The following is a 115,343-nucleotide window of genomic DNA, read 5'->3' as shown; positions in this document are numbered from 1 at the left end:
GGAGCTGGAGCGTCAGGGTGTGCTGGAAGAGTTCGGCGTGACCATGATTGGTGCGACCGCCGACGCGATTGATAAAGCAGAAGATCGTCGCCGCTTCGACGTGGCGATGAAGAAAATCGGCCTCGACACCGCGCGTTCCGGTATCGCACACAACATGGAAGAAGCGCTGGCCGTCGCGGCTGACGTGGGCTACCCGTGCATCATCCGTCCATCGTTCACCATGGGCGGCACCGGCGGCGGTATCGCCTACAACCGCGAAGAGTTCGAAGAGATTTGCGAACGCGGTCTGGATCTCTCCCCAACCAAAGAGCTGCTGATTGATGAATCGCTGATTGGCTGGAAAGAGTACGAGATGGAAGTGGTGCGTGATAAAAACGACAACTGCATCATCGTCTGCTCCATCGAAAACTTCGATGCGATGGGTATCCACACCGGCGACTCCATCACCGTTGCGCCAGCCCAGACCCTGACCGACAAAGAGTATCAAATCATGCGTAACGCCTCGATGGCGGTACTGCGTGAAATCGGCGTGGAAACCGGCGGTTCTAACGTGCAGTTCTCGGTGAACCCGAAAACCGGCCGTCTGATTGTTATCGAAATGAACCCGCGCGTGTCCCGTTCCTCCGCGCTGGCCTCTAAAGCGACCGGCTTCCCGATTGCGAAAGTGGCGGCGAAGCTGGCGGTGGGTTACACCCTCGACGAGCTGATGAACGACATCACCGGTGGCCGCACCCCTGCGTCCTTCGAGCCGTCCATCGACTACGTTGTGACCAAAATTCCACGCTTCAACTTCGAGAAATTCGCGGGCGCGAACGACCGTCTGACCACCCAGATGAAGTCTGTCGGTGAAGTGATGGCGATTGGCCGCACGCAGCAGGAATCCCTGCAGAAAGCGCTGCGCGGCCTCGAAGTGGGCGCGACCGGTTTTGACCCGAAAGTGAGCCTGGACGACCCGGAAGCGCTGACCAAAATCCGCCGCGAGCTGAAAGACGCGGGCGCAGAGCGTATCTGGTATATCGCCGATGCCTTCCGTGCGGGCCTGTCCGTCGACGGCGTGTTCAACCTGACCAACATCGACCGCTGGTTCCTGGTGCAGATTGAAGAGCTGGTGCGTCTGGAAGAACAGGTCGCGGAGCTGGGCATCAACGGCCTGGACGCTGACTTCCTGCGCGTGCTGAAGCGCAAAGGCTTCGCCGATGCGCGTCTGGCTAAGCTGGCGGGCGTGCGCGAAGCGGAAATCCGCAAGCTGCGCGACCAGTACGACCTGCACCCGGTCTACAAGCGCGTGGACACCTGTGCGGCTGAATTCTCGACCGATACCGCCTATATGTACTCCACCTATGAAGACGAGTGCGAAGCGAACCCGTCCGTCGACCGCGACAAGATTATGGTGCTGGGCGGCGGTCCAAACCGTATCGGCCAGGGCATCGAGTTCGACTACTGCTGCGTACACGCCTCGCTGGCGCTGCGCGAAGACGGTTACGAGACCATCATGGTCAACTGTAACCCGGAAACCGTCTCTACCGACTACGACACCTCTGACCGCCTCTACTTCGAGCCGGTTACCCTGGAAGACGTGCTGGAAATCGTGCGCATCGAGAAGCCAAAAGGCGTTATCGTGCAGTACGGCGGCCAGACCCCGCTGAAGCTGGCGCGCGCGCTGGAAGCAGCAGGCGTGCCGGTTATCGGCACCAGCCCGGACGCGATTGACCGTGCGGAAGACCGCGAGCGTTTCCAGCAGGCGGTTGACCGTCTGAAGCTGAAACAGCCGGCGAACGCCACCGTCACCGCCATTGAAATGGCCGTTGAGAAGGCGAAAGAGATTGGCTACCCGCTGGTGGTGCGTCCTTCCTACGTGCTGGGCGGCCGCGCGATGGAAATCGTGTATGACGAAGCCGACCTGCGTCGCTACTTCCAGACTGCGGTGAGCGTTTCCAACGATGCGCCTGTGCTGCTCGACCGCTTCCTCGACGACGCGGTAGAAGTGGACGTTGACGCCATCTGCGACGGCGAAATGGTGCTGATTGGCGGCATCATGGAGCACATCGAGCAGGCGGGCGTGCACTCCGGCGACTCCGCCTGTTCTCTGCCAGCCTACACGCTGAGCCAGGAGATTCAGGACGTGATGCGCCAGCAGGTGCAGAAGCTGGCCTTTGAGCTGCAGGTTCGCGGTCTGATGAACGTCCAGTTCGCGGTGAAAGACAACGAAGTCTACCTGATTGAAGTCAACCCGCGTGCGGCACGTACCGTACCGTTCGTCTCCAAAGCCACCGGCGTTCCGCTGGCGAAAGTGGCGGCGCGCGTGATGGCGGGTCAGACGCTGGCGCAGCAGGGCGTGACCAAAGAGATCATTCCACCGTACTACTCGGTGAAAGAAGTGGTGCTGCCGTTCAACAAATTCCCGGGCGTTGACCCGCTGTTAGGGCCAGAAATGCGCTCTACCGGGGAAGTGATGGGCGTGGGACGCACCTTCGCAGAAGCGTTCGCGAAGGCGCAGCTGGGCAGTAGCTCCACCATGAGAAAATCAGGCCGTGCGCTGCTCTCCGTTCGCGAAGGCGACAAAGAGCGCGTGGTTGACCTGGCCGCCAAGCTGCTGAAACAGGGCTTCGAGCTGGACGCAACCCACGGTACCGCGATTGTGCTGGGCGAAGCCGGCATCAACCCGCGTCTGGTGAACAAGGTGCATGAAGGTCGTCCGCACATTCAGGACCGTATCAAGAATGGCGAATACACCTACATCATCAACACCACCGCAGGCCGCCAGGCGATTGAAGACTCCAAGCTGATTCGTCGCAGCGCGCTGCAGTACAAAGTGCACTATGACACCACCCTGAACGGCGGTTTCGCGACGGCCATGGCGCTGAACGCGGATGCCACCGAGAAGGTGATTTCAGTGCAGGAAATGCACGCGCAGATTAGCAAATAAGTAAAAATGCCCGGTGCCGTTCGGCTGCCGGGCATTCTCCCATCTTCAGAACCTTCTGGTTTTTCATCCGCTTTCAGTCAGTTAGCCTAAAATGGTTAGGTCGATAACGAAATTCAACTGAGAGCAGGGGAAAACACCATGCAAAATAAATTACTGATCGCTTCCGTTCTGGCTGCCACGACAATGTTTACCGTTGCGGGCTGTTCGTCTAATCAGGCCGTAAAAACCACCGATGGCAAAACCATTGTCACCGACGGCAAACCACAGGTGGATGACGATACCGGTCTGGTGTCGTATAAAAACGCCGAAACCGGTCAAACCGAGCAGATTAACCGTGACCAGGTGAAATCCATGGGCGAGCTGGATAACTAATTCAGAATTCTGACGTAAGCCCGTCAATAATATTCACTATTAGCCTGTTGAATTACTGACTACACTCTTTTGTTAAAAGAAAGCAGTAACAACAGGCTAATCAATGATTCTGATAATTTATGCCCATCCTTATCCGCAGCACTCGCATGCGAATAAGCGGATGCTTGAGCAGGTAAGGACGCTTGATAACGTAGAGATACGTTCCCTCTATCAACTCTATCCCGATTTTAATATCGATATCGCCGCCGAACAGGAGGCGCTTTCCCGTGCCGATCTGATTATCTGGCAGCATCCGATGCAGTGGTACAGCACGCCTCCGCTCCTGAAGATGTGGATTGATAAAGTCTTCTCCCACGGCTGGGCGTATGGCCACAACGGCAATGCGCTAAAAGGAAAAAGCCTGATGTGGGCGGTCACCACCGGCGGTGGGGAAAGCCATTTTGATATCGGTTCCTTCCCGGGTTTTGACGTCCTGGCGCAGCCGCTGCAGGCGACCGCGCTCTATTGCGGTCTGAACTGGCTCCCGCCGTTTGCGATGCACTGCACGTTTGTTTGCGACGATGAAACGCTGCAGGCGCAGGCTCGTCATTATAAACAACGCTTACTTGAGTGGCAGGAGACGCACCATGGATAGCCATACGCTGATACAGGCGCTGATTTACCTCGGCGCGGCGGCGCTGATTGTGCCCGTGGCGGTCCGCCTGGGGCTGGGCTCGGTGCTTGGCTACCTGATTGCGGGCTGCGTCATTGGGCCGTGGGGCTTTAGACTGGTCACGGATGCCGAGGCGATTCTCCATTTCGCTGAAATTGGCGTGGTGCTGATGCTGTTTGTGATTGGCCTGGAGCTCGACCCGCAGCGGCTGTGGAAGCTTCGCGCCTCGGTATTTGGCGGCGGAGCGCTGCAGATGGTGGCCTGCGGCCTGCTGCTGGGCGGGTTCTGCATCCTGTTAGGAATGGACTGGAAAGTGGCAGAGCTCATCGGCATGACGCTGGCGCTCTCCTCGACAGCGATTGCCATGCAGGCGATGAACGAGCGAAATCTGACGGTCTCCCAGATGGGACGCAGCGCGTTCTCGGTGCTGCTATTCCAGGACATTGCCGCTATCCCGCTGGTAGCGATGATCCCGCTGCTGGCGGCCAGCGGTTCCTCTACCACGCTGGGCGCTTTCGCGCTGTCGGCGCTGAAGGTGGCGGGCGCGCTGGCGCTGGTGGTGCTGCTTGGTCGCTACGTCACCCGCCCGCTGCTGCGGTTTGTCGCCCGCTCTGGCCTGCGCGAAGTGTTCAGCGCCGTGGCGCTGTTCCTGGTGTTTGGCTTCGGTCTGCTGCTGGAGGAGGCCGGGCTGTCGATGGCGATGGGGGCGTTCCTCGCAGGCGTTCTGCTGGCGAGCTCTGAATACCGTCACGCGCTGGAAAGCGATATCGAGCCGTTCAAAGGGTTGCTGCTGGGTCTGTTTTTCATCGGCGTCGGGATGTCCGTCGACTTCGGCACGCTGGTGACGCATCCGCTGCGGATCGTCATCCTGCTCGTCGGCTTCCTGGTCATTAAAATGGTGATGCTGTGGCTGATTGCTCGCCCACTGAACGTGCCGGGCAGGCAGCGCCGCTGGTTCGCCGTGCTGCTGGGGCAGGGGAGTGAATTTGCGTTCGTGGTGTTTGGCGCCGCGCAGATGGCAAACGTGCTCGATCCCGAGTGGGCGAAGGCGCTGACGCTGGCAGTCGCCCTGTCGATGGCGGCGACGCCTGTGCTGCTGGTGGTGCTGACGCGCCTGGAGAAATCGGACAGCGGTCAGGAGCGCGAGGCCGATGAGATCGACGAGGAGCAGCCGCGCGTCATCATCGCCGGATTTGGCCGCTACGGGCAGATCGTGGGTCGTTTACTGCTGTCGAGCGGGGTGAAAATGGTCATCCTCGATCACGACCCCGACCATGTCGATACCCTGCGTAAATTTGATATGAAGGTGTTTTACGGGGATGCAACCCGCGTCGATCTGCTGGAATCCGCCGGGGCGGCAAAAGCCGAGGTGTTGATTAACGCCATTGACGATCCGGAAACCAGCATGCAGATGGTGGAGCTGGTAAAAGAGCATTTCCCGGCGCTGACTATTATCTCCCGCGCGCGCGATGTGGATCACTACATCCGGCTGCGGCAGGCGGGCGTAGACGCGCCCGAGCGTGAAACCTTCGAAGGTGCGCTGAAGTCTGGCCGCATGGCGCTGGAAAACCTGGGGCTCGGCGCGTATGAAGCACGCGAACGGGCAGACCTGTTCCGCCGCTTTAATACCGAGATGGTCGAAGAGATGGCGGCGATGGCCGGCAGTACCGCCACCGAGCGTGCGGCGGTCTTCAAACGCACCAGCGCGATGCTGACGGAAATCATTAACGAGGACCGTAACCACCTGTCGCTGATCCAGCGCCATGGCTGGCAGGGCACGGAAGAGGGCAAGCATACCGGCGATCCGGCTGACGAGCCCGAGAGTAAACCTTCCGCGTGAAGTGGAGTTGCCAGCAATATTAAAAAATTTCTTTATCTTTACCCTGCCGCCAGTCGACGAAAGATTAAGCTTTCCGTATAGTGGCGGCAATTTTTTGCATCCGGGAAATTTTCAATGATCAGTCTGATTGCAGCGCTGGCGGTAGACCGCGTTATCGGTATGGAAAATGCCATGCCGTGGAACCTGCCTGCCGATCTCGCATGGTTTAAACGTACTACGTTAAACAAGCCGGTAGTGATGGGCCGCCTGACCTGGGAGTCGATTGGTCGTCCATTGCCGGGCCGTAAGAATATCGTTATCAGCAGCCAGCCGGGCACTGACGATCGCGTCGAATGGGTAAAATCAGTAGACGAGGCGATTGCTGCATGCGGCAATGCCGAAGAGATCATGGTGATTGGCGGTGGGCGCGTGTACGAACAGTTCCTGCCAAAAGCGCAGAAGCTGTATCTGACCCACATTGATGCAGAAGTGGAAGGGGATACTCATTTCCCGGACTACGATCCGGACGAGTGGGAATCGGTATTCAGCGAATTCCACGACGCGGATGCACAGAACTCCCACAGCTACTGCTTCGAGATTCTGGAACGTCGTTAAGTGATTTTCCCTCTCCCGGCCGGGAGAGGGAATAGCGTATCAGGAGGCAACGGCCTCGCTTTCCCCCAGGTCCAGCTGTCGGTTGGACGGCTGCACAAAGTAAGCTTTATCTTCCCAGCGTAAGCAGGTTAACTCTCCGCCCCAGCAGCATCCGGTATCCAGACCGTAAATCCCTTCCGGTGTGCCTTTTCCTTCCAGTGCAGCCCAGTGGCCAAATACCACGCTGTACTCGCTTGTCACCGGTCCCGGAATGGCAAACCACGGTTTCAGCGGAGCGGGCGCGCTTTCCGGCGTCTCTTTGGAATACATGTCCAGCTGTCCGTTCGGGAAGCAGAAGCGCATGCGGGTGAACGCGTTGGTGATAAAGCGCAGACGGGCCAGACCGCTGAGATCCTCGCTCCAGTGGTTCGGCATATCGCCGTACATGGCATCGAGGAAGAAAGGATACGAGTCGCTTGCCAGCACCGCCTCAACGTCACGCGCGCAGGTTTTCGCCGTCTCAAGATCCCATTGCGGGGTGATCCCGGCATGCGCCATGACCAGCTTTTTCTCTTCGTCGATCTGCAGCAGGGGCTGACGGCGCAGCCAGTTAATCAGATCGTCCGCGTCCGGCGCATCCAGCAGTGGGGTGAGGCGATCTTTAGGTTTGTTGCGGCTGATCCCGGCGAAAACCGCCAGCAGATGCAGATCGTGATTGCCCAGCACCATGCGCACGCTATCGCCCAGCGATTTGACGAAACGTAATACTTCAAGGGAGCCGGGGCCACGCGCGACTAAATCGCCCGTCAGCCAGAGCGTGTCCTGTCCTGGCGTAAAGTCGACCTGTTTTAATAATGCGATCAGTTCATCGTAGCAACCGTGAACGTCGCCAATCAGATATGTAGACATTAGATTAATGAATGAGTGTGGTTACGGCGAGACGGAACACAGGAATGGCAACGCGGAAATCATTGCCATCGACGTCGACCATTTCATAATGGCCCTGCATGGTACCCATCGGCGTTTCAATCACCGCGCCGCTGGTATACTGGTACTCTTCGCCAGGGGCGATGTGGGGCTGTTCACCGACCACACCTTCGCCCTGAACTTCGATTTCGCGGCCATTGCCGTTAGTGATAAGCCAGTAGCGCCCGCGCAGCTGCACGGGCATCCGCCCCAGATTGCGAATGGTCACGGTGTAAGCGAAAACAAAACGTTCTTCGTCCGGTGAGGACTGTGATTCAACATAGACGCTTTGTACATGGACACATACGCGGGGCGAATCAATCATGGCTTAACTCTCCTTCGGCGGCGCATTATCGCTGATGTAATTAGCCAGCTTGCAGTACTGCTCTACGGAAATGTTCTCCGCACGCATTGCCGGGTCGATCCCCAGCTCGGCTAACACCTCAACGGTAAACGAATTGCTCAGGCTGTTACGGATCGTTTTACGGCGCTGGTTAAAGGCTTCTGTGGTAATGCGGCTCAGTACGCGCAGATCTTTAACCGGATACGGTTTCGTCTTGTGCGGCACAAGGCGCACAACCGCTGAATCCACTTTCGGTGGTGGTGTGAACGCTGACGGCGGTACTTCGAGTACCGGGATCACGTTGCAGTAATACTGTGCCATCACGCTTAAACGACCATACGCTTTACTGTTCGGGCCTGCAACCAGACGGTTAACAACCTCTTTTTGCAACATGAAGTGCATGTCGGCAATGGCATCAGTATAGCTAAAGAGGTGGAACATGAGCGGCGTGGAGATGTTGTACGGCAGGTTGCCGAACACGCGCAGCGGCTGGCCCATTTTTTCGGACAGTTCGCCAAAGTTCATGGTCATGGCGTCCTGCTGATAGATGGTCAGCTTCGGCCCGAGGAACGGGTGCGTTTGCAGGCGTGCGGCCAGATCGCGGTCCAGTTCGATGACGGTCAACTCGTCGAGGCGTTCGCCTACCGGCTCGGTCAGCGCGGCAAGGCCCGGGCCGATTTCGACCATCGCCTGGCCTTTTTGCGGATTAATAGCCGAGACAATGCTTTCGATCACGAACTGATCGTTAAGGAAGTTTTGCCCGAAACGTTTACGGGCTAAGTGGCCCTGATGGACTCGATTAGTCATTGAGTATTAACAATCATTTTGATGGCGAGATTAAGCGCCGTAATAAAACTGCCGACATCCGCTTTCCCCTGGCCTGCCAGATCCAGCGCAGTACCGTGGTCAACGGACGTTCGAATAAAGGGTAAACCGAGGGTGATATTCACCCCGCGGCCAAAGCCCTGGTATTTTAGCACGGGCAGGCCCTGATCGTGGTACATCGCGAGCACGGCGTCGGCATTATCCAGGTATTTCGGCTGGAAAAGGGTATCTGCAGGCAGCGGCCCGCTGAGGTTCATCCCCTTCGCCCGCATTTCGTTGAGTACCGGAATGATGGTGTCGATCTCTTCGGTGCCCATGTGCCCGCCTTCACCGGCATGCGGATTCAGGCCGCAGACCAGCACGTGCGGCTGCGGGATCCCAAACTTTGTCTGCAGATCGTGATGCAAAATCCCGATGATCTCGCGCAGGAGTTCAGGGGTGATCGCATCAGGAATGGCTTTGATCGGCAGATGGGTAGTCACCAGCGCAACGCGCATTTCCTCCGTCGCCAGCATCATCACCACTTTCGGGCTGTGCGAGCGCTCTTCGAAGAACTCCGTATGCCCGGTAAAGGGTATACCCGCTTCGTTGATGACGCCTTTGTGGACGGGGCCGGTGATCAGGGCGGCAAATTCGCCCTTCAGGCAACCGTCGCAGGCGCGCGCCAGGGTTTCAACGACATAGTGGCCGTTTTCCGTGCTGAGCTGGCCCGGTATGACCGGCGTACGAAGGGGGATGGAAAGAAGGGTGAGCGTACCGGCTTGCTGCGGTGCAGGCTGTTGGCCTTCAACGTAAGGGATGAGCGTTAAAGGCAGACCGAGGAGCGTTGCCCGGTCTTGTAACAGTGTTGCATCGGCGCAGACAACCAGCTCTACCGGCCAGCTGCGCTGAGCGAGCTGAACAACGAGGTCAGGTCCAATCCCGGCGGGTTCGCCGGGCGTGATAACAACACGATGCTGTTTCATTAGTTGCTCAGAACTTTCACGTAAGCGCTGGCGCGTTGTTCCTGCATCCAGGTTGCGGCTTCTTCAGAGAACTTACGGTTAAACAGCATACGGTAGGCTCTGTCTTTCTGTGCCGCATCCGTTTTATCAACGTTACGGGTGTCCATCAGCTCGATCAGATGCCAGCCAAATGAAGAGTGGACCGGCGCGCTGATCTGGCCTTTGTTCAGCTTCATCAACGCATCGCGGAAGGCAGGATCGTAAATATCCGCAGCCGCCCAGCCCAGATCGCCGCCCTGGTTAGCAGAGCCTGGATCCTGAGAGAACTCTTTTGCTGCCTTCGCAAATGAGGTTTTACCGCTCTTAATGTCAGCTGCGATCTGTTCCAGCTTCACACGCGCCTGATCGTCAGTCATGATCGGTGACGGTTTCAGAAGTATGTGGCGAGCGTGAACTTCGGTGACGGAGATATTTTGGCTCTGGCCGCGCAGATCGTTCACCTTCAGAATGTGGAAGCCCACGCCTGAACGAATAGGACCAACGATATCCCCTTTCTTCGCCGTGCTCAGCGCCTGGGCAAAGATAGATGGCAGCTCCTGAATACGTCCCCAGCCCATCTGGCCGCCTTTCAGCGCCTGTTGGTCAGCGGAGTAGGTGATTGCCAGCTTGCCAAAGTCGCCGCCGTTACGCGCCTGTTCAACAATAGAACGCGCCTGGCTTTCTGCTTCCGCAGCCTGATCGGACGTTGGGTTCTCTGGCAGTGGGATCAGAATGTGGCTCAGGTTCAGCTCTGTGCTCGCATCGTTCTGGTTGCCCACCTGTTTTGCCAGCGCGTCCACTTCCTGAGGCAGGATGGTGACGCGGCGACGCACTTCGTTGTTACGCACTTCCGAAATCAGCATCTCTTTACGGATCTGGTTACGGTAGGTGGCGTAGCTGATGCCGTCATAGGCCAGACGGCTGCGCATCTGGTCTAAAGACATATTGTTCTGCTTCGCGATGTTAGCGATCGCCTGATCGAGCTGCTCGTCAGTGATCTTCACACCCATTTTCTGCCCCATCTGCAGAACGATCTGATCCATGATCAGACGCTCCAGGATCTGGTGGCGCAGCGTGGCGTCATCCGGAAGCTGTTGACCGGCTTCGCCCGAATTGAGCTTCACCGATTTCATCAGACCGTCAACGTCACTTTCAAGCACGACGCCGTTGTTAACCACAGCAGCGACTTTATCAACAACCTGGGGGGCGGCGAAGCTGGTATTCGCAACCATAGCGACACCGAGCAGCAGCGTTTTCCAGTTCTTCATACTTTTTCCATTTCAATTAACCGCAAAGCGGATTACGTTGCAAATCAAGCACATTACAAGGCGCTACTGTACGGCAGAATATTCGAGCGCAGCATTTTCTGCGTACCCAGACCGTAGTTGGAACTCAGGCCGCGTAACTCGAAGTTAAAGCCAATCACGTTATCGTATTTGCTCTGATTGTTTTCACTGTTCCAGCCGTTAAGCTTGCGTTCGTAGCCGACACGCAGCGCGTAACAGCAGGAGTTATATTGCAGACCCACCATCTGGTCAGCAGGTTTATTGGCGTTAGTGTCAAAGTAGTAAGCGCCTACGATTGACCAGCGGTCGGCGATTGGCCAGCTCGCTGCGCCACCCACCTGCGAAATACCGTCTTTATACTGCTCTGCAGTACCATAGTTTGGTAACGTCGCCTGAATATATTCCGGGCTGGCATAACGATAGGTCAACTGCACCATACGATCTTCATCCCGGCGGTACTCAATCGCCGCCGTACTGTTGGCGATATTGTCGAGACGGGTGTCATATTGCACGCCACCGCGAAGACCCCAACGATCGGTCATACGCCAGTAGGTATCACCAGCCCAAATCAGCGAACCTGTCTTGTTATCTTTCTCCCACTTAATATTGTCATCGCCGGTGCGAGACTCGGTGAAATAGTAGATTTGACCAACAGAAACGTTAAAACGTTCAACGGCAGCGTCATCATAAACGCGTGATGTGACCCCGGTCGTTAACTGGTTCGCTGAGGCGATGCGGTCAAGGCCACCGTAGGTACGGTCGCGGAACAGGCCGCTGTAATCAGATTGCAGTAAAGAGGAGTCATAGTTATTGATGTTGCTCTGATCGCGATAAGGCACATACAGGTACTGCATACGTGGCTCCAGCGTCTGGGTATAGCCATCCGCCAGAAGTCCCATATTGCGTTCGAAGATCAGCTTACCGTCCATTTTGAACTGTGGAAGCGTACGGTTTACGCTTTCCTCAAGATGAGCGTTGTTGCTGGTGTTGTAATCATCAATATTTTTTTGCTGATAGTGTGTCGCCATCAGCTTGGCTTCCGTGTTCAGGCTTGCCCAGTCATTCGACCATGGCAAGTTGATGACGGGCTCCAGGTGAACTCGGGTGGCTTCCGGCATATTGGAATTGGTGTTTACAAAATGCACCGCCTGACCATAAATACGGGTGTCGAACGGACCCACGTCATTCTGGTACCAGTTAACGTCCAGCTGCGGCTCGGCACCATAGGTACTCGCGGTCTGGCTGGAGAACACCTGGAACTGCTTGTTGGTTACCGTCGCATCGAAGTTCTGCACCGCATAGCCAACGCTGAAGATCTGCGTGGCATAACCGTCGGTACTCGAACCGTATTTTGACGAGAAATCGTTGAAGTAGTTCGGGTCACTGACCTTGGTGTAGTTAACGTTAAAACGCCAGACCTGATCCATTACCCCGGAATGCTGCCAGAAATACATCCAACGGTGTTTATCGCCTTCGGTCGGATGCTCGTCCTGGAAGACTTTATCCGACGGCAGATAATCCAGCTCCATCAGACCCGCACCGGCGTGGGTCAGATAGCGGAACTCGTTCTCCCACATGATGTTGCCGCGCTTGTGAATATAGTGCGGCGTGATCGTCGCATCCATGTTTGGCGCGATGTTCCAGTAATACGGCAGGTAGAACTCAAAGTAGTTCGTGGTGCTGTATTTGGCATTCGGGATCAGGAAACCGGAGCGACGTTTGTCACCCACGGGAAGCTGCAGATAAGGGCTGTAGAATATGGGCACCGGACCCAGCTTAAAGCGGGCGTTCCAGATCTCTGCCACCTGTTCTTCGCGGTCATGGATAACTTCGCTACCGACCACGCTCCAGGTATTGGAACCCGGCAGACATGACGTGAACGTACCGTTTTCCAGGATCGTATAGCGGTTTTCGCCGCGCTGTTTCATCAGGTCTGCGTCGCCGCGCCCCTGGCGACCCACCATCTGGTAATCACCTTTCCAGACGTTAGTATCTTTAGTATTCAGGTTTGACCAGGCTTTCGGACCTTTCAGGATGACCTGATTGTCGTCATAGTGCACATTACCCAGCGCATCCACCGTTCGTACCGGCTCGGCCGCACCTTCCGGCTGCTTCTGGTGCAACTGCACTTCATCTGCCTGCAGGCGGCTATTGCCCTGGTTAATATCGACATTGCCCGTAAACGTGGCATTGTCAGGGTAAGTCCCTTTCGAACTGTCGGCAGTAATGGTTACCGGCAAGCTATTTGTATCGCCACTCACCAGTGGGCGATTATAACTTGGAACGCCAAGCATACACTGCGAGGCGAGATCGGCCGCCAGACCCTGTTGACTGTACAGGGCGGAGCCAATCATTGTGGCCAGGAGGGTGGGGATACGTTTTTTCATACGTTGTATTTTATTGTTCCGTCATCAGTGGCTACGGCTTACAAACGCTCAGAGACTATCTTACTCATCTGCGCAGTACCAGCGTTAATCCTGCCCGTTTGCGTGCCAGAGTGTTAGGCTCGCTATCGAATGACGAGTATGATAAAGCAAATTATAGGCGATGTCCTTCAATTGACCGTGACTTGAACACAGTGATGATGACGTTGCGTCGGCAAGGAATATGACTATCCGGGGAGTATATGCAGTATTGGGGTAAAATAATCGGCGTTGCGTTCGCCATCATCATGGGTGCCGGGTTCTGGGGGATTGTGCTTGGGCTTATTATCGGCCATATGTTTGATAAGGCGCGCAGCCGCAAAATGGCCTGGTTTGCCAATCAGCGCGAGCGTCAGTCACTCTTTTTCTCCACCACCTTTGAGGTCATGGGGCACTTAACCAAATCCAAAGGGCGTGTCACAGAAGCCGATATTCAGATTGCCAGCGTCTTTATGGATCGCATGAATCTGCACGGCGACTCCCGTCTGGAAGCGCAAAATGCGTTTCGCATCGGTAAGTCGGATAATTATCCGCTTCGCGAAAAAATGCGTCAGTTCCGCAGCATCTGCTTTGGACGTTTTGATTTAATTCGGATGTTTCTGGAAATTCAAATCCAGGCGGCTTTCGCAGACGGTTCACTTCACCCTAATGAACGTGACGTGCTGTACGTCATTGCGGAAGAGCTGGGCATCTCCCGCGTGCAGTTCGACCAGTTCCTGCGCATGATGCAGGGCGGGGCGCAGTTTGGCGGCGGCTATCACCAGCAGTCGTCCGGCGGTGCCTGGCAGCAGGCGCAGCGTGGTCCGACGCTGGAAGACGCCTGCAACGTGCTTGGCGTTAAGCCCTCTGACGATCAGACCACGATTAAACGTGCCTATCGTAAGCTCATGAGCGAACACCATCCGGACAAACTGGTCGCGAAAGGCTTACCGCCAGAGATGATGGAGATGGCGAAGCAAAAAGCGCAGGAAATCCAGAAGGCGTACGAGCTCATTAAAGAGAAGAAAGGTTTCAAATAAAAAAAGCCCGACGATGTCGGGCTTTTTTTTAGAAGTCCACCGGGGCTTTAAACGTCATCGCGTTACCGAAGGCCGGATGGGTGATGGTGAGCGTCTGCGCGTGCAGCTGCAGACGTGGCGCTAAGGCCAGCGCTTCAGGCGGCGCGTAGAAGCGGTCGCCCAGAATCGGATGACCCAGGGCGAGCATATGCACGCGCAGCTGGTGCGAACGTCCGGTAATCGGCTTAAGCAGGACGCGCGCGGTATTATCCGGCGCGTACTCCAGCACTTCGTACTCGGTCTGCGCGGCCTTGCCGGTTTCGTAACACACCTTCTGCTTAGGCCGGTTTGGCCAGTCGCAGATCAGCGGTAAATCTACCAGCCCTTCCGCCTTTGCGGGGTGGCCCCAGACGCGGGCGACATACTGCTTTTTCGGCTCGCGCTCGCGGAACTGGCGCTTTAACTCGCGTTCCGCCGCTTTGTTCAGCGCCACCACAATCACGCCGCTGGTGGCCATATCCAGGCGATGGACAGACTCCGCCTGCGGATAATCGCGCTGAATGCGCATCATCACGCTGTCCTTGTGCTCGTCCAGACGCCCCGGCACGGACAACAGGCCGCTGGGCTTGTTGACCACCATAATATGTTCATCCTGATACAGAATGACCAGCCAGGGATCCTGAGGCGGATTGTAAGGCTCCATCACCATCTTGCGCTCCGTTTACTGATGCGTCACAACGATAAGACGCAGGGCATCCAGACGCCAGCCAGCCTGATTCAGGCTTTCCAGCACCTGCTGACGGTTGCTTTCAATCGCAGCCAGCTCGTCGTCGCGGATGTTCGGGTTGACCGCTTTTAACGCTTCCAGACGGGACAGCTCCGCAGACAGTTTCTCGTCGGCTTCACTGCGCGCGGCGTCAATCAGCGCTCTGGCCGCTTTTTCAATCTGGGTTTCGCCCAGTTGCAGAATAGCGTGCACATCCTGCTGTACCGCGTTCACCAGCTTGCTGCCCGTATGGCGGTTTACCGCACTCAGCTGTCGGTTGAAACTCTCGAATTCAACCTGTCCCGCCAGGTTCGTGCCGTTTTTATCCAGCAGCAGACGCACCGGTGTTGGCGGCAGGAAGCGGGTGAGCTGCAGCTGTTTCGGCGCCTGCGCTTCCACAACGTAGATCAGCTCCACCAGCAGGGTGCCCACCGGCAGCGCCTTGTTTTTCAACAGGGAGATGGTGCTGCTGCCGGTATCGCCGGAGAGGATCAGGTCCAGACCGTTGCGGATCAGCGGGTGTTCCCAGGTGATAAACTGGGCATCTTCGCGGGACAGCGCCACGTCACGCTCGAAGGTGATGGTACAGCCATCTTCCGGCAGGCCCGGGAAATCCGGAACCAGCATGTGATCGGACGGAGTCAGGACAATCAGGTTCTCGCCGCGGTCGTCCTGGTTGATGCCGACGATATCGAACAGGTTCATGGAGAAGCTGATCAGGCTGGTGTCATCATCCTGTTCTTCAATACTCTCAGCCAGCGCCTGCGCTTTTTCACCGCCGTTGGAGTGGATCTCCAGCAGGCGGTCGCGGCCCTGCTCCAGCTGCGCTTTCAGCGCATCGTGCTTCTCACGGCAGGACTTGATCAGCTCATCAAACCCTTCCGCGTTTTCCGGCGTGGCCAGGTAGCCGATCAGATCGCCATGCACTTGATCATAAATGGTGCGGCCCGTCGGGCAGGTATGTTCAAACGCGTCCAGACCTTCGTGGAACCAGCGTACCAGCACGGACTGCGCGGTTTTTTCCAGATACGGCACGTGGATCTGAATATCATGCGCCTGGCCGATACGATCCAGACGGCCGATACGCTGCTCCAGCAGATCCGGGTTAAACGGCAGATCGAACATCACCAGGTTGCTGGCGAACTGGAAGTTACGGCCTTCAGAGCCGATTTCCGAGCACAGCAGAACCTGTGCGCCGCTGTCCTCTTCTCCGAACCACGCCGCGGCGCGGTCGCGCTCGACGATGGACATGCCTTCGTGGAACACGGCGGCGCGAATGCCTTCACGCTCGCGCAGAACCTGCTCCAGCTGCAGCGCGGTGGCCGCTTTGGCGCAGATCACCAGCACTTTCTGGGAGCGGTGCGCGGTCAGGTAGCCCATCAGCCACTCCACGCGCGGATCGAAGTTCCACCAGGTGCCGGTATCGCCTTCAAATTCCTGGTAGATTTGTTCCGGATAAAGCATGTCGCGGGCGCGCTCTTCCTGGGTTTTGCGCGCACCCATAATGCCGGAGACTTTAATCGCCGTCTGATACTGCGTCGGCAGCGGCAGCTTAATCGTATGCAGCTCGCGTTTCGGGAAGCCTTTGACGCCGTTACGGGTGTTACGGAACAGCACACGGCTGGTGCCGTGGCGGTCCATCAGCATGTCGATCAGCTCTTTACGCGCGGATTCCGCGTTGTCGCTGTCGCTGTTCGCAGCCTGCAAAAGCGGCTCGATATCCTGCTCGCCAATCAGATCGCTCAGGGTGTTGAGCTCGTCATCAGAAAGACGCTTGCCCGCCAGCAGCATGGCGACGGCATCGGCGACCGGACGGTAGTTATTCTGTTCTTCCACGAACTGCTCAAAGTCGTGGAAACGGTTTGGATCGAGCAGGCGCAGACGGGCGAAGTGGCTTTCCAGACCCAGCTGCTCCGGCGTTGCGGTCAGCAGCAGGACGCCAGGCACGCGTTCGGCAAGCTGCTCGATAGCCATGTATTCGCGGCTCGGCGCGTCTTCGCTCCAGACCAGGTGGTGCGCTTCGTCAACAACCATAATGTCCCACTCGGCATCGCACAGGTGCTCAAGACGCTGCTTGCTGCGGCGCACGAAGTCCAGGGAGCAAATGACCAGCTGTTCGGTTTCAAACGGGTTGTCGGCGTCGTGCTGCGCTTCGGCATAGCGTTCATCGTCGAACAGAGAGAAACGCAGGTTAAAGCGGCGCAGCATCTCAACCAGCCACTGGTGCTGCAGGGTTTCTGGCACCACGATCAGCACGCGTTCGGCAGCGCCGGAAAGCAGCTGTTGATGCAGGATCATGCCCGCTTCGATGGTTTTACCCAGGCCCACTTCATCTGCCAGCAGCACGCGCGGCGCGTGGCGACGGCCCACGTCGTGGGCGATGTTCAGCTGGTGGGGGATCAGGCTGGTGCGCTGGCCGCGCAGGCCGCTCCACGGCATGCGGTACTGTTCACTCTGGAACTTACGCGCGCGATAGCGCAGGGAGAAGCGATCCATACGGTCGATTTGCCCGGCAAACAGGCGGTCCTGCGGCTTGCTGAACACCAGTTTGCTGTCGAGCAGCACTTCACGCAAGATGACATTGGCTTCATCCGTATCAAGACGAGTACCAATGTAGGCGAGCAGTCCATTCTCTTCTTTTACGTCTTCAATCTTGAGCTGCCAGCCGTCATGGCTGGTCACGGTGTCGCCCGGATTGAACATCACGCGGGTAACAGGGGAGTCATTGCGAGCGTACAGACGGTTTTCACCGGTGGCAGGGAAGAGGAGGGTAACCATACGCGTATCGATTGCTACTACGGTTCCTAGTCCAAGTTCGCTTTCTGTATCGCTGATCCAGCGTTGACCAAGTGTAAAAGGCATAGTTGTTCGGCTCTAATCTTTAATTGCAGGCAATAGTTCGACTACCGTCAAAAAAGACGGTCAACGAAAAATGGGTCCAGGAATGGAAAGGGCGCTATGGTACTGGATGGCAGCCATTTCGTCACGCGTCAAAATAGGCCAAGTTGCCCTGTAACCAGTGTAGCAAAATCACCGTCGATGAAGGGCAAAATTCCGTCGGCAACCGGCTGAAGCTGGCGCGTCAGATAGTGTTCGTAATCGAGAGGAGAGTGCTGATAATCCACGGGTTCCGGGCCGCTAATGGTCCAGACGTATTTGATGGTTCCCCGGTTTTGATACTGCGGCGCGCGGCCACGGCGTACGTTTTCCTCATCCGCCAGGCGCGCGGCGCGTACGTGCGGAGGAACGTTGCGCTGGTACTCCGCCAGCGGGCGGCGCAGGCGCTTGCGGTATACCAGCTGCGCGTCAAGTTCGCCCGCCATCAGGCTGGCTATCGTCTCGCGCACGTAGTCCTGATAGGGCTCATTGCGAAACACCCGCAGATAGAGCGTCTGCTGGAACTGCTGCGCCAGCGGCGTCCAGTCGGTACGTACCGTCTCCAGCCCTTTAAAAACCATCCGCTGCGCGTCGCCTTCCTGAATCAGCCCGGCGTAGCGCTTCTTGCTGCCCTGATCGGTGCCGCGAATGGTGGGCATTAAAAAGCGGGCGAAATGGGTTTCAAATTCCAGCTCCAGCGCGCTGGTTAACCGCTCTTTCTGCAAATGTTCCTGCCACCAGTCGTTCACGAAGGCGACCAGCGCGTTGCCGATTTGCGCGGCGTCGTCTTCTGAATGCGCGCCCTTAAGCCACACAAAGGTGGAGTCCGTGTCGCCGTAGATGACGTCATAGCCCCGGGACTCAATCAGCGCTTTGGTCTGGCGCATGATCTCGTGCCCGCGCATGGTGATCGAGGAGGCCAGACGCGGGTCAAAGAAGCGGCAGGCGCTGGTGCCCAGCACGCCGTAAAAGGCATTCATAATGATTTTCAGCGCCTGTGATAGCGGCTTGTTGCCGTGGCGCTTGGCCTCATCGCGGCCGTGCCAGATGTTTCCCACGATTTCAGGCAGGCAGTGTTTTTCTCGCGAGAAGCGTGCGCCGAGGAAACCTTCGGTGCTGTGCTCATCGTCCGGCTGGGCCATGCCCTCAACCAGCCCGACGGGATCGATCAGGAAGGTACGGATAATCGACGGGTACAGGCTTTTGTAGTCCAGCACCAGCACCGAGTCATACAAACCTGGCCGGGAGTCCATCACGTACCCGCCGGGGCTTGCCTGCGGCGGTACGTCCCCGAGGTTGGGGGCGACGTATCCCGCCCGGTGCATGCGCGGAAAATAGAGGTGGCTAAAGGCCGCCACGGAGCCGCCGTGCCTGTCTGCCGCCAGGCCGTTTACCGTCGCGCGCTCCAGCAGGAACGGCATAATCTCGGTTTTGTGGAAAATCTGCGTGACCAGCTCGCAGTCTTTCAGGTTATAGGTGGCAAGCGCCGGTTTATCTTCATTAAAGCGCCGGTCGATCTCGTCCATTCTGTCCCAGGGGTTGTCGATGGATTTGCCTTCGCCAAGCAGCTCCTGTGCGACCGCTTCGAGGGAGAATGAAGAGAAGTTCCAGAAGGCGGACTTAAGCGCCTCGATGCCGTCGATAATCAGGCGACCGTTGGCCTGCGCGAAGAAAACACCGTTCTTAAAACCGTGTTCGCGCCATTCCAGCTCGCTGTTTCCGCGCCCCAGCATCAGCGGGATGCGGTAGCGCTCGGCGTGCTTTTGCAGGACGCGCAGGTCGAACTGCACCACGTTCCAGCCGATCAGAACATCGGGATCGTTGTCGGCAAACCACTGGTTAAGTTTCTCCAGCAGCTGCGGGCGGCTGTTGACGTACTCAAGCCGGAAATCCAGCGCGGATGCATCGCCATTCGGCGGCCCGAGCATATAGACAACCCGATCGCCGCAGCCTTCCAGACCGATGCAGTACAGTTCGCCGTGACGGGTGGTTTCTATATCCAGTGAGACCCACTTCAGCGGCGGGCGGTAGTGCGGATTCGGCTTCAGGCGCGCGTTAACGAGGCTGCCGCTCTGCGCGGTGCCGTCGACCCAGACGGGGGCGGTGATGAACCGCTCCATCAGAAAGCGTTCCGGTGGGCGGATATCGGCCTCATAGAGCGTCACGCCCGCCTCGCGGAGCAGCTTTTCATAGCGCATCAGCTGGCGATGGGCGCGACAGTAGAGGCCGTAAACCGGCTGACGGTGGAAATCCTTCAGCTCAAGCGGGGTGATGCGCCAGCCGTTTTCGCCGCGCAGCAGCTGCTTTACCTTTTCGACGTGGGCTTCAGGAATAAAGGCCACGGATTCCTGCGGGGGCAGCGTAACGTGTAGCGGACCGCTGTCGGTTGCCAGCCAGAACGCGACCTCGGTGCCCTGAGGGGTATCCCGCCAGTGTCGGGTCAGTAAAAAGCCTTCTTGCGCCTGCGCCACACCGTTATCCCAGAAAACAAAACCAGGCCTGATTATAGCCTGGTTAAGATTTTAATGCTGGGTTTATATACAGTTTACTGCCCGTAATAGGCCTTCGCACCGTGCTTGCGCAGGTAATGCTTATCCAGCAGGGTTTGCTGCATATCCGGCAGCTGCGGCGCCAGCTGGCGACAGAAGATCCCCATATAGGCGACCTCTTCGAGCACGATGGCGTTATGTACCGCGTCCTCTGCGTTTTTACCCCAGGCAAACGGGCCGTGGGAGTGCACCAGCACGCCGGGCATCTGCGCGGCGTCAATCCCCTGTTTCTCAAAGGTTTCGACAATCACGTTGCCTGTTTCCCACTCATATTCGCCGTTAATCTCGGCGTTGGTCATCAGACGCGTGCAGGGAATGGTGCCGTAAAAGTAGTCCGCGTGCGTGGTGCCGGTCGCCGGGATGGACTGGCCCGCCTGCGCCCAGATGGTGGCGTGGCGCGAATGGGTATGCACGATGCCGCCGATGGTCGGGAATGACCGATACAGCAGGCGGTGAGTCGGCGTATCGGAGGACGGTTTTTTCTTACCTTCGACCACTTCGCCGGTCTCAAGGCTGACAACGACCATATCGTCTGCGGTCATCACCGTGTAATCCACGCCGGAAGGCTTAATCACGAACACGCCTTTTTCGCGGTCAACGGCGCTGACGTTGCCCCATGTCAGGGTGACCAGATTATGTTTCGGCAGCGCCAGGTTGGCTTCGAGCACCTGACGTTTGAGATCGTCTAACATCGTTATCTCCCTGCCCGGTGAGCGTAGCGTCACCGGGCATTCCGTACTTAGCGTTTTGAACCGTAATAGACTTCGTTCCAGCGCAGCGCGTCTTTGAAGGAGGGCAGGCGGGTATCGTTATCAATCACGGTCAGCTCTATGTCGTGCAGCTCGGCGAACTGACGCATGTCGTTCAGATCCAGCGCGTGGCTAAACACCGTGTGGTGCGCGCCGCCGGCCAGGATCCAGGCCTCTGAGGCGGTTGGCAGGTCAGGCTGTGCTTTCCACAGGGCGTTGGCGACCGGCAGTTTCGGCAGAGAGTGCGGCGTTTCAACCGCATCGACGCAGTTCACCAGCAGGCGGAAGCGATCGCCCAGGTCGATCAGGCTGGCGTTGATGGCCGGGCCCGTGCGGGTGTTGAAGATCAGACGCGCCGGATCGGCTTTGCCGCCGATGCCGAGGTACTGCACGTCGAGGATCGGTTTCTCTTCCACGGCGATCGTCGGGCACACTTCCAGCATGTGCGAGCCGAGCACCAGGTCGTTGCCGTTTTCGAAGTGATAGGTGTAGTCCTCCATAAAGGAGGTGCCGCCCTGCAGACCGGTCGACATCACCTTCATGATGCGAAGCAGAGCGGCAGTTTTCCAGTCGCCTTCGCCCGCAAAGCCGTAGCCCTGCTGCATCAGACGTTGTACCGCCAGACCCGGCAGCTGTTTCAGGCCGTGGAGGTCTTCAAAGGTAGTGGTAAAGGCGTGGAAGCCTCCCTGTTCCAGGAAGCGCTTCATGCCCAGCTCGATGCGCGCCGCGTCCAGCACGTTCTGACGCTTGTCGCCGTTGATTTGTGCCGCAGGCGTCAGGCGGTAGCTGCTTTCGTACTCGTCCACCAGCGCGCTCACGTCGCCGTCGCTGACTTCATTCACCACCTGCACCAGGTCGCCCACGGCCCAGGTATTCACGGAGAAGCCGAACTTGATCTGCGCGGCCACTTTGTCGCCGTCGGTGACCGCTACTTCACGCATGTTGTCGCCGAAACGCACCACTTTCAGATGGCGGGTATCCTGCTTAGAGACCGCCTGACGCATCCATGAGCCGATACGCTGTTGCGCCTTGCCGTCCTGCCAGTGGCCGGTGACCACCGCGTGCTGCTGGCGCATACGCGCGCCGATGAAGCCGAACTCGCGGCCGCCGTGCGCGGTCTGGTTCAGGTTCATAAAGTCCATGTCGATGCTGTCCCACGGCAGGGAGGCGTTGAACTGGGTATGGAACTGCAGCAGCGGTTTGTTGAGGATAGACAGGCCGTTGATCCACATTTTGGCGGGTGAGAAGGTGTGCAGCCACACCACCAGACCGGCGCATTTATCGTCGTAGTTGGCGTCGCGGCAGATGTGGGTAATTTCGTCAGGCGTCGTGCCCAGCGGTTTCAGCACCAGTTTGCACGGCAGTTTAGCTTCCGCGTTCAGCGCGTTAACGACGTGCTCCGCGTGTTTCGTCACCTGCTGCAGCGCTTCCGGTCCGTACAGATGCTGGCTGCCAATCACAAACCACACTTCATAGTTATTAAAAATGGTCATCATCGTGTCCTTAATGGGTCAGGGTTGCCGTAGTGTCCGCGGTGCTTTTGGCCGGGGCGGCGACAGGGAGATAGTGAAGTTCGGCGCTTTTTGCCCATTGCTGGTAGCGCTGATAAAGCTGTTCAAAGCGTTGCGCCTGCTGGGCACGCGGCTGAAGCGTGTTTTCGACGGCGCTCGCCATATGCTGCTGCGCGGTCGGGATGTCGGCATGCACGCCTGCGGCCACGGCAGCGAAAATCGCCGCGCCCAGCGCGCAGCACTGATCGGAGGCCACAATCTGCAGCGGACGGTTCAGCACGTCGCAGCAGGCCTGCATGATTACCGGGTTTTTACGGGCGATACCGCCCAGCGCCATCACGTTGTTGACGTCGATACCCTGCCCGGTGAAGCACTCCATAATGGCGCGGGCACCGAAGGCCGTTGCGGCAATCAGACCGCCGAACAGCGCAGGGGCGTCGGTCGCCAGGTTGAGATCCGCGATCACCCCTTTCAGACGCTGGTTGGCAAACGGCGTGCGGCGGCCGTTAAACCAGTCCAGCACCACCGGCAGGTGATCGAGAGACGGATTTTTTGCCCAGGCTTCGGTGAGCTGCGGCAGAAGCTGCTTTTTGCTGTCGGCTATCTGGGTTTTCAGCTCCGGATGCGCCGCCGCCAGCTGGTCCAGCGGCCAGCCGAGCACGCGGCCAAACCAGGCGTAGATATCGCCAAACGCGGACTGACCGGCTTCAAGACCGATGAAGTCCGGCACCACGCTGCCGTCAACCTGGCCGCAGATGCCTTTCACCGCGCGGTCGCCAACGGTGGCTTTATCCGCCGTCAGGATGTCGCAGGTTGAAGTCCCGATGACTTTGACCAGCGTGTTTGGCTGTGCGCCCGCGCCCACGGCGCCCATATGGCAGTCAAAGGCACCGCCCGAGATGGCCACGTTCTGCGGCAAGCCGAGGCGCGTCGCCCACTCTTCGCAGAGGGTGCCGACGGGAATATCGGCGGTAAAGGTGTCGGTAAACAGCGGGTACGTCAGGCTCTTGTTGAGGATCGGGTCGAGTTCATCGAAGAACGCGGCCGGAGGCAGGCCGCCCCAGCTTTCGTGCCACAGGGATTTATGCCCGGCGCTGCAGCGGCCGCGGCGGATATCCTGCGGGCGGGTGGTGCCGGAGAGCAGGGCAGGCACCCAGTCGCACAGCTCAACCCATGACGCCGCAGCCTGCGCAACGGCTGCGTCGGCACGGGTGACGTGGAGGATCTTGGCCCAGAACCATTCGCTGGAATAAATCCCGCCGATGTAGCGCGAGTAGTCTGTCTTGCCCGGCTGATGGCACAGGCGCGTAATGGCTTCAGCCTCTTCTACGGCGGTGTGGTCTTTCCACAGCACGAACATGGCGTTCGGGTTGTCGGCAAACTCCGGGCGCAGCGCCAGCACGCGGCCTTCGGCATCGACAGGAGCAGGCGTGGAACCGGTGCTGTCGACGCCAATTCCGACAATCTCAGCCCGCTGGGCATCGGTCAGTTCGGCAAGGACGGTTTTGATCGCCGCTTCCATCGACTCGATATAGTCACGCGGGTGGTGACGGAACTGGTTGTTCGGCGCATCACAGTAGCGCCCCTCTTGCCAGCGCGGGTACCACTCAACGCTGGTTGCTATCTCCTGGCCGGACGTACAGTCCACTGCCAGCGCGCGAACCGAATCGCTGCCAAAATCGAGGCCAATCGCAATTGCCATGGTGTTGCTCCATCGAAAAAACAGGTATGGAAGAACATTAGAGACTGGGGAAAAAAGTCGTCAGGCAGGATCCGCTAATCTTATGGACTAAATTGCTGTTACAACGGAAAGTGTGACGCCGTGCAAATATTCAATGTGGACATTTCTGCCGCACTTATAGACACTTTTGTTACTGGTTATCTGCCTGCTCTGGCGGAGAAATCAGGGGGGAAAGGCTGAAACATGGCGGACGTAAAAGCGGCGTGATGCTTTTTGGATCTTTTCGCGGGCCATTTTAAAGCTGTTTTTAGTGATATGGACAATTGGTTTCCTTCAGGACCCTTGGGAGAACTGAATCTATGGCCGAAACGCAAAACGATCCCCTGCTGCCGGGATACTCGTTTAACGCGCACCTTGTGGCGGGACTGACCCCTATCGAGGCTGAGGGATACCTCGACTTTTACGTCGATCGACCGCTCGGCATGAAAGGGTATATCCTCAACCTGACCGTGCGAGGGGAAGGGATCATCAAGAACGGTGACCAGCAGTTTGTCTGCCGCCCCGGCGATATCCTGCTGTTCCCGCCGGGGGAGATCCACCACTATGGCCGTCATCCGGATGCCAAAGAGTGGTATCACCAGTGGGTCTATTTCCGTCCGCGCGCCTACTGGCAGGAGTGGCTTTCGTGGCCCGCTATTTTTGCGCATACCGGTTTTTATCGCCCGGATGAGGTTCATCTGGCGCAGTTTCGCGAGCTTTTTGCGCAGATTATCGAGGCGGGACAGGCCGGTGGGCGTTACGCCGAACTGCTGGCGATTAACCTGCTTGAACAGCTGCTGCTGCGACGGATGGAGGCGATTAACGAGTCGCTTAATCCCCCGCTGGACAACCGCGTGCGCGACGCCTGCCAGTACATCAGCGACCACCTGGCCGATAGCCAGTTTGATATCGCCAGCGTTGCTCAGCACGTCTGCCTGTCGCCGTCGCGGCTGTCGCATCTGTTCCGCCAGCAGCTGGGCGTCAGCGTATTGAGCTGGCGCGAGGATCAGCGCATCAGTCAGGCAAAGCTGCTGCTCAGCACCACCCGGATGCCGATTGCCACCGTCGGACGCAACGTGGGCTTTGAGGATCAGCTCTATTTCTCCCGGGTATTTAAAAAATGCACCGGCGCCAGCCCGAGCGAATTCCGCGCGGGATGTGAATAAACGGTAAAAAAAGATAAACAAACAGGTGAATGCAGAAAGCAACCTGTAAACTATTCAGACAATTGTTGCCTTGACGCGGTGCGGGGCGCTAAGCAGAATCGCTGATTCGTTTTCTGACCGGAATAGTTATGCAGGCATTGCTGGAACACTTTATTACCCAGTCCGTTATGTACTCGCTCATCGCCGTGGCGCTGGTGGCGTTTCTGGAATCGCTGGCGCTGGTTGGGCTGATCCTGCCCGGCACCGTGATGATGGCAGGGCTTGGGGCGCTGATTGGCAGCGGCGAGGTTAATTTCTGGCAGGCGTGGCTGGCCGGGATTATCGGCTGCCTGCTCGGCGACTGGATCTCCTTCTGGCTGGGCTGGCGCTTTAAGAAGCCGCTGCACCGCTGGTCGTTCATGAAAAAGAACAAAGCCCTGCTGGATAAAACCGAACATGCGCTGCATCAGCACAGCATGTTTACCATCCTCGTCGGCCGCTTTGTCGGGCCAACGCGTCCGCTGGTGCCGATGGTGGCGGGGATGCTGGATCTGCCCGTCGCAAAATTCGTGGTGCCGAACATTATCGGCTGCGTCTTCTGGCCGCCGTTCTACTTCCTGCCGGGGATCCTGGCCGGCGCGGCCATCGATATCCCCGACGGTATGCAAAGCGGTGAGTTTAAGTGGCTGCTGCTGGGCACGGCTGTGCTGCTGTGGCTGGCGGCATGGCTCTGCTGGCGACTATGGCGCAGTGGGAAAGCCAGCGTCGATCGCCTGACGCGCTATCTTCCGCGCTCTCGCCTTTTGTGGCTGGCTCCGCTGACGCTGGGTGTGGCCGTGGTGGCGCTGGTCGCGCTGATTCGTCACCCGCTGATGCCGGTGTACGGCGAGATTTTATTAAAAGTGGTGAGCCGTTAACGACGATTTCCCTCTCCTTGTGGGAGAGGGTCAGGGTGAGGGCATCAGACGGCACGAATGCCCAACAGTGAAGACGCCCCCGCCTTACCGCTCAGCAGTTCTTCTGTTTTTCCATCCCACAAAATACGCCCTTCGGCAATCACCACCGATCGCGGGGCGATGCGGGCGGCATCCTCAATACTGTGTGAAACCATCAGCATCGTCAGCTGCTGGCGCTGGCAGACGTCCTGCACCAGGGCGAGCATCTCCTGGCGCAGGGCGGGATCGAGCGCCGAGAACGGCTCATCCAGCAGCAGGATCGGCTGCTCGCGCACCAGGCATCGCGCCAGCGCCACGCGCTGACGCTGGCCGCCGGAAAGCTCACCCGGCAGCCTGTCGATGAACTCGTTGATCCCCATCTGGGCGGCAATGATCTCCAGCTTCTGGCGCTGGGCATCGTTCAGCCTGAGTCCCGGATGCATCCCCAGCGCGATGTTTTGCCGCACCGTCAGGTGGGTAAACAGGTTGTTTTCCTGAAACAGCATTGAGACCGGACGTTTCGCGGGCGGCGTGTGGGTATGATCTTGATTGTTAATGACGATCGCGCCGCTTGCCGGCTGCAGAAAACCCGCAATCAGATTAAGCAGCGTGCTTTTTCCCGCGCCGCTTGGGCCAAGCACGGCGATCATCTCCCCCTGGCGCGCGGAGAGCGTGAAGCGCATCGGCAGATGTTGGTAAAGCCAGGTTACATCAGTCAGTTTTAACATCACGCCCCGGAAGTTTTTCGATAACGGTAAATAAGGTAAAGCACAGCAGCAGCAGTAACAGCGCGGTGACCGCGCCGTCCTGACTGCGATAAGAGCCGATTTGCTGATAGAGCCAGTATGGCAGCGTGCGGAAATCGTCATTGCCGAACAGCGCGACAACCCCAAAATCCCCAATCGACAGCACGCAGGCAAACGCCAGCGCCTGCGCCAGCGGACGTTTCAGCGCGCGCAGTTCCACCACCTTCAGCCGCTGCCAGCCCTGCATGCCCAGCGACTGGCACAGCAAACCGTAGCGGCTGTTGACGTCGCGCATCGGGTTTTCCAGCACTTTGAGCGCGTAAGGGATGGCCATCAGGGCGTTGGTGAAAATCACAATGCCGTCGGCCCTTTCCGGCAGGCCGATGGTGCTGTTGAACAGTAAAAAGAAGCCCGTCGCCAGTACGATGCCCGGCATCGCCAGAATCAGCATCCCTGTCAGCTCCAGCGTCTGCCCGGCCTTTTGGGCCTGCCGGGCATAGAGTTCACGGCTGCTCCACAGCAGCATCATGGTTAGCATGACGCACAGTAACCCTGCCGCCAGCGCGATACGTAGCGAGGTCCATGTCGCCTGCCAGAGGATGGGCTGTTGCAGGACGGACATGAGATTGAGGTTCAGTCCGTCAACGATAACGGCCATCAGCGGCGGCAGCAGAAGCAGGAGCGCCAGCGCGATCAGGATAAAATCGATAACGCGGCTGTGCAGGCTGTCCTGCGGGTCGCGCCAGCCGGTTATTTGATTACTGCCAGCAGGAATGGCTTTACTCAGCCGCTGGCTCAGCAGCACCAGCGCAAGGCAGCACGCCATCTGCACCATCGCCAGCAGCGCGGCGCGACCGGGATCGTAGTCGTAACTCAGCGCCTGGTAAATCGCCAGCTCAATGGTGGTGGCCTGCGGCCCGCCGCCGAGCGACAGCACGGTGGCAAAGCTGGCAAAGCAGAGCATAAAGATTAACGCCGCGACGGGCGGGATCTGGCGGCGCAGCCACGGCCATTCGACAAAGCGGAAGAACGACACGCCGCGCATGCCGAGCTGGGCGGCAATCTGACGCTGTTCGCCGGGAATGTTTTCCAGCGCCTGCAAGAAGAGGCGCGTTGCCATCGGCATATTGAAAAACACGTGCGCCAGCAGAATGCCCTGCAGGCCGTAAGGAGAGAATGACCATTCCAGACCAAGCTGGCCGAACAGCGAAGCCAGCCAGCCCTGGCGACCGTAAACGCTGAGGATGCCAAACACCGCCACCAGCACGGGCAGGATCAGCGTCATGGCGCACAGGCGCAGCAGTGCCAGCCTGCCGGGAAAACGGCGCCGATACAGGGCGCGCGCAAGAAAAATAGCCGGGAGCACCGACAGCAGGGCTGAGAGAGACGCCTGCCAGAAGGAGAAACGGATAACGTGCCAGAGGTAGCTGTCGTGCCAGAGGGCGAGCAGGTCGCTCTCTGGCGCGTTGAACCACAGTGCAAGAAAAGCCCCCAGGCTGACCGCCACCATCACTGTGGCGGCGAGCAGCCCGGGAAGTAACCAGCCGGGAATCAACGGCTGACGGCGCGTTGCCATTCACTTACCCATGCTGCACGCTGCACGGCGACCTGCTGCGGCGTAAACTCCAGCGAGGTGTTTGGTTTGGTCAGCTGCTCGAAACCTGCGGGCAGCGCAACGTTCGTGACCGGATACATCCAGTTGCCTGCGGGAATCGCATTCTGGAACGCCGGTGAAACCATAAACTTCAGGAACTTCTCGGCCAGCTCCGGCTGTTTGCTGGCGGCGGTACGCGCGGCGACTTCCACCTGCAGATAGTGCCCTTCAGCAAAATCAGCGGCAGCATAGTTATCTTTCTTCTCGGCGATGATGTGGTAGGCCGGAGAGGTGGTGTAGCTCAGCACCAGATCGCTTTCACCTTTCAGGAACAGGCCATAGGCTTCGCTCCAGCCTTTGGTGACGGTGACGGTTTTGGCGGCCAGTTTCTGCCACGCCTCCGGCGCTTTATCCCCGTAAACCTTTTGCATCCACAGCAGCAGGCCCAGGCCTGGCGTGCTGGTGCGCGGATCTTCATAAATCACGCGCCATTTCTGGTCACTCTCAACCAGCTCTTTCAGGCTCTTCGGCGGGTTTTTCAGCTTATTTTTGTCGTAAACAAAAGCAAAGTAGCCATAGTCGAACGGAACAAAGGTGTCGTTTTTCCAGCCGCCCGGCACGTTAACGGCCTCTGCCGCTACGCCGCTTTTGGCAAACAGTTTGGTTTGCGAGGCGGCTTCCAGCAGGTTGTTATCCAGCCCGAGCACTACGTCGGCCTTGCTGTTTTTCCCTTCCATGCGCAGACGGTTGAGCAGCGATACGCCATCTTCCAGCGCCACGAACTTCAGCTCGCAGTTACAGTCAGCTTCGAAGGCTTTTTTGACTACCGGGCCAGGGCCCCAGTCGGCAGAGAAGGAGTCATAGGTGTAGACCGTCAGGACGGGCTTCGCAAAAGCAGGCAGCGCAAACAGCGCCAGCAGGGGAAGAACTTTTTTTAACACTTTGCACCTCAAGGTTGAGTGGCAAAGGATTTTGAGCGACAGCCTCAAATCCCTTCGCCGGCGTTATCCGGATCAGGTTCGACGGGTATTATCTCAGCGCACATCTGTGATGCAGCACCCCGTTGAGAACGACGCTATTGTAATGATTTGGTGAATATTACGAAAGTGTTATGGCTCCGGCGGCGCAAACCAGGCGGATTTAAAATCAAACCAGCCCAGGGTGTTCATCCGCAGGCCGCGCATGCTGCGCTGGCCCTGGATCATCAGCCAGTGGTGGATCAAGGGTACGATCGCCTGCTCGGCCAGAAGCTGCTGGCACCACGCTGCAAGATTCATTTCGCCCGCGCGCCACAGGGCGGCATCCTGCTGCCAGTCACGGTCGATGCAGTGCTGGATCAGCGGGACTTCATACAGATGCGAGAAAAGGGAAAAATCGAGCGGCAGGGTAAAGTTGGCGCTGTTGAGCCAGATATCACTGGCTATCTCCCCCTGATGCCATTCGTCATAGTCCACTTCCCTGACCTCTAACGTGACCCCCTCGGCTGCCAGCAGCCGGGTCATGATTCTGGCGATAAAACGATGCTCCACGTGTTCGCGGTAGTAGGTCAGGGTGATGGACTCCAGCCCTGCGGGTTTGTCGCAGTGCACCGGGCGGGCGTGGTGCCAGCGCGGAAGCAGGCCGTACGCCGGGAACCAGTAGGTCTGGTACTGCTCTTCCGCATGGTAAATCAGATTGGAAGGGGACAAAACGTGGCTAACCCACTTGCGGACGGCCTGGTTTGCCCCACGGTGGGTGCGGCGGTCAAACAGGAGATAGTAACACCCTTCCTCGAGGCGACTCTCCACGGCTTTTTCTCCCGTGGTGGGGCCTTCCAGCGTCAGCCCGCAGCTCAGGTCTTCATTGAGATCCGGCAATACCCAGACGTTCACTTCGTCGATGAGCGCCCGATAGCCAAAGTAGTCGTCGAACGCGCGGATTTTCAGCTGGTTGCTGTTATTGCGGGACACGGAGTAGGGCCCGGTGCCAATCGGCAGGCTGGCAAAATTGTTCATTGATTCCCACTCGCCGGGCAAAATCATCGACGGCACGTAGCCCAGCAGCCAGGGAAGCCACTTATCCTGTTGCGACAGCTCAATATCCAGCGTCCAGGCCGTGGGCGAGTGGATGCGGGAGATATGCGAGTAGAGCGGTAGCCTGCGGGCACGTTCCAGGGAGGCGATGACGTCGTGCATTTCCAGCTCGCGGCCGTGGTGAAAGTGGATGCCGGGGCGTAAAAAGAAGCGCCAGTGGCGCGGGGAAAGTTGCTGCCAGTGATGCGCGATATCCGCCTCCAGTTCCCCGTTTTCCTCATTTATCCGCGTCAGGCCGCTAAAGATTTGCCGGGCCATATGCGTTTCTGAGCGGCGTAAGGCCGTGCCGGGCAACAGATTTTTCATCGGACGGTAGTAGAGCACCCGCAGAATGTGGCGGCCCTGACGAAAGCTGCGCCCGAGATGGGAAACCAGCATCTGGCGCACGGCGGCTTTGTCGCCAACCAGCTGTACCAGCTGATCGATGCGGTCCTGCTCGAGCAGATCTTCCGCGCGCTGCTGCTGCAGCGCCAGCCCGGTATAGAGGAAGGTCAGCCGCGAACGTTTGCCGCGTCCCGCCTCCGCTTCCCAGCTTAACCAGCCCTGCTGCTGCATGGTGTTGAGCAGCGTGCGCATATGGCGGCGGGAGCAGCTAAGCAGGTCAGCCAGCTCGTTGAGCGTAGTCTCCTGCGATTGCCCCTCGCAGCACTGCCAGAGGCGGATAAACTGTTGTTGCAGACGACCGGAAGGCATAAAAGGGGAACTCCTGACAAAAAACCAGCAATTTATTTATCCCTATATTAGGCCAATAATTCTCCCCGATGAAGCGAGGAGGTAAATTATGAAGAGGTCTACCGCACGTCAGTTCTATCAGCAATACTTTTCAGCGACAAAAGGATCGTCCTGGCTGGCCCGCCGGTGTGCAGAGCAACGGCTGAAAACGTTAGAAGAATTGATGCAGTGGGACGTTACAACACCGACCTCTTCCCGCTAACTCGCCTCGATCATGTGTGACTGAGTATTGGTGCTTATCACCCGCCAGCAAAATGTTTTTGCTGGCTTTTTTCGTTTACTATTCACCCAATTTCGATTCGCTTTCACAAGGACTTGCGCATGCTCTGGTTGATGACGATGGGGCGACGCCTGAACGGCGTGTATGCCGCTTTTATGCTGGTGGCCTTTATGATGGGCGTGGCGGGGGCGCTGCAGGCGCCGACGCTGAGCCTGTTTCTCAGCCGTGAGGTGGGGGCGCAGCCGTTTTGGGTCGGCCTGTTTTACACCGTTAACGCCATTGCCGGGATCCTGGTCAGCCTCGCGCTGGCGAAACGATCGGACAGCCATGGCGATCGCCGCAGGCTGATCCTCTTTTGCTGCGCCATGGCCGTGGGCAACGCGCTGCTCTTTGCCTTCAACCGTCATTATCTGACGCTTATTACCTGCGGCGTGCTGCTGGCGTCGCTGGCGAACACCGCCATGCCGCAGCTGTTCGCGCTGGCCCGTGAATACGCGGATAACTCGGCGCGTGAAGTGGTGATGTTCAGCTCGGTGATGCGCGCCCAGCTTTCGCTGGCGTGGGTCATTGGCCCGCCGCTGGCCTTTATGCTGGCGTTGAACTACGGCTTTACCACCATGTTTTCCATCGCCGCCGGGATTTTTGTCATCAGCCTGGCGCTGATTGCCTTCGCGCTGCCGTCCGTGGCGCGCGTCGAACAGACGACGGATAAACCTGTCACCGAGGTGAGCGGCTGGCAGGACAAAAACGTCCGCATGCTGTTTATTGCCTCCACGCTGATGTGGACCTGCAACACCATGTACATCATCGATATGCCGCTGTGGATCAGCAGCGATCTGGGCCTGCCGGACAAGCTCGCGGGGATCTTAATGGGAACTGCCGCCGGGCTGGAAATTCCGGCAATGATTCTGGCGGGTTACTACGTTAAGCGCTTTGGAAAGCGCAGGATGATGATTGTCGCCGTGGCGGCCGGGGTGCTGTTCTACGCGGGGCTGATCCTTTTCCATTCGCGGGAAGCGTTGCTGGTGCTGCAGCTGTTTAACGCCGTGTTTATTGGGATTGTTGCCGGGATCGGCATGCTCTGGTTTCAGGATCTCATGCCCGGTCGTGCCGGCTCGGCGACCACGCTTTTTACCAACAGTATTTCAACCGGGGTAATTCTGGCGGGCGTGATTCAGGGGGCGCTGGCGCAAAGCTACGGGCATGCGTCTGTCTACTGGATGATTGCGGCGCTATCCGTCGTGACGCTTCTGCTGACCTGCCGCGTAAAAGACGTGTGATCGGATGAACGAAACGGAGCCCGGGAACGCCGGGCTCTGTGAACCGTTTTATTCTGAATACTGATATTTACGCTGCGCGCGTAGCGTCAGGTACATATGAACGAGGCCCATGAAGCCGTGTGCCCAGAAATATGTCTCAATAAAGACCGTCAGGAATTTATGCAAATCCAAGACGGATTCCGTGACGGACGAAACCGGCCCGAGCGTGGCGTTCAGCACGAACCAGGCCGCGCCGCAGAGTGCAACGCCCAGCAGCGCCAGCACGCCCAGACCTTGCACCGTTGCTGCCATACCGCCGGCATGCGCGTCAGGAAGCTGACGCTGCGCGAGGGTGCGAATATCGTCAACAATTCCGCGAAAATCCAGCGCCAGCCAGGCGAAGTAATACTTAAATCCGCGCTGGATTAACATCCATGCCATCATGGCAATGCCACAAAAAATTAAACCAAATCCGGAGATAACATGGATCCAGGTGATAATTCCGTTCAGCCCGGATTCGTGGAGGGCTTCACTTTCGGTGAAATTAGAATTGATAATCTGGGCGAGGACCAGTACGGCCACAAGAATGTGCAGTATGCGAAGAAAAGGCGTTTCTTTATGGGGAAGCGTATCGCGTAATGTTGGTTTCATCGCTTTTTACCTCAATAATGAGAGAGCTGATGCGATGCAGTGTGACGCAGATTAATTAACGAAACCTTAACGGTCGGTTGCGTCACACTGTATTTATGCGTTCCGGTTAGTGGGCAGGATCAATATGCGTCATCACGTTCAGCACATTGAATTTTTGCATCACGTTATTTCTGGCATTCACGGCAATCTGATGTCCTTCTTTTACGCTTAATTCGCCGTTCACTTCAAGATGGACATCGACAAGGGCTAAATCGCCCATCTTGCGTGTTTTTAAATCATGGAGTCCGGTGACGCCCTCGGTTGCGAGAAGACACGTTTTGATGTCGTGCTCCAGCTCGGGCTCAAGCGAACGGTCCATCAAATCGTGCAGGGCATCGGCAGAAAATTTGTAACCCATGTGGGCGATGAATACTCCGACAATCAGGGCCGCAATGAGGTCCATCGCGTGAAAGCCCACTAAATTCCCGGCAATGCCGATGGCGACAACCACTGACGACGCTGCGTCAGAACGGGCATGCCAGGCATTGGCTATCAGCAGCGAGGACTGAATACGTTTTCCTGTGGCAAACATGTATCTGAACAGGCTTTCCTTTACCACCAGCGCCAGAATCGCCACCCACAGCGCGGCCCCTTTCACCAGCTGATGCGTCTCGGGGTGAAGCAGTTTATTGCCTGCGGACCAGAGCATCCCGACCCCCACAAGCAGCAGAATAGCGCCAATAATGAGCTTTGCACCGTTTTCGAAACGCAGATGACCGTAATGATGATCGATATCAGAAGCTTTCTGACTCTTTTTATTCGCAATCAAAACGACAAAGTCGGAGAATAAATCGGAAAGAGAATGAATCCCATCAGCAATTAAACCCTGTGAGCCGGAAAATATTCCTGCAACTATCTGAAAGGCGGTGAGTAAACTATTTATTATTACGCTCACTAATGTGCATTTATGTATTTCCCGAGAACGGATATGAGACTCATTGCCATTTTTCTTTTCCATGATTATTTCCGCTGTCAGCTGATTGAGCGGTTATTCTGCGCAGGAAGCATTAAATTGACATTAAATATAACGTCATTATTGGCTGGGTTTGGGAAGTATTTACAGAAGGAGGCGGGTATCAAGATAAAACGCGGCCTGCAGAGTGGACTGCAGGCCGGAGGGTTATTTCATAAATGCAGGTTGTTTGTTTTCGTAAGCGGCAATCGCCGCGTCGTGCTGGAGAGTTAAACCAATGCTGTCCAGACCGTTCAGCATGCAGTGACGGCGGAAGGCATCAATGCTGAAGCTGTAGGTCTTATCCCCGGCTTTCACCACTTCGGCTTCCAGATCCACTTCAAACGAAATGCCCGGATTCGCCTTAACCAGCGCGAACAACTCATCGACCTGTTCATCGCTCAGCGTGACGGGCAGCAGCTGGTTGTTGAAGCTGTTGCCGTAAAAAATATCCGCGAAGCTTGGGGCAATGACCACTTTAAAACCGTAGTCGGTGAGCGCCCACGGTGCGTGTTCACGGGATGAGCCGCAGCCAAAGTTTTCGCGTGCCAGCAAAATGGAGGCGCCTTTATATTCCGGGAAGTTCAGAACGAATTCCGGATTAGGCACTTCTCCCTTATCGTCCAGGAAACGCCAGTCGTTAAACAGATGTGCGCCGAAACCGGTACGCGTCACTTTCTGCAGAAACTGTTTTGGAATAATAGCGTCAGTATCGACGTTAGCGGCGTCCAGCGGGACAACACGGCCCGTATGTTGGGTAAATTTCTCTGCCATGATTGTCTCCTTATTTCAGACTGCGAATATCGGCGAAATGGCCGGTGACTGCCGCAGCGGCGGCCATTGCCGGGCTGACCAGATGGGTGCGCCCACCGCGGCCCTGACGGCCTTCAAAGTTACGGTTGCTGGTGGAGGCGCAGCGCTCACCCGGATTCAGGCGATCGTTGTTCATGGCCAGACACATGGAGCAGCCGGGCAGGCGCCATTCGAAGCCCGCTTCGATAAAGATCTTATCCAGACCTTCGGCTTCCGCCTGGGCTTTCACCGGACCGGAGCCAGGTACCACCAGCGCCTGAACGCCTGGCGCCACTTTGCGGCCTTTGGCAATCTCGGCTGCGGCACGCAAATCTTCGATACGGGAGTTGGTGCAGGAACCGATAAATACTTTATCAATGGCGACATCGGTCAACGGCACGCCGGGCTTAAGCCCCATGTAGGCCAGCGCTTTTTCCGCACTGGCGCGCTCGACCGGATCGGTAAAGGATGCCGGGTCAGGGATATTGTCGTTAACGGAAATCACCTGGCCCGGATTGGTGCCCCAGGTCACCTGAGGCGCAATCTCTTCTGCCTGAAGAGTGACGACGGTGTCAAAGGCTGCGCCATCGTCGGTTTTCAGGGTTTTCCAGTACGCTACCGCGTCGTCAAAATTCTGACCTTTCGGCGCGTGCAGACGACCCTTCACGTAGTTGAAGGTGGTTTCGTCCGGCGCGACCAGACCGGCTTTTGCGCCCATCTCAATCGCCATATTGCACAGGGTCATGCGTCCCTCCATGCTCAGCGCCTGGATGGCTTCCCCGCAGAACTCAACAACGTGACCGGTGCCGCCTGCGCTGCCGGTTTTACCGATGATGGCCAGCACGATGTCTTTTGCGGTAATACCCGGTGCGGCTTTACCCTTCACTTCAATCTTCATGGTTTTGGCGCGGCCCTGTTTCAGGGTCTGCGTTGCCAGCACATGTTCCACCTCGGAAGTGCCAATCCCGAACGCCAGAGCGCCAAACGCGCCGTGGGTCGCGGTATGGGAGTCACCGCAGACGATGGTCATGCCCGGCAGGGTGATCCCTTGCTCAGGCCCCATCACGTGGACGATGCCCTGATACGGATGGTTCAGGTCGTACAGCTCAACGCCAAACTCGTTGCAGTTCTTAATCAGCTCCTGCATCTGGATACGCGCCATCTCACCCGAGGCATTGATGTCTTTGGTCTGGGTGGAAACGTTGTGATCCATCGTCGCGAAGGTTTTACCCGGCTGACGTACCGGACGCTTGTGCGCGCGCAGGCCGTCAAATGCCTGCGGAGAGGTCACTTCGTGTACCAAATGACGGTCAATGTACAGCAGCGGGGTTTCGTTTGGTGCCTCGTAAACAACGTGCGCATCAAACAACTTTTCATATAACGTCTTAGCCATGATTACACCCCTTCAGCGACATAGCGGGCAATGATGTCGCCCATTTCATCGGTACTGACTGCCGCCGTGCCGCGTGCTAAATCGCCGGTACGGATGCCTTCTTCTAACGCCCGGTTAATGGCGTTTTCAATTGCGGTTGCCGCCTCGCCTGCATCCAGGCTGTAGCGCAGCAGCAGGGCCAGGGAGAGGATCTGCGCAATCGGGTTAGCAATATTTTTGCCGGCAATATCCGGCGCGGAGCCGCCCGCAGGCTCGTACAGGCCAAAGCCTTCTTCATTCAGGCTTGCAGAGGGCAGCATGCCCATCGAGCCGGTGATCATCGCGCATTCGTCAGAGAGGATATCGCCGAACAGGTTGGAGCACAGCAGCACGTCAAACTGGGACGGATCTTTAATCAGCTGCATGGTCGCGTTGTCGATGTACATGTGCGACAGCGCGACGTCCGGGTACTGCTTAGCGACTTCACTGACGATCTCGCGCCACAAAATGGAAGACTGCAGCACGTTCGCTTTATCAATGGAGGTCACTTTATGGCGGCGTTTGCGCGCCGACTCGAACGCGATGTGGGCGATACGTTCGATTTCGAAACGGTGATACACCTCGGTGTCGAACGCTTTCTCGTGTTGTCCGCTGCCTTCGCGTCCTTTTGGCTGACCGAAATAGATCCCGCCGGTCAGTTCACGCACGCACAGAATGTCGAAACCGTTGGCGGCGATATCCGCGCGCAGCGGGCAGAACTCTTCCAGACCCTGATACAGCTTCGCCGGACGCAGGTTGCTGAACAGTTTGAAATGTTTACGCAGCGGCAGCAGCGCGCCGCGTTCTGGCTGCTCTGCCGGCGGCAGGTGTTCCCATTTCGGGCCACCGACGGAACCAAACAGCACGGCATCAGCATTTTCGCAGCCTTCCACGGTCGCTTTTGGCAGCGGCGTACCGTGGTTATCAATCGCAATACCGCCCACGTCGTAGTGGCTGGTGGTGATTTTCATCGCAAAACGCGCGCGAACGGCTTCCAGTACTTTCAGCGCCTGTGCCATCACTTCCGGACCAATACCGTCGCCCGGCAACACAGCAATATGGTAATTCTTCGACATTACACGGTTTCCTTGTTGTTCTCTTTATTCTGAGCTTTGCGTTGCAACTCTTTTTCGACTTCGGCGGCGCGCCAGATGTTGTTCAGAACATGCACCATCGCTTTCGCGGAGGACTCAACGATATCGGTCGCCAGGCCCACGCCGTGGAAGCGGCGGCCATTGTGGGTAACAACAATGTCGACCTGACCCAGTGCATCTTTGCCGTGGCCCTTGGCCGTCAGGTCATATTTCACTAGCTCAACGTCGTACTCGGTGACGCGATTAATCGCCTGATAGATGGCATCGACAGGGCCGTTACCGTTAGCGGCCTCTGCTTTAATTTCATCGCCGCAGGCCAGTTTGACCGAGGCGGTGGCGATGTCGCTGGAGCCGGACTGCACGTTGAAGTAATCCAGACGGAAGTGCTCCGGCTCTTCCTGCTGCTTGTTAATAAAGGCCAGCGCTTCCAGGTCATAGTCGAACACCTGGCCTTTTTTGTCGGCCAGCTTCAGGAACGCGTCGTACAGCTGATCCATGTTGTAATCGCTGTCCTTATAACCCATCTCTTCCATACGGTGTTTAACCGCGGCGCGACCGGAACGGGAGGTCAGGTTCAGCTGTACTTGATTCAGGCCGATGGATTCCGGGGTCATGATTTCGTAGTTTTCACGATTCTTCAGGACGCCATCCTGGTGAATACCGGAGGAGTGCGCGAAGGCGCCGGTACCGACAATTGCTTTGTTAGCCGGAATGGGCATGTTGCAAATCTGACTGACGGTCTGGCTGGTGCGCCAGATTTCGTTGTGATTGATGCGGGTGTGCACGTCCATGATGTCTTTGCGCACTTTGATCGCCATGATCACTTCTTCCAGCGAACAGTTGCCCGCGCGTTCGCCGATACCGTTCATCGCGCCTTCTACCTGACGCGCGCCAGCGTGGACGGCGGCGATAGCATTGCCTACGGCCAGACCCAAATCATCGTGGGTGTGGACGGAGATAATTGCTTTATCAATATTCGGCACGCGGTCATACAGGCCGGTGATGATGTTGGAGAACTCAAACGGCATGGTGTAGCCGACGGTGTCCGGGATGTTGATGGTTTTCGCGCCCGCGTTGATGGCGGCTTCTACAACGCGCGCCAGGTCTTCGATTGGCGTACGGCCCGCATCTTCACAGGAGAACTCAACGTCATCGGTATAGTTGCGTGCGCGTTTAACCATGTAGACCGCGCGCTCAATCACCTCATCCAGCGTGCTGCGCAGCTTGGTTGCGATGTGCATAGGCGAGGTAGCAATAAAGGTGTGGATACGGAACGCTTCGGCGACCTTCAGCGACTCGGCGGCGACGTCGATGTCTTTCTCTACGCAGCGCGCCAGGGCACAGACGCGGCTGTTTTTAATGGTGCGCGCAATGGTCTGTACGGATTCGAAATCACCTGGGGAAGAGACAGGGAAACCGACCTCCATCACGTCAACACCCATACGTTCGAGAGCCAGCGCGATCTGCAGCTTCTCTTTTACACTCAGGCTTGCCTGTAATGCCTGTTCACCGTCACGTAAAGTTGTATCGAAAATAATGACTTGCTGGCTCATGGGTTAGGTCCTTGTCAGTCTTAGGGCGCCTTGCTACGAGCATAAAAAAACCCGCGCAGTGGCGCGGGTTTCTAGTCTTACTGGTGACGATTCAACGCTGAATTTCGCCCGCCAGTCTACCGCGCACAGTGGATGCGTTTAGTAGTAGTAGACCGGTGAAACGAATGGTGCGTGTCATGAATCGTGCTCCGTTAAATTCAATATGCTTTTAGTGGTACTGGATACGGTTGTTCATGTCAACCCCTGAGGATGAAAACGGGCCCGACAGATGGAATCAACCGGGTATTCACTTTAGCTAATTGTGCTGGTTTTAGCTTTTTTGACCCGATTAATTGTCTAATTTTGGACTTGAGAAAAGAGTTGCAGAAACCAATAAATATAAATGTTTAAAAATGAGTGAAATGTTTTATGAGGATGCTTTGTGTTTAAATAGTTTTGATATCATAAACTTATAAATGCAGTGAATCTTTTCCGGAATGCTGGAAAGCGAATAGAGATAACAGGTTGTTAACTAACTGTAGGTCGATAGTAATAACAGTTTAATAATACTTAAATCATCATTAACCTGACGGCAATTGTATATTGGTTTGATTTATGGTTTCATTTAAATCCTAAAGTCAAACATATCAGTTTTGCTCATTAATTTTCGTTAATATAAAGTCTTTATTTATTCCGAATTTTAAATAATTCTCTTTCGCTGATCGTATTTGCATGATAAATGATATTTTTCAGGATTATTACCGTACGTTGGCAAAGGGGTGTAGCGTGACAGTGGAGTCAGAAGTGCCAGAAAATAATATTAAACAACCTCAAGCTACTGATGGGATTAAACCACAGTTACGCACGGTGGATCTGAATCTTCTGACGGTGTTTGATGCTGTCATGCAGGAACAGAATATCACCCGCGCTGCCCAAACCTTGGGGATGTCACAACCTGCCGTGAGTAATGCCGTTGCCAGGCTTAAGCTTATGTTTAACGACGAATTATTTGTTCGCTACGGGAGGGGGATCCAGCCTACGGCGCGCGCATTCCAGCTGTTTGGCTCCATTCGTCAGGCGTTGCAACTGGTCCAAAATGAGCTGCCGGGATCGGGCTTTGAACCCTTAAGCAGCGAGCGCGTATTCCATCTTTGTGTCTGTAGCCCTTTAGATAATTATTTAACGTCTATTATCTATAATAAAGTTGAAGAGATCGCACCAAATATCAATCTTGTTTTTAAATCATCCCTGAATCAAAACACAGAACATCAGTTACGCTATCAGGAGATCGAATTCGTTCTGGGGTATGAAGAGTTCCGTCGTCCGGAATTTTCCTGCGTGCCGCTGTTTAAAGATGAAATGGTTTTGGTCGCCAGTAAAAAACACCCGCGCCTGAATTCTCCGCTGCGAGAAAACGATGTTTATAACGAGCAGCACGCCGTTGTTGCGCTCGACAGATATGCTTCCTTTAGCCTGCCGTGGTATGACACTGCGGATAAACAGGCGAGCGTGGCTTATCAGGGCATGGCCATGGTCAGCGTATTAAACGTGGTTTCTCAGACACAGCTGGTGGCAATTGCGCCGCGCTGGCTGGCAGAAGAGTTTTCTGACCCTTTAAATCTGCAAATTTTGCCTCTGCCGCTCAAGCTAAATAGCCGTACCTGTTATCTTTCCTGGCATGAAGCAGCGGGCCGGGATAAAGGACATCAGTGGATGGAAGAGTTGCTGGTTGGCATCTGTCGCCGGTAAACGCATCAGGATAAATCGCATTGGTTTATGTGATTTATCCTGATTTTTTTTAGATAACTGCTATTTTCTTCGGTGATGATTTTTTTTGGGCTGCTCTACGGCACGCAAAAATAGATGATTTCCTGCATTGTCGCGCTTTTCAGCGATGATTTATCACCTCATTCTCTATTTCCAGAGGAATTAACCATATCTTCTGTGAATGGCTGCTTTTTCTGCTTTACGCACCGTTTATCTCCCCGGGTTTGCTAATTGCCTGCCTCATAACGAGCGGTTAAGGTAAAGAACACTCTGCAAAATATAAGATTGGTTCATCCCAATCGTAAGACGGTGCGGAAATGAATTCGGCAGTCCGTCTATAACAAAATGCCTGGAGGCAAAGCATGGAGATGTTGTCTGGCGCGGAAATGGTCGTTCGATCGCTGATCGATCAGGGCGTAAAGCAAGTGTTCGGCTACCCTGGCGGTGCGGTTCTCGATATTTATGATGCGCTGCATACGGTTGGGGGCATTGACCATGTTCTGGTACGTCACGAGCAGGCGGCGGTACACATGGCTGACGGCCTGGCACGTGCGACGGGTGAAGTGGGCGTGGTGTTAGTCACGTCTGGCCCCGGCGCGACAAACGCCATTACCGGGATTGCGACGGCCTATATGGACTCTATCCCGCTGGTGATCCTCTCCGGGCAGGTGGCAACCTCACTGATTGGCTACGATGCGTTTCAGGAGTGCGACATGGTTGGGATTTCGCGTCCCGTTGTGAAGCACAGCTTCCTGGTCAAGCAAACAGAAGACATTCCCGGCATACTGAAAAAAGCCTTCTGGCTGGCGGCGAGCGGACGCCCGGGACCGGTGGTGGTCGATCTGCCTAAAGATATTCTCAATCCTGCAAACAAGCTGCCTTATGTCTGGCCGGAATCGGTCAGCATGCGTTCTTATAACCCCACAACGCAGGGGCATAAAGGTCAGATCAAGCGAGCGTTGCAAACGCTTCTGGCAGCCAAAAAACCGGTGGTCTATGTCGGTGGCGGGGCGATCAACTCTGCCTGTGAAGCCCAGCTTCGTGAACTGATTGAAAAGCTTAACCTTCCCGTTGCGTCGTCGCTGATGGGCCTGGGGGCGTTCCCTGCCACCCATCGTCAGGCGCTGGGGATGCTGGGTATGCACGGTACCTATGAAGCCAACATGACGATGCATCATTCCGATGTGATCTTTGCCGTCGGCGTGCGCTTTGACGACCGCACCACCAACAACCTGGCGAAGTATTGCCCGAACGCTACCGTGCTGCACATTGATATCGATCCAACGTCAATTTCAAAAACGGTGTCGGCTGATGTGCCGATCGTCGGTGACGCCCGGCAGGTTCTGGAGCAAATGCTGGATCTGCTGACCCAGGAGAGTGCAACCCAGCCGCTGGATGAGATCCGCGACTGGTGGCAGCAGATTGAACAGTGGCGCGCGCGTCAGTGCCTGAAATATGACACGCAAAGTGAAAACATTAAGCCGCAGGCGGTCATTGAAGCGGTGTGGCGACTGACGAAAGGTGAGGCGTACGTGACCTCAGACGTGGGACAGCATCAGATGTTTGCCGCCCTGTATTACCCGTTTGATAAACCGCGACACTGGATCAACTCCGGTGGTTTAGGAACCATGGGCTTTGGTCTGCCTGCCGCGCTGGGCGTGAAGCTGGCGCTGCCGAATGAAACCGTCGTCTGCGTGACGGGGGACGGCAGTATTCAGATGAACATTCAGGAGCTGTCTACCGCGCTGCAATATGAACTGCCGGTACTGGTGCTGAACCTGAATAACGGGTATCTCGGTATGGTGAAGCAGTGGCAGGATATGATCTACTCTGGCCGCCACTCTCAGTCCTACATGAAATCGCTGCCGGATTTTGTTCGTCTTGCTGAAGCTTATGGTCATGTTGGCATGCGGGTGACCGATCCGGCTGAGCTGGAAACGAAGCTCGCGCAAGCGCTTGAGCACGTAAAAAACAACCGCCTCGTCTTTATGGATGTGATTGTTGATGGGACCGAGCACGTTTATCCGATGCATATTCGTGGTGGTGGTATGGATGAAATGTGGTTAAGCAAAACGGAGAGAACCTGATATGCGCCGGATATTATCTGTTTTACTGGAAAACGAGTCTGGCGCACTGTCGCGCGTCATTGGCCTTTTTGCGCAGCGCGGCTATAACATTGAAAGCCTGACCGTTGCCCCGACGGAAGACCCGACGCTGTCGCGCATGACGATCCAAACCGTCGGCGATGCCAAAGTGCTTGAGCAAATTGAAAAACAGCTGCATAAGCTGGTCGACGTACTGCGCGTGAGCGAGCTGGGGCAGGGGGCCTACGTTGAACGTGAGGTCATGCTGGTGAAAATCCAGGCCAGTGGCTACGGGCGTGATGAAGTCAAACGCAATGCGGATATTTTCCGCGGACAAATTATCGACGTCACGCCTTCTCTTTATACGGTGCAGCTGGTCGGGACAAGCGACAAGCTGGATGCTTTCCTCGCGTCCGTGCGGGACGTTGCAAAAATTGTCGAGGTCGCGAGATCGGGTGTCGTAGGTCTGTCACGCGGCGAGAAAATCATGCGTTAGTTGTCAAAAAGGTTCGCCTCTTTCTGCCCGGTCACCAAAGCCGGGCTTTTTTTTGCGTAATCAGCCGACAACGCAGATAAAAGCGGTTGCCGCGAAGTCTTTTCTGCGTTTAGATGTTAAAAGATTTAACCATAACCTTGACAGGGCCATGGACTCTTTTCTTTTTTTAAGGGGCAATTGTGAAACTGGATGAAATCGCCCGGCTAGCCGGCGTGTCACGAACAACGGCCAGCTATGTGATTAACGGTAAAGCAAAGCAGTACCGTGTCAGCGACAAGACCGTTGAAAAAGTTATGGCGGTGGTTCGTGAGCATAACTACCATCCGAATGCTGTCGCAGCCGGTCTGCGTGCCGGGCGTACCCGCTCTATTGGTCTGGTGATCCCTGACCTGGAAAACACCAGCTATACCCGTATCGCCAACTATCTTGAACGTCAGGCGCGCCAGCGCGGCTATCAATTGCTGATTGCCTGCTCGGAAGACCAGCCCGACAACGAAATGCGTTGCATTGAGCATCTGCTCCAGCGCCAGGTGGATGCCATCATCGTGTCGACCTCTTTGCCGCCAGAGCATCCGTTCTACCAGCGCTGGGTGAACGACCCGTTCCCAATCGTTGCGCTGGACCGCGCGCTCGATCGCGAGCATTTCACCAGCGTCGTGGGTGCGGATCAGGATGATGCAGAAATGCTGGCCGCAGAGCTGAGAACGTTCCCCGCTGAAACAGTGCTGTATCTTGGCGCGTTGCCCGAGCTTTCCGTGAGCTTCCTGCGTGAGCAGGGATTCAGAACCGCCTGGAAAGACGATCCGCGCGAGGTTCACTACCTCTATGCCAATAGCTACGAACGCGAAGCCGCAGCGCAGCTGTTTGAGAAATGGCTGGAAACGCATCCGATGCCTCAGGCGCTGTTCACCACGTCATTTGCGCTGTTGCAGGGTGTCATGGATGTGACCTTGCGTCGTGAAGGTAAACTGCCCTCCGACCTGGCGATTGCCACGTTCGGGGATAATGAGCTGCTCGACTTCCTGCAGTGCCCGGTGCTGGCGGTAGCACAGCGTCACCGCGATGTGGCTGAACGCGTGCTTGAGATTGTGCTGGCAAGCCTGGATGAGCCGCGCAAACCGAAGCCGGGTCTGACGCGTATCAAACGTAATCTCTACCATCGCGGAATTTTAAGCCGCCAAAAATGAAATGACCGGGGCGGAGAAATCTGCCCCATTTTGCTGTGATTATTCGTGCAGATAATTCCCGGAGAGAAATTAGGATAATTCTTGCGGGATCGTAATCGCCTATTTTTTTAATTCATTCTGGCTTTTAAATTGTCCTTTTAAAGAACATGCGGGCGATTTTAAACAGCTATCTTTGTATTATTTTGTTACAAACCCTCTTCGGTCGATGAATATTCAGACGTTTTTCCTCTTACTGCTTCAGCTTACGTGGCAACCTCCGCGCTTACCGGGCACCTGGATGAATCTGGCGCTGTTATCCCCTGAGAATCTGTCATAAAATGCTGCCCGCGTCGCAAACTGACACTTTATATTTATCTGCGATGATATTGAGTGAGCTTTAACGCTAGTGTGCATATTCGGTTTTTTTCTTACAAATATTCATAACGTTAATTTTGCCTCGCCAGTTGTGCAGTTATTAACCAGGACTGTTTATCTCTGTAAATAGAGGGCTTTCGGGTCCTTATAGGGAGAGTCCTGGCTTGACAAGCTTTTCCCTCGCTCCGTAAACTCCTTTAGGTGGGAATTTGTGGGTTAAAGTGGTGAGGAGGGGTGAGACTGGCATGTTCCGTGGAGCTACGTTAGTCAATCTCGACAGCAAAGGGCGTTTATCGGTACCAACCCGATACCGCGACCAGCTGATTGAGAACGCTGCGGGTCAAATGGTTTGCACCATTGACATTAACTCCCCCTGCCTGCTGCTTTACCCCTTGCCTGAATGGGAAATTATTGAGCAAAAGCTGTCGCGACTGTCGAGCATGAATCCGCAGGAACGCCGCGTGCAGCGGCTGTTATTGGGACATGCCAGTGAATGTCAGATGGATAACGCAGGGCGGTTACTGATTGCCCCTGTGTTGCGGCAACATGCCGGTCTGACCAAAGAAGTGATGCTGGTCGGGCAGTTCAACAAGTTTGAACTGTGGGATGAAACGACCTGGTATCAACAGGTCAAGGAAGATATCGACGCTGAGCAGTCTGATTCCGCGACATTATCGGAACGGCTGCAGGACTTGTCTCTATAAATATGATGGAAAATTATAAACACAAAACGGTGTTACTGGACGAGGCCGTAAACGGTCTGAATATTCGTCCGGATGGCATCTACATTGATGGCACGTTTGGTCGCGGTGGTCACTCGCGTTTGATTCTCTCCCAGCTTGGAGAGGAAGGACGTCTGCTGGCAATCGATCGCGATCCGCAGGCAATTGCCGTTGCACAAACCATCAATGACCCACGCTTTTCCATCGTGCATGGACCTTTCTCTGCGCTCGCGGATTATGTTGCCGAGCGTGGCCTGACGGGCAAGATCGACGGGATTCTTCTCGATCTTGGCGTCTCTTCACCCCAACTTGATGATGCTGAACGTGGTTTCTCCTTTATGCGTGATGGTCCGCTGGATATGCGTATGGACCCGACGCGCGGTCAGTCTGCCGCTGAGTGGTTACAGACCGCTGACGAAGCAGATATTGCATGGGTCATCAAAACGTTTGGCGAAGAGCGCTTTGGCAAACGTATTGCGCGCGCCATCGTTGAGCGCAATCGCATTGAGCCCATGACCCGCACCAAAGAGTTGGCCGAAGTGATCGCGGCGGCGACACCGGTGAAGGATAAGCACAAACATCCCGCGACCCGTACCTTCCAGGCGGTTCGCATCTGGGTAAACAGTGAACTGGAGGAAATAGAGCTGGCGCTAAAAAGCTCGCTCGACGTGCTGGCCCCGGGTGGGCGGTTATCCATCATCAGCTTCCATTCGCTGGAAGACCGTATTGTGAAACGCTTTATGCGTGAGCAAAGCCGCGGTCCACAGGTGCCAGCGGGGCTGCCGATGACGGAAGAACAACTCAGGAAACTGGGTGGCCGTCAGTTGCGAGCATTAGGCAAGTTGATGCCGGGCGAAGAAGAAGTGGCAGAGAATCCACGCGCCCGTAGTTCAGTGCTGCGTGTTGCAGAGAGGACGAACGCATGATCGGCAGAGTGACAGAGACCCTAAGCAAAGTTAAGGATTCGTTAGGAAGCAACGAGCGCCATGCCTTGCCTGGCGTGATCGGCGACGATCTTTTGCGGTTTGGGAAACTGCCACTCTGTCTGTTCATTTGCATCATTGTCACGGCAGTTACGGTGGTGACCACCGCCCACCATACACGTTTATTGACTGCGCAACGCGAGCAGATGGTACTGGAACGCGATGCGCTGGATATTGAATGGCGAAATCTGATCCTTGAAGAAAACGCGCTCGGCGATCACAGCCGGGTTGAACGGATCGCAACGGAAAAGCTGCAGCTGCAGCATGTTGATCCTTCGCAGGAAAATATCGTAGTACAAAAATAAGGGAAAACGCGACGCATGAAAGCAGCGGCAAAAACGCTAAAACCAAAACGTCAGGAAGAACAGGCCAACTTTGTCAGTTGGCGTTTTGCGTTGCTTTGCGGCTGCATTTTACTCGCTCTGGGTTTTCTGCTGGGACGCGTGGCCTGGCTGCAAATCATCGCCCCTGACATGCTGGTGCGTCAGGGCGACATGCGCTCCCTGCGCGTCCAGGAAGTGTCGACATCCCGCGGGATGATCACCGACCGCTCGGGTCGTCCGCTGGCGGTGAGCGTGCCGGTGAAGGCGATCTGGGCCGATCCTAAAGAACTGCATGATGCTGGCGGGATCACGCTTGATAACCGCTGGAAGGCCCTTGCGGATGCGCTGAAGATGCCGCTGGACCAGTTAGCTTCACGCGTAAATACGAACCCGCGAGGGCGCTTTATCTATCTGGCGCGTCAGGTGAACCCTGACATGGCGGACTACATCAAAAAATTGAAGCTGCCTGGGATCCATCTGCGTGAAGAATCCCGTCGTTACTATCCATCCGGCGAAGTGACTGCTCACCTCATTGGCTTTACTAACGTTGATAGCCAGGGGATTGAAGGCGTTGAAAAAAGCTTTGATAAATGGCTCACCGGCCAGCCCGGCGAGCGTATTGTGCGTAAGGACCGCTATGGTCGCGTGATCGAGGATATTTCCTCTACGGACAGCCAGGCCGCGCACAATCTGGCCCTGAGTATTGATGAGCGGCTACAGGCGCTGGTTTACCGCGAGCTGAACAATGCCGTGGCCTTCAACAAAGCGGAATCGGGCAGTGCCGTGTTAGTTGACGTCAACACGGGTGAAGTGCTGGCGATGGCCAATAGCCCGTCCTACAACCCTAACAATCTTACCGGTACGCAGAAGGATATTATGCGTAACCGTACCATCACCGACGTGTTCGAACCGGGTTCGACCGTTAAGCCGATGGTGGTCATGACTGCCCTTCAGCGCGGTATCGTCAATGAAAACACCGTCCTGAATACCATTCCATACCGAATTAACGGCCACGAGATCAAAGACGTGGCGCGCTACAGCGAATTGACCCTGACCGGGGTGTTACAGAAGTCGAGTAACGTCGGTGTTTCAAAGCTGGCGTTAGCGATGCCGTCCTCAGCGTTAGTAGAGACTTACTCACGTTTTGGACTTGGAAAGGCGACCAATTTGGGGTTGGTCGGAGAACGCAGTGGCTTATATCCTCAAAAACAACGGTGGTCTGACATAGAGAGGGCCACCTTCTCTTTCGGCTACGGGCTAATGGTGACACCGTTACAGTTAGCGCGAGTCTACGCAACGATCGGCAGCTATGGCGTTTATCGTCCGCTGTCGATTACCAAAGTTGATCCACCGGTTCCCGGCGAGCGTATCTTCCCGGAATCAACCGTCCGTACGGTTGTTCATATGATGGAAAGCGTGGCGCTCCCCGGCGGCGGCGGCGTTAAGGCGGCAATCAAAGGTTATCGCATCGCCATCAAGACCGGTACGGCGAAAAAAGTAGGGCCGGACGGCCGCTATATCAACAAATACATTGCCTATACCGCAGGCGTTGCGCCTGCAAGCAATCCGCGTTTTGCGCTGGTGGTCGTGATAAACGATCCACAGGCGGGTAAATACTACGGCGGCGCCGTCTCCGCGCCTGTGTTCGGGGCTATCATGGGCGGCGTGTTACGCACCATGAACATCGAACCGGATGCGCTGGCGACGGGCGAAAAAAGTGAATTTGTAATTAATCAAGGCGAGGGTACAGGTGGCAGATCGTAATTTGCGCGACCTTCTCGCTCCGTGGGTGCCAAATGCACCGGAGCGAGCACTGCGAGAGATGTTACTGGACAGCCGCGTGGCTGCTTCTGGCGATCTTTTTGTGGCGGTGGTCGGTCATCAGGCGGACGGGCGTCGTTATATCCCGCAGGCGATTGCGCAAGGTGTGGCTGCCATTATTGCTGAGGCGAAAGATGAGGCAACCGACGGTGAGATCCGTGAAATGCACGGGGTGCCGGTCATCTATCTCAGCCAGTTAAACGAGCGTCTTTCCGCGCTGGCAGGACGTTTTTATCACGAACCTTCCGACCAGCTGCGCCTGGTCGGCGTCACGGGTACGAACGGTAAAACCACTACCACTCAGCTGATGGCGCAGTGGGCCCAGCTGCTGGGTGAAACCGGTGCGGTGATGGGTACCGTGGGTAACGGCCTGCTGGGCAAAGTGAGCCCGACGGAAAACACCACCGGCTCGGCCGTAGACGTACAGCATGTGCTTGCCGGTCTGGCAGGGCAGGGGGCAACCTTTGCTGCGATGGAAGTCTCTTCGCACGGTCTGGTTCAGCACCGCGTCGCGGCGCTGAAATTTGCCGCTTCCGTGTTTACCAACCTGAGCCGCGATCATCTTGATTATCACGGTGATATGGAGCATTACGAAGCCGCGAAATGGCTGCTGTTCTCTACTCACCATTACGGACAAGCCATCATCAACGCCGACGACGAAGTGGGCCGCCGCTGGCTGGCGAAGCTGCCGGATGCGGTTGCGGTGTCGATGGAAGACCATATCAATCCCAACTGCCACGGCCGCTGGCTGAAGGCGGTTGAGGTGAATTATCACGACAGCGGGGCGACAATCCGCTTTGCCTCTTCCTGGGGTGAAGGCGAAATTGAAAGCCGCCTGATGGGCGCGTTTAACGTCAGCAACCTGCTGCTGGCGCTGGCAACGCTGCTGGCGCTGGGTTATCCGATGGCTGAACTGCTGAAAACCTCAGCGCGTCTGCAGCCGGTTTGCGGCCGTATGGAAGTGTTCAGCGCGCCGGGCAAACCGACCGTTGTGGTTGATTATGCCCACACGCCGGATGCGCTGGAAAAAGCGCTGGAAGCGGCGCGCCTGCACTGCGCCGGTAAGCTCTGGTGCGTGTTTGGCTGCGGCGGCGATCGCGATAAAGGCAAACGCCCGCTGATGGGGGCTATTGCCGAGCAGTTCGCAGATATTCCGGTTGTGACCGATGACAACCCGCGTACCGAAGAGCCGCGCGCCATCATTAATGACATTCTGGCGGGCATGCTGGACGCGGGCCGCGCTCGCGTGGTGGAAGGGCGTGCGGAAGCCGTGACCAACACCATCATGCAGGCGCAGGAGAATGATGTTGTCCTGCTGGCGGGCAAAGGCCATGAAGATTATCAGATCGTTGGCAATCGCCGTCTGGACTACTCGGACCGCGTAACGGCAGCTCGTCTGCTGGGAGTCGTGGCATGATTAGCATCACGTTAAGCCAGGCCGCTGCCATCCTGCAGGGCGACCTGCACGGGCTGGACCTGACCATTGATGCCGTAACGACGGACACCCGCAAAATCACCGCAGGCTGTCTGTTTGTGGCGCTGAAAGGCGAGCGTTTTGACGCGCATGATTTTGCGGAACAGGCCAAAGAGAACGGCGCCGGTGCGCTGCTCGTCAGCCGCAAGCTCGATATCGATCTGCCACAAATTGTGGTGAAAGATACGCGTCTCGCGTTCGGTGAGCTGGCCGCCTGGGTTCGCCAGCAGGTCCCTACGCGCGTTGTCGCCTTGACCGGTTCATCAGGCAAGACGTCGGTGAAAGAGATGACGGCGGCGATCCTCAGCCAGTGCGGGAATACGCTTTATACCGCGGGCAACCTCAATAATGACATCGGCGTGCCGATGACATTACTCCGCCTGACCAAAGAACATGAATTTGCGGTAATCGAGTTAGGGGCAAACCACCAGGGCGAAATCGCCTGGACCGTGAGCCTGACTCGCCCGGAAGCCGCGCTGGTGAATAACCTCGCGGCGGCGCATCTGGAAGGCTTTGGCTCGCTGGAAGGCGTAGCTAAAGCCAAAGGTGAGATTTACACCGGTCTGCCGGATGACGGTATCGCCATCCTGAACGCCGACAACAACGACTGGCTGAACTGGCAAAGCATCATTGGTTCGCGTAAAACCTGGCGCTTCTCGCCGAATGCGGCAAACAGTGATTTTACCGCGACCAATATCCACGTGACGTCGCACGGCACGGAGTTCACCCTCACCACCCCAACGGGTGGCGTCGATGTGCTGCTGCCGCTGCCGGGTCGCCATAACATCGCCAATGCGCTTGCGGCGGCGGCGTTGTCGACGGCGGTGGGCGCGTCGCATGAAGCGATTAAGACCGGGCTGGCGAACCTGAAAGCCGTGCCGGGGCGTCTGTTCCCGATTCAGCTTTCGGAAAACAAGCTGCTGCTGGATGACTCCTACAACGCGAACGTGGGCTCGATGACGGCGGCGGTGCAGGTGTTATCTGAAATGCCGGGCTACCGCATCATGGTGGTGGGCGATATGGCAGAGCTGGGCGACGAAAGCGAAGCCTGCCATTCCCAGGTCGGTGAAGCGGCGAAAGCGGCAGGGCTGGACTGCGTGCTGAGCGCAGGAAAACTGAGCCAGGCGATTAGCCAAGCCAGCGGCGTTGGCGAGCATTTTGCTGACAAATCCGCGTTGATAGCGCGCCTTAAGGCGTTGATTACCGAAAAACAAATTGTGACTGTGTTAGTGAAAGGTTCACGTAGTGCCGCCATGGAAGAGGTTGTGCACGCATTACAGGAGAACGGGACATGTTAGTTTGGCTGGCCGAACATTTGGTCAAATATTATTCAGGCTTTAACGTCTTTTCGTATCTGACGTTTCGCGCCATCGTCAGCCTGCTGACTGCGCTGTTCATCTCATTGTGGATGGGCCCGCGCATGATTGCCCGTCTGCAAAAACTCTCTTTCGGCCAGGTTGTGCGTAACGACGGTCCGGAATCGCACTTCAGCAAGCGCGGCACGCCGACCATGGGCGGGATCATGATCCTGACCGCCATCGTCGTTTCCGTGTTGCTGTGGGCCTATCCCTCCAACCCGTACGTCTGGTGCGTTCTGACAGTACTGGTGGGTTATGGGATCATCGGTTTTGTGGACGATTACCGCAAAGTCGTCCGCAAAGATACCAAAGGCCTGATCGCGCGCTGGAAGTATTTCTGGATGTCGGTGATCGCGCTGGGCGTGGCCTTCGCGCTGTATCTGGCAGGCAAAGACACGCCTGCCACCGAGCTGGTCGTGCCGTTCTTTAAAGACGTGATGCCGCAGCTGGGGCTGTTCTACATCCTGCTGGCCTACTTTGTGATTGTCGGTACCGGCAACGCCGTTAACCTGACCGACGGTCTGGATGGCCTGGCCATTATGCCAACCGTCTTTGTGGCCGCCGGTTTTGCGCTGGTGGCGTGGGCGACCGGTAACATGAACTTTGCGAACTACCTGCACATCCCTTATCTGCGCCATGCGGGTGAGCTGGTGATCGTCTGTACGGCGATTGTCGGCGCGGGGCTGGGCTTCCTGTGGTTCAACACCTATCCGGCGCAGGTCTTTATGGGTGACGTCGGTTCTCTGGCTTTGGGCGGTGCGCTCGGCATTATCGCCGTACTGCTGCGTCAGGAGTTCCTGCTGGTGATCATGGGCGGCGTGTTTGTGGTTGAAACCCTGTCGGTGATTTTGCAGGTCGGTTCCTTCAAGCTGCGCGGTCAGCGCATCTTCCGTATGGCGCCGATTCACCACCACTATGAACTGAAAGGCTGGCCGGAGCCGCGCGTGATTGTGCGCTTCTGGATTATTTCGCTGATGCTGGTGCTGATTGGCCTGGCAACGCTGAAGGTACGTTAATCATGGCAGATTACCAGGGCAAAAAAGTCGTTATCATCGGGTTGGGCCTCACGGGGCTCTCCTGCGTGGACTTTTTCCTCGCACGCGGCGTGACGCCACGCGTGATGGATACGCGTGTCTCTCCGCCGGGTCTGGACAAACTGCCGGAACAGGTTGAACGCCACCTTGGTGGTCTGAATGAAGACTGGCTGCTGGCAGCCGATCTGATTGTCGCAAGCCCAGGTATGGCGCTGGCGCATCCTTCGCTGAGCGCTGCCGCGGATGCGGGCGTTGAGATTGTCGGCGATATCGAGCTGTTCTGCCGCGAAGCGCAGGCGCCTGTTATCGCCATTACCGGTTCTAACGGTAAAAGCACCGTCACCACCCTGGTGGGTGAAATGGCGAAAGCGGCGGGCATGAACGTCGGCGTTGGCGGTAACATTGGTTTACCCGCTCTGATGCTGCTGGATAAAGGCTGCGAGCTGTATGTTCTCGAGCTTTCCAGCTTCCAGCTGGAAACGACCTCCAGCCTGCACGCTGCGGCTGCGACGATCCTCAACGTGACTGAAGACCATATGGACAGGTATCCATTTGGTCTGCAGCAGTATCGTGCCGCCAAGCTGCGCGTTTATGAAAATGCCAAAGTCTGCGTTGTTAACGCCGATGACGCGCTGACCATGCCGGTGCGTGGCGCAGACGATCGCTGTATTAGCTTCGGTATCACGATGGGGGATTACCACCTGAACCGTCAGCTGGGCGAAACCTGGCTGCGCGTGAAGGGTGAGAAAGTGCTGAACGTGAAAGAGATGAAGCTCACTGGTCAGCACAACTATACCAATGCCCTGGCGGCGCTGGCGCTAGCGGATGCAGTAGGGCTGCCGCGCTCCTCCAGCCTGAAAGCGTTAACCACGTTTTCTGGTCTGGCGCACCGTTTCCAGCTGGCGCTGGAGCACAACGGCGTGCGCTGGATCAACGACTCCAAAGCCACCAACGTCGGAAGCACGGAGGCCGCGCTGAACGGTCTGCACGTTGACGGCACCCTGCATTTACTGCTGGGCGGCGACGGTAAATCAGCTGATTTTTCCTCCCTGAAGCCGTATCTCGCCGGAGATAACGTCCGCCTGTACTGCTTCGGGCGTGACGGCAGCGAGCTGGCTGAACTGCGCCCTGAGGTTGCCGAGCAAACCGAAACCATGGAACAGGCGATGCGGCTGATTGCCCCTCGCGTGAAGCCAGGCGATATGGTGCTGCTCTCTCCGGCCTGTGCCAGCCTCGATCAATTCAAGAATTTCGAACAGCGTGGTGATGTCTTTACCCGCCTGGCGAAGGAGTTAGGCTAATGCGTTTATCTCTCCCTCGCCTGAAAATGCCGCGCCTGCCAGGATTTGGGATCCTGGCATGGGTATTTGCGGCGCTCAAAGGCTGGGTGATGGGCTCTCGTCAAAAAGATAACGACAGCCTGGTCATGTACGATCGCACGCTGTTCTGGCTCACGATGGGGTTGGCGGCGGTAGGCTTTATTATGGTCACGTCAGCGTCAATGCCCGTCGGGCAGCGTCTGGCGAACGATCCTTTCCTGTTTGCCAAGCGTGATGGTCTTTACATCATCCTGGCGTTCTGTCTGGCGCTGGTGACCTTGCGCCTGCCGATGGAGTTCTGGCAGCGGCACAGTACGGCGATGCTGATCGCCTCGATTATTATGCTGCTGATCGTACTGGTGGTGGGGAGCTCTGTTAACGGGGCATCACGCTGGATCGCCTTTGGCCCGCTGCGCATTCAGCCTGCGGAATTTACCAAACTCTCCCTGTTCTGCTACCTGGCAAACTACCTGGTGCGTAAGGTAGATGAAGTGCGTAACAACCTGCGCGGCTTCTTAAAACCGATGGGCGTGATTCTGGTGCTGGCGGTATTACTGCTGGCGCAGCCTGACCTCGGTACCGTTGTCGTGCTGTTCGTTACCACCCTGGCGATGCTGTTCCTGGCGGGCGCGAAGCTGTGGCAGTTCATCGCTATTATCGGGATGGGGATTTCGGCGGTTGTGCTGCTGATCCTCGCCGAGCCTTACCGTATTCGCCGTGTGACCTCGTTCTGGAACCCGTGGGAAGATCCCTTCGGCAGCGGTTATCAGCTGACACAGTCGCTGATGGCCTTTGGTCGCGGTGAAGTCTGGGGGCAGGGGCTGGGTAATTCGGTACAGAAACTGGAGTATTTACCGGAAGCGCATACTGACTTCATCTTCTCCATTATTGCGGAAGAACTGGGTTATATCGGTGTGGTATTAGCGCTTTTAATGGTATTCTTCGTCGCTTTCCGCGCCATGTCTATCGGCCGGAAAGCGCTGGAGATCGATCACCGCTTCTCAGGATTCTTAGCCTGTTCAATTGGTATCTGGTTTAGCTTCCAGGCATTGGTTAACGTCGGGGCCGCAGCGGGTATGCTGCCGACCAAAGGTCTGACGCTGCCGTTGATCAGTTATGGTGGTTCGAGTCTGTTGATTATGTCGACGGCCATCATGTTTTTGTTGCGCATAGATTATGAAACACGTCTGGAAAAAGCCCAGGCGTTTACACGAGGTTCACGATGAATCAACCGAAGCGGTTAATGGTGATGGCAGGCGGTACCGGCGGACACGTGTTCCCGGGGCTGGCGGTTGCGCACCATTTAATGGATCAGGGCTGGCAGGTACGCTGGCTGGGAACCGCAGACCGCATGGAAGCCGACCTGGTGCCGAAGCACGGTATTGAGATCGACTTTATTCGTATTTCCGGCCTTCGGGGCAAAGGCCTCAAGGCAATGCTGCTGGCACCGGTGCGTATTTTTAACGCCTGGCGCCAGGCGCGCACCATCATGAAGCGCTTTAAGCCAGATGTGGTGCTGGGCATGGGCGGCTATGTCTCTGGTCCTGGCGGGCTGGCGGCGTGGTCGTTAGGCATTCCCGTTGTGCTGCATGAGCAGAACGGAATTGCCGGTCTAACCAACAAGTGGCTGGCGAAAATCGCTACCAAAGTTATGCAGGCGTTTCCCGGTGCGTTCCCGAAAGCGGACGTGGTGGGTAACCCGGTGCGTGTCGACGTGCTGGCGCTCCCGCTGCCGGACGCTCGCCTGACGGGCCGTGAAGGGCCGGTTCGTGTACTGGTCGTCGGCGGCTCTCAGGGCGCACGCATTTTAAACCAGACGATGCCGCAGGTTGCCGCAAAGCTGGGGGATACCGTGACCATCTGGCACCAGAGCGGAAAAGGCGTTCAGCAGACCGTTGAGCAAGCTTACGCCGAAGCGGGGCAGCCGCAGCATAAAGTCACAGAATTTATCGACGACATGGCGGCGGCGTATGCCTGGGCCGATGTCGTGGTTTGTCGTTCAGGCGCGCTGACGGTGAGCGAGATCGCCGCCGCGGGTCTGCCGGCCCTGTTTGTGCCGTTCCAGCACAAAGACCGACAGCAGTACTGGAATGCGCTGCCGCTTGAGAAAGCCGGTGCCGCGAAGATTTTTGAACAACCACAATTTACCGCCGACGCGGTCGCCACCACCCTGGCGGGCTGGAACAGAGACGCACTGCTGGAGATGGCGCAACGCGCACGCGCGGCCGCTATCCCTGATGCGACGGAACGGGTGGCAAAAGAAGTGAGCCTGGCAGCCCAGGCTTAACCCTCGCAGCGCGTTTTGCGCTGCACGAATTTTAAGTAGTCGATGGCGTTTAGAGAATGAATACACAACAACTGGCAAAACTGCGTTCAATCGTGCCCGAGATGCGTCGCGTCCGGCACATTCACTTTGTTGGCATCGGTGGTGCTGGCATGGGCGGTATTGCCGAAGTGTTAGCTAACGAAGGTTATCAGATCAGCGGGTCTGACCTGGCGCCAAACCCTGTTACGCAGCAGCTGGCGTCGCTTGGGGCGACTATCTATTTCAACCATCGTCCAGAAAATGTGCGCGATGCGAGCGTGGTGGTGGTCTCCAGCGCCATCTCCTCTGACAACCCGGAAATCGTTGCCGCGCACGAAGCGCGCATTCCGGTGATCCGCCGTGCAGAAATGCTGGCGGAACTGATGCGTTTCCGTCACGGCATCGCCATTGCCGGGACCCACGGTAAAACCACGACCACGGCGATGGTCTCCAGTATTTATGCGGAAGCGGGTCTCGACCCGACGTTCGTCAACGGCGGTCTGGTCAAAGCCGCAGGCGTACACGCGCGTCTGGGCCACAGTCGTTATCTGATTGCCGAAGCGGATGAGAGCGACGCGTCGTTCCTGCACCTGCAGCCGATGGTGGCGATTGTCACTAACATCGAAGCTGACCATATGGATACCTACCAGGGCGACTTCGAGAACTTAAAGCAGACCTTCATCAACTTCCTGCACAACCTGCCATTCTATGGACGCGCGGTGATGTGCGTAGACGATCCGGTGATCCGCGAGCTGCTGCCGCGCGTGGGTCGTCAAATCACCACTTACGGCTTCAGCGAAGACGCTGACGTCCGCGTGGAAGAGTACAAACAGATTGGTGCGCAGGGGCATTTCACGCTGGCGCGTCAGGACAAAGAACTGCTGCACGTCACGCTGAATGCGCCAGGTCGCCATAACGCCCTCAATGCCGCAGCGGCTGTGGCCGTCGCGACGGAAGAAGGCATTGATGATGATGCGATTCTGCGCGCGCTGGAAAGCTTCCAGGGCACCGGTCGTCGCTTCGACTTCCTCGGTGAATTCCCGCTGGACGCCGTGAACGGTAAAGCCGGCACTGCGATGCTGGTGGACGACTACGGCCACCATCCGACCGAAGTCGACGCCACCATTAAAGCCGCACGTGCAGGCTGGCCGGACAAAAATCTGGTGATGGTCTTCCAGCCGCACCGCTTCACGCGTACGCGCGATCTGTACGACGATTTCGCCAGCGTCCTGTCACAGGTAGACACCCTGTTAATGCTGGACGTGTACGCCGCAGGCGAGACGCCGATTCCGGGGGCCGACAGCCGCTCTCTGTGTCGTACCATCCGTGGACGCGGTAAAGTTGACCCTATTCTGGTTTCTGACCCTGCACAGGTGGCGGAAATTCTGGCACCGGTTCTGACAGGTAACGATTTGATTCTGATTCAGGGCGCGGGAAATATTGGCAAAATCGCCCGTACCTTAGCTGAAATCAAACTGAAGCCGCAAACCCAGGAGGATGAGCATCATGGCTGATAAGATTGCTGTCCTGTCTGGCGGCACCTCCGCCGAGCGCGAGGTTTCCCTGAATTCCGGCGCGGCTGTGCTGGCGGGCTTGCGTGAAGCTGGCGTCAATGCGCACCTGGTCGACCCAAAAGAGGTCGACGTGACGCAATTAAAAGCCATGGGCTTCGATAAAGTCTTTATCGCTTTGCATGGTCGCGGCGGCGAAGACGGCACCCTGCAGGGGCTTCTGGATTTGATCGGCATGCCTTACACCGGCAGCGGCGTGATGGCCTCCGCTATCTCTATGGACAAACTGCGCAGCAAGCTTCTGTGGCAGGGCGCGGGGTTACCCGTTGCGCCATGGGTTGCGCTGACGCGTCGCGAATTTGAATTGGGCCTGCCGGATAGCGTTAATGCACGCATTGCTGAGCTGGGCTTACCGGTTATTGTAAAGCCCAGCCGGGAAGGCTCCAGCGTGGGAATGTCCAAAGTCGACAAAGCTGAAGATCTTTCGTCCGCTTTAGCACTGGCATTTCAACATGATGAAGAAGTTCTGATTGAAAAATGGCTCAGCGGGCCGGAATTTACCGTCGCGATGCTTGGCGAAGAAATTTTACCGTCAATTCGTATCCAACCGGCCGGAACCTTCTATGATTATGAGGCGAAGTATCTCTCTGATGAGACGCAATATTTCTGCCCTTGTGGTCTTGAAGCTGAGCGTGAAGCAGATTTACAGTCCCTGGTGCTTAAAGCCTGGCATATTCTGGGTTGTCAGGGCTGGGGACGCATCGACGTGATGCAGGACAGTGACGGACAATTTTATCTGCTGGAAGCGAATACCTCTCCGGGAATGACCAGCCACAGCCTTGTGCCGATGGCCGCGCGTCAGGCGGGGATGAGCTTCTCGCAGTTAGTCGTACGCATTCTGGACCAGGCGGGCTGATATGTCTCAGGCTGCATTGAACACGCGCAACCGCGATGACGAGGACGAATACGCCTCCTCACGCCGCAGTAATGGAACGCGTCTTGCAGGCATCATTTTCCTGCTCGGGGTGCTGTGCACCGTGTTTATCAGCGGCTGGATGGTCCTGGGCTGGATGGAAGATGCGCAGCGGTTGCCGCTTTCTAAGCTGGTGGTCACCGGTGAGCGTCACTACACGCGTAACGACGATATTCGCCAGTCAATTCTGGCGCTGGGCTCGCCTGGCACCTTTATGACGCAGGACGTCAACATTATCCAGAGCCAGATAGAACGTCTGCCATGGATAAAACAGGCGAGCGTAAGAAAGCAATGGCCTGATGAATTGAAGATTCATCTGGTTGAATATGTGCCCATTGCGCGTTGGAATGATCAGCACATGGTTGACGCAGACGGAAACTCCTTCAGCGTCCCGGCCGATCGTGTCAACAAGCAAAATTTACCGATGTTGTATGGCCCGGAAGGTAGCGAAAACGAGGTGTTACAAGGTTTTCGCGAAATGGGTCAGGTGCTGGCGAAGGACAGGTTTACGTTAAAAGATGCTGCCATGACGGCGCGCCGTTCCTGGCAGCTGACGTTAACGAACGGCATTAAGCTCAACCTGGGACGCGGCGACACAATGAAGCGTCTGGCGCGTTTTGTCGAACTTTACCCGGTTTTACAGCAGCAGGCACAGACTGACGGCAAACGGATAAGCTACGTTGATTTGCGCTATGACTCAGGCGCAGCAGTCGGTTGGGTACCGGCTCCGGTCGAGGAACCTAATCAGCAACAGAATCAGGCACAGGTACAGGCAGAACAACAATGATCAAGGCGACGGACAGAAAACTGGTAGTTGGACTGGAGATTGGCACCGCGAAGGTTGCCGCTTTAGTAGGGGAAGTTCTGCCCGACGGTATGGTCAATATCATTGGCGTAGGCAGTTGCCCGTCCCGTGGTATGGATAAAGGTGGGGTAAACGATCTTGAATCGGTGGTGAAATGCGTTCAGCGCGCCATCGATCAGGCTGAACTGATGGCAGATTGCCAGATTTCTTCTGTCTATCTGGCCCTTTCTGGTAAGCACATTAGCTGCCAGAACGAAATCGGTATGGTGCCGATTTCCGAAGAAGAAGTGACGCAGGAAGACGTTGAAAACGTCGTGCACACGGCGAAATCCGTGCGTGTCCGCGACGAGCATCGCGTGCTGCATGTCATTCCGCAGGAATATGCAATTGACTACCAGGAAGGGATTAAGAACCCGGTCGGCCTTTCTGGCGTACGTATGCAGGCAAAAGTGCACCTGATCACATGTCACAACGATATGGCGAAGAACATTGTAAAAGCCGTTGAACGTTGTGGCCTGAAAGTTGACCAACTTATTTTCGCGGGTCTGGCGGCAAGTTATTCCGTGCTGACCGAAGATGAACGTGAACTGGGTGTCTGTGTGGTCGATATTGGTGGTGGTACAATGGATATCGCCGTGTATACCGGCGGTGCGTTGCGCCACACTAAAGTGATCCCTTATGCCGGGAACGTTGTGACCAGCGATATTGCTTACGCTTTTGGTACGCCGCCGAGCGATGCAGAAGCGATTAAAGTGCGCCACGGCTGTGCGCTGGGGTCTATCGTTGGCAAAGATGAGAGCGTTGAAGTGCCGAGCGTCGGTGGTCGTCCACCGCGTAGCCTGCAGCGCCAGACGTTGGCAGAGGTGATTGAGCCGCGCTATACCGAGCTGCTCAACCTGGTCAATGAAGAGATTTTACAGTTACAGGAACAGCTTCGTCAGCAAGGCGTTAAACATCATCTTGCGGCGGGGATTGTATTAACCGGCGGTGCAGCGCAAATTGAAGGTCTTGCGGCCTGTGCTCAGCGCGTATTCCATACGCAGGTGCGTATTGGTGCGCCGCTGAATATCACCGGTTTAACGGATTATGCTCAGGAGCCGTATTATTCAACGGCTGTGGGCCTGCTCCACTACGGGAAGGAATCTCATCTCAGTGGTGAAGCAGAAGTGGAAAAACGCGTCTCAGTGGGGTCGTGGGTCAAACGACTGAACAACTGGTTGCGAAAAGAGTTTTAATTTTTTTAAGAGACCGGAGAGAATTAGCGGTCTCGGGCGACAGGCACAACGGAGAGAGAAATTATGTTTGAACCTATGGAACTGACCAACGACGCGGTGATTAAAGTCATCGGCGTCGGTGGCGGCGGCGGTAACGCCGTAGAGCATATGGTGCGTGAACGCATTGAAGGTGTTGAATTCTTCGCAGTTAACACCGATGCGCAGGCACTGCGTAAGACGGCTGTTGGCCAGACTATCCAGATCGGCGGTGGTATCACCAAAGGGCTGGGAGCAGGGGCTAACCCGGAAGTCGGCCGTAATGCGGCTGAAGAAGATCGTGAAGCGCTGCGCGCTGCACTGGAAGGTGCGGACATGGTCTTCATCGCAGCAGGTATGGGTGGCGGTACCGGTACCGGCGCAGCACCTGTTGTGGCTGAAGTGGCAAAAGATTTAGGTATCCTGACCGTTGCTGTCGTGACCAAGCCTTTCAACTTTGAAGGCAAGAAGCGTATGGCCTTCGCGGAGCAGGGTATCACCGAGCTGTCCAAGCATGTGGACTCGCTGATCACCATCCCGAACGACAAGCTGTTGAAAGTTCTGGGTCGCGGTATTTCCCTGCTGGACGCATTCGGTGCAGCAAACGACGTGCTGAAAGGCGCGGTTCAGGGTATCGCTGAACTGATTACCCGTCCTGGCCTGATGAACGTTGACTTTGCAGACGTTCGCACCGTGATGTCCGAAATGGGCTACGCGATGATGGGCTCTGGCGTGGCGAGCGGTGAAGACCGTGCTGAAGAAGCGGCTGAAATGGCTATCTCTTCTCCACTGCTGGAAGATATCGATCTGTCTGGTGCGCGCGGCGTGCTGGTCAACATTACCGCTGGCTTTGACCTGCGTCTGGATGAGTTCGAAACCGTGGGGAACACCATCCGTGCGTTCGCCTCTGACAACGCTACCGTGGTAATCGGTACTTCCCTTGACCCTGAAATGAACGACGAGCTGCGTGTTACCGTTGTTGCGACCGGTATCGGTATGGACAAGCGTCCTGAGATCACCCTGGTGACCAACAAGCAGACTCAGCAACCGGTAATGGATCGTTACCAGCAGCACGGTATGTCTCCTCTGACTCAGGAGCAGAAACCGGCCGCGAAAGTGGTGAACGACCCAACGCCGCAAACGGCGAAAGAGCCAGATTATCTGGATATCCCGGCGTTCCTGCGTAAGCAAGCTGACTAAGAATTGGCTGGAATTAGGGGATTTGCGCTCTTTGTGCTAAACTGGCCCACCGTTAGTGATATACACTCTCGGTTGGATAGTTAATTTGGCGAGATTATACGATGATCAAACAAAGGACTCTTAAACGTATCGTTCAGGCGACTGGTGTCGGTTTACATACCGGCAAGAAAGTCACGCTGACGTTACGCCCTGCGCCGGCCAATACCGGGGTCATCTATCGTCGCACCGACTTGAATCCACCGGTAGATTTTCCGGCCGATGCCAAATCTGTGCGTGATACTATGCTCTGTACTTGTCTGGTGAACGAGCATGACGTGCGGATTTCTACCGTAGAGCACCTGAACGCCGCCCTGGCGGGTCTGGGTATCGACAACATTATTGTTGAAGTCGATGCGCCAGAAATCCCGATTATGGATGGCAGTGCTGCACCGTTCGTCTATCTGTTGCTGGATGCCGGCATCGAAGAACTGAACTGCGCGAAGAAATTTGTACGCATCAAAGAGACCGTTCGCGTCGAAGATGGCGACAAGTGGGCTGAATTCAAACCGTACAATGGTTTCTCGTTGGACTTTACCATCGACTTTAACCATCCGGCGATTGACTCCAGCACCCAACGCTATGCGATGAACTTCTCTGCTGATGCGTTTATGCGCCAGATCAGCCGAGCCCGTACATTTGGCTTCATGCGTGATATCGAATATCTGCAGTCCCGTGGCTTGTGTCTGGGCGGCAGCTTCGATTGTGCCATCGTTGTTGACGATTATCGCGTACTGAACGAAGACGGCCTGCGTTTCGAAGATGAATTCGTTCGTCACAAAATGCTGGATGCTATCGGCGACCTGTTCATGTGTGGTCACAACATCATTGGTGCATTTACCGCGTTCAAATCCGGTCATGCGCTGAACAACAAACTGTTGCAGGCCGTCCTGGCAAAACAGGAAGCCTGGGAATATGTGACCTTCGAAGACGAAGCTGAACTGCCGCTGGCTTTCAAAGCACCAAGCATGGTTCTGGCGTAACGGTTCAAACCGTTTCGTAAAAAAATCGACTGGTTAACCTGGTACTCTCTCCGACCAGGAAGACCAGTCGTTTTTATTTTTACCCTTCTTCGTTTACCCCAGCGCTATCTCTCGTTTGTCTTACTCAGAAAATATGTGCGTTAGCTGCATTCTTGACCGTTTTTCTCCGCGGCGGCACCTCATTCCTGCTGATGTATATTGGCTTTAGTGGTACTATCTGGGCGCTAAAATGAATAACTGAACTCAGCCTCTGCAAGGCTGGCTTATTGGGTGGAGCAGGTGAGCGGAATACTGACGCGCTGGCGACAATTTGGCAGACGTTACTTCTGGCCGCATCTCTTATTAGGGATGGTCGCGGCGAGTTTCGGCTTGCCTGCGCTCAGCAACAGTGCCGAAGCGGCGACGCCCGCAAAAACCTCCACCACTAAACACGATCTCAGCACGCGGGTTAACTTCACTAACCTCGCGTGGCTTGAAGCTAGTCGCCGCCCAAACTTCACCGTCGATTACTGGCACCAGCACGCTATCCGCACCGTTATCCGCCATCTGTCCTTTGCGATGGCACCGCAGGCCATGCCTGTTGCGGAAGAGGCGCTGCCGGTGCAGGCTCAGCATCTTGCCCTGCTGGACACGCTCAACGCGCTGCTCACGCAGGACAGCCAGCCGCCGGTCATGGTTCGTCAGACAGCGCAGCGTGCGTTTGTTTCACCAGCTTCATTCTCTGTTTCAACCTGGATTAGCCAGGCTCACGGCATTCGTGCCGGGCCGCAACGCCTCAGCTAAATTAACTTTTTCAATACCTTAATTTATCTGCCCACAATGGGGCGTTTGAGAATTTATTATGCTAATCAAATTGTTAACTAAAGTTTTTGGTAGTCGTAACGATCGTACCTTGCGCCGTATGCGCAAAGCTGTTGCCGTCATCAACGGTATGGAACCGGCGATGGAGAAGCTCTCTGATGACGAGCTGAAAGCGAAAACGGCGGAATTCCGTGCGCGTCTGGAAAAAGGTGAAACCTTAGAAAGCCTGATCCCGGAAGCGTTTGCTGTCGTGCGCGAAGCGAGTAAGCGCGTATTCGGCATGCGTCACTTCGACGTTCAGCTGCTGGGTGGTATGGTGCTCAACGAGCGCTGCATCGCGGAAATGCGTACCGGTGAAGGTAAAACCCTGACCGCAACGCTGCCGGCTTACCTGAACGCGCTGACCGGTAAAGGCGTTCACGTGGTTACCGTCAACGACTATCTGGCGCAGCGTGACGCCGAAAACAACCGCCCGCTGTTCGAATTCCTCGGTATGACCGTCGGCATCAACATGTCCGGCCTGCCTGCACCAGCCAAGCGCGAAGCGTATAACGCGGATATTACCTACGGCACCAACAACGAATACGGCTTCGACTACCTGCGAGACAACATGGCGTTCAGCCCGGAAGAGCGCGTACAGCGTAAGCTGCACTATGCGCTGGTGGATGAGGTTGACTCCATTCTGATCGATGAAGCTCGTACCCCGCTGATCATCTCCGGCCCGGCTGAAGACAGCTCAGAGATGTACCGTAAAGTCGACAAAATCATTCCACACCTGCTGCGCCAGGAGAAAGAGGACTCGGATACCTTCCAGGGTGAAGGCCACTTCTCCGTAGATGAAAAAGCTCGCCAGGTGAACCTGACCGAACGTGGTCTGGTGAAAATTGAAGAGCTGCTGGTCGCTGAAGGCATCATGGAAGAGGGCGAGTCCCTGTACTCTCCGAGCAACATCATGCTGATGCACCACGTGACCGCTGCACTGCGCGCCCACGCGCTGTTTACCCGCGACGTCGATTACATCGTTAAAGACGGCGAAGTGATCATTGTCGATGAACACACCGGCCGTACCATGCAGGGACGTCGCTGGTCTGACGGTCTGCACCAGGCTGTGGAAGCCAAAGAAGGTGTGGATATTCAGAATGAAAACCAGACGCTGGCGTCTATTACCTTCCAGAACTACTTCCGTCTGTACGAGAAGCTGGCGGGGATGACCGGTACTGCTGATACCGAAGCGTTTGAATTCAGCTCCATCTACAAGCTGGATACCGTGGTCGTTCCAACCAACCGTCCAATGATCCGTAAGGATATGCCGGACCTGGTGTACATGACCGAAGCGGAAAAAATTCAGGCGATCATCGAAGATATTCGCGACCGCACTGCCAATGGCCAGCCGGTTCTGGTGGGGACCATCTCCATCGAGAAATCTGAAGTGGTTTCTCACGAGCTGACTAAAGCGGGTATCAAACATAACGTTCTGAACGCCAAATTCCACGCCAAAGAAGCGGACATTGTTGCGCAGGCGGGTTATCCGGCTGCCGTAACCATTGCCACCAACATGGCGGGTCGTGGTACCGATATTATGCTGGGCGGTAGCTGGCAGGCTGAAGTGGCGGAGCTGGAAAACCCAACGCCAGAACAGATTGCGCAGATCAAAGCCGACTGGCAGGTTCGTCATGACGCCGTTCTGGCTTCCGGCGGTCTGCACATTATCGGTACAGAGCGTCACGAGTCTCGTCGTATCGATAACCAGCTGCGTGGCCGTGCGGGTCGTCAGGGTGATGCCGGTTCATCTCGCTTCTACCTGTCTATGGAAGATGCGCTGATGCGTATTTTCGCCTCCGACCGCGTGTCCGGCATGATGCGTAAGCTGGGGATGAAACCTGGCGAAGCCATCGAGCACCCTTGGGTGACTAAAGCGATCGCTAACGCACAGCGTAAAGTGGAAAGCCGCAACTTTGATATTCGTAAGCAGCTGCTGGAATATGATGATGTGGCTAACGATCAGCGTCGCGCAATCTATACTCAGCGTAACGAACTGCTGGACGTGTCCGACGTGAGCGAAACCATCAACAGCATTCGTGAAGATGTGTTTAAAGCCACCATCGACGCGCATATTCCACCGCAGTCTCTGGAAGAGATGTGGGATATCGAAGGCCTGCAGGAACGTCTGAAAAATGACTTTGACCTCGATTTGCCAATCAAAGAGTGGCTGGATAAAGAGCCTGAGCTGCACGAAGAGACCCTGCGCGAACGTATCTTTGAAACCGCGCTGGACGTCTACAAGCGTAAGGAAGAGGTAGTTGGCGCTGAAATGATGCGTCATTTCGAAAAAGGCGTGATGCTGCAGACGCTCGACTCCCTGTGGAAAGAGCACCTGGCGGCGATGGACTACCTGCGTCAGGGTATTCACCTGCGTGGCTATGCGCAGAAAGATCCGAAGCAGGAATACAAGCGTGAATCCTTCTCCATGTTTGCCTCGATGCTGGAATCACTGAAGTACGAAGTGATCAGCACCCTGAGCAAGGTTCAGGTGCGTATGCCGGAAGAAGTGGAAGCGATGGAGCAGCAGCGTCGTGAAGAGGCCGAGCGTCTTGCACAGATGCAGCAGCTGAGTCATCAGACCGACGACAGCGAAGCCGCAGCGGCGATCGCCGCGCAGACCGGCGATCGTAAAGTGGGCCGTAACGATCCGTGCCCGTGTGGTTCCGGTAAAAAGTACAAGGCGTGCCACGGCCGTCTGAGCTAAGTACATAAAAAAACAAAAAGGCGCAGATTTCTGCGCCTTTTTTATGGAAGTGACAATATGAAAATACTGCAAATTGCCGTCGGGATTATTCGCAACCCGCAAAACCAAATCTTTATCACCCAGCGCGCTGCCGACGCCCATATGGCAAACAAGTGGGAGTTTCCAGGCGGTAAAATCGAGTCAGGTGAAACGCCGGAAGAGGCGCTGGTTCGGGAGCTTCAGGAAGAGGTGGGGATTACTCCGCTTGGCGCAACGCTGTTTGATAAGCTTGAGTACCAGTTTCCTGACAGGCACATCACGCTGTGGTTCTGGCTGGTGGAAAACTGGGAAGGTGAACCCTGGGGAAAAGAGGGACAGCCGGGTAACTGGGTGGAACTTCAGGCAAGTGATGCCGAAAAATTCCCGCCAGCTAATGAACCCGTGATCCTGCGGTTAGTCGCACAACCGTAGGCCTGCTGAGCGAAGCGCCAGCAGGCTTTACAGATTACTGTTGGGGTTCGCTCCAGTCATCGCTATCCGAGAGATCGCCTTCGCTTGGAATGCGTTTCTCTTCCGCCGCCCATTCGCCCAGGTCAATGAGCTGGCAGCGCTTGCAGCAGAATGGGCGGAACGGACTGACTTCGCCCCAGACAACGGTTTTGCCACAGGTTGGGCAGCTTACGGTGGTGACATCAGACATCGGCACTCCTTAACAACAGGCCAGTTCAAAATCGAGACGTTCCGGCACGGTGCCATTTTCACTGTCCAGCGGCATAAAGCGAATCGCAAAGCGGCTCTTATGCCCGGAAATCTGTGGGTAAAGCTGTTCGCCGAGAGACAGATTGAGACGCAGAAGATCGGCATCATCACCGTTATCCTGGAAGAAACCATTCAGGCTGGTTTGCTTGCGGAACGGCGCAGAGTTACGGATCATATCGAGGATCAGCGACAGCGTCTGGTTCATTGGCTCCAGGCTTGCCAGCCAGCTGTTCACCTGTGCGTCACGCTGCGCCTGTGGCATATGTAGCCACATATGTAGCGTCGGCAGGTCGAAGCTACAGCAGCCGCCAGGAATGCTCAGACGCTGGCGCACCAGGCCAATCAGGCGGTCTTCACGCAAAAACTGCCCGACGCGCGGCGCGGCCATCAGGACGGCACTGCTGCTTTTCAACTGCTGGCGGAGCGCGTCGATACGGCTCTGATCTACGCCGGGGACCTCTGTCCATGCCTGCAATTTACGCTGCTGGCGCTCCAGCTCTTTGAGTAATTCTGTGCGGACATCGCCGCGTTCAATCACATCCAGCAGATCGCCTACGTTGCGGAAGAAGTGCAGCGCCGTGGCATGATCGTTAACTGGCAAATGTTGTGAAAGTTGTTGAATAAGGAATTCGATGCGCAGCCAGGTGCGCATTTTTTCGTTGAGCGGATGCTCAAAAAGGATGTGTGTCGACATTATGGTTTTTCCTGTGCAACGGCCTGCGCGGCGAACGTCAGATACTGCGCGTGCAGACGGGCAACATCCGATGCAATGGCATCTGGTGCGCCGTTATTATCAATAACATCATCCGCCACGGCAAGGCGCTGAGCGCGCGTAGCCTGAGCGGCAAGAATTTGTTCAGCATGCTCCCGAGAGACGCGATCGCGCGTCATGGTTCTCTGGATTTGCGTTTCGGGCGCGACATCAATCACCAGCACACGATCGGCTTTCTTCTGCAGCTGATTTTCAACCAGTAGCGGAACCACCCACAGGACATAGGGCGAGCGGGCTGCGGCTATCTGACGTTGAGTTTCCTGGTGGATGATGGGGTGGAGCAGGGCATTAAGCCAGGCTTTTTCCGCAGAATCAGAAAAAATACATTCTCGAAGCTGACGGCGATTCAGTGTGCCATCGGCACTGATGACTGCCTGACCAAAATGTTCTGCGATGGCCTTTAGCGCGGGTGTATTGGGCTCTACCACCTGGCGGGCAATGATATCGGCATCAATAATCGTGATACCCAAACGAGAGAACGCGTCCGCAACGGTACTTTTGCCACTACCGATGCCGCCGGTTAATGCGACGATATACCCCATTAATTCAAATCCTGGGAATTATTCATTATTAAAATCAGTTGTTTAAAACTATTAGGTGCGCTGGCAACTGTTTGGCCCTGTTTACCGGCTTTTTACCAGGTAAATTTATAGGATTGTAGCGTAAAAAAAGAGAATTTCGCAGTCTTGCGGAGCAGGTATTAGTGCGTATGATAACGTCACTGGAGTTGTGCTTTTAACATATTTGCCTCTAACCCCAGGAATCCGCACATGCGTATCGAAGAAGATCTGAAGTTAGGTTTCAAAGACGTTCTTATCCGCCCTAAACGCTCTACACTGAAAAGTCGCTCAGACGTTGAACTCGAACGTCAATTCACCTTTAAGCATTCCGGTCAGACCTGGTCTGGCGTGCCGATCATCGCTGCCAACATGGATACTGTGGGAACCTTTGAGATGGCAACCGCCCTGGCACAGTTCGACATTCTTACCGCCGTGCACAAACATTACAGCCCTGAAGAGTGGAATGCGTTTGTTGCGTCCGCGCCTGCTGACGTGGTGAAGCATGTGATGGTTTCTACCGGCACTTCCGATGCGGATTTCGAGAAGACCAAACAGATCCTGAACGCTAACCCAGCGCTCAACTTCGTTTGTATTGACGTGGCGAACGGTTACTCCGAACACTTCGTGCAGTTCGTCAGCAAGGCGCGTGAAGCCTGGCCGACGAAAACCATCATCGCGGGCAACGTGGTGACCGGTGAAATGTGTGAAGAGCTGATCCTTTCCGGTGCAGATATCGTGAAAGTGGGTATTGGCCCGGGCTCCGTGTGCACGACCCGCGTCAAAACCGGCGTCGGTTATCCGCAGCTTTCCGCCGTCATTGAATGCGCCGATGCGGCGCACGGTCTGGGCGGTCAGATCATCAGCGATGGCGGCTGTACCATGCCGGGTGATGTTGCGAAAGCGTTCGGCGGCGGCGCAGACTTCGTAATGCTCGGCGGTATGCTGGCAGGCCACGAAGAGAGCGCTGGTACCGTTGTTGAAGAGAACGGCGAGAAATTTATGCTCTTCTACGGCATGAGCTCTGAATCCGCGATGACCCGTCACGTCGGTGGCGTGGCAAAATACCGTGCGGCAGAAGGTAAAACCGTGAAGCTGCCTCTGCGCGGCCCGGTTGAATACACCGCGCGCGATATCCTCGGCGGCCTGCGCTCGGCCTGCACCTACGTTGGGGCATCCCGCCTGAAAGAGCTGACGAAACGTACGACGTTTATTCGCGTTCAGGAACAGGAAAACCGCGTATTCAATAGTCTGTAATGGCTTCTGCTGGCGCATGCCCGTGCGCCAGCACTGTTTAGCACTAACCCGCGCTCATCGCATCTCCCAGATGGAAAATCGGCAGGTACATTGCCACCACCAGCGTGCCGATGATGACCCCTGTCACAATCAGAAGCACTGGCTCGAGAAGTGCCGCCAGATTATCTGCCCGTTGAAAGGTCTGTTCCGTGTGGTGCCGGGCGAGATTTTCCAGCATGATGTCCAGCGCACCTGACATTTCGCCGGTTCGTAAAAGCTGAATACACAGCGGGGTAAAGATGGCCGCTTTCTGAAAGGATGACCAGACGGGGAGACCTTTTTCAATGTCCTCTCGAACGCTGCGGAGTATTCCCCGCCAATAGCGACTTTCAACGGTCTCCTCTGCGCTCTCCAGGCCCTGTAAAAAGGGGATACCTGCCTGCTGCGTGAGTGACAGCACGGTAAAGATGTGTCCCAGCTTTTGGCCTTTTGCCAGCGCGCCCATCACGGGCGTATGGATCAGCATGCGCTGCCAGCGAGGGTTCTGCCTCAGAGCCCAGGCGGCGGCTAAGGGCATTAATAACGCGACGAACAACGCGAGGGCATAGGACTGGATAAATGCGGCCATCCCCATGACCATTTGTGTCAGCATCGGAAGCGGCGTGTTAAACGTTTTGTAGATCGCGGCAAACTCGGGCAAGACCAGAATGACCATCGCCAGCACCACGAGTACGGCCAGCGTCAGGACGATCGCCGGATAGCGCAGGGCCTTTTTCACCTTATCTCTGAGCTGCTGCTGTGCTTTTTGCTGCTGCGCGAGCTGGCGGCAGCACTCCTCCAGTTTCCCTGTGAGCTCACCGGTTTTCACCATCGAGACATGCAGTGGGCTAAACACCGCTGGCCACTTTTTTAGCGACTCAGAAAAGGGGGATCCCTCACTGAGCTCATCGGCAATGCTTTGCAGCAGCGCCTGCCACGGTTTTAACGGATGTTGCTCTGCCAGCATCTGCAGGCTGTGGGACAACGTCAGCCCCGCCTGCAGAAGCGTTGCGAGCTGGCGAAACATCTCGTAGCAGTGATGCGGCCGCCAGCGGTGCCGCTGAGCGCATCGGGTTAGTGCCAGAGGATGGAGATCGCTACGCATCAGCCTGGTGAAGGCGGCATTGCGGTCTGTGGCCCAGAGTGTCCCGCTTCGGGGCTCACCTTCTTTGGTGAGCGCTCGCCAGCGCCAGAGCTGATTAGCAGCCATCCGGCATTCCCAGCACGCGCACCAGCTCTTCGATCGTGGTCAGCCCTTTTTCGACGGCCATGCAGCCGTGCTCAAAAAGAGAAATCATTCCCGCCTGCCGGGCTCTCGCCTCTATCACTTCGATTCCCGCCCCGCTGGCAATGGCCTGGCGCAGGGCATTGTCGATCGCCAGTACTTCAAAAATGGCAACGCGGCCATAAAAACCGTGATAACAGCGATCGCAGCCGGTGGGCTGCCAGCGTGGAAGCGGTCTGGACCATACGGCGCGCGGTAATTCAGCATGCTCGCTGGCTTCCCGGCGACAGTGCGGACACAAACGCCGGACCAGTCTCTGGGCAATCACCATCGACAGCGCGGAAGATATCATCCAGCGCGCGACGCCCATCTGCTCCAGGCGAATCAGGGTTTCCGTCGTCGAGTTGGTGTGCAGCGTTGACAGCACCAGATGACCGGTCTGGGCGGCATTAATGGCAATTTCTGCCGTTTCACCGTCACGGATTTCGCCGACCATAATGATGTCTGGATCCTGACGCAGCAGCGCCCTCAGCACGCTCTGGAATGTTAAACCCGCCCGGGGATTAATCTGCGTCTGGTTTAATCCCGCAAGGGGGATTTCAATCGGATCCTCCACGCTACAGATGTTGACGTCAGGGGTATTACGCGCCTGCAGCGCGCTGTACAGCGTCACGGTTTTGCCGCTGCCGGTAGGGCCGGTGACCAGAATCAGCCCCTGCGGCTGGTGGAGAACCTCATTGAAACAGGCCAGTTGTTCTGCGCTCATGCCAAGCGCTTTCGGCTCAAGAGCCTGCTGAACCTGATGCAGCAGACGCAGCACAATTTTCTCGCCACCGCTGCAGGGAAGCGTCGCGATCCGAAACGAGACCGGCTCGTTTGCCAGCTCAATCGTAAACTGACCGTCCTGAGGTAAACGACGTTCAGCAATATCCAGGTTACCCAGCACCTTTAAACGTGCGCTGAACTGACTTGCCAGCGAGGCGGAAAGCGGAGGCTGGGGGCAAAGAACGCCGTCGATGCGTAAACGAATCTGGCATGCATGCTCCATCGGTTCGATATGAATGTCGGAGGCGCGCTGGTTGATTGCCTGCTGCAGCGTGTGGTTGAGGATATCCACCGTCGAGTGTGTTTGCGAAACGACGGGCAGATGCGATTGTGACGTTAGCTGCCGGTGTTTTTCCATGCGCTCAGCGCTCCAGCACTCAATATCAATCCGTTTCTGGGTCGCGAAGCGCAGCGCCTCCATGAGTTCAGCCGCGGGGCTGCCCACGACGGCGATGCTGACTATCTCACTGTCGCTGGTGAGCAGCAGAGCGTGATGGCGCTGACAAAGCGCCACGAGTTGATCGGTATTCATTATCCGCTCCTCAGTTATTGTCGAAGCGGAAAACGTCTTCGCAGGCCTGTTTCAGGGCGCTGTCAGCACTGATGTTGCAGTCGCGCGTCCAGCCCGTCATACCGTTGCCGTCGCTCCACCGTGGCGTCATGGTTACCGTCAGCCCGTTAAGACTCTCCTGTCCTGTTAAGGTCACGGTCCCTTTCGCCACGCTCATTCCTGAAACGTAGCGTGTCGTGGTGGGGGAAGGGATACCGTTACTGCCGGCGTCGCAGCTCTCCACGCCACCGTGATCCAGCGCGCAAAGCTCGATGGCCGTGCGGTAGGGAACGAAGGTTTGCAGCATATCGGTCAGCGCCGCCTTGCGCAGGTAGTTCTGATAGGCGGGAACGCCGATGGCGCTCAGAATCGCAATGATGCCAATGACCACCATCAGCTCAATGAGTGTGAAGCCTTGTTGTCTGTCCATATCTGCTCCTTATGCAAAGTGGCGCTACTTTGTCAGCGGGAAAGAGCAGAAACGAGAGGCAAAAAAGGGAACGGGAAGGAGGCTTCAGAGAATTTATTCAGTGTTGCAGGGAAGAACAGCGGATCTGCGAGCGGGGCTGAAATTCCCCTCTCCGGGTGGAGAGGGGAGAATGCGTTATTTGAAGCGCATTGAGAGGTCGAGGGCGCGAACGTGTTTGGTCAACGCGCCGACGGAGATGTAATCCACGCCGGTTTCGGCGAATTCACGGATCGTTTCGAAAGTGACGTTCCCGGATACTTCAAGCTGGGCCCGGCCGTTAGTCAGTTTTACCGCCTCGCGCATCTGCTCTGTTTCGAAGTTATCGAGCATGATGATATCGGCCCCGGCCTTAATCGCCTGCTCCAGCTCTTCCAGACTTTCGACTTCTACCTCGACAGGCACATCCGGGTGCAGCCAGAAGGCTTTCTCCACCGCCTGACGCACGGAGCCAGAGGCAATAATGTGGTTCTCTTTAATCAGGAAGGCGTCGGATAAGCCCAGGCGATGGTTTGCGCCGCCCCCGCACAGCACCGCATACTTCAGCGCGGTGCGCAGGCCCGGCAGCGTTTTGCGGGTATCCAGCAGCTGGGTGCGGGTACCGGCCAGCAGGTCAACGTAGCGACGCACTTCGCTGGCCACGCCAGAGAGCGTTTGTACAAAATTGAGCGCGGTACGTTCGCCGGTCAGCAAGACGCGGGAAGGACCGTCCAGTTCAAACAGCGGCTGGTTTGCCGTAATTGCATCGCCGTCTTCAACGTGCCAGATAATCTGCACATCATCACCCGCCAGCTGGGTAAAGACCTCTTCAACCCAACGCTTGCCGCAAAAAACGCCGTCTTCACGGGTAATAATGACCGCGTGCGAGCGCGTCTCTTTTGGCAACAATTGTGCGGTAATATCCTTATCAGCGTTAACGTCACCGCCCAGATCTTCTTTCAAAGCATGGGAGACGCTTGCCGGAATATCCATATTAATACGTTCCAGAAGCGCTTCACGTCGGTGGTCGGGGTTGTAGCGGCGAGGCGGCATGATAAAACTCCAAATTGGTAACGAATCATAATATTGAAACATGCTACTCTGAACCGAGTCATTGCACCATACAGAAGGAGTTCCAGCATGTTGTTAGAAAACGGATGGCTGGTGGATGCGCGGCACGTGCCCTCGCCGCACCACGATTGCCGCCCGGAGGATGAAAAGCCCACACTGCTGGTGGTTCATAATATTAGTCTCCCGCCGGGTGAATTTGGCGGCCCGTGGATCGATGCGTTATTCACGGGAACGATTGATCCCGATGCTCATCCCTTCTTTGCTGAAATTGCACATCTGCGCGTATCGGCTCACTGCTTGATTCGTCTCGATGGTGAAGTGGTTCAGTATGTTCCCTTTGATAAGCGCGCCTGGCATGCCGGCGTGTCGATGTATCACGGGCGCGAACGGTGTAACGATTTTTCTATCGGAATCGAACTGGAAGGAACGGATACGACGCCCTACACCGATTCACAGTATCAACAGCTAGCGGCAGTGACCCGCACGCTTATCGGACTCTACCCGGCTATCGCCGAAAATATCACGGGACACAGTGATATAGCCCCGGAGAGAAAAACCGATCCCGGCCCGGCCTTTGACTGGCCCCGGTTTCGCGCCATGCTCACCGCGTCGTCAGAATAAGGAGATACCATGACGTTGTTTACCATGCTGCTGGTTATGATCGCTGAACGCCTGTTCAAGCTCGGCGAGCACTGGCATCTGGATCACCGGCTGGAGGTATTATTCCGCCGTATCAAACATTTTTCCATGCTGCGCACGCTGCTGATGATGGCAGGGGTGATGGTCATTACGTTCCTGCTCCTGCGTTCGCTGTACGGACTCTTTTTCAACGTGCCGCTGCTGGTGGTGTGGATCCTGCTTGGGGTGCTGTGCATTGGCGCAGGCAAGGTGCGTTTACACTATCACGCATACCTGAAAGCCGCCTCCCGTGACGATGCCCATGCGCGCGGTGCCATGGCGAGCGAGCTGACGATGATCCACGGCGTGCCGCCGGACTGTGACGAGCGCGAATTCCTGCGCGAGCTGCAAAACGCGCTGCTGTGGATTAACTTCCGTTACTACCTTGCGCCGCTGTTCTGGTTTGTAGTGGGTGGTCCGCTGGGGCCGGTACTGCTGATGGGATATGCGTTCCTGCGCGCCTGGCAGACCTGGCTTGCCCGTTATCTGACGCCGCATGAACGCCTGCAGTCCGGTATTGACGCCATCCTGCACGTGATCGACTGGCTCCCGGTGCGTCTGGTCGGCGTGGTGTACGCGTTAATTGGTCACGGTGAAAAAGCGCTGCCCGCATGGTTCGCTTCTCTTGCCGATCGCCATACGTCGCAGTACCAGGTGCTAACGCGTCTGGCGCAGTTCTCGCTGGCGCGTGAGCCGCATACCGACAAGATTGAAACGCCGAAAGCCGCTGTTTCCATGGCGAAGAAAACGTCGTTTGTGGTGGTGGTTATCGTGGCGCTGCTGACTATCTACGGCACGCTGGTGTAGGCCAGCGCGCCGCAAAGGCTAAAGCGTATCCGCGGGCGGGATGCCGAAATCAGGCATCCCGCTTTCATTCCAGCGGACAAGCTTCAGTCGGGTATGGCGATTCGGATCGTACAGCGGGTCGCCCTCAATTTCGGTGTAGTTCCGCGCGTGATACACCAGCACATCTTCCCCTTCCGGCGTTTGCGTAAAGCTGTTGTGGCCCGGGCCGTACTGACGATTTTCGTAGCTGGTAACGAACACCGGATGGGGGGATTTGTGCCAGTTTGCCGGGTTTTGCGGATCGGCATTCAGGTCTATCCACAGTAGACCCATGCAGTAGTTCTCGTCGGTAGCGCTGGCGGAATAGCTGATAAACAGCTTATCGCCGTGAACCAGTACCGCCGGGCCTTCGTTGACCCAAAACCCGCGACGCTCCCAGTCGTGGTCAGGCTTGCTGAGCATCACCGGCTCGCCTTTCAGCGTCCACGGGTTCTCCATTTCACACAGATAAAGATTGGAGTTACCGGTGATGTCCGGCGCTTTTTGCGCCCACAGATACCAGCGTTTCCCCTGATGAACAAAGGTGGTGGCGTCCAGAGCGAAGGTATCGAAAGGCGTTTTGATTTGCCCTTTCTCCACCCACGTGCCGGTGAGCGGATCGCCGTCGGCACATTCAATGGCGAACATACGGTGCTGGAACATTCCGAGCGCGTCGAGCGCCTGGGTGTGCGTCGCAGCAAAATAGATGTACCACTTGCCGTCGATGTGGTGCAGTTCCGGCGCCCAGATCAGCTGGCTCATCGGCCCGGTCTCGGGTTTGCGCCAGACCACCACTTCTTCAGCATTACGTAAGCCTTCCAGAGACTCTGCGCGGCGGATTGCCAGCCTGTCGTACTCCGGCACGGAGGCGATAAAATAGTATTGCCCCTCGTGGCGTAAAATGTACGGATCGGCGCGTTGTTCAATAAACGGGTTTGGCCAGGTTTGCATTCGGCTTTCCTTATTTTGTCTCAGCGGCTTTGAGTTCCTGATAATCATTCAGTTCGCGGTAATTGGCGCGACGCTTTTCCAGATCGGACTGGATCTGCTTCATGGTTTCGCGGTCCACTTTCAGCAGGCGCACCACGCCCGCGGTAACTAAGTATCCAATGCCGGGAATGACGGTAAAGAGCAGCACGATCCCGTTAATGGCGTCCGCGCTCTGCGCTTTTGCTCCCGCGTCATAACCGTACCAGGAGAGCAGGAAGCCGACCATCGCCCCGGCAATCGCCAGCCCCAGCTTCAGGAAGAAGATGTTGCCGGAGAAGCTGATCCCGGTGATACGCTTACCGGTCTTCCACTCGCCGTAGTCGTCCACGTCGGCCATCAGCGACCAGTGCAGCGGAGACGGGATCTGGTGCAGGATGTTCAGCAGGAAGTAGAGCACCACGATGGTGACGGTGGCTTTCGGGTCGAAGAAATAAAAGGCGGTTGAGAAAATCGCCAGCACGATATTGGTCCAGAAGAAGACCTTGAGCTTACACCAGCGGTCGGTCAGCACTTTTGCCAGCACGCTGCCGAGCATCATGCCGACCACGCCCAGGCTGATAAACAGCGTGGCGAAATGGGTGCTCTGGCCCATCACCCAGGTGACGTAATACATGGTGGCCGCCATGCGGATAAAGCCCGGGCAGACGTTGCACAGGGTCAGGAGCAGAATGCGTACCCACTGGTCGTTCTTCCACACGTCTTTGAGATCGTTTTTCAGCTCGTCGTTGGTCTGTACCGCCGGACGCACGCGCTCGCGCACGGTGGCGAAGCAGAACAGGAACATGCAGGTGCCAATCAGCGCCAGGACGGTCATCGCCATCTGGTAACCTTTGGCTTTGTTATCCCCGCCAAACCAGTCGGCCATCGGCAGCAGCGTTAATGAGAGCAGCAGCGTGGCGATGCCGACCAGCACGAAGCGATACGACTGGCAGGCCACGCGCTCTTTTGGATCGTTGGTGATCACCCCGCCCAGCGAGCAGTAGGGAATGTTGATGGCCGTATAGGTTAAAGAGAGCAGGAAGTAGGTGACAAACGCATAGATAACTTTGCTGTTATAGCTCCACTCCGGCGTGGTGAACATCAGAATGCTGAACAGCGCGTAGGGGAAAGCGATCCACAGCAGCCATGGACGAAACCGACCATATTTGCTGCGGGTACGGTCAGCAATCGCGCCCATGATCGGGTCCGTTACGGCGTCAATCACGCGCACGGAAAGCAGCAGCACGCCGACCAGCGCAGGGGCGAGGCCAAAAATATCCGTATAAAAATAGTTAACAAACAGCATGATGGCGCCGAAGATGATATTGCATCCCGCGTCTCCCATCCCATAGCCGATCTTTTCTTTTACTGACAGTGTGTTGTTATCCATCGACAGCTCTCCGGTTTACGGTATGGAGAGAATTATTTGCTGGCGAAGGAATATATGCGTTGCAGTATCAGGGCGGTGATATGGATAAATGCGCTGTGGGCGTGAAAGTGTGAGGGAGGTAACAACGCGCGGCACCCGCAAAAGCAGGCGCCGCGGAGAGAGGCTTAGTGTGCTTTCATGGCATTACGGCTTTTCTGGCTGAAGAGATAGCCCACGCCAAGGATCGCAATCCAGACCGGGATCAGGTAGACGGAAATCGCCATACCCGGCGTGATCAGCATGATCACCAGCACGGCCGCCATGAACACCAGGCACACCCAGTTGCCCAGCGGATAGAGCAGGGCAGGGAAGCGGGTGGTGACGCCCTGCTGCTGCTTGGCGCGGCGGAACTTCATGTGCGCCAGGCTGATCATCGCCCAGTTGATGACCAGGGCAGAGACCACCAGTGCCATCAGCAGGCCAAACGCCGATTCCGGAGCCATGTAGTTAATGAGCACGCACAGCGCGGTCACAACCGCCGAAACCAGAATTGTGTTTACCGGCACGCCGCGTTTATCGACGTTGAGCAGCGCTTTAGGCGCGTTGCCCTGCTGGGCCAGGCCGAACAGCATACGGCTGTTGCAGTATACGCAGCTGTTGTAAACGGAGAGCGCTGCTGTCAGAACAACCACGTTGAGTGCGTTTGCTACAAAGGTATCGCCCAGCTCGTGGAAGATCAGCACAAACGGGCTGGTGTCGGCGGTCACGCGCGTCCACGGCAGCAGGGAGAGCAGCACGGCCAGCGAGCCCACATAGAAGATCAGAATGCGGTAGATAACCTGGTTTGTGGCTTTTGGAATGCTCTGCTCCGGGTTGTCGGCTTCAGCGGCGGTGATGCCCACCAGCTCGAGTCCGCCGAAGGAGAACATGATGATGGCCATCATCATCACGAGGCCCGTCATGCCGTGAGGCAGGAAGCCGCCCTGTTCCCAGAGGTTGCGCACGGTTGCCTGCGGGCCGCCGTTGCCGCTGAACAGCAGCCAGCCGCCGAAGATGATCATCGCCACAACGGCAATGACCTTGATGATAGCGAACCAGAACTCCATCTCACCGAACACTTTTACGTTGGTCAGGTTAATGGCGTTAATAATGACGAAGAAAGCCGCTGCGGAGGCCCAGGTTGGGATCTCGGGATACCAGAACTGAATGTATTTCCCGACGGCGGTAAGCTCGGCCATGGCAACCAGAACGTACAGCACCCAGTAGTTCCAGCCCGAGGCGAAACCGGCAAAGCTGCCCCAGTATTTATAGGCAAAGTGGCTGAAGGAGCCTGCGACCGGCTCTTCAACGACCATTTCACCCAGCTGGCGCATAATCAGAAAGGCAATAAAGCCGGCAATCGCGTAACCCAAAATAATGCCGGGACCGGCTGACTGGATAACGGATGCGCTGCCCAGAAACAGGCCAGTACCAATCGCACCGCCCAGTGCGATGAGCTGTATATGGCGGTTTTTAAGCCCGCGCTTTAGCTGATCGCCGTGCTGTTGAGCTTCCATTTGAAACCTCGTGTGTGGTTGTTATGTTCACGCTGTGCGTGTGTAATTATGAAAATCCATATTCTGTATTTATTTCTTTACGGTTAACGAGACCGAAAAAAGCGGACATGACTTCCGTAAGCGCAAGAATAGTGGTAAGCGCCTGCGAATGCACCTGCTTTATGAAGGGGTGATGACGACTTGAATAAAAAGAAAGCATTTGTAAATCGGCCCGCTTATTCTTCCTAACCCAACCTATAGAATAGAAATGCTCCGTAAGTGGGCGAATTTTCATTATTTGCCTTGTTGAATCGCTTCAGATTGCAAAAACCCTCGTTTCATTATGGTTAAAACTCCCTCTTTGGGAGTAATCAACTCATTTGTGCAAAGTTACATTTCTGAAACGTTATTTCTGTAAGGTTGTTAAAATGTGCAGGGTTTACTGATTTCAATCAAAACCAATATGGACAGAAGGTGAATACTTTGTTACTTTAGCGATACGAAATAGAAATTGGTAAGACCAATTGACTCCGGGCAAAAAGGCGTAAGACAGGGAATATGGCCTACAGCAAAATTCGCCAACCAAAACTATCTGATGTGATTGAGCAGCAGCTGGAGTTTTTAATCCTCGAAGGGACTCTGCGCCCGGGTGAGAAACTTCCGCCAGAACGCGAGCTGGCAAAACAGTTCGACGTTTCACGTCCCTCTCTGCGTGAGGCGATTCAACGTCTCGAAGCAAAGGGCTTGCTGCTTCGTCGCCAGGGCGGCGGAACCTTTGTGCAAAACAGCCTGTGGCAGAGCTTCAGCGATCCGCTGGTAGAACTTCTCTCTGACCACCCAGAATCCCAGTTTGACCTGCTTGAGACCCGTCACGCGCTTGAAGGTATTGCGGCCTATTACGCCGCCCTTCGCAGCACTGATGAAGATCGCGTGCGTATCCGCGAACTGCATCAGGCCATTGAACGGGCACAGCAGTCCGGCGATCTAGACGCCGAGTCCAGCGCCGTCGTCCAGTATCAAATAGCCGTCACCGAAGCGGCCCACAACGTGGTGCTCCTCCATCTGCTACGCTGCATGGAGCCCATGCTGGCCCAGAACGTTCGTCAGAATTTTGAATTGTTGTATGCCCGTCGGGACATGCTCCCACTGGTAAGCAACCATCGCACCCGAGTATTCGAGGCGATAATGGCCGGGGAACCGGAGCAGGCGCGCGAAGCGTCGCACCGACATCTGGCTTTCATTGAGGAAATCTTGCTGGACCGCAGCCGTGAACAATCGCGTCGCGAACGTTCATTACGCCGCATACAGCAACGAAAGGATTAAGCGCCAGGTACTTTTAGAGCGCGGCAACTAAACGCAGAACCTGTCTTATTGTGCTTTTGGTTGTTCAAATAGTTCGGGTTATATCGCGGCGGCAAGCGCGCGAATCCCCGGGAGCATAGCGAACTATGTGACCGGGGTGAGAAAGCGCAGCCAACAAAGAGATAACCCGAAATATTAAGAACAAAGAGCACAATGGGACAGGTTCCAGACAAATCAACGTATTAGATAGATAAGGAATACCCCCATGTCAGAACGTCTCCAAAATGACGTGGATCCGATCGAAACTCGCGACTGGCTACAGGCGATCGAATCGGTCATCCGTGAAGAAGGTGTTGAGCGCGCTCAGTATCTGATTGATCAGCTGCTTTCTGAAGCCCGCAAAGGCGGTGTGAAGGTTGCTTCAGGTGCAGGGGCTAGCAACTACGTAAACACGATTGCCGTCGAAGACGAACCGGAATACCCGGGCAATCTGGATCTGGAACGTCGTATCCGTTCTGCAATCCGCTGGAACGCCATCATGACCGTTCTGCGCGCATCCAAGAAAGACCTGGAACTGGGTGGCCACATGGCGTCCTTCCAGTCTTCTGCAACCGTTTACGAAGTGTGCTTCAACCACTTCTTCCGTGCAGCGAACGAGAAAGACGGCGGCGATCTGGTGTACTTCCAGGGCCACATCTCTCCGGGCATCTATGCACGTGCATTCCTGGAAGGTCGTCTGACTGAAGAGCAGATGAACAACTTCCGTCAGGAAGTTCACGGTAAAGGTCTGTCTTCTTACCCGCACCCTAAACTGATGCCTGAATTCTGGCAGTTCCCGACCGTATCTATGGGTCTGGGCCCAATCGGTGCGATCTATCAGGCTAAATTCCTGAAATACCTGGAACACCGTGGTCTGAAAGACACCTCTGAGCAGACCGTTTACGCCTTCCTGGGCGACGGCGAAATGGATGAGCCAGAATCCAAAGGTGCGATCACCATAGCAACCCGTGAGAAGCTGGACAACCTGTGCTTCATCATCAACTGTAACCTGCAGCGTCTGGATGGTCCGGTAACCGGTAACGGCAAGATCATCAACGAACTGGAAGGCATCTTCGCAGGTGCTGGCTGGAACGTGATCAAAGTCATGTGGGGCGGTCGTTGGGATGAGCTGCTGCGTAAAGACACCAGCGGTAAACTGATCCAGCTGATGAACGAAACCGTTGACGGTGACTACCAGACCTTCAAATCCAAAGACGGTGCCTACGTTCGTGAGCACTTCTTCGGCAAATACCCTGAAACCGCAGCACTGGTTGCAGACTGGACTGATGAGCAGATCTGGGCTCTGAACCGCGGTGGTCACGATCCGAAGAAAGTCTACGCTGCACTGAAAAAAGCGCGCGAAACCAAAGGTAAAGCGACTGTAATCCTGGCCCATACCATCAAAGGTTACGGCATGGGTGATACCGCAGAAGGTAAAAACATCGCTCACCAGGTTAAGAAAATGAACATGGACGGCGTGCGTTATATCCGCGACCGTTTCAACGTTCCAGTGACCGATGAGCAGGTAGAAAACCTGTCTTACATCACCTTCCCGGAAGGTTCTGAAGAGCACAAGTACCTGCACGAACGTCGTCAGGCGCTGAAAGGCTACCTGCCAGCTCGTCAGCCTAACTTCACCGAGAAGCTGGAACTGCCAGCGCTGGAAGACTTCTCTCAGCTGCTGGAAGAGCAGAACAAAGAGATCTCTACCACTATCGCTTTCGTTCGTGCCCTGAACGTGATGCTGAAGAACAAGTCGATCAAAGATCGTCTGGTTCCAATCATCGCCGACGAAGCGCGTACTTTCGGTATGGAAGGTCTGTTCCGTCAGATCGGTATCTACAGCCCGAACGGCCAGCAGTACACCCCGCAGGACCGTGAGCAGGTTGCATACTACAAAGAAGACGAGAAAGGTCAGATCCTGCAGGAAGGTATCAACGAGCTGGGCGCAGGCGCATCCTGGCTGGCTGCTGCGACCTCTTACAGCACCAACAACCTGCCGATGATCCCGTTCTACATTTACTACTCCATGTTCGGGTTCCAGCGTATCGGTGACCTGTGCTGGCAGGCAGGCGACCAGCAGGCTCGCGGCTTCCTGGTAGGCGGTACCTCCGGTCGTACGACTCTGAACGGTGAAGGTCTGCAGCACGAAGATGGCCACAGCCACATTCAGTCTCTGACTATCCCTAACTGTATCTCTTACGATCCGTCTTACGCATACGAAGTGGCAGTCATCATGCATGACGGTCTGCAGCGCATGTACGGTGAAGCGCAAGAGAACATTTACTACTACATCACCACCCTGAACGAAAACTACCACATGCCGGCAATGCCAGCAGGTGCCGAGGAAGGTATCCGTAAAGGTATCTACAAACTCGAAACCATCGAAGGTAGCAAAGGTAAAGTTCAGCTGCTGGGCTCCGGTTCTATCCTGCGTCACGTTCGTGAAGCAGCGCAGATCCTGGCGAAAGACTACGGCGTGGGTTCCGACGTGTACTCTGTGACTTCCTTCACTGAACTGGCGCGTGATGGCCAGGATTGTGAGCGCTGGAACATGCTGCACCCACTGGAAACTCCACGTGTTCCGTACATCGCTCAGGTGATGAACGACGCGCCAGCGGTGGCGTCTACTGACTATATGAAACTGTTCGCAGAGCAGGTTCGTACTTACGTTCCAGCTGATGATTATCGCGTACTGGGTACTGACGGCTTCGGTCGTTCTGACAGCCGCGAAAACCTGCGTCACCACTTCGAAGTTGATGCTTCTTACGTGGTTGTAGCAGCACTGGGCGAACTGGCTAAACGTGGCGAAATCGATAAGAAAGTGGTTGCGGACGCAATCACCAAATTCAACATCGATGCAGAAAAAGTTAACCCGCGTCTGGCGTAAGAGGTAAAAGAATAATGGCTATCGAAATCAATGTACCGGACATCGGGGCTGATGAAGTTGAAATCACCGAGATCCTGGTCAAAGTAGGCGACAAGGTTGAAGCTGAACAGTCGCTGATCACCGTAGAAGGCGACAAAGCCTCTATGGAAGTCCCGTCTCCTCAGGCTGGTATCGTTAAAGAGATCAAAGTCTCTGTTGGCGATAAAACCGAGACCGGCAAACTGATCATGATTTTCGATTCCGCCGACGGTGCAGCAGCTGCTGCACCTGCGCAGGAAGAGAAGAAAGCCGCTCCGGCCGCCGCTGCTCCAGCAGCTGCCGCGAGCGCGAAAGAAGTGAACGTGCCTGACATCGGCGGTGACGAAGTTGAAGTCACTGAAATCCTGGTGAAAGTGGGCGACACCGTTGCGGCTGAGCAGTCACTGATCACCGTAGAAGGCGACAAAGCCTCTATGGAAGTGCCGGCTCCGTTCGCGGGTACCGTTAAAGAGATCAAGATCAACACCGGCGACAAAGTGTCTACCGGCTCCCTGATCATGGTCTTCGAAGTGGCGGGTGCTGCACCTGCTGCAGCGCCTGCGCAGGCCGCTGCTCCGGCTCCGGCTGCTGCACCAGCAGCTGCTGGCGGCGCGAAAGATGTTAACGTACCGGACATCGGCGGTGACGAAGTTGAAGTGACCGAAGTGATGGTGAAAGTGGGCGACAAAGTTGCCGCTGAACAGTCACTGATCACCGTTGAAGGCGACAAAGCTTCTATGGAAGTGCCTGCGCCGTTCGCGGGTACCGTTAAAGAGATCAAGATCAGCACCGGCGACAAAGTGTCTACCGGCTCTCTGATCATGGTCTTCGAAGTGGAAGGCGCTGCGCCTGCCGCAGCTCCGGCTGCCGCGACTGCTCCAGCACCGGCTGCTGCACCGGCTCAGGCTGCTAAACCCGCCGCTGCCCCTGCTGCTAAAGCAGAAAAATCTGAGTTCGCTGAAAACGACGCTTACGTCCACGCTACCCCGCTGATTCGTCGCCTGGCGCGCGAGTTCGGTGTGAACCTGGCGAAAGTGAAAGGGACCGGCCGTAAGGGTCGTATCCTGCGCGAAGACGTTCAGACCTACGTGAAAGACGCGGTGAAACGCGCCGAAGCTGCACCAGCTGCAGCCGCCGGTGGCGGTATCCCGGGCATGCTGCCATGGCCGAAAGTGGACTTCAGCAAGTTCGGCGAAATCGAAGAAGTGGAGCTGGGCCGCATCCAGAAAATCTCTGGTGCTAACCTGAGCCGTAACTGGGTGATGATCCCGCACGTTACGCACTTCGACAAAACCGATATCACCGATCTGGAAGCGTTCCGTAAACAGCAGAACGCTGAAGCTGAGAAGCGCAAACTGGACGTGAAATTCACCCCAGTGGTCTTCATCATGAAAGCCGTTGCCGCTGCCCTTGAGCAGATGCCACGCTTCAACAGCTCCCTGTCCGAAGACGGCCAGAAGCTGACGCTGAAGAAATACATCAACATCGGTGTTGCGGTTGATACGCCAAATGGTCTGGTTGTTCCGGTCTTCAAAGACGTGAACAAGAAGAGCATCACTGAGCTGTCCCGTGAACTGACCGTGATCTCCAAGAAAGCGCGTGATGGTAAGCTGACTGCCGGCGAAATGCAGGGGGGCTGCTTCACTATCTCCAGCATCGGCGGCCTGGGTACCACCCACTTCGCGCCGATCGTTAACGCGCCGGAAGTGGCTATCCTCGGTGTGTCCAAGTCCGCGATGGAGCCGGTGTGGAACGGCAAAGAGTTCGTGCCGCGTCTGATGATGCCAATCTCTCTGTCCTTCGACCACCGCGTGATCGACGGTGCTGATGGTGCGCGCTTCATCACCATCATCAACAACATGCTGAGCGACATTCGCCGCCTGGTGATGTAATCGAAAAGCCGGCCAGTCGGCCGGCTTTTTTCTGATAATCTCATGATGTTTGTGAGGTTATTGGCGAAAGCGACAATTCGTGAGCCGTTTGTTGTTTCAAAATTGTTAACAATTTTGTAAACTGCGGGCGGATAGAACGACCCGGTGGACGACGGGTATAAATTAAGAGGTCATGATGAGCACAGAAATCAAAACTCAGGTCGTAGTACTTGGGGCAGGCCCGGCAGGTTACTCCGCAGCATTCCGTGCAGCGGATTTAGGTCTGGAAACCGTCATCGTAGAACGTTACAGCACCCTCGGCGGTGTTTGTCTGAACGTCGGCTGTATCCCTTCTAAAGCGCTGCTGCACGTAGCGAAAGTTATCGAAGAAGCCAAAGCGCTGGCTGAACACGGTATCGTCTTCGGCGAGCCGAAAACCGATATCGACAAAATTCGTACCTGGAAAGAGAAAGTTATCACTCAGCTGACCGGCGGTCTGGCGGGTATGGCCAAAGGCCGTAAAGTGAAAGTGGTAAACGGTCTGGGTAAATTCACCGGTGCGAACACCCTGGAAGTGGAAGGCGAAAACGGCAAAACCGTAATCAACTTCGACAACGCGATCATCGCGGCAGGCTCTCGCCCAATCGAACTGCCATTCATTCCGCATGAAGATCCACGCGTGTGGGATTCCACCGATGCGCTGGAGCTGAAAACCGTTCCTAAGCGTCTGCTGGTCATGGGCGGCGGTATCATCGGTCTGGAAATGGGTACCGTGTACCATGCTCTGGGTTCAGAGATCGACGTGGTTGAAATGTTCGACCAGGTTATCCCGGCTGCCGACAAAGACATCGTTAAAGTCTTCACCAAACGCATCAGCAAGAAATTCAACCTGATGCTGGAAACCAAAGTGACTGCCGTTGAAGCGAAAGAAGACGGTATTTACGTTTCCATGGAAGGCAAAAAAGCCCCATCCGAACCACAGCGTTACGACGCCGTGCTGGTGGCTATCGGCCGTGTGCCGAACGGTAAAAACCTCGACGCGGGCAAAGCTGGCGTGGAAGTGGACGACCGTGGCTTTATCCGCGTTGACAAGCAGCTGCGCACTAACGTGCCGCACATCTTTGCTATCGGCGATATCGTCGGTCAGCCAATGCTGGCGCACAAAGGTGTCCACGAAGGTCACGTTGCCGCTGAAGTTATCGCCGGCATGAAGCACTACTTCGATCCGAAAGTCATTCCATCTATCGCGTACACCGAGCCAGAAGTGGCATGGGTCGGTCTGACTGAGAAAGAAGCGAAAGAGAAAGGCATCAGCTACGAAACCGCCACCTTCCCGTGGGCTGCTTCTGGCCGTGCTATCGCTTCCGACTGCGCTGACGGTATGACCAAACTGATCTTCGACAAAGAGACTCACCGCGTCATCGGTGGTGCGATTGTCGGTACCAACGGCGGCGAGCTGCTGGGTGAAATCGGTCTGGCTATCGAAATGGGCTGTGACGCTGAAGACATCGCGCTGACCATCCACGCACACCCGACTCTGCACGAGTCCGTTGGCCTGGCGGCAGAAGTGTTTGAAGGCAGCATCACCGACCTGCCAAACGCGAAAGCGAAGAAGAAATAAGTTTCTTCAGATGAAAAAAGCGGCCAATGGCCGCTTTTTTTATGCGCTGCGTTCAGGGGGCCACAGGCTGCCAGGTTTTATCAGGGCTATAGGCGGCTAGCGCCCGGGCTTTCTGCTCTGAATCGCTGCCGAGATCGGACTGATACACCTTGTCGTCCTGGTTTATCACAAAGCTCATTACACCCGTCTGACCGTAGCTGACCGGCCAGGCCACCATCGCGAAACCGTGATTGTCCGGCAGGATGCGGAAGCGATAGCCGTGATAGCCGGTACCTGGCTCTTTCGGGCTAAATGCCGGGCCGAGCGGGCTGGGCGCTTCGCCGGGCGAGGCTGGCCAGTACAAACCGTCTTTTTTGCCTTTCGAGCTGACAATCTTCTGCGCGTATTTCTGGTTCATCGCAAAATAGCTTTGCTGCGCATCAACATAGGCATGCAAGGCTTCAATGGCGGCGAGCTCGTTACGCCCGATTTCACGGGTCAGGATCTCTTCAGCGCCTTCTTTGATGTCGAACTGCCAGCCTGCCGAGGTTTTGATCACCGGGATGGGAAGCTGCCAGCCGCTGTCTCCGACAACCAGATGCGCCGTATTCCCTTCGACAACCGTGGTATGACGGACGTTCCAGTCGCGCAGGAAGCGATCGACAGCATCCGGATCAACGCCCTCAGGCGGCAGAAAATCGCGCCAGTTCTCTCCGAGCAGGTTGGTCATCGCGCTCTCATTTTGCTCACTGATGGCTTTGGTCAGCGCATCGGTTGCCTGAGCGGGTGTGCTAAAAGACTGCTGCGCCATCACCGGGGCCGAAAGCATAAATAACACCATTCCGCTGAGTAGTTTACGTTTCATGTCGGTTCCCTTAGCGATGTCGAATTTCACGGCGTTCAGCACGTCCACCAGACGCCTGACGTGGCTGCTGCTGGCGCGCAGCGAGCTGTCTGCTTTGCGCACCGCGCTGCTGCTGCGCCTGCCAGTTCGCCGAGCGGCTGTCGTTACCGCTCAGCGCATTGGCCCGCGGCTGGCTGCTTCGCTGCTGGAGCGTGCGTTGCTGCGCGGGCTGCGAAGCCCGCTTCTCTTGTCTCTGCGCGGTGGTCTGGCGGTTTTCTCGCTGCTGCGCGGTGCTCCGCTTCGCCATCTGCGGTTTAGTGTCGTAGCCACGGTAGTTATTGCGCTGCGAAATCTGCTTCAGCTGTTCGCCTGAGGCCTGACGCTGCACGTCTTTCGTTCCGGTGCGCGCCGTTTGGGGGAAGGTTTTGCCCGTGGATTTCTCCATCTGGCTCAGCGCGGCCTGACGCTGGCTATCGCGATTTACCGGTTTTTGCTGCGTTGAGCTGAGCCCTGTCGCCGCGTTGGTGGAGTGGAAGCGAGTGTTGAGCTGGTTAGTCGGATAGGGCACGCCTTCCCGATAGGCCGGGTTGTGCTGCCAGGTGCGGTTGGCGTCCGTCAGGCGCTGTCCGCTGATTTTATTGAAGTTCTCAACGTTGATATTGATATTGTTATCGCCGTTGCGGTTATAGCCGCCGTGATTATCCCAGTCGCCATGGTGATGATCCCAGTCATCGTCATCATCCCAGTCTATGTTGCTGAAGATGGCATAGGTTGTGGCAACGCCCAGGCTGAAGCCTAAACCGTTTACGAAGCTGTTGCCAAACTGCTCCCCGGGTGCAGGCGGGAGATAGGTGGGCGGATAGGCGGTGTTTGGCCAGGTCCCGTAAACCGTATTGGGGTTATAGGTCGGGACGTAAACAACCTGCGGGTCGGCAGATTCAATTTTGATTACCGTTGGAGCGGGCGCGGCCGTCGTGGCTGTTGTTGCGTCGGTGGCGCTGGTTTTCGCTGGCGCCGGTTTTGTCACGGTGGTGACCGTCTGCTGGGGCGTGGATTGTAAAGCGCCGGTCTTCTGCGCCAGCGCGCGCAGGCGCTGAACGGAATCCATCACGTCCTTCGGCTGCGCGAGAAACGCATCACCCAGATTTTGTACCCACGGCGGGTTTTCACCCATCAGGGACATAAGCTGAGGAAACGCGACCAGCGATTTTACGCTGGGATCCCAGGGCTGGCTGGCAACGGCCTGAATCGCGGCGTCCCCTTCCATTTTAGGGTTGTCTTTGGACCACTGCGCCGCCTGGATCACGTTGGCCGGATAGGTCGACGCCATTAAAATTTGCGACAGCAGGGCATCCGGGTAGAGCGCGATGGGAGCAACCCATTGATCGATTTGCGCGGCAGTGTAGGCTGGCGCGACAACAGGGGCGGGCTGGGCTGCGGCAGGCGCTGGTGCAGCCGGTTGTTGTGCGACGGGAGCCGGCGCTGCGGGCTCCGTGGCGCGGCCTTTGACAAACATGACGCCCGAGGCGGCAAACAGCCCGGCACTGCACACAAGGACGAGCAGATGTGGCTTAAAGGGCAACTTCATAAAATGACTCCAACGAGACAAGCGCTGTGCCGTGAGGCGTTACGGTTGGCGTGAGTATTATTCACCCGTCTTTTACTGTTTTGACTTTTATTGGGAAGCGTCCGGGACGTCCGGATAAAGAGTGTGAGTATTTATTACACAATTATATCTGATGAAGAAAAAACTGAAGCGTCACGGTGCAGAAGATATCGCAAAAAGATGCCCTGAATCCCCGCTACACCATGCTTAACGATTCAGCAAATTTTTTAATGTTGCTTTTTTGTAAACGGATTAACACTGTGCAGAAATCCTGCTATGCTGCCCGACGCGGTATCGGGCATTTACCCTACAAACTGCTGTCTCACAGGAGCGTGAAGAGAACGCCCGCCGCATATGACAATGAGAGCGAGGAGAACCGTCGTGCTAGAAGAATACCGTAAGCACGTAGCAGAACGTGCCGCCGAGGGAATTGTACCCAAACCTTTAGATGCAACCCAAATGGCCGCGCTCGTCGAGCTGCTGAAGAACCCGCCTAAGGGCGAAGAAGAATTCCTGTTAGATCTGCTGATCAACCGCGTACCGCCTGGCGTAGATGAAGCTGCCTACGTAAAAGCCGGATTCCTTGCTGCTATCGCCAAAGGCGAAGCCACCTCCCCACTGGTTACTCCTGAAAAAGCCATTGAACTGCTCGGCACCATGCAGGGTGGTTACAACATTCATCCGCTGATTGACGCGCTGGATAACGACAAGCTGGCACCGATTGCCGCTAAAGCGCTCTCTTCCACGCTGCTGATGTTCGATAACTTCTACGATGTGGAAGAAAAAGCCAAAGCAGGGAACGTCTATGCGAAGCAGGTGATGCAGTCCTGGGCTGATGCCGAATGGTTCCTGAACCGCCCTGCGCTGGCTGAAAAAATCACCGTTACCGTCTTTAAAGTGACCGGTGAAACCAACACCGATGACCTCTCTCCGGCACCGGACGCGTGGTCTCGCCCGGATATCCCTCTGCACGCTCTGGCGATGCTGAAAAACGTCCGTGAAGGTATTGAGCCGGATCAGCCGGGCAGCGTCGGCCCGATCAAACAGATCGAAGCCCTGCAGAAAAAAGGGTTCCCGCTGGCCTATGTGGGTGACGTTGTGGGTACCGGTTCTTCCCGTAAGTCCGCAACCAACTCCGTGCTGTGGTTCATGGGCGACGACATTCCGCACGTGCCGAACAAGCGCGGCGGCGGCCTGTGCCTCGGCGGCAAAATTGCGCCAATCTTCTTCAACACCATGGAAGATGCGGGCGCCCTGCCAATCGAAGTGGACGTTTCTAACCTGAACATGGGCGACGTGATTGACGTTTACCCGTACAAAGGCGAAGTGCGCAACCACGAGACCAACGAGCTGCTGGCAAGCTTCGAGCTGAAAACCGACGTGCTGATCGACGAAGTGCGCGCCGGTGGCCGTATCCCGCTGATCATTGGTCGTGGTCTGACTACCAAAGCGCGTGAAGCGCTGGGTCTGCCGCACTCTGACGTTTTCCGTCAGGCGAAAGACGTTGCTGAAAGCAACCGCGGTTATTCTCTGGCACAGAAAATGGTGGGGCGCGCGTGCGGCGTAGCCGGTATTCGTCCTGGCGCGTACTGCGAGCCTAAGATGACCTCCGTGGGCTCTCAGGACACCACTGGCCCAATGACCCGTGACGAACTGAAAGACCTGGCGTGCCTGGGCTTCTCTTCTGATCTGGTGATGCAGTCCTTCTGCCACACGGCGGCCTATCCGAAGCCGGTTGACGTGACCACGCACCACACGCTGCCAGACTTCATCATGAACCGCGGCGGCGTTTCCCTGCGTCCGGGTGACGGCGTAATCCACTCCTGGCTGAACCGCATGCTGCTGCCGGATACCGTCGGTACCGGCGGTGACTCCCATACCCGTTTCCCAATCGGTATCTCCTTCCCGGCGGGCTCCGGTCTGGTGGCGTTTGCTGCTGCGACCGGCGTGATGCCGCTGGATATGCCGGAATCGGTGCTGGTGCGCTTCAAAGGTAAAATGCAGCCGGGCATCACCCTGCGCGACCTGGTTCACGCGATCCCGCTGTATGCGATTAAACAGGGCCTGCTGACCGTTGAGAAGAAAGGGAAGAAAAACATCTTCTCTGGCCGTATCCTGGAAATTGAAGGTCTGCCGGATCTGAAAGTGGAGCAGGCGTTCGAGCTGACCGATGCTTCCGCCGAGCGCTCTGCGGCTGGCTGTACCATCAAGCTGAACAAAGAGCCGATTATCGAGTATCTGACCTCCAACATCGTGCTGCTGAAGTGGATGATTGCAGAAGGCTACGGCGACCGTCGTACGCTGGAGCGTCGTATCCAGGGCATGGAAAAATGGCTGGCCGATCCGCAGCTGCTGGAAGCCGATGCTGACGCAGAGTACGCGGCGGTGATCGACATCGATCTGGCGGATATCAAAGAGCCAATCCTGTGTGCGCCGAACGATCCGGACGACGCGCGTCCGCTGTCTGAGGTTCAGGGCGAGAAGATCGACGAAGTGTTCATCGGATCCTGTATGACCAACATCGGTCACTTCCGTGCTGCCGGTAAGCTGCTGGATACCCACAAAGGCCAGCTGCCAACCCGTCTGTGGGTGGCGCCGCCAACCCGTATGGACGCGGCACAGCTGACCGAAGAGGGCTACTACAGCGTGTTTGGTAAGAGCGGTGCGCGTATCGAAATCCCTGGCTGTTCCCTGTGCATGGGCAACCAGGCGCGCGTAGCCGACGGTGCGACGGTGGTTTCCACCTCTACCCGTAACTTCCCGAACCGTTTAGGTACCGGTGCGAACGTCTTCCTGGCCTCTGCGGAGCTGGCGGCGGTTGCGGCGCTGATTGGCAAACTGCCAACGCCGGAAGAGTACCAGACCTTTGTGGCTCAGGTGGATAAGACCGCGGTGGATACCTATCGCTATCTGAACTTCGACCAGCTTTCTCAGTACACCGAGAAGGCCGACGGGGTTATCTTCCAGACGGCGGTATAAACAGCAAAACCGTCTCCATGAGACGGTTTTTAGTGTTTGCACCCTCTCCCGTGGGAGAGGGGCGGGTGAGGGCATCAGGCCGCAGGGTCTTGCTCTCACCTTTTTATTTTCATTCCTCCCACCTCTCACGCTTTTTTTCTTCCTCGCTGCTGCGATAATTACCTTAATGGCTTTGCAGAGGAAAACACTATGGATTACGAATTTCTGCGCGACATCACCGGAGTGGTGAAAGTGCGTATGTCGATGGGCCACGAAGCCGTTGGACACTGGTTTAACGAAGAGGTGAAAGAAAATCTCGCACTTCTTGATGAGGTTGAACAGGCGGCAAATACGGTGAAAGGCAGTGAACGATCCTGGCAGCGCGCCGGGCATGAATATACGCTGTGGATGGACGGTGAAGAGGTCATGGTGCGTGCCAACCAGCTCGAGTTTTCAGGTGACGAGATGGAAGAGGGGATGAGCTACTATGACGAAGAAAGCCTGTCGATGTGCGGCGTAGAGGATTTCCTTCAGGTGGTAAATGCCTACCGCGACTTTATGAAACAGAAATAACAGCCCGGAGCATCCCTGCTCCGGCTTGCTCTTACACGGCCGGAATATTGCGGCCGTAGTAAATCTCGCGCATCTCTTTCCAGAGCAGGTCAGTAATCGCCTTACGCTCTTCTTCGCTCAAATCTTCCGGCTTCGTGTGGAACATATAGTGCTTAAGGTCGAATTCCTTAAGTAACATCTTGGTATGGAAGATATTTTCCTGATACACGTTCACGTCCATCATGTCGTACAGCGATTTCATGTCCTCGGACATAAAGTTCTGGATGGAGTTGATTTCGTGGTCGATGAAATGCTTCATGCCGTTGATATCGCGGGTAAAACCACGCACGCGATAGTCAATGGTGACGATGTCCGATTCCAGCTGGTGGATTAAATAGTTCAGCGCGTTCAGCGGTGAAATCACGCCGCAGGTCGACACTTCAATATCGGCGCGGAACGTGCACAGCCCGCCTTCCGGGTGACTCTCCGGGTAGGTGTGCACGCAGATATGGCTTTTATCCAGGTGGGCCACGACCACTTCCGGCAGCGGGCCCGGATGTTCAGTTTTGTCGATAAGCTTCGGATCGACCGGCTCTTCGCTGACCAGAATAGTCACGCTGGCGCCCTGAGGTTCATAATCCTGTCGGGCGATGTTCAGGATGTTTGCGCCAATAATGGAACAGGTTTCTGACAGGATCTCGGTCAGACGGTTGGCGTTGTAGAGTTCGTCGATATAGGCGATGTAACCATCGCGTTCTTCCGCTGTTTTGGCATAGCAGATATCGTAAATACAAAAACTCAGGCTTTTCGTCAGGTTGTTAAAGCCATGCAGTTTAAGCTTTTTCAATTAGCTCACCCCCTTAGTGGATAATGCGTCTTGCAGGTACTGCGGCAGAGCAAACGCTGCGGTATGGATAGCCGGATTGTAGTATCGGCACTGAAGACCGGCCTGATGGAAGCGGGCCTGAATAATTTCGGTGGAGAGATGGCGTAATACGTCGTTATCGGTCGCCCAGGCAAAGGTCATGATCCCGCCGTAGTACGTCGGAATAGCGGCCTGATAGAAGCTGACATCATCGAAATAGGTGCTCAGCTTACGATGGCTGTCGAGCGCTTCATCCTGCTGCAGGAAGCAGACGCCATTTTGTGCGACGAAGATCCCGCCCGGGTTCAGGCAGCGCTTGCAGCCTTCGTAGAAGGAGGAGGTAAACAGCGACGCGCCGGGGCCGATTGGGTCGGTGCAGTCGGAGATAATGACGTCAAAGGTCTGCGAGGTCTGGTTAACAAAGTTAACGCCGTCGTCAATCACCAGGCTAAAGCGCGGATCGTCATAGCTACCGGCATTGTGGTTGGGCAGATACTGGCGGCAGAAAGAGACGACGCCCGCATCGATTTCCACCATGGTGATGGTTTCAATGGAACGATGGCGGGACACTTCACGCAGCATTGCGCCGTCGCCGCCGCCGATAATCAGGACATGCTTCGCGTGTCCGTGCGCCAGCAGCGGAACGTGGGTCATCATTTCGTGATAGATAAACTCGTCGCGCTCGGTGGTTTGCACCACGCCGTCCAGCGCCATCACGCGGCCAAAGGCGGCGTTTTCGAAGATAATGAGATCCTGGTGATCGGTTTTCTCATGATAGAGCACGTTATCAACGGCAAAGTACTGACCAAACTGGTCATGCAGTGTTTCATGCCACAACGTGTGGTCGGCCATACGCGGACTCCTCCTTTGTTAACATCCGTTACGCTCGCAAAAAATGAGCGAAACATGATAGCTAACTATAACCGTGGTTGCACGGCTATAGGTTCAACAGGGGGCGTCGGGAAGGTTATTTGACGTAGGCGAGCAGGCTGAGTGAGTCGCGAGCCAGCGCTTTACATTTTTTGGCGGTGGGAATACCAATACCGCTCAAGTCACGGTAGCTGTCTTCGCCGAGGGCCTTCATGTCGAAGCTGTCGTAGTTGCTGAGATCCCACTGGTTTTGCTGGGCAAAAAAGACCAGCGCGCGGCGAATCTGCCCGTTGGGTAAATTCTGGTAGCCACAATCATTTTTCAGGAATACAAAAACCGCCGTTAAATCGGCCATATCTTCCGCTTCATTTTCACTTAGCGCATAGCTGTTCGCACACATTGCCATCAGGCTTCCGAACAAAATTGTCCTGAAAAACGTCTTCATTGCTTCTACCACTTCTTCACGGAAAATTAACGTTAGCATACTTGATGCCGGTGCGACGATCTTTATTATTGCCGCTTTACTTGACCTTCCGGTAAGGGGAGGGTTTATGCTCAAAAGATCGCCTGCTGGAAATAAGGAAATGAACATGCAACGTCGTGATTTTTTAAAATATTCCGCTGTGCTGGGGGCTGCCAGCGCATTACCTCTCTGGAGCCGCGCGGTTTTAGCGGCCGACAGGCCTGCCTTACCCATTCCTGACTTACTGACCGCTGACGCCCGCAGCCGTATCCAGCTTGTGGTTCAGGCCGGTAAAACGACGTTCGGCGAGCACAACGCCACGACGTGGGGCTATAACGGCAATTTGCTCGGTCCGGCGCTTCAGCTACGTAAAGGGAAAGCGGTGACGGTGGATATCCACAACACGCTCGCCGAAGAGACGACGCTGCACTGGCACGGGCTGGAAGTGCCGGGCGAGGTGGACGGCGGGCCGCAGGGCATCATCAAAGCGGGCGGTACGCGCAGCGTCACCTTTACGCCCGATCAGCGCGCGGCGACCTGCTGGTTCCATCCGCATCAACATGGCAAAACGGGCCATCAGGTGGCGATGGGGCTGGCGGGGCTGGTGCTGATTGAAGACGACGAAAGCCGCCTGCTGCGCCTGCCGAAACAGTGGGGCATTGACGATGTACCGGTGATTGTGCAGGACAAGAAATTCAACGCTGACGGGCAAATTGACTATCAGCTGGACGTGATGAGCGCGGCGGTAGGCTGGTTTGGCGACACGTTGCTGACCAACGGCGCCATTTACCCTCAGCATGCCGCGCCGAAAGGCTGGCTGCGCCTGCGCCTGCTCAACGGCTGTAACGCGCGCTCGCTCAATTTTGCCGCCAGCGATAAACGCCCGCTGTATGTGGTCGCCAGCGACGGCGGCCTGCTGCCGGAGCCGCTGAAGGTGAGCGAGCTGCCGATGCTCATGGGCGAACGCTTTGAGGTGCTGGTGGATATCAGCGACGGCAAGCCGTTTGACCTCGTAACCCTGCCGGTGAGCCAGATGGGGATGGCGGTCGCACCGTTTGATAAGCCGCATCCGGTGCTGCGTATTCAGCCATTGCTGGTGGCCGCATCCGGCACGCTGCCTGATACGTTAACCACTTTGCCAGCCCTCCCGTCGCTGGAGGGGCTTACGCAGCGCAAGCTGCAGCTCTCAATGAACCCGATGCTCGATATGATGGGCATGCAGGCGCTGATGGCGAAATATGGCGATAAGGCGATGGCGGGGATGCAGCACGGCCAGATGATGGGCCACATGAATATGGACCACGGCAAAATGGGCGGCATGGGGAATATGAATCACGGCGACCATGGCTTTGATTTCCACAACGCCAACATGATCAACGGCAAAGCGTTCGACATGAACACGCCGATGTTTGCTGCGACAAAGGGTCAGCTTGAGCGCTGGGTGATTTCAGGCGAAGGGGACATGATGCTGCACCCGTTCCATATCCACGGCACCCAGTTCCGTATTCTCACAGAGAACGGCAAAGCGCCGGATGCGCATCGCGCGGGCTGGAAAGATACGGTGAGAGTGGAGGGCGGCGTCAGCGAGGTGCTGGTGAAGTTTGACCACGAGGCGCCGAAGGAGTTTGCCTATATGGCGCACTGCCACCTGCTGGAGCATGAGGATACGGGGATGATGCTGGGGTTCACGGTATAAAAAAGCCGGGTGGTCGCAGGTGCGGCCTGATGCCCTCACCCTGACCCTCTCCCACAGGGAGAGGGAACAAACACAAAAACGGCAACCGAAGTTGCCGTTTTGCTTTTATTTGCCTTCGTCAGGCAACGCATACGCGACGATGTAGTCGCCCATCTTCGTGCCAAACGAACCGTGACCGCCCGCTGAGATGACAACGTACTGCTTGCCATTCACTTCATAGGTCATCGGCGTGGCCTGTCCACCCGCCGGCAGACGGCCCTGCCACAGTTTTTCACCGTTGGTCATGTTGTACGCGCGCAGGTAGTTATCTGCGGTTGCCGCGATGAACAGCACGTTACCGGCGGTGGAGATTGGGCCACCCAGCATTGGCATACCCATATTGAACGGCACCGGAACAGGCATCGGGAACGGCATGCTGTCCTGTGGCGTACCAATACGTTTTTTCCATACGATCTGGTTAGTCTTCAGATCCAGACCGGAGATATAACCCCAGGCAGGCTGTTTACACGGCAGACCAAACGGCGACAGGAACGGGTTCAGCGTCACGCCAAACGGCACGCCGTACTGCGGCTGAATGCCGGCTTCGGTACCGCTGCCTTTCGCGTCTTTCGGCTGCTCCATTGGGTTGCCCGGACCGCGTGGGATCAGGCGGGAAACGAACGGCAGCGCCATCGGGTTAGCAATCGCCACCTGACGGTTAGGGTCAACGGAGATCCCGCCCCACTCGAACATCCCCAGGTTACCCGGGAAGACCAGCGTGCCCTGCTCAGACGGCGGCGTGAAGATGCCTTCATAGCGCAGCTGGTGGAACATCACGCGGCACACCAGCTGGTCAAACATGGTGGCGCCCCACATGTCCGCACCGCTGAGGTCTTTCTTCGGACGGAAGCTCAGGTCAGAGAACGGCTGGGTTTTGCTGACGTAATCGCCTTTCGCCGCGCCCTGCGGAACCGGTTTTTCCGGTGCTGGCACAACCAGCTTACCGTTGCTGCGATCCAGCACGAAGATGTTGCCCGTCTTGGCCGGCGCGTAAATCACCGGAACGGTTTTGCCATCAACGGTAATGTCCGCCAGCGTCGGCTGGGACGGCATATCCATATCCCACAGATCGTGGTGAACGGTCTGGTAGCTCCACGCCAGCTTGCCGGTGGTCGCGTTCAGCGCCACGATAGCGCTCGCATAACGCTCCTGCTCCGGCGTGCGGTTACCGCCCCAGATATCTGGCGTGGTCACACCCATTGGCAGATAGACCAGGTCCAGCTTCGCGTCATACGCCGCTGGCGCCCAGGAGTTTGGCGAGTTAAAGGTAAAGGTGTGCTCGTCCGACGGGATCGCGTTGGGATCTTTCGCGCCCGGGTCGAAGGCCCACAGCAGTTTACCGGTGTTCACGTCGAAACCACGGATTACGCCGGAGGTTTCACGCGTGGAGAAGTTATCCGTTACCGAACCGGCAATCACGATGGTTTTATCGGTGATGATTGGCGGTGAGGTTGGCTCATACAGACCCGGCGTGGTGTCCGGCATGTTGGTCTGCAGGTTCAGGATACCTTTGTTGGCAAAGGTTTCACACAGCTTGCCCGTTTCGGCATTGATGGCGAACAGACGGCCATCGTTCACCGGCAGCATGATGCGGCGAGGACAGTCAGCAATGACTTCCGGGCTCGCATTATCGGCGCGCGCTTCGTGGTAAGAGACGCCGCGGCAGGTGACGTGCTGGAAGGACGGGTTGGAATTCAGCTGCGGATCGAAGTGCCATTTCTCTTTACCGGTGGCCGCGTCGAGCGCGAACAGACGCTGGTGCGCCGTACACAGGTAGAGCATATTGCCGACTTTAATCGGCGTGACTTCGTTGGTCAGTTCACCCGGATCGTTCGGCATCTTCAGATCGCCGGTACGGAATACCCAGGCTTCCTTCAGGTTTTTGACGTTGTCCGCGTTGATCTGCTTCAGCGGGGAGTAACGTTGACCTTCCTGGTTACGGCCATACGCTGGCCAGTCGCCGTCAGCGACCTGCGAGATAGCCGCAGCAGGCGTGGATTCTGCGTTCAGCGTACCGTTGATCTCCTGCGGGTCATTAAAGCCAGCCCAGGTCAGAATGCCGCCGGTAATCAGCAGGGCAACAACCAGGCCCTCCACCGCGCCGCTGGAAGGCACAATCAGGCGACGCCAGACGAACGGCAGGATCAGCCAGATACCAAAGAAGACCAGGATGTCGCTGCGCGGCGTCAGTGCCCAGAAGTCAAAACCGACTTCCCAGACGCCCCAGATCATGGTGGCAAGGAGGAGGGCGGCATACAGCCACAGTGCAGATTGTTTTCTACGCAACAGCAGGACGGTTACGCCAATCATAACCAGACCCGCAATCGGGTAGTACCAGGAGCCGCCTAAAGCGACCAGCCAGACGCCACCGATTAACAGATACAGCGCGCAGAAGGCTGCGAATGCGGCTGTTAATGTCACCAGTAGACGCGGCTGTTTAGAGTTTGTTTCAGCCATAGAAAGTGTACTCGTCAGTTTTTGTTAATAATTTGCTAGCAACTAATTATAGGTATTAACAAGTGTGATCGGAATCACAATATTTGCTTTTTATAACTCATACGCCAGGCTTATCCATTTGCTGATATAATGGCTGGCTTGCGTATCAGTGCTGGATATTAACTCATCCGTATTGAGAGATTTTCAATAAAATCATTTGGTTAGTAATATGAAACATACTGTTGAAGTGATGATCCCGGAAGCCGAGATCAAAGCGCGTATCGCCGAACTGGGTCGTCAAATCACCGAACATTACAAGGACAGCGGCAGCGAAATGGTGCTGGTCGGTCTGTTGCGCGGCTCTTTCATGTTCATGGCAGACCTGTGCCGTGAGGTGCATGTGCCCCATGAGGTCGATTTTATGACCGCCTCCAGCTACGGCAGCGGCATGTCCACTACCCGTGATGTGAAAATCCTGAAAGATCTGGATGAAGATATTCGTGGCAAAGATGTGTTGATCGTTGAGGACATTATCGACTCCGGCAACACGCTGTCAAAAGTGCGCGAGATCCTGAGCCTGCGCGAGCCAAAATCTCTGGCGATTTGTACGCTGCTGGATAAACCTGACCGTCGCGAAGTGCAGGTGCCGGTAGAGTTCGTGGGCTTCTCGATTCCTGACGAATTCGTCGTCGGTTACGGCATTGACTACGCGCAGCGTTATCGTCATCTGCCGTATGTGGGGAAAGTGGTACTGCTGGACGAGTAATCGAGGGCTGATGTCCTCACCCCCGGCCCTCTCCCACAGGGAGAGGGAGAAAATCCCCGGCTTTATTTATGATTTACATGCTTAAGCTGAAGGTTGGCAATCCCCGAACGGTAACGCTGCTCCAGCGTTTCGCGGTTGGTGGCGGTCACTTCCAGATTGCGCAGCAGGCCATCGTGAATCCCGTACGCCCAGCCGTGGATAGAGACCTTCTGCCCGCGTTTCCACGCTGATTGCATGATCGTTGAGTGGCCCAGGTTATACACCTGCTCCATCACGTTGAGTTCGCAAAGGGTATCCATACGACGCTCCTGCGGCATTTCGCCCAGCAGTGAGCTATGTTTGAACCAGATATCGCGGATGTGCAGTAGCCAGTTATCAATGAGCCCCAGTTCCGTGTTTTCAACCGCCGCCTGCACGCCGCCGCAGCCATAATGGCCGCAAATGATGATGTGCTCGACTTGCAGAACGTCCACGGCATACTGAACAACAGAAAGACAGTTGAGATCGGTGTGAATCACGAGATTGGCGACATTGCGGTGAACAAACAGTTCACCGGGTTCAAGGCCGGTCAGGCGCTCCGCCGGTACGCGGCTGTCGGAACATCCAATCCAGAGAAAGCGTGGGTTCTGAGCCTGCGCGAGTTTTCCAAAAAATCCGGGGTCTTCCTCCACCAGCATTTTTGACCATAGTGCATTGTTGCTGATGAGTGTATCTATGTTGTTCATGGAGGTTAGCGACCTGTAACCGAGTTATTGCGTTGCGCTACTATAGGGTAACCCGACTTTTAATGAAACCACACAACGTGTGTAAGAACTGAAGGTAAGTTAATTTCATGGCAATTGCACTGGAGCTTGAGCAGCTTAAAAAAACCTATCCGGGTGGCGTTCAGGCGCTACGCGGAATAGATCTGAAAGTAGAGGCCGGCGATTTTTACGCGCTTCTGGGGCCGAACGGGGCCGGGAAATCGACCACCATTGGGATTATCAGCTCGCTGGTCAATAAAACGTCCGGCCGGGTGAGCGTCTTTGGGTACGACCTGCAAAAAGATGTGGTGAACGCCAAGCGCCAGCTGGGCCTGGTTCCGCAGGAGTTCAACTTCAACCCATTCGAGACGGTGCAGCAAATTGTCGTTAACCAGGCGGGCTATTACGGCGTTGAGCGTAAAGAGGCCCTCGAGCGTAGCGAAAAATACCTTAAGCAGCTCGATCTGTGGGAAAAGCGTAACGAACGCGCGCGCATGTTGTCCGGCGGGATGAAGCGCCGCCTGATGATTGCCCGTGCGCTGATGCACGAGCCAAAGCTGCTGATCCTCGATGAACCGACAGCGGGTGTTGATATCGAACTTCGTCGCTCCATGTGGGGCTTCCTGAAAGATCTCAACGACAAAGGCACCACCATTATTCTGACCACCCACTATCTGGAAGAGGCTGAAATGCTGTGCCGCAATATCGGCATCATTCAGAACGGCGAGCTGGTGGAAAACACCTCGATGAAGAATCTGCTCTCCAAGCTGAAATCCGAAACCTTCATTCTCGATCTGGCGGCGAAAAGCGCGCTGCCAAAACTTGAAGGTTACAACTATCGTCTGGTAGATACCTCAACGCTGGAAGTGGAAGTGCTGCGCGAGCAGGGGATTAACAGCGTGTTCTCACAGCTGAGCGCGCAGGGGATTCAGGTTTTAAGTATGCGTAACAAAGCGAACCGACTGGAAGAGCTGTTTGTCTCTCTGGTACATGACAAACAAGGAGACAAGGCATGACGCATCTTTACTGGGTCGCGCTGAAAAGTATCTGGGCGAAAGAGATCAACCGCTTTATGCGTATCTGGGTGCAAACCCTGGTGCCGCCGGTCATCACGATGACGCTCTATTTCATCATCTTCGGTAACCTGATTGGCTCCCGGATTGGTGAGATGCACGGCTTTACCTATATGCAGTTTATCGTGCCGGGCCTGATCATGATGGCGGTGATCACCAATGCCTACGCCAACGTGGCGTCGTCGTTTTTCAGCGCCAAGTTCCAGCGCAATATTGAAGAGCTGCTGGTCGCGCCGGTGCCGACGCACGTCATTATCGCGGGCTATGTCGGCGGCGGCGTGGCGCGCGGGCTGTGCGTGGGGATCCTGGTCACGGCGATTTCGCTGTTCTTCGTGCCGTTCCAGGTCCACTCGTGGCTGTTTGTCGCGCTGACGCTGCTTCTGACGGCGATCCTCTTCTCGCTGGCCGGTCTGCTGAACGCCGTGTTCGCCAAAACGTTTGACGACATCAGCCTGATCCCGACCTTCGTGCTGACGCCGCTGACCTATCTCGGCGGGGTGTTCTACTCCCTGACGCTGCTGCCACCGTTCTGGCAGGCGCTGTCGCACCTGAACCCGATTGTCTACATGATCAGCGGGTTCCGCTTTGGCTTCCTCGGCATCACCGATGTGCCGCTGTTTACCACGGTGGCGGTGCTGGTGGTGTTCATCATCGCCTTCTACCTGCTCTGCTGGTCGCTGATCCAGCGCGGACGCGGGCTGCGCAGCTAATCTTTTGCCCGGCGACGCTCTGTTTGCCGGGCACTTTCTTTGACAGTTATCACCGTAAGCTAACCTTCACTCCGCTAAACTACTTGCCTGCTAAGGAGGGAGTTATGCTGGGATGGGTTATCACCTGCCACGATGAACAGGCGCAGGAAATGCTGGATAAGCTTGAAGCCAGATTTGGCCCGCTGGTGCAATGCCGGGCGGTAAACTACTGGCGCGGGTTGAGCACCAACATGCTGAGCCGCATGATGTGCGATGCCCTGCATGAAACGGACACCGGGGATGGCGTGATTTTTCTTACCGATAAATCGGGCGCGGCGCCTTATCGCGCAGCCGCGTTGCTGAGCCATAAGCACGCGTGCTGTGAAGTGATCTCGGGTATTAACCTCTCCCTGCTGGCGTTAATGTATCCGCAGCGTGGATCCTTAAGCAGCGCAGAGTTTCGCCAGGCCATCGTGGCGCAGGGCGTTCCGGGCGTCAGCAGCTTGTGGCATCAGCAGCAAAAAAATCCTCCCTTCGTCCTGCTCCACGATTTGTATAAGAATTAAACGTGGGTATTGATGTCTCATTTGTTACAATAGCGGCAGTTTTCCGCACCGATTAAGACACCATGCTACCGCGCATTCTTTTCTTGCTATTGATGCTCATTTCCGGCGTCAGCTCAGCCAGTTTACTCAGTCAGCACACGCTGCCTGCCCAGTACATGCAAACCACCGAAGACGCGGCGATCTGGGCGCAGGTGGGGAACAGCGTGATCAACGTCGGTAACGTGCGCGCCGGGCAGATCCTGGCCGTCGTGCCCGCGGCGGCGGACTACTACGAATTTCGCTTCGGTTTTGGCACGGGGTTTATCGACAAGGGGCACCTGGAGCCGGTTCAGGGGAAACAGCGCGTCGAGGACAGCCTTGGGGATCTCAATAAGCCCCTGAGCAATCAGAACCTCATTACCTGGAAAGACACGCCGGTGTATAACGCGCCGTCGAGCGGCAGCGCGCCGTTCGGCACGTTAAGCGCCAATCTGCGCTATCCCATACTGAATAAACTGAAAGACCGGCTGAATCAGACCTGGTTCCAGATCCGCATCGGCAATCGTCTGGCGTGGATCAGCAGCCTGGACGCGCAGGAAGATAACGGCCTTCCGGTTCTGACCTACCATCATATTTTGCGTGATGAAGAAAACACGCGCTTTCGACATACGTCCACAACGACCAGCGTACGTGCGTTCAACAACCAGATGGCCTGGCTACGCGATCAGGGCTATACCACCCTGACGATGTACCAGCTTGAAGGGTACGTGCGTAACAAAATGAACCTGCCTGCAAAATCGGTGGTGATTACCTTTGACGACGGCCTGAAATCCGTCAGCCGCTATGCCTATCCTGTGCTGAAAGAGTACGGCTTCAAGGCTACCGCGTTTATTATCTCTTCCCGCATAAAAGGCCATCCGCAGAAGTGGGATCCAAAATCGCTGCAGTTTATGAGCGTGCAGGAGATTAAGGGGATTCAGGATGTGTTCGATATTCAGTCCCACACCCACTTCCTGCACCGCGTGGATGGGTATAAGCACCCGATTTTACTGAGCCGCAGCTATCACGTGATTTTGTTTGATTTTGAACGCTCGCGTCGCGCGCTGGCGCAGTTTAATCCACGCGTGCTCTATCTTTCCTATCCGTTTGGCGGCTACGACAATAAAGCGATAAAGGCGGCGAATGATGCCGGTTTCCATCTGGCGGTGACGACGGTGAAAGGGAAGGTGAAGCCGGGGGATAATCCGTTCTTACTGAAACGCCTGTACATCTTAAGAACGGATTCGCTGGAGACCATGTCGCGGCTGATCAGCAATCAGCCGCAGGGATAGTGCTTATGCAACCTGAACCGGAATCGCCTTCGCGGTACGTTTCATGTCGTTGTCGCCTTCAAAGTAGGCAACTTTCGGCTGCCAGCGGCGCGCTTCTTCATCAGACATCATCACGAAGCTGGCGATAATCACAATATCGCCCACGTCCGCGCAGTGCGCTGCCGCGCCGTTAACGGAGATGATTTTAGACCCGCGCTCGGCGGCGATGGCGTAGGTTGAGAAACGTTTGCCGTTGTTAACGTTCCAGATATCAATCGCTTCGTTTTCAAGGATGCCCGCAGCATCAAGGAAATCCTGGTCGATGGCGCAGGAGCCTTCATAGTGCAGGTCGGCCTGGGTGACTTTCACACGGTGAAGCTTACCTTGCAGCATTTTGCGAATCATTACGTTTACCTTTCATCTTCCGGGTAGAGAAACCTACGCCAGTTCAACCACTTTGTTGTCGATTAGGCGGGCCTGACCAAGCCATGCCGCCACCAGAATGACCGCACGTTTGCTGGTCTGTGTAAGCTCCAGAAGCGTATCGGCATCGCGAATTTGAATATCATCAGCGCGGAAGCCTTTATCGTTCAGCGCCTGTTCAGCCAGAGCAATAATCTCTTCGGCCGTTAACTCTTTCGCCAGCAGCTGTTCTGCCATGGTGTTCATGACCTTGCTTAAGCCCGGCGCGATTTTACGCTGGTCCGCGGTCAGGTAGCCATTTCGCGAGCTGAGCGCCAGACCGTCTTTCGCGCGTACAATCGGTACGCCGACAATCTCGATATCGTAGCCCATATCTGCAACCATCTTGCGGATCAGCGCCAGCTGCTGGAAATCCTTCTCACCGAAGCAGGCAACGTCCGGCTGCACCAGGTTGAACAGCTTGCTGACGATGGTCGATACGCCGCGGAAATGACCCGGGCGGCTTGCGCCTTCCAGCATGGTGGAAATGCCCGGTACGTCAACGTAAGTGGCCTCATCGGTACCCTGAGGATAGACATCCGCCGGTGCCGGAGAGAAGACAATATCCGCATGGCGTTTTTTGAGCTTCTCGCAATCTTCCTGCAGGGTGCGCGGATAGCGTGCCAGATCGTCGGCGCGGTCAAACTGCATTGGGTTAACGAAGATACTGACCACCACGATATCTGCACGGGCTCTTGCTTCGTCAACCAGCTTCATATGGCCGTCATGCAGGTTGCCCATGGTCGGGACCAGTGCGATACGTTTACCTTCCTGACGCGCACGACGGATATGCTGGCGCAGCAGCGGCAGGGTTTCAATGATTAGCACAACGAGACTCCTTAATGGAAACTGTGTTCTTCACCCGGGTAAACACCGGATTCAACGTCGGCAATATACTGCCTGACCGCAGCGCGCATGTCGCCCGCTTCGGTGAGGAAATTTTTGGCAAACTTCGGAATATGCCCGCCGGTGATGCCAAAGGCGTCGTGCATCACCAGGATCTGACCGTCGGTCACGTTGCCTGCGCCAATACCAATCACCGGAATCGACAGGGCTTCAGTAATACGCTTCGCCAGCTCAACCGGCACGCACTCCAGCACCAGCAGCTGTGCACCTGCGGCTTCCAGCGCCAGAGCATCATCCAGCAGCGTCTGGGCTGCATCGCCGCGGCCCTGCACTTTATATCCACCAAAGATGTTGACGGACTGCGGCGTCAGGCCCAAATGGCCGCACACCGGCACGGCGCGCTCGGTGAGCATCTTCACCGTATCCACCAGCCAGGCGCCGCCTTCAATTTTGACCATGTTAGCGCCAGCACGCATGACCGCTGCCGCGTTTTCGAATGCCTGCTCCGGCGTGGCATAGGCCATAAACGGCAGATCGGAAAGCAGCAGGCAGGCTGGAGCCCCGCGGCGCACCGCACGCGTATGGTAAGCGATATCCTCAACCGTGACCGGCAGGGTGGAATCATGTCCTTGTACCGTCATCCCTAACGAATCTCCGACCAGCATGACGTTGATACCCTCTTCGGCAAAGAGTTTGGCGAAGCTGTAGTCATACGCGGTGATGGTGGCGAAGCGTTTTTTTTCCTGTTTGCATTTCTGCAGTAAGGAGATGGTGGTTGGTTTCATACTGTTTCCTGATAGCCCAAAAGCGAATCTTTGCGCATTCTAACAGTAACATTCGGGGGAACAATGATTTTAGGTAACCGATTAGCCATAATTATTTTGAGGTTAATCGGCAGAGGAACCGGATCACCAGCGGGCGGGTCTTTCCGCGTTGAGGTTGTCCAGAATGGTCCGGAGTGGGATGCCATCCGGGAAGATGAGATCGGGGGCGACTTCAAACAGCGGCCAGAGCATAAACCCGCGGTTTTTCATGTCGTAATGCGGAACGGTGAGACGTTCAGTGTTAATGGTTTCGTGACCAAACAGCATAATGTCGAGGTCCAGCGTGCGCGGTCCCCAGCGCTCGGCTTTGCGTACGCGGCCCTGCTGCAGTTCGATGCGCTGGGTGTTATCCAGCAGCGTTTCGGCATCAAGGGCAGTTTCCAGCACCACGGCGGCATTGAGATAATCAGGCTGATCCTGCGGACCCAGCGGCGGCGTGCGGTAGAAAGAGGAGACCGCCACGATCTTGCTTTGCGGGATCTCCCCCAGCGCCTGTACGGCAGCGTTCACCTGCTCCAGCGGAGAGGCTAAATTGCTGCCGATGGCGATATACGCGAGGGTCATGCTGTCCCTTCACGACGCGGCGCGCGTTTGCGCGGACGACGATGGCGGCGACGCGGTTCCGGCTCTTCATCCAGCCCGGTGAGCATGTCTTTTTGCTCCGGCGGTGCGGAAACCTGGAATTCGGCCCACCACTGCGTCAGGCGCTGCAGCTCCTGATTGCGTTCAATTTCAGCACGCAGCGACAGCAGATCGAAGGCGGCGCGGAATTTTGGATGCTCCATCAGCTTCCAGGCGCGTTTGCCCTGACGACGGGACATGCGCAGCTGAAGCTGCCAGATATCGCGCACCAGCGTGGTAATACGTTTTGGAATAGCGAGCGTACGGCACCCTTCGTCCAGCACGTCGTTTGCGGCCAGCGCGAAGGCGTCATAGTAGGCAAGCCCGCTCTCCTGGGTAATTCGCTGGGCCGTTTCGAGCAGCGGATACCAGAACATCGCCGCAAACAGGAACGCCGGATTGACGCGCATGTCGTTGCGAATACGGGTATCGGTATTTTTCAGTACCTGCGCAATCATCCGCTCCATTGGGCTGTCACCGCTTTCGGTGAAGTAGCGGGTAATGGTCGGGAAGAGGGGCTGGAACAGGTTGTATTCGCGCAGCAGGTTGTAGGTTTCAAAGCCGTGGCCAGCCTGCAGCAGCTTCAGCGCCTCTTCAAACAGGCGGGCAGGCGGCACGTCGTTAATCAACGTCGCCAGACGCGGAATAGGCTCAGCCGTTTCCGGGCTGATGCGCATATTGAGCTTGGCGGCGAAACGCACGGCGCGCAGCATGCGCACGGGATCTTCACGATAGCGCGTTTCCGGCGTGCCGATCAGACGGATCAGACCTTCTTTCAGGTCCTGCATGCCGCCGACGTAATCGCGCACGGTGAAATCCGCCACGCTGTAATAAAGGCTGTTAATGGTGAAGTCGCGACGCTGGGCATCTTCTTCGATAGAGCCGAAGATATTGTCGCGCAGCAGCATGCCGTTCTGGCCACGCTGTGACGTGGTGCGATCGGATGCGCCGGCTTCGTGGTGGCCGCGGAAGGTCGCCACTTCGATAATTTCCGGCCCAAACATCACGTGAGCCAGACGGAAACGGCGGCCAACGAGACGGCAGTTGCGGAATAATTTGCGCACCTGCTCAGGCGTGGCGCTGGTCGTCACGTCGAAATCTTTTGGTTTTTTGCCCAGCAGTAAATCACGCACTCCACCGCCCACGAGATAGGCCTCGTAGCCCGCTTTATTCAGACGATAGAGCACCTTGAGGGCATTTTCACTGATATCTTTGCGGGAAATAGTGTGCTGCTCACGCGGAATAACCGACATGTGTGTCTGTGCAATAGCATCGTTCGCCATGCTCTCTTCGCGGCTTAGCACTTTACGGCAAAAATTAGCGACTCGGGTAAAAATGGTACACCTCGTAGTGTGTTTTGTTATGAAAAAAGCGGCTAATCATAGCTCAGCGCAACGCATTTGAGAATGCTGGATTTTTGGCACTGCCGCGAGCGTCCAGTTGGCAACGGCCATTTTCAGCAGTTCGTCAATACGCAGATCCTGCCATTCGTTGGTTACATTCTGGTTGAGAAATCGCAGCGCGTCGATCAAAACAGGACGCGGATCGCCGTCTGGCAGGGCCGGGGCGTGGTTCTGTTTTGACAATTTAAAGCCCTGCGCATTGACCGCCAGCGGCAGATGAATATAGTCCGGGGCCGTCCAGCCAAACTGGTGATACAGCGATATTTGTCGCACGGTCGGTTCGACCAGATCCGCCCCGCGCACAATTTCCGTCACGCCCTGGAAACGATCGTCGACGACCACCGCCAGGTTATAGGCAAACAGGCCGTCACGGCGGTGAATAATAAAATCCTCACGCGCCAGACGCTCATCGGCATGAACCTCACCGGAGAGGAGATCGTTAAAGTGCGTCACCGGGGAGCGCTGCTTTATACGTACGGCGGCATTTTCCGGGGGAAGATTAAGCGTGCGGCAGTGGCCGTCATAGACGCCACCCACGCTCTGGATACGCGCGCGGGTGCAGGTGCAGTTATAGGAAAGCCCCCGTTCGCGAAGCCAGGCCAGACGTTCCCGATAGGCATCGTGACGTTTTGACTGCCAGAGCACCTCGTCATCCCAGTGAAGACCGTAATGTTCCAGCTGACGCAGAATCGTCTCTGCAGCACCGGGAACTTCACGCGGAGGATCAATATCTTCAATGCGTACGAGCCATTTTCCCAGGCGGGCGCGAGCCTGCAGGTAGCTGCCGAGCGCGGCAATTAATGAGCCGAAGTGTAATTCACCGGAAGGAGATGGCGCGAAGCGCCCAATATAGTGTGATTCAGACATATCAACAGTAACAAGGCGGGAGAGACTCCCGCCTTTGGAGTGTGTAAACAGCGCTGGTATTAACCGGCCATCTGTTTTTCGCGGATTTCGGCCAGCGTTTTACAGTCGATGCACAGATCGGCGGTTGGACGCGCTTCCAGGCGACGAATACCGATTTCAACACCGCAGGATTCGCAGTAGCCAAAATCTTCGTCTTCGACTTTTTTCAGCGTTTTCTCGATCTTTTTGATCAGTTTGCGTTCGCGGTCACGGTTACGCAGTTCGAGGCTGAACTCTTCTTCCTGAGCGGCACGGTCTACCGGATCCGGGAAGTTGGCAGCTTCATCCTGCATATGAGTAACGGTGCGATCGACTTCATCCCTGAGTTGATTACGCCATGCTTCAAGAATACGCTTGAAGTGCGACAGCTGGGCTTCGTTCATATACTCTTCGCCCGGCTTCTCTTGATACGGCTCCACCCCAGCGATGGCGAGAATACTCAGGGACGATGTTTTACGGTTTTGCCCTTCTTGCATGTTGCTTCTCCTTAACACGCACTATCGATCCCCGTGTTGGGGGAAAAATCAGGTCGCTATAAATAGCAGATGCTTTTCCGTATGGCAATTATCTAAACGTAACACTTGACAAGCCTGTGAGGAAAAGCGTATTTGCGCACGCGGCCAGAACACTTATTCGACAATCGTCTAATCCCTTACAAGACAATGGGAAGAGAGGATCTCAGAGTCATATTATCGGCAGAAAGTTCCGCTTTATAAGCGAAAACCTCTACCCCCTGCTTTTGTGCCTCATTCAACAATTGCGCGTATTTAGGATCAATATGGCGGGCAGGGGAGAAACGTTCAATGGCTGAATGCAACACCGCAAACAGCAATACGGCGCGTTTGCCCGCCGCCGCAACACTCATTAGCTCTCGCAGATGCTTCTGGCCACGCAGCGTTACCGCATCCGGGAAGTAGCCATTTTCCTGTTCCGCTAACGTCACTGATTTTACTTCAATATAGCACTCGGGCCTGTCTTCCGCCTGTAACATGAAGTCAATTCTGCTGCCTTCATCGCCATATTTCACTTCACTTTTATGCGTGCCATATCCCACCAGTTCGGGAATGGCGCCAAGGGTCAGCGCTTCCTTAACCAGCTGATTTGCGCGCTGGGTATTAACGCAAATAAATGCCCCGTTTTGGGTTTCGGTCACTTCCCAGGTATGGGCATATTTGCGTTTACTATTTTCTGATGTGGAATACCAGACCCTGTCACCTGGCGTCGCACACCCCGTCATGGCGCCGGTATTGGGGCAGTGCAGGGTGAGCTGAACCCCTTCGGGGGTGATCACGTCGGCGAGGAAGCGTTTGTAGCGTTGGATAAGCGTAGCGTGCTGCAGGGGAGGACTAAACTTCATCAGAATTCCTTTCGGTGTTGCCCAGCGTCCAGCGCTGTAGCGGCGTATAGCGGGTGCGTCCCTGTGCAAAGACGGATTCGTAAAGCGCGAATGCGTTGACCGGAAAGGCCCAGTGAAAACCCGGCGGCGGGATGGCAACGGCCTGACCGGCATCGCGCAGCAGCGTGATATGTGGATGAAACGGCTGTGGGCTCTGATAACAGCCGCTGCGCGCCGCCTGGGCGCGCAGCATATTCGCTAGCTGTAACAATCCGCGCGGCGGCTGGCGCGTTCCCAGCCAGACCACGCGCGAACGCGGCCACTGACCCGCGTCGTCGAGATGCAGCGTAAATTCCGGCTGGGCAATACGCCCGGCCATTGCGGCTAACGCCCGCTGTTTTTCGGCACTGACGTCGCCCAAAAAGGCCAGCGTCAGGTGCAGGTTGGCCGCCGCGACAGGGCGGCCCGCTTCCGGCGGAAAGCAATCGGCGCGCCAGCGAACAATTTGACGCTGTATGGTGGTGGGCAATTCAATGGCAAAAAACAGCCGTTTCGACTCAGGCATACGGAGGACTCGGTAATGATATGCGCCGATGCTACAATGTACGCCGACTAATGTTAACCCTCTGGAGCTGTTAGTGTCCTCATTGCCGGTCGCCGTCATTCTTCCTGAGCTTCTCGCTGCCTTACACCATGCCCCGCAGGTTTTGCTGAATGCCCCTACGGGCGCGGGCAAGTCCACCTGGCTGCCGCTGCAGATTCTGAAAGACGGAAACATCAGCGGGAAAATTATCCTGCTGGAGCCGCGCAGGCTGGCCGCGCGCAACGTGGCGCAGCGTCTGGCGGAACTGCTGAATGAAAAACCGGGCGAAACGGTAGGTTACAGGATGCGTGCCGAGGCCTGCGTTGGTCCGAACACGCGTCTTGAAGTAGTCACCGAGGGTATTCTCACCCGCATGCTGCAAAACGATCCGGAGCTGAACGGCGTTGGGCTGGTGATCCTCGATGAATTCCACGAGCGCAGCCTGCAGGCGGATCTGGCCCTCGCGCTGTTGCTGGACGTGCAGCAGGGGCTGCGCGACGATCTCCGGCTGCTTATTATGTCGGCCACGCTGGATAACGAGCGGCTACGACAGGCATTACCCGATGCGCCGGTCATCAGCTCGGAAGGGCGGGCGTTTCCGGTTGAACGCCGCTATCAGCCGCTTCCCTCCCACCAGCGTTTTGACGAGGCCGTCGCCATTGCCACCGCTGAGCTGCTGCGCCAGGAAGCCGGTTCCCTGCTGCTGTTTTTGCCGGGCGTGGGCGAAATCCAGCGCGTGCAGGAGCAGCTTTCTACCCGCGTAGGCGGCGACGTGCTGCTTTGCCCGCTCTACGGCGCGTTGTCGCTGCAGGATCAGCGTAAAGCGATTGTTCCCGCACAGGCGGGGCAGCGCAAGGTGGTGCTGGCAACCAACATTGCTGAAACCAGTTTGACTATTGAAGGGATTCGCCTGGTGGTGGATAGCGCGCAGGAGAGAGTGGCAAGCTTTGACCCGCGTACCGGGCTGACTAAACTCCTGACGCAGCGCATCAGCCAGGCGTCGATGGTGCAGCGCGCGGGCCGCGCGGGGCGTCTTGAGCCGGGCATCTGCCTGCATTTGACCAGCGCGGAGCAGGCTGAACGCGCCGCACAGCAAAGCACGCCGGAAATTTTACAAAGCGATTTGTCTGGTCTGGTGATGGATCTGCTGCAGTGGGGCTGCCCGAACCCTGAGCAGCTCACCTGGCTTAATCCTCCTCCTGTCGTAAACCTCACCGCTGCGCGCACGTTGCTGACACAGCTTGGCGCGCTGGAAGGCGAGCGTCTGACGGCGCGCGGCCAGAAAATGGCGGCGCTGGGCAACGATCCGCGTCTGGCCGCGATGCTGGTGGCCGCGCAAGGGGATGATGAAATTGCCACGGCGGCAAAACTGGCGGCTATTCTTGAGGAGCCGCCTCGCGGTGGCAGCAGCGATCTGGGGCAGGCGTTTTCGCGCAGCCAGGGGAACTGGCAGCAGCGGGCGCAGCAGCTGAGTAAACGCCTGAATAGCCGGGGAGGTGCGCCTGACAGCGATAAGATTGCCTTCCTGCTGGCCCAGGCTTTCCCGGACAGGATTGCGCGTCGGCGCGGGCTGGATGGTCGCTACCAGCTGGCAAACGGTATGGGGGCGATGCTGGACAGCGATGACGCGCTGACGCGTCACGAATGGCTGATCGCCCCGCTGTTGCTGCAGGGCAGCCATTCTCCGGATGCGCGTATCCTGCTGGCGATTGCCGTAGAGATTGACGCCCTGACGCGTGCCTGTCCGCAGCTGCTTCAGCAATCTGATACCGTGGAATGGGATGACGCCCAGGGCACGCTGAAGGCCTTTCGTCGCAGCCAGATTGGCAAGTTGACGCTTGGGACGAAGCCGCTGGCGAAGCCGTCGGAAGACGAGCTTCATCAGGCGATGCTGAACGGAATTCGGGAAAAAGGGCTGAGCGCCCTGAACTGGACGCCGGAAGCGGAGCAGTACCGCATTCGTCTGCACTGCGCCGCGAAGTGGCTACCGGAATACGGTTGGCCTGCGGTGGATGACGAGACGCTGCTCGCTACGCTTGAGCGCTGGCTACTGCCGCAAATGAGCGGCGTACACTCTCTGCGAGCCCTTAAGGCGCTTGATGTTAAGACCGCGTTACAGAATTTACTGGACTGGTCATTACGTCAACGTCTGGATAGTGAACTGCCAGGGCATTACACTGTGCCGACCGGAAGCCGGATTGCCGTCCGTTATCATGAGGATAATCCGCCGGCGCTGGCGGTTCGGATGCAGGAGATGTTTGGTGAAGCCACCACGCCGTCCATTGCGGAAGGGCGTGTGCCGTTAGTGCTTGAGCTGCTGTCGCCTGCGCATCGTCCATTACAAATCACCCGAGATTTGGGAGCGTTCTGGGCGGGAAGCTACCGTGAAGTGCAGAAAGAGATGAAGGGGCGATATCCCAAACATGTCTGGCCGGACGATCCGGCGAATACGGCGCCGACGCGGCGAACGAAGAAATATTCGTAGGTTAGGTGAAAGAGGGAGTGCGGCCTGATGCCCTCACCCCGGCCCTCTCCCACGGGGAGAGGGAGAAAACACTAAAGACTTTCCTGACAGGAAAGTCTTGCTGTTTATTTTGAGAGATTTCTTCTTTCACAGGCCTGTGAAAGAAAAGAAAATCTGGCCTTTGCGCCTGAAAGTTGCGGAGAAAAAGCATGGCGGGGAATGACCGCGAGCCAATAGGACGTAAGGGAAAACCAACGCGTCCGGCGAAAGAAAAGGTAAGCCGTCGTCGCCTCAGAGATGAGGACTATGACGATGACTATGAAGACGATTATGAGGATGAAGAACCGATGCCGCGTAATGGAAAAGGCAAAGGGCGTAAGCCTCGGGGCAAGCGCGGCTGGTTCTGGCTGCTGCTGAAGCTGTTTATTGTTTTTGTTGTCCTGATGGCGATTTACGGCGTGTATCTGGATCAGAAGATCCGTAGCCGTATCGACGGTAAAGTCTGGCAGCTCCCTGCGGCAGTGTATGGCCGTATGGTGAACCTTGAGCCAGATATGTCCATCACCAAGAACGAGATGGTTAAACTGCTGGAAGCCACCCAGTATCGTCAGGTATCAAAAATGACGCGGCCTGGCGAATTTACCGTGCAGTCCAACAGCATTGAGATGATTCGTCGTCCGTTTGATTTCCCGGACAGCAAAGAGGGGCAGGTGCGTGCGCGTCTGACCTTTGACGGCGATCGTCTGGACACCATCGAGAACATGGATAACAACCGTCAGTTCGGTTTCTTCCGTCTCGATCCGCGTCTGATCACCATGCTTTCG

Annotated in this window: 99 protein-coding genes and 1 riboswitch (2 of these 100 only partly in view); of the genes, 50 read left to right on the top strand and 49 right to left on the bottom strand. The window is 56.2% G+C overall.

The window, feature by feature from the left end:
• From carB to folA, 5 genes are all read left to right on the top strand, one after another.
• A protein-coding gene (gene carB, locus HCH49_RS13000; protein WP_039260850.1) for a carbamoyl-phosphate synthase large subunit crosses the window boundary here: on the top strand, positions 1 to 2,926 show its 3' portion. It extends 299 nt beyond the left edge of the window; 2,926 of the gene's 3,225 nt are visible here — the last part of the coding sequence; the start codon falls outside the window, past its left edge; its stop codon occupies positions 2,924 to 2,926.
• A gap of 138 nt (positions 2,927 to 3,064) precedes the next feature.
• Complete coding sequence (locus tag HCH49_RS12995) at positions 3,065 to 3,298, top strand: YgdI/YgdR family lipoprotein (protein WP_023310357.1); 234 nt, start codon at positions 3,065 to 3,067, stop codon at positions 3,296 to 3,298.
• Positions 3,299 to 3,401: 103 nt separating this feature from the next.
• Positions 3,402 to 3,932, top strand: a complete 531-nt coding sequence (gene kefF / locus HCH49_RS12990; RefSeq protein ID WP_221702786.1) for a glutathione-regulated potassium-efflux system oxidoreductase KefF — start codon at positions 3,402 to 3,404, stop codon at positions 3,930 to 3,932.
• Positions 3,925 to 5,790, top strand: a complete 1,866-nt coding sequence (kefC, locus tag HCH49_RS12985; RefSeq protein WP_033144606.1) for a glutathione-regulated potassium-efflux system protein KefC — start codon at positions 3,925 to 3,927, stop codon at positions 5,788 to 5,790. The genes kefF and kefC overlap by 8 nt, the downstream gene beginning before the upstream one ends.
• 114 nt (positions 5,791 to 5,904) lie before the next feature.
• Positions 5,905 to 6,384 carry a type 3 dihydrofolate reductase gene (folA, locus tag HCH49_RS12980; RefSeq protein ID WP_008502023.1) on the top strand — a complete coding sequence of 160 codons (480 nt, stop codon included), beginning with the start codon at positions 5,905 to 5,907 and terminating at the stop codon, positions 6,382 to 6,384.
• A 39-nt stretch (positions 6,385 to 6,423) separates the two neighbouring features.
• Here folA and apaH read toward each other — a convergent pair whose 3' ends face one another.
• The 6 genes from apaH to lptD are packed head-to-tail and all read right to left on the bottom strand — an operon-like array spanning position 6,424 to position 13,153.
• A complete protein-coding gene (gene apaH / locus HCH49_RS12975; RefSeq protein ID WP_023310360.1) occupies positions 6,424 to 7,272 on the bottom strand; it encodes a bis(5'-nucleosyl)-tetraphosphatase (symmetrical) ApaH in 849 nt (282 codons plus the stop codon).
• Between the two features lie 4 nt (positions 7,273 to 7,276).
• Positions 7,277 to 7,654, bottom strand: a complete 378-nt coding sequence (gene apaG, locus HCH49_RS12970) for a Co2+/Mg2+ efflux protein ApaG (protein WP_023310361.1) — start codon at positions 7,652 to 7,654, stop codon at positions 7,277 to 7,279.
• A gap of 3 nt (positions 7,655 to 7,657) precedes the next feature.
• A complete protein-coding gene (rsmA, locus tag HCH49_RS12965; protein WP_023310362.1) occupies positions 7,658 to 8,479 on the bottom strand; it encodes a 16S rRNA (adenine(1518)-N(6)/adenine(1519)-N(6))-dimethyltransferase RsmA in 822 nt (273 codons plus the stop codon).
• Entirely contained in the window at positions 8,476 to 9,462 is a 987-nt protein-coding gene (pdxA, locus tag HCH49_RS12960) for a 4-hydroxythreonine-4-phosphate dehydrogenase PdxA (RefSeq protein ID WP_063408265.1), read from the bottom strand. Before pdxA ends, rsmA begins: the two co-directional genes overlap by 4 nt.
• Entirely contained in the window at positions 9,462 to 10,748 is a 1,287-nt protein-coding gene (surA, locus tag HCH49_RS12955) for a peptidylprolyl isomerase SurA (protein WP_033144608.1), read from the bottom strand. Before surA ends, pdxA begins: the two co-directional genes overlap by 1 nt.
• A 53-nt stretch (positions 10,749 to 10,801) precedes the next feature.
• Complete coding sequence (gene lptD / locus HCH49_RS12950; RefSeq protein ID WP_033144609.1) at positions 10,802 to 13,153, bottom strand: LPS assembly protein LptD; 2,352 nt, start codon at positions 13,151 to 13,153, stop codon at positions 10,802 to 10,804.
• A gap of 239 nt (positions 13,154 to 13,392) precedes the next feature.
• Between lptD and djlA the strand changes: the two genes are divergently transcribed.
• Positions 13,393 to 14,208 carry a co-chaperone DjlA gene (gene djlA, locus HCH49_RS12945; protein ID WP_221702785.1) on the top strand — a complete coding sequence of 272 codons (816 nt, stop codon included), beginning with the start codon at positions 13,393 to 13,395 and terminating at the stop codon, positions 14,206 to 14,208.
• Positions 14,209 to 14,236: 28 nt separating this feature from the next.
• On the opposite strand, the gene rluA is transcribed toward djlA, so the two are convergent.
• The 6 genes from rluA to araB form a co-directional block, all read right to left on the bottom strand.
• The gene (rluA, locus tag HCH49_RS12940) at positions 14,237 to 14,896 is read right to left on the bottom strand and encodes a bifunctional tRNA pseudouridine(32) synthase/23S rRNA pseudouridine(746) synthase RluA (protein WP_167818870.1); all 660 of its coding nucleotides are present in this window, start codon (positions 14,894 to 14,896) and stop codon (positions 14,237 to 14,239) included.
• A 12-nt stretch (positions 14,897 to 14,908) separates the two neighbouring features.
• Entirely contained in the window at positions 14,909 to 17,815 is a 2,907-nt protein-coding gene (gene rapA, locus HCH49_RS12935) for an RNA polymerase-associated protein RapA (RefSeq protein WP_221702784.1), read from the bottom strand.
• A gap of 128 nt (positions 17,816 to 17,943) precedes the next feature.
• Complete coding sequence (gene polB, locus HCH49_RS12930) at positions 17,944 to 20,301, bottom strand: DNA polymerase II (RefSeq protein ID WP_221702783.1); 2,358 nt, start codon at positions 20,299 to 20,301, stop codon at positions 17,944 to 17,946.
• A gap of 74 nt (positions 20,302 to 20,375) precedes the next feature.
• The gene (gene araD / locus HCH49_RS12925) at positions 20,376 to 21,071 is read right to left on the bottom strand and encodes an L-ribulose-5-phosphate 4-epimerase (protein WP_221702782.1); all 696 of its coding nucleotides are present in this window, start codon (positions 21,069 to 21,071) and stop codon (positions 20,376 to 20,378) included.
• 47 nt (positions 21,072 to 21,118) lie between these two features.
• Positions 21,119 to 22,621, bottom strand: coding sequence for an L-arabinose isomerase (gene araA / locus HCH49_RS12920; protein WP_221702904.1), 1,503 nt, complete (start codon positions 22,619 to 22,621; stop codon positions 21,119 to 21,121).
• A gap of 10 nt (positions 22,622 to 22,631) precedes the next feature.
• Positions 22,632 to 24,341, bottom strand: a complete 1,710-nt coding sequence (araB, locus tag HCH49_RS12915; RefSeq protein WP_126328860.1) for a ribulokinase — start codon at positions 24,339 to 24,341, stop codon at positions 22,632 to 22,634.
• Between the two features lie 338 nt (positions 24,342 to 24,679).
• On the opposite strand from araB, the gene araC reads away from it, so the two are divergent.
• Both araC and HCH49_RS12905 read left to right on the top strand, forming a co-directional pair.
• Positions 24,680 to 25,525: an arabinose operon transcriptional regulator AraC gene (gene araC, locus HCH49_RS12910; RefSeq protein WP_023310373.1), complete on the top strand. Its 846-nt coding sequence runs from the start codon at positions 24,680 to 24,682 to the stop codon at positions 25,523 to 25,525.
• A 128-nt stretch (positions 25,526 to 25,653) separates the two neighbouring features.
• Positions 25,654 to 26,421: a DedA family protein gene (locus HCH49_RS12905; protein WP_047060155.1), complete on the top strand. Its 768-nt coding sequence runs from the start codon at positions 25,654 to 25,656 to the stop codon at positions 26,419 to 26,421.
• 44 nt (positions 26,422 to 26,465) lie between these two features.
• Here the strand turns inward: HCH49_RS12905 and thiQ are convergent, their stop codons facing one another.
• The 4 genes from thiQ to sgrR all read right to left on the bottom strand — a co-directional run bounded on the left by thiQ (position 26,466) and on the right by sgrR (position 31,544).
• Positions 26,466 to 27,167, bottom strand: a complete 702-nt coding sequence (gene thiQ / locus HCH49_RS12900; protein WP_211438450.1) for a thiamine ABC transporter ATP-binding protein ThiQ — start codon at positions 27,165 to 27,167, stop codon at positions 26,466 to 26,468.
• Positions 27,151 to 28,761 carry a thiamine/thiamine pyrophosphate ABC transporter permease ThiP gene (gene thiP, locus HCH49_RS12895; protein ID WP_221702781.1) on the bottom strand — a complete coding sequence of 537 codons (1,611 nt, stop codon included), beginning with the start codon at positions 28,759 to 28,761 and terminating at the stop codon, positions 27,151 to 27,153. The genes thiQ and thiP overlap by 17 nt, the downstream gene beginning before the upstream one ends.
• A complete protein-coding gene (gene thiB / locus HCH49_RS12890; protein ID WP_221702780.1) occupies positions 28,737 to 29,720 on the bottom strand; it encodes a thiamine ABC transporter substrate binding subunit in 984 nt (327 codons plus the stop codon). The genes thiP and thiB overlap by 25 nt, the downstream gene beginning before the upstream one ends.
• Positions 29,721 to 29,751: 31 nt before the next feature.
• Positions 29,752 to 29,852: riboswitch (TPP riboswitch) on the bottom strand.
• Between the two features lie 36 nt (positions 29,853 to 29,888).
• Positions 29,889 to 31,544, bottom strand: a complete 1,656-nt coding sequence (gene sgrR, locus HCH49_RS12885; RefSeq protein WP_033144620.1) for an HTH-type transcriptional regulator SgrR — start codon at positions 31,542 to 31,544, stop codon at positions 29,889 to 29,891.
• Between the two features lie 88 nt (positions 31,545 to 31,632).
• On the opposite strand from sgrR, the gene sgrT reads away from it, so the two are divergent.
• Positions 31,633 to 31,785 carry a glucose uptake inhibitor SgrT gene (gene sgrT / locus HCH49_RS12880; RefSeq protein WP_023334488.1) on the top strand — a complete coding sequence of 51 codons (153 nt, stop codon included), beginning with the start codon at positions 31,633 to 31,635 and terminating at the stop codon, positions 31,783 to 31,785.
• A gap of 119 nt (positions 31,786 to 31,904) precedes the next feature.
• The gene (locus HCH49_RS12875; RefSeq protein ID WP_221702779.1) at positions 31,905 to 33,083 is read left to right on the top strand and encodes a sugar efflux transporter; all 1,179 of its coding nucleotides are present in this window, start codon (positions 31,905 to 31,907) and stop codon (positions 33,081 to 33,083) included.
• A gap of 48 nt (positions 33,084 to 33,131) precedes the next feature.
• Here the strand turns inward: HCH49_RS12875 and HCH49_RS12870 are convergent, their stop codons facing one another.
• The 7 genes from HCH49_RS12870 to leuL all read right to left on the bottom strand — a co-directional run bounded on the left by HCH49_RS12870 (position 33,132) and on the right by leuL (position 39,732).
• Positions 33,132 to 33,713 (bottom strand): cytochrome b/b6 domain-containing protein, encoded by a 582-nt coding sequence (locus HCH49_RS12870; protein ID WP_221702778.1) that lies wholly within the window; start codon positions 33,711 to 33,713, stop codon positions 33,132 to 33,134.
• A gap of 106 nt (positions 33,714 to 33,819) precedes the next feature.
• Entirely contained in the window at positions 33,820 to 34,710 is an 891-nt protein-coding gene (locus HCH49_RS12865; protein WP_221702777.1) for a cation diffusion facilitator family transporter, read from the bottom strand.
• A 162-nt stretch (positions 34,711 to 34,872) separates the two neighbouring features.
• On the bottom strand, positions 34,873 to 35,478 hold the full coding sequence (gene leuD, locus HCH49_RS12860; protein WP_039260825.1) for a 3-isopropylmalate dehydratase small subunit: 606 nt from the start codon (positions 35,476 to 35,478) through the stop codon (positions 34,873 to 34,875).
• 10 nt (positions 35,479 to 35,488) lie between these two features.
• Positions 35,489 to 36,889 (bottom strand): 3-isopropylmalate dehydratase large subunit, encoded by a 1,401-nt coding sequence (leuC, locus tag HCH49_RS12855; protein WP_033144624.1) that lies wholly within the window; start codon positions 36,887 to 36,889, stop codon positions 35,489 to 35,491.
• A gap of 2 nt (positions 36,890 to 36,891) precedes the next feature.
• Positions 36,892 to 37,983: a 3-isopropylmalate dehydrogenase gene (leuB, locus tag HCH49_RS12850; protein ID WP_221702776.1), complete on the bottom strand. Its 1,092-nt coding sequence runs from the start codon at positions 37,981 to 37,983 to the stop codon at positions 36,892 to 36,894.
• On the bottom strand, positions 37,983 to 39,554 hold the full coding sequence (gene leuA / locus HCH49_RS12845; protein WP_029741222.1) for a 2-isopropylmalate synthase: 1,572 nt from the start codon (positions 39,552 to 39,554) through the stop codon (positions 37,983 to 37,985). The genes leuB and leuA overlap by 1 nt, the downstream gene beginning before the upstream one ends.
• A gap of 91 nt (positions 39,555 to 39,645) precedes the next feature.
• Positions 39,646 to 39,732 carry a leu operon leader peptide gene (gene leuL, locus HCH49_RS22390; protein WP_071786497.1) on the bottom strand — a complete coding sequence of 29 codons (87 nt, stop codon included), beginning with the start codon at positions 39,730 to 39,732 and terminating at the stop codon, positions 39,646 to 39,648.
• A 587-nt stretch (positions 39,733 to 40,319) separates the two neighbouring features.
• Between leuL and leuO the strand changes: the two genes are divergently transcribed.
• From leuO to mutT, 23 genes are all read left to right on the top strand, one after another.
• On the top strand, positions 40,320 to 41,282 hold the full coding sequence (gene leuO / locus HCH49_RS12835) for a transcriptional regulator LeuO (protein ID WP_045888154.1): 963 nt from the start codon (positions 40,320 to 40,322) through the stop codon (positions 41,280 to 41,282).
• A gap of 380 nt (positions 41,283 to 41,662) precedes the next feature.
• Positions 41,663 to 43,387, top strand: coding sequence for an acetolactate synthase 3 large subunit (gene ilvI, locus HCH49_RS12830; RefSeq protein ID WP_029741224.1), 1,725 nt, complete (start codon positions 41,663 to 41,665; stop codon positions 43,385 to 43,387).
• A gap of 1 nt (position 43,388) precedes the next feature.
• Positions 43,389 to 43,880 (top strand): acetolactate synthase small subunit, encoded by a 492-nt coding sequence (gene ilvN / locus HCH49_RS12825; RefSeq protein ID WP_023310389.1) that lies wholly within the window; start codon positions 43,389 to 43,391, stop codon positions 43,878 to 43,880.
• Positions 43,881 to 44,059: 179 nt separating this feature from the next.
• Positions 44,060 to 45,067: a catabolite repressor/activator gene (gene cra, locus HCH49_RS12820; RefSeq protein ID WP_221702775.1), complete on the top strand. Its 1,008-nt coding sequence runs from the start codon at positions 44,060 to 44,062 to the stop codon at positions 45,065 to 45,067.
• A gap of 599 nt (positions 45,068 to 45,666) precedes the next feature.
• Positions 45,667 to 46,125, top strand: coding sequence for a division/cell wall cluster transcriptional repressor MraZ (mraZ, locus tag HCH49_RS12815; RefSeq protein WP_021240528.1), 459 nt, complete (start codon positions 45,667 to 45,669; stop codon positions 46,123 to 46,125).
• Positions 46,126 to 46,127: 2 nt separating this feature from the next.
• Positions 46,128 to 47,069, top strand: coding sequence for a 16S rRNA (cytosine(1402)-N(4))-methyltransferase RsmH (rsmH, locus tag HCH49_RS12810; RefSeq protein ID WP_021240527.1), 942 nt, complete (start codon positions 46,128 to 46,130; stop codon positions 47,067 to 47,069).
• Positions 47,066 to 47,431 (top strand): cell division protein FtsL, encoded by a 366-nt coding sequence (gene ftsL, locus HCH49_RS12805; RefSeq protein WP_008501989.1) that lies wholly within the window; start codon positions 47,066 to 47,068, stop codon positions 47,429 to 47,431. The genes rsmH and ftsL overlap by 4 nt, the downstream gene beginning before the upstream one ends.
• Positions 47,432 to 47,446: 15 nt before the next feature.
• Positions 47,447 to 49,213 carry a peptidoglycan glycosyltransferase FtsI gene (locus tag HCH49_RS12800; RefSeq protein ID WP_033144627.1) on the top strand — a complete coding sequence of 589 codons (1,767 nt, stop codon included), beginning with the start codon at positions 47,447 to 47,449 and terminating at the stop codon, positions 49,211 to 49,213.
• Positions 49,200 to 50,687 (top strand): UDP-N-acetylmuramoyl-L-alanyl-D-glutamate--2,6-diaminopimelate ligase, encoded by a 1,488-nt coding sequence (murE, locus tag HCH49_RS12795; protein WP_221702774.1) that lies wholly within the window; start codon positions 49,200 to 49,202, stop codon positions 50,685 to 50,687. Before HCH49_RS12800 ends, murE begins: the two co-directional genes overlap by 14 nt.
• Positions 50,684 to 52,042: a UDP-N-acetylmuramoyl-tripeptide--D-alanyl-D-alanine ligase gene (gene murF, locus HCH49_RS12790; protein ID WP_221702773.1), complete on the top strand. Its 1,359-nt coding sequence runs from the start codon at positions 50,684 to 50,686 to the stop codon at positions 52,040 to 52,042. Before murE ends, murF begins: the two co-directional genes overlap by 4 nt.
• A complete protein-coding gene (gene mraY / locus HCH49_RS12785; protein WP_008501985.1) occupies positions 52,036 to 53,118 on the top strand; it encodes a phospho-N-acetylmuramoyl-pentapeptide-transferase in 1,083 nt (360 codons plus the stop codon). The genes murF and mraY overlap by 7 nt, the downstream gene beginning before the upstream one ends.
• A gap of 2 nt (positions 53,119 to 53,120) precedes the next feature.
• Positions 53,121 to 54,437 (top strand): UDP-N-acetylmuramoyl-L-alanine--D-glutamate ligase, encoded by a 1,317-nt coding sequence (gene murD / locus HCH49_RS12780; protein ID WP_221702772.1) that lies wholly within the window; start codon positions 53,121 to 53,123, stop codon positions 54,435 to 54,437.
• Positions 54,437 to 55,681, top strand: coding sequence for a cell division protein FtsW (ftsW, locus tag HCH49_RS12775; protein WP_023310395.1), 1,245 nt, complete (start codon positions 54,437 to 54,439; stop codon positions 55,679 to 55,681). Before murD ends, ftsW begins: the two co-directional genes overlap by 1 nt.
• On the top strand, positions 55,678 to 56,742 hold the full coding sequence (gene murG / locus HCH49_RS12770; protein ID WP_221702771.1) for an undecaprenyldiphospho-muramoylpentapeptide beta-N-acetylglucosaminyltransferase: 1,065 nt from the start codon (positions 55,678 to 55,680) through the stop codon (positions 56,740 to 56,742). Before ftsW ends, murG begins: the two co-directional genes overlap by 4 nt.
• Positions 56,743 to 56,798: 56 nt before the next feature.
• Positions 56,799 to 58,274 (top strand): UDP-N-acetylmuramate--L-alanine ligase, encoded by a 1,476-nt coding sequence (gene murC, locus HCH49_RS12765; protein ID WP_033144631.1) that lies wholly within the window; start codon positions 56,799 to 56,801, stop codon positions 58,272 to 58,274.
• Entirely contained in the window at positions 58,267 to 59,187 is a 921-nt protein-coding gene (locus HCH49_RS12760) for a D-alanine--D-alanine ligase (protein WP_058840536.1), read from the top strand. The genes murC and HCH49_RS12760 overlap by 8 nt, the downstream gene beginning before the upstream one ends.
• 1 nt (position 59,188) lies before the next feature.
• Positions 59,189 to 60,031 carry a cell division protein FtsQ gene (gene ftsQ, locus HCH49_RS12755; protein ID WP_023310399.1) on the top strand — a complete coding sequence of 281 codons (843 nt, stop codon included), beginning with the start codon at positions 59,189 to 59,191 and terminating at the stop codon, positions 60,029 to 60,031.
• On the top strand, positions 60,028 to 61,284 hold the full coding sequence (ftsA, locus tag HCH49_RS12750) for a cell division protein FtsA (RefSeq protein WP_023334508.1): 1,257 nt from the start codon (positions 60,028 to 60,030) through the stop codon (positions 61,282 to 61,284). Before ftsQ ends, ftsA begins: the two co-directional genes overlap by 4 nt.
• 63 nt (positions 61,285 to 61,347) lie before the next feature.
• Complete coding sequence (gene ftsZ / locus HCH49_RS12745) at positions 61,348 to 62,499, top strand: cell division protein FtsZ (RefSeq protein WP_008501978.1); 1,152 nt, start codon at positions 61,348 to 61,350, stop codon at positions 62,497 to 62,499.
• A gap of 101 nt (positions 62,500 to 62,600) precedes the next feature.
• Entirely contained in the window at positions 62,601 to 63,518 is a 918-nt protein-coding gene (gene lpxC, locus HCH49_RS12740) for a UDP-3-O-acyl-N-acetylglucosamine deacetylase (RefSeq protein ID WP_008501977.1), read from the top strand.
• 279 nt (positions 63,519 to 63,797) lie between these two features.
• Positions 63,798 to 64,301, top strand: a complete 504-nt coding sequence (secM, locus tag HCH49_RS12735; RefSeq protein WP_221702770.1) for a secA translation cis-regulator SecM — start codon at positions 63,798 to 63,800, stop codon at positions 64,299 to 64,301.
• Positions 64,302 to 64,359: 58 nt separating this feature from the next.
• The gene (gene secA, locus HCH49_RS12730; protein ID WP_023310402.1) at positions 64,360 to 67,065 is read left to right on the top strand and encodes a preprotein translocase subunit SecA; all 2,706 of its coding nucleotides are present in this window, start codon (positions 64,360 to 64,362) and stop codon (positions 67,063 to 67,065) included.
• A gap of 57 nt (positions 67,066 to 67,122) precedes the next feature.
• Positions 67,123 to 67,515: an 8-oxo-dGTP diphosphatase MutT gene (gene mutT, locus HCH49_RS12725; protein ID WP_023310403.1), complete on the top strand. Its 393-nt coding sequence runs from the start codon at positions 67,123 to 67,125 to the stop codon at positions 67,513 to 67,515.
• A gap of 34 nt (positions 67,516 to 67,549) precedes the next feature.
• Here the strand turns inward: mutT and yacG are convergent, their stop codons facing one another.
• From yacG to coaE, 3 genes are read right to left on the bottom strand one after another with little or no spacing between them, the layout of a single operon-like run.
• A complete protein-coding gene (gene yacG / locus HCH49_RS12720; protein ID WP_221702769.1) occupies positions 67,550 to 67,744 on the bottom strand; it encodes a DNA gyrase inhibitor YacG in 195 nt (64 codons plus the stop codon).
• Between the two features lie 9 nt (positions 67,745 to 67,753).
• Positions 67,754 to 68,497: a cell division protein ZapD gene (zapD, locus tag HCH49_RS12715; protein WP_221702768.1), complete on the bottom strand. Its 744-nt coding sequence runs from the start codon at positions 68,495 to 68,497 to the stop codon at positions 67,754 to 67,756.
• A complete protein-coding gene (coaE, locus tag HCH49_RS12710; RefSeq protein WP_033144633.1) occupies positions 68,497 to 69,117 on the bottom strand; it encodes a dephospho-CoA kinase in 621 nt (206 codons plus the stop codon). The genes zapD and coaE overlap by 1 nt, the downstream gene beginning before the upstream one ends.
• Positions 69,118 to 69,345: 228 nt before the next feature.
• On the opposite strand from coaE, the gene HCH49_RS12705 reads away from it, so the two are divergent.
• Positions 69,346 to 70,389: a GMP reductase gene (locus HCH49_RS12705; protein ID WP_221702767.1), complete on the top strand. Its 1,044-nt coding sequence runs from the start codon at positions 69,346 to 69,348 to the stop codon at positions 70,387 to 70,389.
• A gap of 43 nt (positions 70,390 to 70,432) precedes the next feature.
• Here the strand turns inward: HCH49_RS12705 and hofC are convergent, their stop codons facing one another.
• From hofC to nadC, 4 genes are all read right to left on the bottom strand, one after another.
• Positions 70,433 to 71,617, bottom strand: coding sequence for a protein transport protein HofC (hofC, locus tag HCH49_RS12700; protein ID WP_221702766.1), 1,185 nt, complete (start codon positions 71,615 to 71,617; stop codon positions 70,433 to 70,435).
• Positions 71,607 to 72,989 carry a type II secretion system protein GspE gene (gspE, locus tag HCH49_RS12695; protein ID WP_221702765.1) on the bottom strand — a complete coding sequence of 461 codons (1,383 nt, stop codon included), beginning with the start codon at positions 72,987 to 72,989 and terminating at the stop codon, positions 71,607 to 71,609. Before gspE ends, hofC begins: the two co-directional genes overlap by 11 nt.
• Before the next feature lie 10 nt (positions 72,990 to 72,999).
• Positions 73,000 to 73,437 carry a prepilin peptidase-dependent pilin gene (ppdD, locus tag HCH49_RS12690; protein WP_058840541.1) on the bottom strand — a complete coding sequence of 146 codons (438 nt, stop codon included), beginning with the start codon at positions 73,435 to 73,437 and terminating at the stop codon, positions 73,000 to 73,002.
• 174 nt (positions 73,438 to 73,611) lie between these two features.
• The gene (gene nadC, locus HCH49_RS12685; RefSeq protein WP_033144643.1) at positions 73,612 to 74,505 is read right to left on the bottom strand and encodes a carboxylating nicotinate-nucleotide diphosphorylase; all 894 of its coding nucleotides are present in this window, start codon (positions 74,503 to 74,505) and stop codon (positions 73,612 to 73,614) included.
• Between the two features lie 87 nt (positions 74,506 to 74,592).
• On the opposite strand from nadC, the gene ampD reads away from it, so the two are divergent.
• On the top strand, positions 74,593 to 75,144 hold the full coding sequence (ampD, locus tag HCH49_RS12680) for a 1,6-anhydro-N-acetylmuramyl-L-alanine amidase AmpD (protein WP_221702764.1): 552 nt from the start codon (positions 74,593 to 74,595) through the stop codon (positions 75,142 to 75,144).
• A gap of 9 nt (positions 75,145 to 75,153) precedes the next feature.
• The gene (gene ampE / locus HCH49_RS12675; protein ID WP_167819009.1) at positions 75,154 to 76,008 is read left to right on the top strand and encodes a beta-lactamase regulator AmpE; all 855 of its coding nucleotides are present in this window, start codon (positions 75,154 to 75,156) and stop codon (positions 76,006 to 76,008) included.
• 18 nt (positions 76,009 to 76,026) lie between these two features.
• On the opposite strand, the gene HCH49_RS12670 is transcribed toward ampE, so the two are convergent.
• The 3 genes from HCH49_RS12670 to aroP form a co-directional block, all read right to left on the bottom strand.
• The gene (locus HCH49_RS12670; RefSeq protein ID WP_221702763.1) at positions 76,027 to 76,977 is read right to left on the bottom strand and encodes a family 43 glycosylhydrolase; all 951 of its coding nucleotides are present in this window, start codon (positions 76,975 to 76,977) and stop codon (positions 76,027 to 76,029) included.
• Positions 76,978 to 76,987: 10 nt separating this feature from the next.
• Positions 76,988 to 78,385 (bottom strand): glycoside-pentoside-hexuronide (GPH):cation symporter, encoded by a 1,398-nt coding sequence (locus HCH49_RS12665; protein WP_221702762.1) that lies wholly within the window; start codon positions 78,383 to 78,385, stop codon positions 76,988 to 76,990.
• Between the two features lie 164 nt (positions 78,386 to 78,549).
• Positions 78,550 to 79,920 carry an aromatic amino acid transporter AroP gene (gene aroP / locus HCH49_RS12660; RefSeq protein WP_029739677.1) on the bottom strand — a complete coding sequence of 457 codons (1,371 nt, stop codon included), beginning with the start codon at positions 79,918 to 79,920 and terminating at the stop codon, positions 78,550 to 78,552.
• Between the two features lie 537 nt (positions 79,921 to 80,457).
• Between aroP and pdhR the strand changes: the two genes are divergently transcribed.
• The 4 genes from pdhR to lpdA all read left to right on the top strand — a co-directional run bounded on the left by pdhR (position 80,458) and on the right by lpdA (position 87,640).
• Complete coding sequence (gene pdhR / locus HCH49_RS12655) at positions 80,458 to 81,222, top strand: pyruvate dehydrogenase complex transcriptional repressor PdhR (protein ID WP_008501960.1); 765 nt, start codon at positions 80,458 to 80,460, stop codon at positions 81,220 to 81,222.
• Between the two features lie 244 nt (positions 81,223 to 81,466).
• A complete protein-coding gene (aceE, locus tag HCH49_RS12650) occupies positions 81,467 to 84,130 on the top strand; it encodes a pyruvate dehydrogenase (acetyl-transferring), homodimeric type (protein ID WP_023310418.1) in 2,664 nt (887 codons plus the stop codon).
• 14 nt (positions 84,131 to 84,144) lie between these two features.
• Positions 84,145 to 86,040, top strand: coding sequence for a pyruvate dehydrogenase complex dihydrolipoyllysine-residue acetyltransferase (gene aceF / locus HCH49_RS12645; RefSeq protein WP_221702761.1), 1,896 nt, complete (start codon positions 84,145 to 84,147; stop codon positions 86,038 to 86,040).
• Positions 86,041 to 86,215: 175 nt separating this feature from the next.
• Positions 86,216 to 87,640, top strand: coding sequence for a dihydrolipoyl dehydrogenase (lpdA, locus tag HCH49_RS12640; protein ID WP_003856313.1), 1,425 nt, complete (start codon positions 86,216 to 86,218; stop codon positions 87,638 to 87,640).
• Positions 87,641 to 87,692: 52 nt separating this feature from the next.
• Here the strand turns inward: lpdA and HCH49_RS12635 are convergent, their stop codons facing one another.
• Entirely contained in the window at positions 87,693 to 88,484 is a 792-nt protein-coding gene (locus tag HCH49_RS12635; protein WP_221702903.1) for a DUF2950 family protein, read from the bottom strand.
• A gap of 10 nt (positions 88,485 to 88,494) precedes the next feature.
• On the bottom strand, positions 88,495 to 90,051 hold the full coding sequence (locus HCH49_RS12630) for a DUF3300 domain-containing protein (RefSeq protein ID WP_221702760.1): 1,557 nt from the start codon (positions 90,049 to 90,051) through the stop codon (positions 88,495 to 88,497).
• 399 nt (positions 90,052 to 90,450) lie between these two features.
• Between HCH49_RS12630 and acnB the strand changes: the two genes are divergently transcribed.
• Together acnB and yacL are read left to right on the top strand one after the other, a co-directional pair.
• Positions 90,451 to 93,048, top strand: coding sequence for a bifunctional aconitate hydratase 2/2-methylisocitrate dehydratase (acnB, locus tag HCH49_RS12625; protein WP_221702759.1), 2,598 nt, complete (start codon positions 90,451 to 90,453; stop codon positions 93,046 to 93,048).
• 189 nt (positions 93,049 to 93,237) lie between these two features.
• On the top strand, positions 93,238 to 93,600 hold the full coding sequence (gene yacL, locus HCH49_RS12620; protein ID WP_023310423.1) for a protein YacL: 363 nt from the start codon (positions 93,238 to 93,240) through the stop codon (positions 93,598 to 93,600).
• A gap of 31 nt (positions 93,601 to 93,631) precedes the next feature.
• Here yacL and speD read toward each other — a convergent pair whose 3' ends face one another.
• From speD to HCH49_RS12605, 3 genes are all read right to left on the bottom strand, one after another.
• Positions 93,632 to 94,426, bottom strand: a complete 795-nt coding sequence (gene speD / locus HCH49_RS12615) for an adenosylmethionine decarboxylase (protein ID WP_032649781.1) — start codon at positions 94,424 to 94,426, stop codon at positions 93,632 to 93,634.
• Positions 94,427 to 95,296 (bottom strand): polyamine aminopropyltransferase, encoded by an 870-nt coding sequence (gene speE / locus HCH49_RS12610; RefSeq protein ID WP_023310424.1) that lies wholly within the window; start codon positions 95,294 to 95,296, stop codon positions 94,427 to 94,429.
• A 115-nt stretch (positions 95,297 to 95,411) separates the two neighbouring features.
• Entirely contained in the window at positions 95,412 to 95,759 is a 348-nt protein-coding gene (locus tag HCH49_RS12605; protein ID WP_014882582.1) for a YacC family pilotin-like protein, read from the bottom strand.
• A gap of 145 nt (positions 95,760 to 95,904) precedes the next feature.
• Between HCH49_RS12605 and cueO the strand changes: the two genes are divergently transcribed.
• Complete coding sequence (gene cueO / locus HCH49_RS12600; protein WP_221702758.1) at positions 95,905 to 97,473, top strand: multicopper oxidase CueO; 1,569 nt, start codon at positions 95,905 to 95,907, stop codon at positions 97,471 to 97,473.
• Between the two features lie 105 nt (positions 97,474 to 97,578).
• Here the strand turns inward: cueO and HCH49_RS12595 are convergent, their stop codons facing one another.
• Positions 97,579 to 99,969, bottom strand: coding sequence for a glucose/quinate/shikimate family membrane-bound PQQ-dependent dehydrogenase (locus HCH49_RS12595; protein ID WP_221702757.1), 2,391 nt, complete (start codon positions 99,967 to 99,969; stop codon positions 97,579 to 97,581).
• 208 nt (positions 99,970 to 100,177) lie between these two features.
• On the opposite strand from HCH49_RS12595, the gene hpt reads away from it, so the two are divergent.
• Positions 100,178 to 100,714, top strand: coding sequence for a hypoxanthine phosphoribosyltransferase (gene hpt / locus HCH49_RS12590; protein ID WP_008501948.1), 537 nt, complete (start codon positions 100,178 to 100,180; stop codon positions 100,712 to 100,714).
• A gap of 62 nt (positions 100,715 to 100,776) precedes the next feature.
• Here hpt and can read toward each other — a convergent pair whose 3' ends face one another.
• Positions 100,777 to 101,439, bottom strand: a complete 663-nt coding sequence (gene can, locus HCH49_RS12585) for a carbonate dehydratase (RefSeq protein WP_008501947.1) — start codon at positions 101,437 to 101,439, stop codon at positions 100,777 to 100,779.
• Positions 101,440 to 101,546: 107 nt separating this feature from the next.
• Between can and HCH49_RS12580 the strand changes: the two genes are divergently transcribed.
• From HCH49_RS12580 to HCH49_RS12565, 4 genes are all read left to right on the top strand, one after another.
• Complete coding sequence (locus HCH49_RS12580; RefSeq protein WP_032660633.1) at positions 101,547 to 102,473, top strand: ABC transporter ATP-binding protein; 927 nt, start codon at positions 101,547 to 101,549, stop codon at positions 102,471 to 102,473.
• Positions 102,470 to 103,240 (top strand): ABC transporter permease, encoded by a 771-nt coding sequence (locus HCH49_RS12575; protein ID WP_023310428.1) that lies wholly within the window; start codon positions 102,470 to 102,472, stop codon positions 103,238 to 103,240. The genes HCH49_RS12580 and HCH49_RS12575 overlap by 4 nt, the downstream gene beginning before the upstream one ends.
• Before the next feature lie 104 nt (positions 103,241 to 103,344).
• Entirely contained in the window at positions 103,345 to 103,785 is a 441-nt protein-coding gene (locus HCH49_RS12570; RefSeq protein WP_023310429.1) for a PTS sugar transporter subunit IIA, read from the top strand.
• 62 nt (positions 103,786 to 103,847) lie between these two features.
• Entirely contained in the window at positions 103,848 to 105,095 is a 1,248-nt protein-coding gene (locus HCH49_RS12565; protein ID WP_045355167.1) for a polysaccharide deacetylase family protein, read from the top strand.
• A 3-nt stretch (positions 105,096 to 105,098) separates the two neighbouring features.
• Here HCH49_RS12565 and panD read toward each other — a convergent pair whose 3' ends face one another.
• From panD to thpR, 9 genes are all read right to left on the bottom strand, one after another.
• Positions 105,099 to 105,479 (bottom strand): aspartate 1-decarboxylase, encoded by a 381-nt coding sequence (panD, locus tag HCH49_RS12560; RefSeq protein WP_006810068.1) that lies wholly within the window; start codon positions 105,477 to 105,479, stop codon positions 105,099 to 105,101.
• Positions 105,480 to 105,512: 33 nt separating this feature from the next.
• The gene (gene panC, locus HCH49_RS12555) at positions 105,513 to 106,364 is read right to left on the bottom strand and encodes a pantoate--beta-alanine ligase (RefSeq protein WP_023310431.1); all 852 of its coding nucleotides are present in this window, start codon (positions 106,362 to 106,364) and stop codon (positions 105,513 to 105,515) included.
• A gap of 11 nt (positions 106,365 to 106,375) precedes the next feature.
• On the bottom strand, positions 106,376 to 107,167 hold the full coding sequence (panB, locus tag HCH49_RS12550) for a 3-methyl-2-oxobutanoate hydroxymethyltransferase (RefSeq protein WP_023310432.1): 792 nt from the start codon (positions 107,165 to 107,167) through the stop codon (positions 106,376 to 106,378).
• 123 nt (positions 107,168 to 107,290) lie between these two features.
• On the bottom strand, positions 107,291 to 107,770 hold the full coding sequence (folK, locus tag HCH49_RS12545) for a 2-amino-4-hydroxy-6-hydroxymethyldihydropteridine diphosphokinase (RefSeq protein ID WP_033144656.1): 480 nt from the start codon (positions 107,768 to 107,770) through the stop codon (positions 107,291 to 107,293).
• On the bottom strand, positions 107,767 to 109,164 hold the full coding sequence (pcnB, locus tag HCH49_RS12540) for a polynucleotide adenylyltransferase PcnB (protein ID WP_221702902.1): 1,398 nt from the start codon (positions 109,162 to 109,164) through the stop codon (positions 107,767 to 107,769). The genes folK and pcnB overlap by 4 nt, the downstream gene beginning before the upstream one ends.
• Positions 109,165 to 109,206: 42 nt before the next feature.
• Positions 109,207 to 110,097 carry a tRNA glutamyl-Q(34) synthetase GluQRS gene (gene gluQRS / locus HCH49_RS12535; RefSeq protein WP_221702756.1) on the bottom strand — a complete coding sequence of 297 codons (891 nt, stop codon included), beginning with the start codon at positions 110,095 to 110,097 and terminating at the stop codon, positions 109,207 to 109,209.
• Positions 110,098 to 110,156: 59 nt separating this feature from the next.
• Positions 110,157 to 110,612 (bottom strand): RNA polymerase-binding protein DksA, encoded by a 456-nt coding sequence (dksA, locus tag HCH49_RS12530; protein ID WP_001155232.1) that lies wholly within the window; start codon positions 110,610 to 110,612, stop codon positions 110,157 to 110,159.
• Positions 110,613 to 110,788: 176 nt separating this feature from the next.
• Positions 110,789 to 111,493, bottom strand: a complete 705-nt coding sequence (gene sfsA / locus HCH49_RS12525) for a DNA/RNA nuclease SfsA (RefSeq protein ID WP_039260626.1) — start codon at positions 111,491 to 111,493, stop codon at positions 110,789 to 110,791.
• Positions 111,483 to 112,037 (bottom strand): RNA 2',3'-cyclic phosphodiesterase, encoded by a 555-nt coding sequence (gene thpR / locus HCH49_RS12520; RefSeq protein ID WP_023310437.1) that lies wholly within the window; start codon positions 112,035 to 112,037, stop codon positions 111,483 to 111,485. Before thpR ends, sfsA begins: the two co-directional genes overlap by 11 nt.
• Before the next feature lie 73 nt (positions 112,038 to 112,110).
• Here thpR and hrpB point away from each other — a divergent pair, with 73 nt between their 5' ends.
• Both hrpB and mrcB read left to right on the top strand, forming a co-directional pair.
• On the top strand, positions 112,111 to 114,540 hold the full coding sequence (hrpB, locus tag HCH49_RS12515) for an ATP-dependent helicase HrpB (protein ID WP_221702755.1): 2,430 nt from the start codon (positions 112,111 to 112,113) through the stop codon (positions 114,538 to 114,540).
• Between the two features lie 188 nt (positions 114,541 to 114,728).
• A protein-coding gene (mrcB, locus tag HCH49_RS12510; protein WP_033144661.1) for a bifunctional glycosyl transferase/transpeptidase crosses the window boundary here: on the top strand, positions 114,729 to 115,343 show its 5' end (the start). The gene runs 1,911 nt beyond the window's last position; only the first 615 of its 2,526 coding nucleotides appear in the window; it begins with the start codon at positions 114,729 to 114,731; its stop codon lies beyond the right edge, outside the window.

Source organism: Enterobacter sp. Y17, from assembly GCF_019730495.1.
GTDB lineage: Bacteria > Pseudomonadota > Gammaproteobacteria > Enterobacterales > Enterobacteriaceae > Enterobacter > Enterobacter asburiae_B.
The sequence above is the reverse complement of the archived record's forward strand: the minus strand, read 5'-3'. Positions and strand labels throughout refer to the sequence as shown.

What these genes read in the sequence shown, in the direction of transcription:
- leuB (WP_221702776.1), bottom strand. Translation starts at nt 37,983, where the DNA reads ATGTCGAAGAATTACCATATTGCTGTGTTGCCGGGCGACGGTATTGGT.
- sfsA (WP_039260626.1), bottom strand. Translation starts at nt 111,493, where the DNA reads ATGAAGTTTAGTCCTCCCCTGCAGCACGCTACGCTTATCCAACGCTAC.
- panD (WP_006810068.1), bottom strand. Translation starts at nt 105,479, where the DNA reads ATGATTCGCAAAATGCTGCAAGGTAAGCTTCACCGTGTGAAAGTCACC.
- aceF (WP_221702761.1), top strand. Translation starts at nt 84,145, where the DNA reads ATGGCTATCGAAATCAATGTACCGGACATCGGGGCTGATGAAGTTGAA.
- secA (WP_023310402.1), top strand. Translation starts at nt 64,360, where the DNA reads ATGCTAATCAAATTGTTAACTAAAGTTTTTGGTAGTCGTAACGATCGT.
- lpdA (WP_003856313.1), top strand. Translation starts at nt 86,216, where the DNA reads ATGAGCACAGAAATCAAAACTCAGGTCGTAGTACTTGGGGCAGGCCCG.
- HCH49_RS12875 (WP_221702779.1), top strand. Translation starts at nt 31,905, where the DNA reads ATGCTCTGGTTGATGACGATGGGGCGACGCCTGAACGGCGTGTATGCC.
- HCH49_RS12565 (WP_045355167.1), top strand. Translation starts at nt 103,848, where the DNA reads ATGCTACCGCGCATTCTTTTCTTGCTATTGATGCTCATTTCCGGCGTC.
- leuD (WP_039260825.1), bottom strand. Translation starts at nt 35,478, where the DNA reads ATGGCAGAGAAATTTACCCAACATACGGGCCGTGTTGTCCCGCTGGAC.
- rluA (WP_167818870.1), bottom strand. Translation starts at nt 14,896, where the DNA reads ATGGTGATGGAGCCTTACAATCCGCCTCAGGATCCCTGGCTGGTCATT.
- ppdD (WP_058840541.1), bottom strand. Translation starts at nt 73,437, where the DNA reads ATGGACAGACAACAAGGCTTCACACTCATTGAGCTGATGGTGGTCATT.
- thiP (WP_221702781.1), bottom strand. Translation starts at nt 28,761, where the DNA reads ATGGCAACGCGCCGTCAGCCGTTGATTCCCGGCTGGTTACTTCCCGGG.
- sgrR (WP_033144620.1), bottom strand. Translation starts at nt 31,544, where the DNA reads ATGCCTTCCGGTCGTCTGCAACAACAGTTTATCCGCCTCTGGCAGTGC.
- leuA (WP_029741222.1), bottom strand. Translation starts at nt 39,554, where the DNA reads ATGAGCCAGCAAGTCATTATTTTCGATACAACTTTACGTGACGGTGAA.
- mraZ (WP_021240528.1), top strand. Translation starts at nt 45,667, where the DNA reads ATGTTCCGTGGAGCTACGTTAGTCAATCTCGACAGCAAAGGGCGTTTA.
- lptD (WP_033144609.1), bottom strand. Translation starts at nt 13,153, where the DNA reads ATGAAAAAACGTATCCCCACCCTCCTGGCCACAATGATTGGCTCCGCC.
- thpR (WP_023310437.1), bottom strand. Translation starts at nt 112,037, where the DNA reads ATGCCTGAGTCGAAACGGCTGTTTTTTGCCATTGAATTGCCCACCACC.
- araA (WP_221702904.1), bottom strand. Translation starts at nt 22,621, where the DNA reads ATGACCATTTTTAATAACTATGAAGTGTGGTTTGTGATTGGCAGCCAG.
- speE (WP_023310424.1), bottom strand. Translation starts at nt 95,296, where the DNA reads ATGGCCGACCACACGTTGTGGCATGAAACACTGCATGACCAGTTTGGT.
- ftsW (WP_023310395.1), top strand. Translation starts at nt 54,437, where the DNA reads ATGCGTTTATCTCTCCCTCGCCTGAAAATGCCGCGCCTGCCAGGATTT.
- sgrT (WP_023334488.1), top strand. Translation starts at nt 31,633, where the DNA reads ATGAAGAGGTCTACCGCACGTCAGTTCTATCAGCAATACTTTTCAGCG.
- dksA (WP_001155232.1), bottom strand. Translation starts at nt 110,612, where the DNA reads ATGCAAGAAGGGCAAAACCGTAAAACATCGTCCCTGAGTATTCTCGCC.
- can (WP_008501947.1), bottom strand. Translation starts at nt 101,439, where the DNA reads ATGAACAACATAGATACACTCATCAGCAACAATGCACTATGGTCAAAA.
- HCH49_RS12580 (WP_032660633.1), top strand. Translation starts at nt 101,547, where the DNA reads ATGGCAATTGCACTGGAGCTTGAGCAGCTTAAAAAAACCTATCCGGGT.
- araC (WP_023310373.1), top strand. Translation starts at nt 24,680, where the DNA reads ATGGCCGAAACGCAAAACGATCCCCTGCTGCCGGGATACTCGTTTAAC.
- ftsZ (WP_008501978.1), top strand. Translation starts at nt 61,348, where the DNA reads ATGTTTGAACCTATGGAACTGACCAACGACGCGGTGATTAAAGTCATC.
- cueO (WP_221702758.1), top strand. Translation starts at nt 95,905, where the DNA reads ATGCAACGTCGTGATTTTTTAAAATATTCCGCTGTGCTGGGGGCTGCC.
- thiQ (WP_211438450.1), bottom strand. Translation starts at nt 27,167, where the DNA reads ATGTTAAAACTGACTGATGTAACCTGGCTTTACCAACATCTGCCGATG.
- HCH49_RS12905 (WP_047060155.1), top strand. Translation starts at nt 25,654, where the DNA reads ATGCAGGCATTGCTGGAACACTTTATTACCCAGTCCGTTATGTACTCG.
- gspE (WP_221702765.1), bottom strand. Translation starts at nt 72,989, where the DNA reads ATGAATACCGATCAACTCGTGGCGCTTTGTCAGCGCCATCACGCTCTG.
- HCH49_RS12865 (WP_221702777.1), bottom strand. Translation starts at nt 34,710, where the DNA reads ATGGAAAAGAAAAATGGCAATGAGTCTCATATCCGTTCTCGGGAAATA.
- mutT (WP_023310403.1), top strand. Translation starts at nt 67,123, where the DNA reads ATGAAAATACTGCAAATTGCCGTCGGGATTATTCGCAACCCGCAAAAC.
- coaE (WP_033144633.1), bottom strand. Translation starts at nt 69,117, where the DNA reads ATGGGGTATATCGTCGCATTAACCGGCGGCATCGGTAGTGGCAAAAGT.
- murD (WP_221702772.1), top strand. Translation starts at nt 53,121, where the DNA reads ATGGCAGATTACCAGGGCAAAAAAGTCGTTATCATCGGGTTGGGCCTC.
- aceE (WP_023310418.1), top strand. Translation starts at nt 81,467, where the DNA reads ATGTCAGAACGTCTCCAAAATGACGTGGATCCGATCGAAACTCGCGAC.
- lpxC (WP_008501977.1), top strand. Translation starts at nt 62,601, where the DNA reads ATGATCAAACAAAGGACTCTTAAACGTATCGTTCAGGCGACTGGTGTC.
- aroP (WP_029739677.1), bottom strand. Translation starts at nt 79,920, where the DNA reads ATGGAAGCTCAACAGCACGGCGATCAGCTAAAGCGCGGGCTTAAAAAC.
- HCH49_RS12605 (WP_014882582.1), bottom strand. Translation starts at nt 95,759, where the DNA reads ATGAAGACGTTTTTCAGGACAATTTTGTTCGGAAGCCTGATGGCAATG.
- folK (WP_033144656.1), bottom strand. Translation starts at nt 107,770, where the DNA reads ATGACCCTCGCGTATATCGCCATCGGCAGCAATTTAGCCTCTCCGCTG.
- HCH49_RS12760 (WP_058840536.1), top strand. Translation starts at nt 58,267, where the DNA reads ATGGCTGATAAGATTGCTGTCCTGTCTGGCGGCACCTCCGCCGAGCGC.
- araB (WP_126328860.1), bottom strand. Translation starts at nt 24,341, where the DNA reads ATGGCAATTGCGATTGGCCTCGATTTTGGCAGCGATTCGGTTCGCGCG.
- murF (WP_221702773.1), top strand. Translation starts at nt 50,684, where the DNA reads ATGATTAGCATCACGTTAAGCCAGGCCGCTGCCATCCTGCAGGGCGAC.
- HCH49_RS12630 (WP_221702760.1), bottom strand. Translation starts at nt 90,051, where the DNA reads ATGAAGTTGCCCTTTAAGCCACATCTGCTCGTCCTTGTGTGCAGTGCC.
- ftsQ (WP_023310399.1), top strand. Translation starts at nt 59,189, where the DNA reads ATGTCTCAGGCTGCATTGAACACGCGCAACCGCGATGACGAGGACGAA.
- gluQRS (WP_221702756.1), bottom strand. Translation starts at nt 110,097, where the DNA reads ATGTCTGAATCACACTATATTGGGCGCTTCGCGCCATCTCCTTCCGGT.
- mraY (WP_008501985.1), top strand. Translation starts at nt 52,036, where the DNA reads ATGTTAGTTTGGCTGGCCGAACATTTGGTCAAATATTATTCAGGCTTT.
- araD (WP_221702782.1), bottom strand. Translation starts at nt 21,071, where the DNA reads ATGTTAGACGATCTCAAACGTCAGGTGCTCGAAGCCAACCTGGCGCTG.
- panB (WP_023310432.1), bottom strand. Translation starts at nt 107,167, where the DNA reads ATGAAACCAACCACCATCTCCTTACTGCAGAAATGCAAACAGGAAAAA.
- rapA (WP_221702784.1), bottom strand. Translation starts at nt 17,815, where the DNA reads ATGCCTTTTACACTTGGTCAACGCTGGATCAGCGATACAGAAAGCGAA.
- kefC (WP_033144606.1), top strand. Translation starts at nt 3,925, where the DNA reads ATGGATAGCCATACGCTGATACAGGCGCTGATTTACCTCGGCGCGGCG.
- yacG (WP_221702769.1), bottom strand. Translation starts at nt 67,744, where the DNA reads ATGTCTGATGTCACCACCGTAAGCTGCCCAACCTGTGGCAAAACCGTT.
- ampD (WP_221702764.1), top strand. Translation starts at nt 74,593, where the DNA reads ATGTTGTTAGAAAACGGATGGCTGGTGGATGCGCGGCACGTGCCCTCG.
- HCH49_RS12635 (WP_221702903.1), bottom strand. Translation starts at nt 88,484, where the DNA reads ATGAAACGTAAACTACTCAGCGGAATGGTGTTATTTATGCTTTCGGCC.
- HCH49_RS12570 (WP_023310429.1), top strand. Translation starts at nt 103,345, where the DNA reads ATGCTGGGATGGGTTATCACCTGCCACGATGAACAGGCGCAGGAAATG.
- HCH49_RS12665 (WP_221702762.1), bottom strand. Translation starts at nt 78,385, where the DNA reads ATGGATAACAACACACTGTCAGTAAAAGAAAAGATCGGCTATGGGATG.
- apaH (WP_023310360.1), bottom strand. Translation starts at nt 7,272, where the DNA reads ATGTCTACATATCTGATTGGCGACGTTCACGGTTGCTACGATGAACTG.
- HCH49_RS12670 (WP_221702763.1), bottom strand. Translation starts at nt 76,977, where the DNA reads ATGCAAACCTGGCCAAACCCGTTTATTGAACAACGCGCCGATCCGTAC.
- murG (WP_221702771.1), top strand. Translation starts at nt 55,678, where the DNA reads ATGAATCAACCGAAGCGGTTAATGGTGATGGCAGGCGGTACCGGCGGA.
- zapD (WP_221702768.1), bottom strand. Translation starts at nt 68,497, where the DNA reads ATGTCGACACACATCCTTTTTGAGCATCCGCTCAACGAAAAAATGCGC.
- pdxA (WP_063408265.1), bottom strand. Translation starts at nt 9,462, where the DNA reads ATGAAACAGCATCGTGTTGTTATCACGCCCGGCGAACCCGCCGGGATT.
- murC (WP_033144631.1), top strand. Translation starts at nt 56,799, where the DNA reads ATGAATACACAACAACTGGCAAAACTGCGTTCAATCGTGCCCGAGATG.
- djlA (WP_221702785.1), top strand. Translation starts at nt 13,393, where the DNA reads ATGCAGTATTGGGGTAAAATAATCGGCGTTGCGTTCGCCATCATCATG.
- leuL (WP_071786497.1), bottom strand. Translation starts at nt 39,732, where the DNA reads ATGACACGCACCATTCGTTTCACCGGTCTACTACTACTAAACGCATCC.
- ilvI (WP_029741224.1), top strand. Translation starts at nt 41,663, where the DNA reads ATGGAGATGTTGTCTGGCGCGGAAATGGTCGTTCGATCGCTGATCGAT.
- nadC (WP_033144643.1), bottom strand. Translation starts at nt 74,505, where the DNA reads ATGCCGCCTCGCCGCTACAACCCCGACCACCGACGTGAAGCGCTTCTG.
- ftsL (WP_008501989.1), top strand. Translation starts at nt 47,066, where the DNA reads ATGATCGGCAGAGTGACAGAGACCCTAAGCAAAGTTAAGGATTCGTTA.
- HCH49_RS12575 (WP_023310428.1), top strand. Translation starts at nt 102,470, where the DNA reads ATGACGCATCTTTACTGGGTCGCGCTGAAAAGTATCTGGGCGAAAGAG.
- rsmA (WP_023310362.1), bottom strand. Translation starts at nt 8,479, where the DNA reads ATGACTAATCGAGTCCATCAGGGCCACTTAGCCCGTAAACGTTTCGGG.
- HCH49_RS12800 (WP_033144627.1), top strand. Translation starts at nt 47,447, where the DNA reads ATGAAAGCAGCGGCAAAAACGCTAAAACCAAAACGTCAGGAAGAACAG.
- ftsA (WP_023334508.1), top strand. Translation starts at nt 60,028, where the DNA reads ATGATCAAGGCGACGGACAGAAAACTGGTAGTTGGACTGGAGATTGGC.
- hofC (WP_221702766.1), bottom strand. Translation starts at nt 71,617, where the DNA reads ATGGCTGCTAATCAGCTCTGGCGCTGGCGAGCGCTCACCAAAGAAGGT.
- HCH49_RS12595 (WP_221702757.1), bottom strand. Translation starts at nt 99,969, where the DNA reads ATGGCTGAAACAAACTCTAAACAGCCGCGTCTACTGGTGACATTAACA.
- HCH49_RS12870 (WP_221702778.1), bottom strand. Translation starts at nt 33,713, where the DNA reads ATGAAACCAACATTACGCGATACGCTTCCCCATAAAGAAACGCCTTTT.
- ampE (WP_167819009.1), top strand. Translation starts at nt 75,154, where the DNA reads ATGACGTTGTTTACCATGCTGCTGGTTATGATCGCTGAACGCCTGTTC.
- apaG (WP_023310361.1), bottom strand. Translation starts at nt 7,654, where the DNA reads ATGATTGATTCGCCCCGCGTATGTGTCCATGTACAAAGCGTCTATGTT.
- pdhR (WP_008501960.1), top strand. Translation starts at nt 80,458, where the DNA reads ATGGCCTACAGCAAAATTCGCCAACCAAAACTATCTGATGTGATTGAG.
- HCH49_RS12995 (WP_023310357.1), top strand. Translation starts at nt 3,065, where the DNA reads ATGCAAAATAAATTACTGATCGCTTCCGTTCTGGCTGCCACGACAATG.
- HCH49_RS12705 (WP_221702767.1), top strand. Translation starts at nt 69,346, where the DNA reads ATGCGTATCGAAGAAGATCTGAAGTTAGGTTTCAAAGACGTTCTTATC.
- kefF (WP_221702786.1), top strand. Translation starts at nt 3,402, where the DNA reads ATGATTCTGATAATTTATGCCCATCCTTATCCGCAGCACTCGCATGCG.
- leuC (WP_033144624.1), bottom strand. Translation starts at nt 36,889, where the DNA reads ATGGCTAAGACGTTATATGAAAAGTTGTTTGATGCGCACGTTGTTTAC.
- yacL (WP_023310423.1), top strand. Translation starts at nt 93,238, where the DNA reads ATGGATTACGAATTTCTGCGCGACATCACCGGAGTGGTGAAAGTGCGT.
- folA (WP_008502023.1), top strand. Translation starts at nt 5,905, where the DNA reads ATGATCAGTCTGATTGCAGCGCTGGCGGTAGACCGCGTTATCGGTATG.
- hpt (WP_008501948.1), top strand. Translation starts at nt 100,178, where the DNA reads ATGAAACATACTGTTGAAGTGATGATCCCGGAAGCCGAGATCAAAGCG.
- surA (WP_033144608.1), bottom strand. Translation starts at nt 10,748, where the DNA reads ATGAAGAACTGGAAAACGCTGCTGCTCGGTGTCGCTATGGTTGCGAAT.
- ilvN (WP_023310389.1), top strand. Translation starts at nt 43,389, where the DNA reads ATGCGCCGGATATTATCTGTTTTACTGGAAAACGAGTCTGGCGCACTG.
- rsmH (WP_021240527.1), top strand. Translation starts at nt 46,128, where the DNA reads ATGATGGAAAATTATAAACACAAAACGGTGTTACTGGACGAGGCCGTA.